Annotated in this window: 103 protein-coding genes and 6 pseudogenes (2 of these 109 running past the window's edge); 56 read left to right on the top strand and 53 right to left on the bottom strand. The window is 64.7% G+C overall.

Features of this window, described 5'->3' with window-relative positions; all coding sequences use genetic code 11:
* Window positions 1-314, bottom strand: partial view of an amidase gene (locus tag CXQ81_RS15250; RefSeq protein ID WP_037036061.1) — the 5' portion only. Its footprint begins 799 nt before the window's first position; 314 of the gene's 1113 nt are visible here — the first part of the coding sequence; the start codon lies at window positions 312-314; the stop codon falls past the left edge of the window.
* A 790-nt stretch (window positions 315-1104) separates the two neighbouring features.
* On the opposite strand from CXQ81_RS15250, the gene CXQ81_RS15245 reads away from it, so the two are divergent.
* The 7 genes from CXQ81_RS15245 to CXQ81_RS15215 all read left to right on the top strand — a co-directional run bounded on the left by CXQ81_RS15245 (window position 1105) and on the right by CXQ81_RS15215 (window position 8662).
* Window positions 1105-2253: an ABC transporter substrate-binding protein gene (locus CXQ81_RS15245; RefSeq protein ID WP_007931979.1), complete on the top strand. Its 1149-nt coding sequence runs from the start codon at window positions 1105-1107 to the stop codon at window positions 2251-2253.
* A gap of 107 nt (window positions 2254-2360) precedes the next feature.
* Entirely contained in the window at window positions 2361-3392 is a 1032-nt protein-coding gene (locus CXQ81_RS15240; RefSeq protein WP_007931981.1) for a branched-chain amino acid ABC transporter permease, read from the top strand.
* Window positions 3389-5191 carry an ATP-binding cassette domain-containing protein gene (locus CXQ81_RS15235; protein ID WP_007931983.1) on the top strand — a complete coding sequence of 601 codons (1803 nt, stop codon included), beginning with the start codon at window positions 3389-3391 and terminating at the stop codon, window positions 5189-5191. The genes CXQ81_RS15240 and CXQ81_RS15235 overlap by 4 nt, the downstream gene beginning before the upstream one ends.
* Window positions 5188-5982 (top strand): ABC transporter ATP-binding protein, encoded by a 795-nt coding sequence (locus tag CXQ81_RS15230; RefSeq protein ID WP_172963059.1) that lies wholly within the window; start codon window positions 5188-5190, stop codon window positions 5980-5982. The genes CXQ81_RS15235 and CXQ81_RS15230 overlap by 4 nt, the downstream gene beginning before the upstream one ends.
* 81 nt (window positions 5983-6063) lie before the next feature.
* Complete coding sequence (locus CXQ81_RS15225) at window positions 6064-7050, top strand: ketopantoate reductase family protein (protein WP_007931987.1); 987 nt, start codon at window positions 6064-6066, stop codon at window positions 7048-7050.
* 23 nt (window positions 7051-7073) lie between these two features.
* Entirely contained in the window at window positions 7074-7838 is a 765-nt protein-coding gene (locus CXQ81_RS15220; protein WP_053260822.1) for a class II aldolase/adducin family protein, read from the top strand.
* A gap of 347 nt (window positions 7839-8185) precedes the next feature.
* Window positions 8186-8662: a MarR family winged helix-turn-helix transcriptional regulator gene (locus tag CXQ81_RS15215; RefSeq protein WP_007931992.1), complete on the top strand. Its 477-nt coding sequence runs from the start codon at window positions 8186-8188 to the stop codon at window positions 8660-8662.
* A gap of 391 nt (window positions 8663-9053) precedes the next feature.
* On the opposite strand, the gene CXQ81_RS15205 is transcribed toward CXQ81_RS15215, so the two are convergent.
* Window positions 9054-9674, bottom strand: coding sequence for a LysE family translocator (locus CXQ81_RS15205; protein WP_101337684.1), 621 nt, complete (start codon window positions 9672-9674; stop codon window positions 9054-9056).
* A 181-nt stretch (window positions 9675-9855) separates the two neighbouring features.
* Between CXQ81_RS15205 and CXQ81_RS15200 the strand changes: the two genes are divergently transcribed.
* Window positions 9856-11607 carry a phospholipase D-like domain-containing protein gene (locus CXQ81_RS15200; protein WP_101337683.1) on the top strand — a complete coding sequence of 584 codons (1752 nt, stop codon included), beginning with the start codon at window positions 9856-9858 and terminating at the stop codon, window positions 11605-11607.
* Window positions 11608-11666: 59 nt separating this feature from the next.
* Here CXQ81_RS15200 and CXQ81_RS15195 read toward each other — a convergent pair whose 3' ends face one another.
* From CXQ81_RS15195 to CXQ81_RS15185, 3 genes are all read right to left on the bottom strand, one after another.
* Window positions 11667-12119, bottom strand: coding sequence for a hypothetical protein (locus tag CXQ81_RS15195; protein WP_053260819.1), 453 nt, complete (start codon window positions 12117-12119; stop codon window positions 11667-11669).
* Between the two features lie 166 nt (window positions 12120-12285).
* Window positions 12286-12747 (bottom strand): NUDIX hydrolase, encoded by a 462-nt coding sequence (locus CXQ81_RS15190; protein WP_101337682.1) that lies wholly within the window; start codon window positions 12745-12747, stop codon window positions 12286-12288.
* A gap of 45 nt (window positions 12748-12792) precedes the next feature.
* Window positions 12793-13245 (bottom strand): Lrp/AsnC family transcriptional regulator, encoded by a 453-nt coding sequence (locus CXQ81_RS15185; RefSeq protein WP_053260817.1) that lies wholly within the window; start codon window positions 13243-13245, stop codon window positions 12793-12795.
* A 181-nt stretch (window positions 13246-13426) separates the two neighbouring features.
* Here CXQ81_RS15185 and CXQ81_RS15180 point away from each other — a divergent pair, with 181 nt between their 5' ends.
* Both CXQ81_RS15180 and CXQ81_RS15175 read left to right on the top strand, forming a co-directional pair.
* Complete coding sequence (locus CXQ81_RS15180; protein ID WP_087087765.1) at window positions 13427-14044, top strand: LysE family translocator; 618 nt, start codon at window positions 13427-13429, stop codon at window positions 14042-14044.
* A gap of 76 nt (window positions 14045-14120) precedes the next feature.
* Window positions 14121-14606: a MaoC family dehydratase gene (locus CXQ81_RS15175; RefSeq protein ID WP_101337681.1), complete on the top strand. Its 486-nt coding sequence runs from the start codon at window positions 14121-14123 to the stop codon at window positions 14604-14606.
* Between the two features lie 55 nt (window positions 14607-14661).
* Here the strand turns inward: CXQ81_RS15175 and CXQ81_RS15170 are convergent, their stop codons facing one another.
* A complete protein-coding gene (locus CXQ81_RS15170; RefSeq protein WP_007932019.1) occupies window positions 14662-15006 on the bottom strand; it encodes a cupin domain-containing protein in 345 nt (114 codons plus the stop codon).
* 255 nt (window positions 15007-15261) lie between these two features.
* On the opposite strand from CXQ81_RS15170, the gene CXQ81_RS15165 reads away from it, so the two are divergent.
* The 7 genes from CXQ81_RS15165 (at window position 15262) to CXQ81_RS15135 (ending at window position 20770) form a co-directional block, all read left to right on the top strand.
* Complete coding sequence (locus tag CXQ81_RS15165; protein WP_101337680.1) at window positions 15262-15798, top strand: AAA family ATPase; 537 nt, start codon at window positions 15262-15264, stop codon at window positions 15796-15798.
* Between the two features lie 394 nt (window positions 15799-16192).
* Entirely contained in the window at window positions 16193-16801 is a 609-nt protein-coding gene (locus CXQ81_RS15160) for a hypothetical protein (RefSeq protein ID WP_101337679.1), read from the top strand.
* Window positions 16802-17052: 251 nt separating this feature from the next.
* The gene (locus tag CXQ81_RS15155) at window positions 17053-17454 is read left to right on the top strand and encodes a GFA family protein (RefSeq protein WP_101337678.1); all 402 of its coding nucleotides are present in this window, start codon (window positions 17053-17055) and stop codon (window positions 17452-17454) included.
* A gap of 154 nt (window positions 17455-17608) precedes the next feature.
* Window positions 17609-17908: a hypothetical protein gene (locus CXQ81_RS15150; RefSeq protein ID WP_101337677.1), complete on the top strand. Its 300-nt coding sequence runs from the start codon at window positions 17609-17611 to the stop codon at window positions 17906-17908.
* Window positions 17909-18016: 108 nt separating this feature from the next.
* Window positions 18017-19090 (top strand): FAD-binding oxidoreductase, encoded by a 1074-nt coding sequence (locus CXQ81_RS15145; RefSeq protein WP_101337676.1) that lies wholly within the window; start codon window positions 18017-18019, stop codon window positions 19088-19090.
* A 5-nt stretch (window positions 19091-19095) separates the two neighbouring features.
* Window positions 19096-19776 (top strand): phytanoyl-CoA dioxygenase family protein, encoded by a 681-nt coding sequence (locus CXQ81_RS15140; RefSeq protein WP_101337675.1) that lies wholly within the window; start codon window positions 19096-19098, stop codon window positions 19774-19776.
* Window positions 19777-19876: 100 nt separating this feature from the next.
* Window positions 19877-20770: a LysR family transcriptional regulator gene (locus CXQ81_RS15135; RefSeq protein WP_101337674.1), complete on the top strand. Its 894-nt coding sequence runs from the start codon at window positions 19877-19879 to the stop codon at window positions 20768-20770.
* 20 nt (window positions 20771-20790) lie between these two features.
* On the opposite strand, the pseudogene CXQ81_RS31760 reads toward CXQ81_RS15135, so the two are convergent.
* The 4 genes and pseudogenes from CXQ81_RS31760 to CXQ81_RS15110 all read right to left on the bottom strand — a co-directional run.
* Window positions 20791-22057, bottom strand: a pseudogene (locus CXQ81_RS31760) (carboxymuconolactone decarboxylase family protein).
* A gap of 53 nt (window positions 22058-22110) precedes the next feature.
* Window positions 22111-23157 (bottom strand): alpha/beta hydrolase, encoded by a 1047-nt coding sequence (locus CXQ81_RS15120; RefSeq protein ID WP_101337671.1) that lies wholly within the window; start codon window positions 23155-23157, stop codon window positions 22111-22113.
* A 56-nt stretch (window positions 23158-23213) separates the two neighbouring features.
* Window positions 23214-24308: an alpha/beta fold hydrolase gene (locus CXQ81_RS15115; protein WP_101337670.1), complete on the bottom strand. Its 1095-nt coding sequence runs from the start codon at window positions 24306-24308 to the stop codon at window positions 23214-23216.
* A 105-nt stretch (window positions 24309-24413) separates the two neighbouring features.
* A pseudogene (locus CXQ81_RS15110) lies at window positions 24414-24515 on the bottom strand (tautomerase family protein); the annotation flags it as partial.
* Window positions 24516-24760: 245 nt separating this feature from the next.
* Between CXQ81_RS15110 and CXQ81_RS15105 the strand changes: the two are divergent.
* Window positions 24761-25816: an aromatic ring-hydroxylating dioxygenase subunit alpha gene (locus CXQ81_RS15105; protein WP_101337669.1), complete on the top strand. Its 1056-nt coding sequence runs from the start codon at window positions 24761-24763 to the stop codon at window positions 25814-25816.
* Window positions 25817-25936: 120 nt separating this feature from the next.
* A complete protein-coding gene (locus CXQ81_RS15100; RefSeq protein ID WP_101337668.1) occupies window positions 25937-26884 on the top strand; it encodes a PDR/VanB family oxidoreductase in 948 nt (315 codons plus the stop codon).
* Between the two features lie 6 nt (window positions 26885-26890).
* Here the strand turns inward: CXQ81_RS15100 and CXQ81_RS15095 are convergent, their stop codons facing one another.
* From CXQ81_RS15095 to mdlC, 6 genes are all read right to left on the bottom strand, one after another.
* Window positions 26891-27604 carry a GntR family transcriptional regulator gene (locus CXQ81_RS15095; RefSeq protein WP_101337667.1) on the bottom strand — a complete coding sequence of 238 codons (714 nt, stop codon included), beginning with the start codon at window positions 27602-27604 and terminating at the stop codon, window positions 26891-26893.
* A 695-nt stretch (window positions 27605-28299) separates the two neighbouring features.
* Window positions 28300-29553, bottom strand: coding sequence for an OprD family porin (locus tag CXQ81_RS15090; protein WP_101337666.1), 1254 nt, complete (start codon window positions 29551-29553; stop codon window positions 28300-28302).
* 131 nt (window positions 29554-29684) lie between these two features.
* Window positions 29685-31160: an aldehyde dehydrogenase family protein gene (locus tag CXQ81_RS15085; RefSeq protein WP_101337665.1), complete on the bottom strand. Its 1476-nt coding sequence runs from the start codon at window positions 31158-31160 to the stop codon at window positions 29685-29687.
* 75 nt (window positions 31161-31235) lie between these two features.
* The gene (locus CXQ81_RS15080; protein WP_101337664.1) at window positions 31236-32174 is read right to left on the bottom strand and encodes a ketopantoate reductase family protein; all 939 of its coding nucleotides are present in this window, start codon (window positions 32172-32174) and stop codon (window positions 31236-31238) included.
* A gap of 9 nt (window positions 32175-32183) precedes the next feature.
* On the bottom strand, window positions 32184-33617 hold the full coding sequence (locus tag CXQ81_RS15075; RefSeq protein ID WP_101337663.1) for an MFS transporter: 1434 nt from the start codon (window positions 33615-33617) through the stop codon (window positions 32184-32186).
* Between the two features lie 92 nt (window positions 33618-33709).
* Window positions 33710-35296 (bottom strand): benzoylformate decarboxylase, encoded by a 1587-nt coding sequence (mdlC, locus tag CXQ81_RS15070; protein ID WP_101337662.1) that lies wholly within the window; start codon window positions 35294-35296, stop codon window positions 33710-33712.
* Window positions 35297-35414: 118 nt separating this feature from the next.
* On the opposite strand from mdlC, the gene CXQ81_RS15065 reads away from it, so the two are divergent.
* Window positions 35415-36317, top strand: coding sequence for a LysR family transcriptional regulator (locus CXQ81_RS15065; protein WP_101337661.1), 903 nt, complete (start codon window positions 35415-35417; stop codon window positions 36315-36317).
* Window positions 36318-36320: 3 nt separating this feature from the next.
* On the opposite strand, the gene CXQ81_RS15060 is transcribed toward CXQ81_RS15065, so the two are convergent.
* Entirely contained in the window at window positions 36321-37652 is a 1332-nt protein-coding gene (locus CXQ81_RS15060) for an MFS transporter (protein ID WP_101337660.1), read from the bottom strand.
* A gap of 276 nt (window positions 37653-37928) precedes the next feature.
* Complete coding sequence (locus tag CXQ81_RS31060; RefSeq protein ID WP_157832250.1) at window positions 37929-38153, bottom strand: hypothetical protein; 225 nt, start codon at window positions 38151-38153, stop codon at window positions 37929-37931.
* Window positions 38154-38280: 127 nt separating this feature from the next.
* Between CXQ81_RS31060 and CXQ81_RS15055 the strand changes: the two genes are divergently transcribed.
* From CXQ81_RS15055 to CXQ81_RS15030, 7 genes are all read left to right on the top strand, one after another.
* Window positions 38281-39219 carry an alpha/beta hydrolase gene (locus CXQ81_RS15055; RefSeq protein ID WP_101339420.1) on the top strand — a complete coding sequence of 313 codons (939 nt, stop codon included), beginning with the start codon at window positions 38281-38283 and terminating at the stop codon, window positions 39217-39219.
* A 143-nt stretch (window positions 39220-39362) separates the two neighbouring features.
* Window positions 39363-39497 carry a hypothetical protein gene (locus CXQ81_RS31480; protein ID WP_007931277.1) on the top strand — a complete coding sequence of 45 codons (135 nt, stop codon included), beginning with the start codon at window positions 39363-39365 and terminating at the stop codon, window positions 39495-39497.
* 189 nt (window positions 39498-39686) lie between these two features.
* Window positions 39687-40004 (top strand): hypothetical protein, encoded by a 318-nt coding sequence (locus CXQ81_RS15050; RefSeq protein WP_101339419.1) that lies wholly within the window; start codon window positions 39687-39689, stop codon window positions 40002-40004.
* Between the two features lie 259 nt (window positions 40005-40263).
* A complete protein-coding gene (locus tag CXQ81_RS15045) occupies window positions 40264-41748 on the top strand; it encodes a tyrosinase family protein (protein ID WP_101337659.1) in 1485 nt (494 codons plus the stop codon).
* A gap of 10 nt (window positions 41749-41758) precedes the next feature.
* On the top strand, window positions 41759-42526 hold the full coding sequence (locus CXQ81_RS15040) for a DUF2182 domain-containing protein (RefSeq protein ID WP_101337658.1): 768 nt from the start codon (window positions 41759-41761) through the stop codon (window positions 42524-42526).
* The gene (locus CXQ81_RS15035; RefSeq protein ID WP_101337657.1) at window positions 42519-44594 is read left to right on the top strand and encodes a hypothetical protein; all 2076 of its coding nucleotides are present in this window, start codon (window positions 42519-42521) and stop codon (window positions 44592-44594) included. Before CXQ81_RS15040 ends, CXQ81_RS15035 begins: the two co-directional genes overlap by 8 nt.
* 55 nt (window positions 44595-44649) lie before the next feature.
* A complete protein-coding gene (locus tag CXQ81_RS15030) occupies window positions 44650-44985 on the top strand; it encodes a hypothetical protein (RefSeq protein WP_007931271.1) in 336 nt (111 codons plus the stop codon).
* A 54-nt stretch (window positions 44986-45039) separates the two neighbouring features.
* On the opposite strand, the gene CXQ81_RS31475 is transcribed toward CXQ81_RS15030, so the two are convergent.
* Window positions 45040-45285: a hypothetical protein gene (locus tag CXQ81_RS31475; protein WP_256593477.1), complete on the bottom strand. Its 246-nt coding sequence runs from the start codon at window positions 45283-45285 to the stop codon at window positions 45040-45042.
* Window positions 45286-45395: 110 nt separating this feature from the next.
* Here CXQ81_RS31475 and CXQ81_RS15020 point away from each other — a divergent pair, with 110 nt between their 5' ends.
* From CXQ81_RS15020 to CXQ81_RS15005, 4 genes are all read left to right on the top strand, one after another.
* Window positions 45396-45866 carry an arsenate reductase ArsC gene (locus tag CXQ81_RS15020; protein ID WP_101337656.1) on the top strand — a complete coding sequence of 157 codons (471 nt, stop codon included), beginning with the start codon at window positions 45396-45398 and terminating at the stop codon, window positions 45864-45866.
* Window positions 45866-46600, top strand: coding sequence for an arsenical resistance protein ArsH (gene arsH, locus CXQ81_RS15015; RefSeq protein ID WP_101337655.1), 735 nt, complete (start codon window positions 45866-45868; stop codon window positions 46598-46600). Before CXQ81_RS15020 ends, arsH begins: the two co-directional genes overlap by 1 nt.
* 87 nt (window positions 46601-46687) lie before the next feature.
* A complete protein-coding gene (locus CXQ81_RS15010) occupies window positions 46688-47302 on the top strand; it encodes a DNA-3-methyladenine glycosylase (protein ID WP_101337654.1) in 615 nt (204 codons plus the stop codon).
* A gap of 189 nt (window positions 47303-47491) precedes the next feature.
* Window positions 47492-47764 (top strand): Ada metal-binding domain-containing protein, encoded by a 273-nt coding sequence (locus CXQ81_RS15005; RefSeq protein WP_101337653.1) that lies wholly within the window; start codon window positions 47492-47494, stop codon window positions 47762-47764.
* Here the strand turns inward: CXQ81_RS15005 and CXQ81_RS15000 are convergent.
* From CXQ81_RS15000 to dctP, 6 genes and pseudogenes are all read right to left on the bottom strand, one after another.
* Window positions 47748-48844, bottom strand: a pseudogene (locus tag CXQ81_RS15000) (extracellular solute-binding protein). The gene CXQ81_RS15005 and the pseudogene CXQ81_RS15000 overlap by 17 nt on opposite strands.
* A gap of 2 nt (window positions 48845-48846) precedes the next feature.
* A complete protein-coding gene (gene aguA, locus CXQ81_RS14995) occupies window positions 48847-49971 on the bottom strand; it encodes an agmatine deiminase (RefSeq protein ID WP_101337652.1) in 1125 nt (374 codons plus the stop codon).
* Between the two features lie 100 nt (window positions 49972-50071).
* Window positions 50072-50959 carry a LysR substrate-binding domain-containing protein gene (locus tag CXQ81_RS14990; RefSeq protein ID WP_101337651.1) on the bottom strand — a complete coding sequence of 296 codons (888 nt, stop codon included), beginning with the start codon at window positions 50957-50959 and terminating at the stop codon, window positions 50072-50074.
* Window positions 50960-51146: 187 nt separating this feature from the next.
* The gene (dctM, locus tag CXQ81_RS14985) at window positions 51147-52430 is read right to left on the bottom strand and encodes a C4-dicarboxylate TRAP transporter large permease protein DctM (RefSeq protein WP_007931262.1); all 1284 of its coding nucleotides are present in this window, start codon (window positions 52428-52430) and stop codon (window positions 51147-51149) included.
* Window positions 52430-53062: a TRAP transporter small permease gene (locus CXQ81_RS14980; protein ID WP_101337650.1), complete on the bottom strand. Its 633-nt coding sequence runs from the start codon at window positions 53060-53062 to the stop codon at window positions 52430-52432. The genes dctM and CXQ81_RS14980 overlap by 1 nt, the downstream gene beginning before the upstream one ends.
* 89 nt (window positions 53063-53151) lie before the next feature.
* Window positions 53152-54141: a C4-dicarboxylate TRAP substrate-binding protein DctP gene (gene dctP / locus CXQ81_RS14975; protein WP_101337649.1), complete on the bottom strand. Its 990-nt coding sequence runs from the start codon at window positions 54139-54141 to the stop codon at window positions 53152-53154.
* Window positions 54142-54393: 252 nt separating this feature from the next.
* On the opposite strand from dctP, the pseudogene CXQ81_RS14970 reads away from it, so the two are divergent.
* Both CXQ81_RS14970 and CXQ81_RS14965 read left to right on the top strand, forming a co-directional pair.
* Window positions 54394-55966, top strand: a pseudogene (locus tag CXQ81_RS14970) (phospholipase effector Tle1 domain-containing protein).
* On the top strand, window positions 55966-56619 hold the full coding sequence (locus CXQ81_RS14965; RefSeq protein WP_101337648.1) for a DUF2931 family protein: 654 nt from the start codon (window positions 55966-55968) through the stop codon (window positions 56617-56619). Before CXQ81_RS14970 ends, CXQ81_RS14965 begins: the two are co-directional and overlap by 1 nt.
* Before the next feature lie 24 nt (window positions 56620-56643).
* Here CXQ81_RS14965 and CXQ81_RS14960 read toward each other — a convergent pair whose 3' ends face one another.
* From CXQ81_RS14960 to CXQ81_RS14940, 5 genes are all read right to left on the bottom strand, one after another.
* Entirely contained in the window at window positions 56644-57459 is an 816-nt protein-coding gene (locus CXQ81_RS14960) for a CoA ester lyase (protein ID WP_101337647.1), read from the bottom strand.
* Window positions 57460-57640: 181 nt separating this feature from the next.
* Window positions 57641-58846, bottom strand: a complete 1206-nt coding sequence (locus tag CXQ81_RS14955) for a CaiB/BaiF CoA-transferase family protein (RefSeq protein ID WP_101337646.1) — start codon at window positions 58844-58846, stop codon at window positions 57641-57643.
* A gap of 20 nt (window positions 58847-58866) precedes the next feature.
* Window positions 58867-60216: an MmgE/PrpD family protein gene (locus CXQ81_RS14950; RefSeq protein ID WP_101337645.1), complete on the bottom strand. Its 1350-nt coding sequence runs from the start codon at window positions 60214-60216 to the stop codon at window positions 58867-58869.
* A gap of 10 nt (window positions 60217-60226) precedes the next feature.
* A complete protein-coding gene (locus CXQ81_RS14945) occupies window positions 60227-61390 on the bottom strand; it encodes an acyl-CoA dehydrogenase family protein (protein WP_101337644.1) in 1164 nt (387 codons plus the stop codon).
* 40 nt (window positions 61391-61430) lie between these two features.
* Window positions 61431-62270: a MaoC family dehydratase N-terminal domain-containing protein gene (locus CXQ81_RS14940; RefSeq protein WP_101337643.1), complete on the bottom strand. Its 840-nt coding sequence runs from the start codon at window positions 62268-62270 to the stop codon at window positions 61431-61433.
* 137 nt (window positions 62271-62407) lie between these two features.
* Between CXQ81_RS14940 and CXQ81_RS14935 the strand changes: the two genes are divergently transcribed.
* Together CXQ81_RS14935 and CXQ81_RS14930 are read left to right on the top strand one after the other, a co-directional pair.
* A complete protein-coding gene (locus tag CXQ81_RS14935) occupies window positions 62408-63295 on the top strand; it encodes a LysR family transcriptional regulator (protein WP_101337642.1) in 888 nt (295 codons plus the stop codon).
* A 134-nt stretch (window positions 63296-63429) separates the two neighbouring features.
* Complete coding sequence (locus CXQ81_RS14930; RefSeq protein WP_007931250.1) at window positions 63430-63996, top strand: GNAT family N-acetyltransferase; 567 nt, start codon at window positions 63430-63432, stop codon at window positions 63994-63996.
* A 7-nt stretch (window positions 63997-64003) separates the two neighbouring features.
* On the opposite strand, the pseudogene CXQ81_RS14925 reads toward CXQ81_RS14930, so the two are convergent.
* Window positions 64004-64108: pseudogene (locus CXQ81_RS14925) on the bottom strand (zinc ribbon domain-containing protein); the annotation flags it as partial.
* Window positions 64109-64161: 53 nt separating this feature from the next.
* Between CXQ81_RS14925 and CXQ81_RS14920 the strand changes: the two are divergent.
* From CXQ81_RS14920 to CXQ81_RS14910, 3 genes are all read left to right on the top strand, one after another.
* Entirely contained in the window at window positions 64162-64647 is a 486-nt protein-coding gene (locus CXQ81_RS14920) for a GFA family protein (RefSeq protein WP_101337641.1), read from the top strand.
* A 104-nt stretch (window positions 64648-64751) separates the two neighbouring features.
* Window positions 64752-64997, top strand: coding sequence for a hypothetical protein (locus tag CXQ81_RS14915; protein ID WP_053260775.1), 246 nt, complete (start codon window positions 64752-64754; stop codon window positions 64995-64997).
* 5 nt (window positions 64998-65002) lie between these two features.
* The gene (locus tag CXQ81_RS14910) at window positions 65003-65818 is read left to right on the top strand and encodes a MipA/OmpV family protein (RefSeq protein WP_101337640.1); all 816 of its coding nucleotides are present in this window, start codon (window positions 65003-65005) and stop codon (window positions 65816-65818) included.
* A gap of 44 nt (window positions 65819-65862) precedes the next feature.
* Here the strand turns inward: CXQ81_RS14910 and CXQ81_RS14905 are convergent, their stop codons facing one another.
* The 3 genes from CXQ81_RS14905 to CXQ81_RS14895 form a co-directional block, all read right to left on the bottom strand.
* Window positions 65863-67137, bottom strand: a complete 1275-nt coding sequence (locus tag CXQ81_RS14905) for an ATP-binding protein (protein ID WP_101337639.1) — start codon at window positions 67135-67137, stop codon at window positions 65863-65865.
* The gene (locus CXQ81_RS14900; RefSeq protein ID WP_007923858.1) at window positions 67138-67845 is read right to left on the bottom strand and encodes a winged helix-turn-helix domain-containing protein; all 708 of its coding nucleotides are present in this window, start codon (window positions 67843-67845) and stop codon (window positions 67138-67140) included.
* Between the two features lie 172 nt (window positions 67846-68017).
* A complete protein-coding gene (locus CXQ81_RS14895) occupies window positions 68018-68623 on the bottom strand; it encodes a tRNA-(ms[2]io[6]A)-hydroxylase (RefSeq protein WP_007923860.1) in 606 nt (201 codons plus the stop codon).
* 239 nt (window positions 68624-68862) lie between these two features.
* Between CXQ81_RS14895 and CXQ81_RS14890 the strand changes: the two genes are divergently transcribed.
* Window positions 68863-69726 carry a universal stress protein gene (locus CXQ81_RS14890; protein ID WP_007923862.1) on the top strand — a complete coding sequence of 288 codons (864 nt, stop codon included), beginning with the start codon at window positions 68863-68865 and terminating at the stop codon, window positions 69724-69726.
* Window positions 69727-69835: 109 nt separating this feature from the next.
* On the opposite strand, the gene CXQ81_RS14885 is transcribed toward CXQ81_RS14890, so the two are convergent.
* On the bottom strand, window positions 69836-70306 hold the full coding sequence (locus CXQ81_RS14885; RefSeq protein WP_009043436.1) for a DUF1289 domain-containing protein: 471 nt from the start codon (window positions 70304-70306) through the stop codon (window positions 69836-69838).
* Between the two features lie 510 nt (window positions 70307-70816).
* Here CXQ81_RS14885 and acnB point away from each other — a divergent pair.
* From acnB to CXQ81_RS14865, 4 genes are all read left to right on the top strand, one after another.
* Window positions 70817-73417 carry a bifunctional aconitate hydratase 2/2-methylisocitrate dehydratase gene (acnB, locus tag CXQ81_RS14880; RefSeq protein ID WP_007923866.1) on the top strand — a complete coding sequence of 867 codons (2601 nt, stop codon included), beginning with the start codon at window positions 70817-70819 and terminating at the stop codon, window positions 73415-73417.
* Between the two features lie 358 nt (window positions 73418-73775).
* The gene (locus CXQ81_RS31625) at window positions 73776-74045 is read left to right on the top strand and encodes a hypothetical protein (RefSeq protein ID WP_101337638.1); all 270 of its coding nucleotides are present in this window, start codon (window positions 73776-73778) and stop codon (window positions 74043-74045) included.
* Window positions 74046-74386: 341 nt separating this feature from the next.
* Window positions 74387-75112 (top strand): autoinducer binding domain-containing protein, encoded by a 726-nt coding sequence (locus tag CXQ81_RS14870; protein ID WP_085531315.1) that lies wholly within the window; start codon window positions 74387-74389, stop codon window positions 75110-75112.
* Window positions 75113-75142: 30 nt separating this feature from the next.
* Window positions 75143-75802 (top strand): acyl-homoserine-lactone synthase, encoded by a 660-nt coding sequence (locus CXQ81_RS14865; protein ID WP_007923871.1) that lies wholly within the window; start codon window positions 75143-75145, stop codon window positions 75800-75802.
* Here the strand turns inward: CXQ81_RS14865 and CXQ81_RS14860 are convergent.
* The 5 genes from CXQ81_RS14860 to CXQ81_RS14840 form a co-directional block, all read right to left on the bottom strand.
* Window positions 75784-77064 carry a serine/threonine transporter gene (locus CXQ81_RS14860; RefSeq protein WP_007923872.1) on the bottom strand — a complete coding sequence of 427 codons (1281 nt, stop codon included), beginning with the start codon at window positions 77062-77064 and terminating at the stop codon, window positions 75784-75786. The genes CXQ81_RS14865 and CXQ81_RS14860 overlap by 19 nt on opposite strands.
* Before the next feature lie 386 nt (window positions 77065-77450).
* Window positions 77451-77678, bottom strand: a complete 228-nt coding sequence (locus CXQ81_RS14855; protein ID WP_101337637.1) for a formate dehydrogenase subunit delta — start codon at window positions 77676-77678, stop codon at window positions 77451-77453.
* Window positions 77675-80551 carry a formate dehydrogenase subunit alpha gene (fdhF, locus tag CXQ81_RS14850; RefSeq protein ID WP_101337636.1) on the bottom strand — a complete coding sequence of 959 codons (2877 nt, stop codon included), beginning with the start codon at window positions 80549-80551 and terminating at the stop codon, window positions 77675-77677. The genes CXQ81_RS14855 and fdhF overlap by 4 nt, the downstream gene beginning before the upstream one ends.
* A complete protein-coding gene (locus CXQ81_RS14845; RefSeq protein WP_101337635.1) occupies window positions 80548-82107 on the bottom strand; it encodes an NADH-quinone oxidoreductase subunit NuoF in 1560 nt (519 codons plus the stop codon). Before CXQ81_RS14845 ends, fdhF begins: the two co-directional genes overlap by 4 nt.
* On the bottom strand, window positions 82101-82583 hold the full coding sequence (locus tag CXQ81_RS14840; protein ID WP_038579753.1) for a formate dehydrogenase subunit gamma: 483 nt from the start codon (window positions 82581-82583) through the stop codon (window positions 82101-82103). The genes CXQ81_RS14845 and CXQ81_RS14840 overlap by 7 nt, the downstream gene beginning before the upstream one ends.
* A 619-nt stretch (window positions 82584-83202) precedes the next feature.
* Here CXQ81_RS14840 and CXQ81_RS14835 point away from each other — a divergent pair.
* The 6 genes from CXQ81_RS14835 to CXQ81_RS14810 all read left to right on the top strand — a co-directional run bounded on the left by CXQ81_RS14835 (window position 83203) and on the right by CXQ81_RS14810 (window position 92655).
* A complete protein-coding gene (locus CXQ81_RS14835; RefSeq protein ID WP_101337634.1) occupies window positions 83203-83742 on the top strand; it encodes a cysteine hydrolase family protein in 540 nt (179 codons plus the stop codon).
* 268 nt (window positions 83743-84010) lie between these two features.
* The gene (locus tag CXQ81_RS14830) at window positions 84011-84961 is read left to right on the top strand and encodes a 2-hydroxyacid dehydrogenase (protein WP_101337633.1); all 951 of its coding nucleotides are present in this window, start codon (window positions 84011-84013) and stop codon (window positions 84959-84961) included.
* A 282-nt stretch (window positions 84962-85243) separates the two neighbouring features.
* Complete coding sequence (locus CXQ81_RS14825) at window positions 85244-86311, top strand: phosphotransferase family protein (protein WP_101337632.1); 1068 nt, start codon at window positions 85244-85246, stop codon at window positions 86309-86311.
* A 37-nt stretch (window positions 86312-86348) separates the two neighbouring features.
* Entirely contained in the window at window positions 86349-87116 is a 768-nt protein-coding gene (locus CXQ81_RS14820) for an SDR family oxidoreductase (RefSeq protein WP_007923881.1), read from the top strand.
* 503 nt (window positions 87117-87619) lie between these two features.
* Window positions 87620-91351, top strand: coding sequence for an autotransporter domain-containing protein (locus CXQ81_RS14815; protein WP_101337631.1), 3732 nt, complete (start codon window positions 87620-87622; stop codon window positions 91349-91351).
* Window positions 91352-91548: 197 nt separating this feature from the next.
* On the top strand, window positions 91549-92655 hold the full coding sequence (locus CXQ81_RS14810; RefSeq protein ID WP_101337630.1) for a Gfo/Idh/MocA family protein: 1107 nt from the start codon (window positions 91549-91551) through the stop codon (window positions 92653-92655).
* Between the two features lie 106 nt (window positions 92656-92761).
* On the opposite strand, the gene CXQ81_RS14805 is transcribed toward CXQ81_RS14810, so the two are convergent.
* The 11 genes from CXQ81_RS14805 to CXQ81_RS14755 all read right to left on the bottom strand — a co-directional run bounded on the left by CXQ81_RS14805 (window position 92762) and on the right by CXQ81_RS14755 (window position 104057).
* Window positions 92762-94198, bottom strand: a complete 1437-nt coding sequence (locus tag CXQ81_RS14805; RefSeq protein WP_101337629.1) for an FAD/NAD(P)-binding protein — start codon at window positions 94196-94198, stop codon at window positions 92762-92764.
* Window positions 94199-94212: 14 nt separating this feature from the next.
* Window positions 94213-94980, bottom strand: a complete 768-nt coding sequence (locus tag CXQ81_RS14800) for an ABC transporter ATP-binding protein (protein WP_007923885.1) — start codon at window positions 94978-94980, stop codon at window positions 94213-94215.
* A gap of 3 nt (window positions 94981-94983) precedes the next feature.
* Window positions 94984-96324, bottom strand: coding sequence for an ABC transporter substrate-binding protein (locus CXQ81_RS14795; protein WP_101337628.1), 1341 nt, complete (start codon window positions 96322-96324; stop codon window positions 94984-94986).
* Between the two features lie 25 nt (window positions 96325-96349).
* Window positions 96350-97399, bottom strand: coding sequence for a branched-chain amino acid ABC transporter permease (locus tag CXQ81_RS14790; RefSeq protein WP_101337627.1), 1050 nt, complete (start codon window positions 97397-97399; stop codon window positions 96350-96352).
* 4 nt (window positions 97400-97403) lie between these two features.
* The gene (locus tag CXQ81_RS14785) at window positions 97404-98285 is read right to left on the bottom strand and encodes a branched-chain amino acid ABC transporter permease (protein WP_101337626.1); all 882 of its coding nucleotides are present in this window, start codon (window positions 98283-98285) and stop codon (window positions 97404-97406) included.
* Window positions 98285-99061, bottom strand: coding sequence for an ABC transporter ATP-binding protein (locus CXQ81_RS14780; protein WP_101337625.1), 777 nt, complete (start codon window positions 99059-99061; stop codon window positions 98285-98287). The genes CXQ81_RS14785 and CXQ81_RS14780 overlap by 1 nt, the downstream gene beginning before the upstream one ends.
* Window positions 99058-100047 carry an AMP-binding protein gene (locus CXQ81_RS14775; RefSeq protein WP_101337624.1) on the bottom strand — a complete coding sequence of 330 codons (990 nt, stop codon included), beginning with the start codon at window positions 100045-100047 and terminating at the stop codon, window positions 99058-99060. Before CXQ81_RS14775 ends, CXQ81_RS14780 begins: the two co-directional genes overlap by 4 nt.
* A 166-nt stretch (window positions 100048-100213) precedes the next feature.
* Window positions 100214-101632 carry an LLM class flavin-dependent oxidoreductase gene (locus CXQ81_RS14770; RefSeq protein WP_053260751.1) on the bottom strand — a complete coding sequence of 473 codons (1419 nt, stop codon included), beginning with the start codon at window positions 101630-101632 and terminating at the stop codon, window positions 100214-100216.
* Window positions 101632-102108, bottom strand: coding sequence for an acyl-CoA dehydrogenase (locus CXQ81_RS14765; RefSeq protein ID WP_101337623.1), 477 nt, complete (start codon window positions 102106-102108; stop codon window positions 101632-101634). Before CXQ81_RS14765 ends, CXQ81_RS14770 begins: the two co-directional genes overlap by 1 nt.
* 10 nt (window positions 102109-102118) lie before the next feature.
* Window positions 102119-103321, bottom strand: a complete 1203-nt coding sequence (locus CXQ81_RS14760) for an SfnB family sulfur acquisition oxidoreductase (protein WP_101337622.1) — start codon at window positions 103319-103321, stop codon at window positions 102119-102121.
* A gap of 172 nt (window positions 103322-103493) precedes the next feature.
* On the bottom strand, window positions 103494-104057 hold the full coding sequence (locus CXQ81_RS14755) for a helix-turn-helix domain-containing protein (protein ID WP_009043403.1): 564 nt from the start codon (window positions 104055-104057) through the stop codon (window positions 103494-103496).
* 15 nt (window positions 104058-104072) lie between these two features.
* On the opposite strand from CXQ81_RS14755, the pseudogene CXQ81_RS14750 reads away from it, so the two are divergent.
* A pseudogene (locus CXQ81_RS14750) lies at window positions 104073-105090 on the top strand (DMT family transporter).
* Between the two features lies 1 nt (window position 105091).
* On the opposite strand, the gene CXQ81_RS14745 reads toward CXQ81_RS14750, so the two are convergent.
* The gene (locus CXQ81_RS14745) at window positions 105092-105535 is read right to left on the bottom strand and encodes a hypothetical protein (protein WP_101337621.1); all 444 of its coding nucleotides are present in this window, start codon (window positions 105533-105535) and stop codon (window positions 105092-105094) included.
* Between the two features lie 245 nt (window positions 105536-105780).
* Between CXQ81_RS14745 and CXQ81_RS14740 the strand changes: the two genes are divergently transcribed.
* Genes CXQ81_RS14740 through CXQ81_RS14715 form a run of 6 tightly spaced genes read left to right on the top strand, consistent with a single transcriptional unit; the run spans window position 105781 to window position 111835 of the window.
* On the top strand, window positions 105781-108684 hold the full coding sequence (locus CXQ81_RS14740; protein WP_101337620.1) for a monovalent cation/H+ antiporter subunit A: 2904 nt from the start codon (window positions 105781-105783) through the stop codon (window positions 108682-108684).
* Entirely contained in the window at window positions 108684-109028 is a 345-nt protein-coding gene (locus CXQ81_RS14735; protein ID WP_003202835.1) for a Na+/H+ antiporter subunit C, read from the top strand. Before CXQ81_RS14740 ends, CXQ81_RS14735 begins: the two co-directional genes overlap by 1 nt.
* Complete coding sequence (locus CXQ81_RS14730) at window positions 109025-110710, top strand: monovalent cation/H+ antiporter subunit D (protein WP_101337619.1); 1686 nt, start codon at window positions 109025-109027, stop codon at window positions 110708-110710. Before CXQ81_RS14735 ends, CXQ81_RS14730 begins: the two co-directional genes overlap by 4 nt.
* A complete protein-coding gene (locus tag CXQ81_RS14725; RefSeq protein ID WP_101337618.1) occupies window positions 110707-111195 on the top strand; it encodes a Na+/H+ antiporter subunit E in 489 nt (162 codons plus the stop codon). The genes CXQ81_RS14730 and CXQ81_RS14725 overlap by 4 nt, the downstream gene beginning before the upstream one ends.
* Window positions 111192-111470 (top strand): K+/H+ antiporter subunit F, encoded by a 279-nt coding sequence (locus CXQ81_RS14720; RefSeq protein WP_007932799.1) that lies wholly within the window; start codon window positions 111192-111194, stop codon window positions 111468-111470. The genes CXQ81_RS14725 and CXQ81_RS14720 overlap by 4 nt, the downstream gene beginning before the upstream one ends.
* Window positions 111467-111835 carry a Na+/H+ antiporter subunit G gene (locus tag CXQ81_RS14715; protein WP_007932797.1) on the top strand — a complete coding sequence of 123 codons (369 nt, stop codon included), beginning with the start codon at window positions 111467-111469 and terminating at the stop codon, window positions 111833-111835. The genes CXQ81_RS14720 and CXQ81_RS14715 overlap by 4 nt, the downstream gene beginning before the upstream one ends.
* A gap of 10 nt (window positions 111836-111845) precedes the next feature.
* On the opposite strand, the gene CXQ81_RS14710 is transcribed toward CXQ81_RS14715, so the two are convergent.
* Window positions 111846-112234, bottom strand: the 3' portion of a protein-coding gene (locus CXQ81_RS14710; RefSeq protein ID WP_101337617.1) for a DUF3995 domain-containing protein. 49 nt of this gene lie beyond the right edge of the window; the window shows 389 of its 438 coding nt (coding positions 50-438); its start codon lies off the right edge, out of view; its stop codon occupies window positions 111846-111848.

The raw sequence follows: 112234 nt of genomic DNA, 5'->3' as shown, positions 1-112234 counted from the left end.
GCCACCGCCGCCGCCGAACCGCTGGAGGAGCCACCCGGTATATAGCCCGGGTAGCGCGGATTGGCTGCCGTGCCCGTCCAGGCGTTGAGGCCGGTAGTCCCGAAAGCCAGTTCATGCAGGCTGGTTTTGCCGGTGATCCGGCAGCCCGCACCCAGGAGCGCCCGGACCACTTGGGCATGCTCGCCGGCCGCCGGAGCATCGACCAGTGCGTTGCTTGAAGCACGGGTCGGATAGCCCGCGATATCGATGGTGTCCTTCACCATGACCGAAAGGCCATCTCCCCCTAAAGCTAAATCCTGGACAACGATCGACATGCTCTTTACCTGCTCTTTGTGTATCGCCAGAACGGATGCCCTCGGCATGAAAGCCTGGGTGAACGCTTAAATCTAAAATCATAATAATTACGTGAAATGTCAATTGAATTTTACCAAATAAAAAGATGTGTATTTTCGGTGCAAATTTTCACTTTTCGCACCAGTGACGTGCAGTTTGGTAACACCGGCATAGAGATAGGAAAAACCGGAAAACATAATATTTACCCTTATAAATCAATAAGTTAATTACATATCAATAACGATTAACAACAAAACATTTGAAAAATATCGAGTTGACTCTTCCGTCAGAAAACCCAAAAACAAAAAAATAAAACCGTGAAAAAAACCACTTAAAAAGCATAAAAAAACACTGATTTTTCAGTGTTAAAATTCTTGGTTTTCGGGGTCGATCAAGGCCTTTATTGATCCAGATCAAAGCCTTGCCCAGCATGGTGTGGTGCCGGTTTTATCCGCCTTCCAGATGCCCCTGTGACAGACCGCCGGAAGGCCTTGGCAGGATCGCCTCGACACTGCCCGCTCCGGGTATCGCCATGACGGGTTTGCGCCCTGCACCAAAAAATTTCTGGCATGCAACCTGCTTTTGCCCTCATCGCCTTCGATCGATAGCTCATGGTCGAGCGCCACCTCAATGGCTCGGTAACGCCCCAGGGGTGTCGCAGCAGTTCGCCCAAAAAAACAGGGCCGTACCTTGGGCCGTACTCGCACCACGTCGTGGTCGGGGCGGCTGACCATTAGCCTTTTGCCGCGTTGCAACTCTTCGGAGAAAGTCATGCTTTTCAGAAAAGCCGTGTCCACGTTGTTGTTGAGTGCCGTCTGCGCTGCCGCCCAGGCAGATGTGAAAGTCGGGGTCATTACCTCCTCCACCGGGCCGATCGCACTGGTCGGGCTACCCCAGAAAAACACTATCCCCCTGCTGCCGGCCCAGGCTGGCGATCAGGCGGTGAAGTACATTTCTCTGGATGATGCGAGCGACCCGAGCGCTACGGTGAAGGCGCTGAAGAAGTTGATCGACGAAGAAAATGTCGACGCCATCATCGGCCCGAGCGGCTCGCCCAATGCCATGGGTGTGATCCAGTTCGTCGCCGAAGCTGGCGTGCCGCTGCTGGCCCCGGTTGGCACCGCCGCGGTGGTGCTGCCGATGACCGAGCAGAAGAAATGGGTATTCAAGACCACGCAGAACGATGACCTGATCGCCAAGGCGCTGTTCGAACACATGGCCAAGAAGGGCGTGAAGACACTCGGCTTCATCGGCACCGGTGACCCTTATGGCGAGAACTGGGCCAAGGTTGTGAGCGGCCTGGCGGCGCAGCACAACATCAAGGTCGTGGCCAACGAGCGCTTCCAGCGCCAGGACACGTCCGTCACCGGGCAGAGCCTGAAAATACTCGCCAGCCGTCCCGACGCGGTACTGGTCGCCGCGCCCGGCAGCTCGGCGGTGATGCCGCAGACCACACTGTTCGATCAGGGCTATCGCGGGCAGATCTACCAGACCCACGGCGCGGCACTGCCGGACTTCCTCAAGCTGGGCGGAAAAAAGGTCGAAGGCACCATTCTGGCTGCCAGCCTGATGCTCGTAATCGATGAAATCCCGGACAGCCACCCCTCGAAGAAAATCGCCAGCGACTACACCACGGCCTACGAAAAGCTCAATGGCAGCAAACCGGCGACCTTCGGCGGGAACACCTTCGACGCCGGCTTGCTGCTACAGCAGGCAATCCCGATTGCAGCCAAGAAAGGCGCACCCGGAACTCCCGAGTTTCGCGCGGCCCTGCGCGATGCACTCGAGCAAAGCCACGAACTGGCCGGCACCCAGGGTGTTTACAACATGACACCGCAAGACCACAGCGGCTTTGACGAACGCGGCCGCGAATTGATCGTGGTCAAGAACGGCACCTGGATGCTGCTGCAAGACCATTGATCGAAGCCTGGTTGCACGGCCCGCCGCACGCCCCGCTCGATTGCCGACGAGGCGATCCGCACCTGCACGCGGGCCTGATATTCAATCTGTAGACAAGAGCTCTCATTATGAATTTCCAGATAGCCATGCTGCTGGGCCAGGACGGCATGACCAACGGCGCGATCTATGCGCTGTTGGCCCTGTCGATCCTTCTGGTGTTCACCGTGACCCGGATCCTGTTGATCCCCCTGGGTGAATTCGTGACCTACGGCGCCTTGACCATGGCCACGTTGCAGAACGGCCACCCGACGGCCCTGGTCTGGCTGCTACTCGGCCTGACACTGATCGATTGCGCGCTCGACCTGTGGGGGGCGGCACGTGCGAGCCTTCGGCTTGCCGTACGCATTCTCTTCAAGCTCGGCTACGCGGGGCTGCTGGCGGTGCTGATCAACACCTTGCCATTGGCCGAGTTGCCGATGGCGGTCCAGGCGCTGCTGACGCTGGCGCTGGTGGTACCATTGGGGCCGCAAATCTACCGCCTGGTGTTCCAACCGATCGCCTCGGCCAGTTCGCTGGTCCTGCTGATTGTGTCGATCGCCGTACACGTCAGCATGACCGGTATGGCGCTATTGCTGTACGGCCCCGAAGGCGCCCGCACCAGGCCCTTCTCCGAAGCCGGGCTGGAACTCGGTCCGGTGACCTTCAATAGCCAGACCCTCTGGGTCCTGACCGTGTCCCTGGGGCTGATCGTCGGTTTGTACCTGTTCTTCGAGCGCACGCTTTATGGCAAGGCCTTGCGTGCCACCGCGATCAACCGCATGGGTGCCCGGCTGATGGGGATTTCCCCGACGCTCGCGGGCAAGTCGACCTTCCTGCTCGCCGCGCTGATCGGCACGCTTTCGGGGATCCTGATCGCGCCGATCACCACACTGTACTTCGACTCCGGTTTCGTCATCAGCCTCAAAGGTTTCGTCGGGGCGATCATTGGCGGGCTGGTCAGCTATCCGGTCGCCGCACTCGGCGCCCTGGCGGTGGGCCTGATCGAAGCCTTCTCCATGTTCTGGGCCAGCACCTATAAAGAAATCATCGTGTTCACGCTGATTATTCCGTTCCTGCTTTGGCGTTCATTCACCCGTCGTCATGTGGAGGAAGAAGAATGAATTCGCGCTACCTGTTACTTGCCTTGCTGCTGGCGGTGGGCATTGCGCCGCTGCTGTTGCCCCCCTACTACGTCACCCTGCTCAACTACATCGGCATGTACGCCATGGTGGTGCTGGGGCTGGTGCTGCTCACAGGCGTCGGCGGCATGACCAGTTTCGGCCAGGCCGCGTTCGTCGGGCTCGGTGCCTACACCTCGGCCTACCTGACCACCGCCGAACAATTGCCGGCCTGGCTGGCCTGGGCCGGAACGTCACCCTGGCTGACGCTGCTGGTGGGCGTGGTGCTCACCGCTTCGGTCGCGCTGATTCTCGGCGCGCTGACGCTCAAGCTGTCCGGGCATTACCTGCCGCTAGGGACGATTGCCTGGGGGCTTTCGCTGTACTACCTGTTCGGCACCCTGGAATCTCTGGGCGGCCATACCGGCGTCGGTGGCCTGCCGTCGATCTCGTTGTTCGGCCTGAAGCTGGACAAGGGCGAGAACATTTTCTACCTGATCTGGGCCCTGCTGTTGCTGGCGATCGTCATCACCCAGAACCTCCTCGACTCTCGCGAAGGCCGCGCCATCCGCGCCCTCAAGGGTGGCCAGGCAATGGCCGAATCGATGGGCGTCGACACCTTCCGTTCGAAGATGGTGATCTTCATCATTTCCGCGGTGTTCGCGGCGATTTCCGGCTGGCTCTATGCCCACACCCAACGCTTCGTCAATCCGACGCCATTCGGTTTGAACATGGGCATCGACTACCTGTTCATGGCCTTGATCGGCGGTGTCGGCAGCGTCTGGGGCGCCCTGCTCGGCGCGGGCATCCTGACCCTGCTCAAGCAGTGGTTGCAGGACTGGTTGCCGGCTCTGCTGGGGCATACCGGCAACTACGAAATCATCGTGTTCGGCATTCTGATCGTGGTCCTCATGCAGCGTGCGCCCGCCGGTCTCTGGCCATTGCTGGCGCGCCTGATACCGGCCCGCGCCAAGGTACGCCGCCAGGTCCACAGCACCGACGCCCCGGCTGTGCCGCTGGCACATCGGCGACGGCCTGAACATGGCGAACGAGTCCTTGAAGCGCGGCATGTGACCAAACGCTTCGGCGGGCTGGTGGCCAACAACGACATGAGCCTGGAAATCCGCTCCGGCGAAATCCTCGCGCTGATCGGCCCCAACGGCGCCGGCAAAAGCACCCTGTTCAACCAACTATCCGGTGTCGACACACCGAGCAGCGGCGATGTGCTGTTCATGGGCCAGAAGATCAATGGCCTGAATGCCCGGCAAGTGGCACGCATGGGCATGAGCCGCACCTTCCAGCACGTGAAACTGCTGGGCAACATGAGCGTGCTGGAGAACGTCGCCATTGGCGCGCATTTGCGTGGCAAGCAAGGCGTGCTGTCGGCGGCCCTGCACCTGGATCGTCGCGAGGAAGCCCGGTTGCTCGGCGAAGCCAGGCATCAACTGGAGCGCGTGGGCCTCGGCGACTACCTGTATGAAGAGGCCGGGAGCCTGGCCCTGGGCCAACAACGGATTCTGGAAGTTGCCCGCGCCTTGTGCGCCGCCCCGTACCTGCTGCTGCTCGACGAACCCGCGGCCGGCCTGCGTCTGAAAGAAAAGGAAGCCCTGGGCGTCCTGCTCAGCCGCCTGCGCAGCGAAGGCATGGCGATCCTGCTGGTCGAGCACGACATGGACTTCGTCATGGGCCTGGTCGACCGCGTGGTGGTCATGGAGTTCGGCCAGCGGATCGCCCAGGGATTGCCTGAAGACGTACAGAAGGATCCCGCGGTACTGGAAGCCTATCTGGGAGGAGCCGAATGATGAACATGCAAGTGGAACCGCACCTCACACCGCGCAACCAGGTCGACGACGCCGTGCTGGAGATCAAGGACCTGAGCGTGGCCTATGGCAAAGTCGAAGCGCTGAGCGACGCCAGCCTGACGGTGGGCAAGGGCCAGATCGTGACGGTGATTGGCCCCAATGGCGCCGGCAAGACCACCCTGCTTTCGGCAATCATGGGCGTGCTTGGCTCCCGGGGGCAGGTTCATTTCGATGGCAGCCTGGAAGCCTTGCCGGAAGTGGAAGTGATGGTCTCACGGGGCCTGGGACTGGTGCCGGAAAAACGCGAGCTGTTCACCAGCATGAGCGTGGCCGACAACTTGCTGCTCGGCGCCTTCCAGCGCCATCGCCGGGGCGACCGGCGCTACAGCGAGACGCTGGCCGAAATCTATGAGCTGTTCCCGCGTCTCTGGGAGCGCCGTGAACAACTGGCAGCGACATTGTCTGGCGGTGAACGACAAATGCTCGCCGTGGGTCGGGCACTGATGGCCAAGCCCAAGCTCCTGATGCTCGACGAACCGAGCCTGGGCCTGGCGCCGCTGATTACCCGGGAGATTTTCCGGATCATTACCGCCCTGCGCGAGCAAGGGGTATCGATTCTGCTAGTGGAGCAGAACGCGCGCGCCGCCCTGCGGGTGGCCGATTACGCCTACGTGCTGGAAACCGGCCAGATCGCCATACAGGGCCCGGCGCAGCAACTGGCCGACGATCCGCGCGTGATCGAAGCCTATCTGGGCCTGGCCAGCAAGCACCAGGAAATGCTCGCCAACTGACGGCTGCCCTGCCCCGGCGACCGAAGGGCGCCGGGCGCGTCGAGCACGGTCTTATCCGGCCTTTGAACATCTGGAGTCGCGATGAACGCTATCCCCCTACGCATCGGCATCGCCGGTGCCGGTGCTATCGGCTGCACCCTGGCAGCACGTCTGGCTGCTAGCGGCCACATGGTCAAGGTACTGGCCAGAGGAGAAACCCTGAGCGCCATCCGCCGTGACGGCATCCACCTGAACGACCTGGACGGCCACCACCATGTACGGGTCGACGCCAGCGACGACGCCGCCAGCCTCGGCGAGCAAGACCTGATTTTTCTCTGCGCCAAGGCACAAGCCCTGGCCACCCTGCTGCCGCAGTTGCAACCGATGATGACTGCCGAGACGGTGGTGATCCCGGTGGTCAACGGCGTGCCGTGGTGGTACTTCCACGGCGAGGGTGGACGCTACGCGGGGCAACAGGTGAACGCGGTCGATCCGCAGTCGATTCTCAGCCGGACCTTGGATCTGCGTCACGTGATCGGCTGCGTAGTGTTCATCACCGCACACTGCCCGGCCAGCGCCGTGGCCGAATCGCGCACCCCGCACCTGATGATTTTCGGCGAACCCGACAACCGTCTCAGCCCGCGCCTGGAGCGTGTGCGCGCACTGATTGAAAGTGTCGGAATAGAAGCGCGAGCCACCGACCGCATCCGCGACAACCTGTGGACCAAGATCATCGCCAACCTCACCTCCAACCCGCTCTCGGTGATTACCGGCGCCACCCTCGAGCAGCTTTACAGCCTGCCGGAGCTCCGCGACCTGGTCAGCAGTTGTCTGCACGAAGCCCTGCTGACGGCCGCCGCTTATGGCGCGCGCGTGAGCATCGATCCAAGGACCTTTCTCGAACTCGGCGCCGGCATGGGCGCCGTGCGCACCTCAATGCTGCAGGACTATGAGAAAGGCCGCCCTCTGGAGCTGGCCGCCATCGGCGATGCGGTGCTGGAGCTGGCCGATGGCATGGCGATCCCGATGCCCATCACTCGCCACCTCATTGCCCTGGCACGCTTTCGCGGCGAACAGGCCCGTCACTGACTCACTACAACCAGGACATCGACATGGACCAGACCCCATCGGCAACACCCCAGACGTGCAGCGACGAAGAATGGGCACTGCGCGTGCAACTTGCGCATTGCTACCACCTGGTGGATTTCTTTGGCTGGACCGAGACCATCTTCAACCATATTTCCGCACGCCTGCCCGGCCCGGCGCACCACTATCTGGTCAACCCGTTCGGCCTGAATTACACCGAAGTGACGCCGGCCAACCTGCTCAAGGTCGACCTGCACGGCAAGAAGCTCGAAGACTCGCCCTATGACGGCAACCCTGCCGGCTTCGCCCTGCACAGCGCAGTGCACGGTGCGCGCGCAGATATTCAGTGCCTGATCCACACGCACACCACGCCGATTTCGGCGATTGTCATGAAAAAGGCCGGTTTTGCTCATAACGACTTTTATGGGGCGCAACTCTACGGTCGGATCGGCTACCACACCTTCGAAGGCATCACGCTGTTTGATGACGAAAAAACCCGAATGATCGACAGCCTCGGCGACAAGCACATTCTGGTGCTGCGCAACCACGGCATTGCCGTCGGCGAAAGCAGTATCGCCAAGGCGTTCTTCCTGTTGTGGACGGTGCAGCGCGCCGCCGAAATCCAGTGCCAGGCCGGCGCCTTGGGCGGTGAAGACAATCCGCTGCCGGAGGCGATCAGCCGCAAGTGCGCCGAACTCACGGCCATGCTCATTCGGGACAGCGGTTTCGCGGTGAAATTCTTCGACGCCATGGTTCGCAAAATGTGCGCCGAACTCGGCCCGCGCTGGTAATCGCGAGAGCGCTCAGTGGCTGGTTCAAGGGTCCGTCAGGCGGCCAGCCGCCTGACGGAATCGATCGAGCCAATCAGCGGGCTCGCACCTGCGATTCGCAGCAGCGCCGAACAGCCCCAGGCGCGGCTCTGCATGCTCAACCGTACCCCGGCCTTCGCACTCCTACCCACCCTGTTTTAGCCGATCAAGGGTGGCCGACACTTTCGTCAAAACCTCACACACGAGCGTCCGACCTGAAGGCCTTGCCCAAGGCACGCTGTGACCTGTCTGCTGGTTTTTTGCTGCGTGCGGCGCGACAATGGCGCCCGCTATCAACCCAGCTCACCAGAAAGACTACGCCAACCTTTATGACCACCCCGAAAAAGCGCCTGAGCCGATACAACCCCGCCAGTGAAGATTTCAAGAAGGAAGATTTTCCCTTCTACTGGCTGGCTCGCCTGCATGGCCGCTACTCCATGGCCATGGAGAAAGCGCTGAAAAAAATCGATATGGATATCCCGCGCTGGCGGATTCTGTTCATCCTCAAGGAAAATGGCGAATCAAGCATTTCGGAAATCTCCATCCATGCCATCGCAAAGCTCTCGACCATCACCAAAATTGTCTATCGCATGAAAGCCGATGGCCTGGTGGAGACCAACACTAGCGCCAGCGATGGGCGCGTGACTCAGGTCTCCCTCACCGATATCGGCCGCCATACCATCGAAGAAGTCCAGCACTGCACCAGCGATATCTTCCGCACCAGTTTCAAAGGCCTGACCGAGGCCCAGATCACCAAACTGAACGGAACCCTGGAAAAAATATTCAATAACCTGCCGGAAGACTGAACCGCAGCGAGCAAAACGCCAGGCCCGTAGCTTGAGTACCCGCTTATGGCCAATCCGCTGCATCGGCCGATTGAATCCACGGCCGAAACCAGCCCTTCTACCTCCCCCAACACCGGCCGTTTATATGAGCGCCCTTCCGCTTCAAGGTGCGCCCTTGAATGACTGACACCTTCCAGGGCAACTGCCTGTGCGGCGCCATTGAATACCAGCGCTCGTCCCGCCCCAAAGCGCTTTCCCACTGGCCATTGCAGCCAGCGCCGTAAAAGCCATGGGTGGCATTCGCCCCTTAGGGCAGCTGCGAAGCGATCTGCATATCGTTCAAAGTGCCAACCATCACGCTGGAAGGCGACGTCAACGGCCCCCGGCAAGAGCACGCACATCTACGGACAACTCAAGCCCGCCGCGCCAACAGCAACACCGAAGCCGCCGCCGACAAAAACGCCGCGCAGCAGCGGTTGAAGATCTTCTTGCCGCGCGGCTCGGCGAACCAGCGGCGCATGTGCAGGCCCATGCAGGCGTAGGCGCTGATGGCTATCCATTCCAGCAGCAGGAACAAGGCGCCGAGCACCAGGAACTGGCCGGGGACCGGGGCCGCGGGGTCGACGAATTGCGGCAGGAAGGCGGTGAAGATCAGGATCGCCTTGGGGTTGCCGATGGCCACCAGGAACTCCTGCCGGGCCAGCGCGGCCAGCCCCAGGGGCGCGGTCTTTTTTTCGGTTTCGGCCTGGGTGTCGGCGCTCCAGAGCTGATACGCCAGGTACAGCAGGTACGCCGCGCCCAGGATCTTGATCGCATAGAACAGCAGTTCCGAGGCTTGCAGCACCACTGCCAGCCCGGCCGAGGCCAGGGCGATCATCAGGGCGAACGCGGCCAGTCGCCCGGCACCCGCCAGGCAGGAGGTGCGAAAACCGTAGGCCGTCGCGTTCCTGACCGACAACAGGTTGTTGGGCCCGGGCGCCATGTTCAGGGCGAAGCAGGCCGGGAGAAACAGCAACAGGGTGGCGAGGTTCATCGAGGGCTTCTCTGCAAGGAGTCGAACGGGTCGGGCTTGCAACATATAAGAGCATCGGGGCGCAATACAACCCGCCCCCGCGACCCGGCCCGTGCTAAAACCGCCACCGCCCGCCGCGCTGTTCTACGCTGCACACATCCAGCCCCGGCTTGACTCGTCCCCCCGCGCAAGGAGCGCCCCCATGGCCGATTTCTACAACACCCAGACGCTCGACGGTTTCACCATGAAGCTGTGGCGCGGCGAACGCATGTGCCTGATCGGTTTCGATGTCGACACCCCTCCCCCCGACCTGGTGGGGTTCGCCATCGAATGCCGGTTTCCCGGCAGCACCGACTTCAAGCCCCTGCCCAACCGCATCGCCTTTGCCTACGACGAGCCGGCCCACAGCGCGGTCGATGGCCAGCGCAAGTATTCCTCGCTGGAAGCGCCCTTCCAGAAGTTTCGCTGGGTTCACGTCCCCCATGAGGTCGACCAAGGCACCTTCACCTACCGGGGCCGGATGATGCACATGGCCAACGACGGCCAGCTGGTTCCCGGCACGGTCATCGAACTGTCGATCGACCTCGACCCCATCAGCTACGAAGGCATCCTCGACATTGGTTTCACCCGGGGCTTTACCTCCTCGCAGGCCTTCCGCGACCGGGTGCCCGCGGGCGTCAAGGTCGATGTGTATGGCAAGAGCCTGATTCCATCGAAAACCAAGGACGGGCTCGACCACCCGAAGACCGAGACGGCCATGTACCAGTGGCTCGGCTTCGAGGCGGTGTCGATGATTTTCGCGGTGCTGGATGAAGTCCTACGGCAGCCGGACACCACCCTCGATGTCTTCGCCTACGACTTCAACGAACCGGACATCCTCGCCAGACTGGAGGCGCTGGGTAGTCGCCTGCGCATCATTATCGACGACGCCGGCGATCACGCCGCCCCCGACAGCTGCGAGACCCGGGCCGCCAGCCGCCTGCTGGCCTCGGCCGGCGCGGACCGGGTTCGACGCAGCCATTTCCATGGCCTGCAGCATCACAAGGTGCTGATCGCCCGGCGCAACGGCAAGCCTTACCAGGTGCTGTGCGGCTCCACCAACTTCAGCTTCCGCGGCTGCTATGTGCAGAACAACAATGCGCTGTTGTTCAAGCACCTCGAGGTAGCGGACCTGTTCGGCCGGGTCTTCGACGCCAGCTTCAGCGATCCGAAAAACTTCGAGGCCAGCGACCTGGCGCAGAAATGGCACGTGATCGAAACCGGCACCGCAACGACCGCCGGCCCGCGCCTGCATTTCTGTTTCTCGCCACACAGCGACAGCGACCTGTCGCTCAGCCCGATCGGCGGCGCGATCGACCAGGCCAGCCGCTCGGTGCTGTTCAACATCGCCTTCCTCAACCAGATCACCAGCGGCCCCCTGTACGAGTCGATCAGCCGCCTCTACAAGCGTCCGGTGTTCAACTATGGCGTGACCGACAAGGCCTCGGGCATGGATGTGATCAAGCCCGATGGCACCTCGGCCGAGGTGGATTTCGCCTATCTCGCCCAGTACGCACCGGAACCTTTTCGCAGCGAGTGGTCGGGCGGCACCGGTATTTCGGTACACAACAAGTTCGTCGTCACCGACTTCAACCTGCCGAGCGCCAAGGTCTTCACCGGTTCCTCGAACCTGTCCATTTCGGGGGAAGAAAAAAACGGCGATCACCTGGTCCTGATCGAGGACCAGAAAATCGCCGTGGTCTATGCCATCCAGGCCCTGCTGATATTCGATCACCTGCACTTTCGCAGCGTGATGCAAAAAGCCTTCACCAGCGCCGATGAGACCCAGGGGAAGCAGCCACCGCCACTGTTGCTGAAAAAACCCACGGCGATCTCGGGCCAGCCCGCCTGGTTCGAGGCGTACTACGTCGCAGGTTCGCAGAAACAGGGCGACCGGCAGTTGTTCTCTCACTAAGGGCACGAACTGTCGAAAGGTGCCAGGAAGGCCTCATGCCCTGCTGGCGCCTGCGCGGGTCAAACCGAGAAGATCATGCAACCGATCGCACCGGCCTCGTGGTAGATGGCGTGGCCGCTGTTCTCCACCGTGAACCCGCGCAACGAGCGTTTGGCCACGTCGCTATAGGCCAGGGAAACCACCCAGCGGGCCTCGACAGGCTCGGTGTATTTGGCGATTTTCTCGATATCCTTGCGGGTTTCCGCCAACAGTTTGTTGCCAGCATTGGTGGCGCTCTCGACTTTCACCTCGATGGCATAGATCTCGACACCCTGGCTGGCCAGTACATCCAGGTGCAGGGTGCCGTTCGGCGGTGGGTAAGGCGCTTCGCGAGTGCACCCCAGGTGGGCTGCGCGCAGCAGCATCAGAAACTCGACCTGGAACCAGACTTCCCAGGCCGCGCCGGTACTGATGGCGGCCTCGATGCGCGAGTGGTCACTGAGGATGATGTGGCTGAGTTCGGTGTTTTTCATCGGGCGTTCCCTCTAATGGTTGGTAGAGAGAGGAACGAGCCGACGGCGCCGTTGTGAATGTCGAGGGCGAATCTGGATCGACGGCACAAACCGCCAGCCGGAAAATCCCGGCCGCGCGGGAGATCGGCAGCCCCGCATCAAGCCAGGATCAGCCCGCGGTAAAACGCTACAAGGACCGCTCGAACACCCCCGCCTCTTCCAGCATGTGCACCAGCGCTTGCGGCCAGACGGTGGCTTCGGTGGCTCGCAGATCATCGGCGGACCACCAGTGATGATCGGCCATCACCTGGGCCTCGGCCGAGGTCCAGCCTGCACGAGAGAGCGGCTGGTCTGGCGCGTGCACCACAAAATACTGCTCGACCGAGGTCACCCACTCGCCACTGGGCAGTTGCATGGGGAACCGGCGACCGGCCACCGGCTCTCCCACCGCGCAGACCTGAATACCGGTTTCCTCGTGCAGTTCACGAATCGCCGCGACCTGGAAGGTTTCGTCCCCTTCAAGCCCGCCACCGGGCGTGGCCCAATAGTCATCCCCCGCCAGCGCTCCTTCCTTGTGCAGGAAGCGGAACAGCAGGACCTTTCGCGAAGGGTTGATGACCAGCAATCTTGCCGATTTTCGTTCACGCATCGGTATCTCCCTGAAGTGTTGTTCTGATGTGTTTGTCGACGCGTCTCACAACGGCAGCGAGCGGTCCTGAATCACCCGTTTCATCACCAGGGTCGAGGTCAGGCGCTGGACGTTGGGCAGCTTGGACAGGCGATCATCGTAAAGCTGCTGGAAGGCCGGCAGGTCGCGGGTGATGACGTGCAGCAGGTAATCCGGCTCGCCAAACAGCCGTTGCGCCTCGACGACCTGCGGGATCGGCAGCAGCGCCGCTTCGAAGGCGGCCACCGCCTGGTGATCGCCCTCGCGCAGCGTGGCAAACACCATCGCCGAAAACGTCAGGCCCAGGGCGCTGGGCGACAACTGGGCGCGATAGCCCTGGATCACCCCCGACTCCTCCAGCGCCCGCACGCGACGATGGCACGGCGACAGGCTGAGGCCGACCCGTTCCGCCAGCTCGGTCACCGACAAACGCCCGTCCGCCTGCAGCTCGGCAAGAATCTTCTGATCAATTCTGTCCATCTGGAAGGATCTCCCCCAAAACCTTATTCAGACTGGAATAATAGATAAAATATTCTCACCGCACTCCATTAATCTTTCCGCAAACCTGATCTTTGCGAGAAAGAAGCATGCCCTCCCCGATTAACACCACCGTCGACAGCCCAGAAACAGCATTCGCCCAGCAGCACAAGGCAAGACGGCCATGAGCCTGAGTATTTTCGCGGCGTTCTGGGCGGTGTCGTTTCTATTTGTGATCACCCCCGGGGCGGATTGGGCCTACGCGATATCGGCCGGCCTGTTCGGGCGGGTGGTGATACCCGCGGTGGCCGGCCTGTTGATCGGGCATCTGCTGGCGACGCTGATAGTGGCCGCCGGGGTCGGCGGGCTGATCGCCAGCAATCCCCTGGCCCTCTCGCTGCTGACCCTTGGCGGGGCTGGCTATCTGCTCTGGCTGGGGATCAATATGTTGCGCAACCCGTCCGTGCCCCGCGCCGGGGAGGCCCAGCCTTCCGCGTCCTGGGCTCGCTGGACCCTCAAGGGCGCCTGCGTCAGCGGCCTCAACCCCAAGGTGTTCCTGCTGTTCCTGGCCTTGCTGCCACAATTCACCGACCCGCTGGCCGCCTGGCCGGTGCCGCTGCAGATCGTCGCGCTGGGGCTGCTGCATGCCTTCAGCTGCGCGGTGATCTACCTGCTGGTGGGCTTTGCTTCCCGCGCCGTGTTGCAGACGCGCCCGGTGGCCGCGCAAGCGGTCAGCCGGCTCTCGGGGGCGCTGATGATCATCATCGCCGTGCTGCTGTTCATCGAGCAGATCCTGCGCTGAACCGGTATGTTCCACGGGTATCCAAAGGGCTCGAATACCGCACTCCCCCGAATACGCAAAAGGACCAGGAACCGCAATGAAAAGCTTCCGACAGCGCGCCGCCGAAGGGCTTCAGGCAGGCGACCGCTTCACCCTCTCCCGCTGTTTTTCAGAGGCGGATATCCAGGGCTTCGCCACGCTGTCCCGCGACTACAACCCGGTGCATTTCGATGCCGAGTTCGCCGCGGCCCGGCGCTTCAGGGCACCGGTTTCCCATGGCCTGCTGACCGCCAGCCTGCTCACCGAAATCGGCGGACAGATCGGCTGGCTGGCCTCGGCCATGAGCTTCCAGTTCAAGCAGCCGGTGTATGCCGGCGACACCATCACTTGCCACTGGGTCATCCAGGCGCTGGACGAACAAGGCCGGGCTACGGCGGCCATCAGCATGACCAACGAAGACGGCATCACCGTCCTGGAAGGCCGGACCAGCGGCCTGGTGCCAGGGCCGAAGGAGCGGGCAATCCTGATGCGCATGCTGGCCGAGGGCGACCCGAGCAATGGCGCGGCGGGTGCGGGGGAATGATGGGCATTGGGCGAACCGCGCGTCTGGCTCGCCCGTATCGATGTTCGGCCCGGGCTCACTCTTGCCGGATAATATCGACCGAGATCTCCCGCGCCGGAATCGGCCCTTTGTTCTCAAGCCAGTGCGTGGTGTCCCGGTCCTCGGGCCACCCCACTCCCGGGCCATAGTCCGTGTCGCCGCCATCGCGATGATCAGTGATGGTGCCTTCCAGTATGTAGACGACGCCTGGCCGGTCTTTATGGTTGTGGATCGGCCCGAATACGCCTCCAGGCTCGATGGTCACCAGGCGCATTCTGAGTTGGCGCCCGGCCATGCCCTCGATTTCGGGACCCAGGTCAATGGTTGCCAGTACCTGCACTGCAACCCCTTTGGTTTCCGGTGCCACCTGTTCATTGCTCATGCTGCTCTCCTCCCTGTACCTACAGGGCCTCACTAGCAGTAGACACCCCGAAAAGGAGAGAGCTGCCGACAGGCGACAAAGGGTCGGAGCAGGCGCTCAATGGGGACCAGGATGGATCGACATCCCGCTCTCGGCTTCAGGCCCCACACTGGCAACACACATTCCATTCCCGGTGCGGTCGGCCCCGCTATTCGCCTTTAACTGGCGATGCAAAACCGGCACAATCGCCGGCTTTTTTCGCGACAGGAAGCGCCCATGCAACGGATTGTAATTCTGGGTAATGCCGGGAGCGGCAAATCCACCCTCGCCCGAGCCCTCGGCAAGCGCCGGAACCTGCCTGTGGTCCACCTGGACACGCTGTTCTGGGAACCCGGTTGGGTCGAACCCGACGCCGAGCAGTTCCGCGAACGGGTCCGCGCGGCGCTCGCACCGGCTGCCTGGGTGTGTGAAGGCAACTATGCCCGGCGGACCTTCGACCTTCGCCTGCCCCGTGCCGACCTGATCATCTGGCTCGATACGCCACGGCTCACCTGTTTCACCCGGGTGATCATACGCAGCATCATGAACCGTCCCCGGCCTGACCTTGCCGCAGGCTGCGCGGAAAAGCTCGATCGGGCATTCCTGACCTTCCTGCGCTTCGTATGGACTTTCGATCGCGGCTACCGCCCGGGTATCGAGGCGGTACGCCTGGCCATAGGTCCGCAGATTCCCACGCTGCACTTGCGCGGCCGCCGGCAGATTGCCGCGTTTCTCGATAGCCTGCCGGCGACGCCTGAAGCCTGCCTGGAGTGAATGCGGGGTCGCCCTCCCGGCACCACGTCCGGTTGAACCCGCAGCCGATAGCGGCCAGTCACGCCTGACGGCTTACCACCCTTTGCAATCGTTCGCTGGTGCCCAGGAAATCAGGGACGATTCAACATTTGACTTGCCAAAGGAGGGAATAGCCCTTGCTGCCCCCTTGGAGGGATTGGCTATATAAATAAACGCACATCGATATTATGAAACGCCATTTTCGAACTATACGTAATACATTCGCAATCACTTTCACGGAGGAACTTGATCGTTAATAAAAAACATGACCATGCGCTTAAATTGCTCGCTTCGTTCGCAGGGACGAGCTAAAGCCCGCCCCTGAGTTCAATCGTTAGCTATATATCATCTCTCGGGATAGTCGAAGGGAATTGCTATGAACAGATCATTGGATGTTGTTCACTTGAGTAGCGTGACGTGCGAAGACGTTGAATTGCTATACAAGGAAAAGGCGAGGCATCTTCATGAGAAAATCGATGCGACCAGGGATGCTTATTTTGGATTCATCTTCCCGATAAATCGCACTGATCTTTCTGCGGTTTCAGAAGCATTCGAGTTGAATTACCAGGTTGCGCAGATGATCTATAAGAAAAGCAAGGAGTTTTCCACCTTCAAAGTCCCTGGCAGGAAGTTTGGCCAGCTTACCAATCATATATACGGTGCGTCCGTACTCGCCCTGAGAGGGAAAAGCCTTGATACAGGTCTAGAGTCGGTCTCTGATCGCAGTATTAACGAACTTGCTGCTGCAAACGAGGATGTAATCCTGGAGATTGCAGGTGTGAGAGCATCCTGGTTCGGAAGAATATTCTTTCCTGCGCAAGCATTTTCAAATGCAATTTCTGTTTTTGGCGGCAACGTAAGTCCGGAAGCGCTTTTTGCTCTGGCCAAGGACTACGGTTATGCAAGTGTCGCGGGCAGTCGCAATACGATCAGGGGCGATTTCGGTATTGCCCTGTGGCTGACTCTACTTGCCCGGGCGCCTTGAGCCTTATGCTGACAAGTGGCGCCTAACACCTTGAATAAAGCGCTTCACGGACAATCCTTACTATGAAACCCTCAGGAATCACAACAAGGGTTCGAGGAAGCGCTTTTACACTCTCTCGGCTTCGAGCAGCCAGTGGCGAGCGTCGCTTCTGGGCGAAAGCCAGTGTTAACGAACAGCAATAGTCAGCCATTCGACATCCCCGACACCGACTGCTTAAATGGGCGCCCTTCCGTTTCAAGGTACGCCCTTAAATGACTGACACCTTCCAGGGCTGCTGCCTTTGCGGTGCCGTCAAATACCAGCTCTCGTCGCGCCCCAAGGCACTTTCCCACTGCCATTGCCGCCAGTGCCGGAAAAGCCATGGAGCGGCATTCGCCAGCTATGGCAGTGTGTTGCGCAGCGATCTGCGCATCGTGCAGGGTGCCGGGAGCCTCCAGTCCTATCGATCGTCCGAAACGGTGCTGCGCCAGTTTTGCGGCCAGTGCGGTTCGTCGCTGTTCTGGTCCAGGGACCAGGGCGAATACGCCGACTGGATCTCGATCGCCCTGGGCACTCTGGATACGCCCTTCACCGCGGATAAACAGAAACACATTCAGGTGGCGTTCAAGGCTTCGTGGTACGAAATCCAGGACAATTGGCCGCAAGAACCATGACTGCAATAAGGCAAACACGGATGGCAACCGACGCAAGGCACACCCAAACGCATCCACTCCGCCAGACGGCCCCAGGGCCAGGCGCGATACCCTCTAAGCTGAATAGAACAGCACTGCGAACACGCCTCTACCGTCTTGATACAGGGGAACCGGAATGACCAGAAAAGCAGCACGCCACTACTCGTCATGGATCCTGTTTTCCCTGCTCGCCATCAACCTGGCGCTGATCGCGGGATGTTCAAGCAAAGCCGCCAAGTATCGTTATTCGACCGCCAGCATCGGCTCGAACTGTTACGCCAAAGCGCTGCCCACTTCCGGCGAGGGCGGCCTGGCCTGGGGTTCCACCCTGGGCATGGCGCGCCAGAAATCCCTGAATAACTGCATCCGTTATGCCGGCCGCTCCGGCGGCACGCCCGGCACCTGCAAAGTGGTGTTGGCGGAGTGCAAAAAATAGTAGTGCAAAAGAAATAACAGGGAGCTTGCGAAGCAGGCCGCTCGGTTCTCAGGGTATTCGTTTATCTGGATGCCCTACCCTCATCAGGTCGACAACATGGAGGTTGATATGGGGAACGCGGTAAACAAACGCGTCGTGGTCATTGGCGCGGGCATAGTGGGCGCGTCCCTGGCGTATCACCTGGCGGGCAGAGGCGCGAAGGTCATTCTGGTGGAGGCTGAAGACATAGCGTCCGGGGTGACGGGACGCTCATTCGCCTGGATCAACACCGCCCACGACGGGCCCGATCCCATCGCCTCATTGCGCGGTGCGGCGATCCAGGAATACCGCCGGCTCGAAACCGAGCTGCCTGGCCTGAAGGTGCGCTGGACCGGTGCCCTGTCTTATGGCACAAACCCGAGTGAAGCGCTGCACGCCTCGGGTCACCCGCCTTCGGCAACCCGGCTGTCGCGCTCACAGATCCTCGACCTTGAGCCAAACCTCAAGCATCCCCCGCAGCAGGCCATGTACGCCGCCGAAGAAGGCGCGCTGGACGCTGTGCAAGCAACCCAGGCGTTGATCGCCGGCGCCCAGGCTCATGGCGCGCAGGTGCTCACCCAGACGCGGGTGCTCGGCTTTACCACCCAGGGTGCGCGGGTGACGGGCGTCACAACCGCAAGGGGCCGTATCGAGGCCGACGTTGTCCTGCTGGCCGCTGGGACGGGCATCAAGCAGCTGACCGAGCTGCTGAACCTGCCCCTGCCAATAGCGGCCTCCCCAGCCATATTGATCCGCTACGCCTCACAACCCGACCTCGTGCGCACCCTTATCTCCAGCCCGGAAATGGAAGTGCGGCAAGGCCCGGACGGCACGCTGCTGGCGGCGGAAGACTACCTGGACGACACGTTGGAAAACCAGCCAGCCGCGATAGCGCTGCGCACCGCCCAGGCCATCCGGAACGAGCTCCACGGGGTTGCGTCCATCGAGCTGGAGTCGGCCTGTGTCGGGCTCAGGCCCATGCCGGTCGATGGCACGCCCATCATCGGCTATCTGCCCGATATCGGCGATGTGTATGTGTGTGCGATGCACCCTGGCGTCACGCTGGCGGCGATAGTCGGCCGCCTGGCCAGCGAGGAGATCATCGACGACACGGCATCCCCTGCCCTTGCCCTCTGCCGTCCCGGGCGATTTTTCCAGGCATAGGGACCATGACCGACCGCGAGCAACTCCATCGAGAGGGTTACGTGCTGCTGCGCCAAGCGATCCCGGCCGAGTGGCTGGGTGAGCTGCGTGCCGTGTTCGACGCGGGCGTGATGCCGTCGAACCAATGGCCTGTGCCCCGTGGCATGGACTGGCGCCATTCGCTGCTGGACGCGGATTCGACGGTTCAGGCGGTGTGTCGCCTGCCGCAGGTGCTGGCGGTGGTGGGCGAGTTGATCGGGGAACGCTTCTTCCTCTCCCAGGTGGAAGGTCGCGAGCCCCTTGCCGGTGGCGGTCAGCAGCAGCTGCACCGCGACTTGTCGGCCCAACGGCCAGGCGACATAGCCAACGCCCTGGCTTTTTTCGACGACTATGGCCCCGGGAACGGCGCCACCCGTATCGTCCCCGGCAGCCATCGCCCCGGGCCGGGAGAGCCGCCACTGGACTTCACCGACGAGTCGCGGTCGGTGCAGCTTTCAGGCTCCGCCGGGGACATCCTGGTGTTCGATGTCGATCTGGTACACGCGGGCTGCCTGAACCCGAGCGGCGCACGCCGTCGCTCGCTGCTGATCAGCTATTTTTCCGAACCGCTCTATGCGTCGCACCTGGAAACCCTGGGCCTGCGCAATATCCGGATGGACACCACCGAGCGCTTCGATCCGGCGGACTTTGCCCTCGGCCGGGTCTAGTCCGCTCGCCGCCGCGCCTCCCCTCAAGTGCCATGAAGTGCTGAACGATTGCCCATATCGGATGGCATAATCCCCCATCGTTCATAACGGGGACGGATAAATGACCACTGAAAGCTACGACCTGCTCGCGATCTTCGCCGCCGTGGCCCAAGAGCGCAGCTTCACCCGCGCCGCCGCCAGGCTCGGCATGTCGCAGCCGGCCTTGAGCCGGGCCATGCGCCAATTGGAAGAACGCCTGGGCGTCAGGCTGCTGGCGCGCACCACCCGCAGCGTCTCCCCCACCGAAGCCGGCGAACACCTGCTGCGGGTGGTCTCCCCCCGGTTCGAGGAAATCAACGACGAGCTGGCCTTGCTCAGCAAGTTCCGCGACAAGCCAGCGGGCAAACTGCGCATCACCGCTGGCGAGCATTCGGCGATCACGGTCCTGCAACCGGCGCTGGAGAAACTGCTGCCCGAGCATCCCGACCTCAACATCGAGATCATCGTCGACTACGGCCTGACCGATATCGTCGCGGAAGGCTTCGACGCCGGCGTGCGCCTGGGCGAGCAGGTGGCCAAGGACATGATCGCGGTGCGCATCGGCCCCGACATGCGCATGGCGGTGGTTGGTTCCCCGGAATACTTCGCCCGCTACCCCAAGCCAAAAGTGCCGAGCGACCTGATGCAGCACAACTGCATCAACCTGCGCATGCCGACCTACGGCGGCATCTTCTCCTGGGAGTTCGAGAAAAAGGGCCAGGCACTGAAGGTGCGGGTCGAGGGCCAGCTGGTGTTCAACAACATCGCCATGCGCCTGGACGCCGCCCTCAAGGGGCTGGGGCTGGCCTACATGCCGGAAGACCTGGTGCTGGCCCATATCGAGCAGGGTCGCTTGATTCGCGTGCTGGCGGACTGGTGCGAACCCTTCTCCGGCTACCACCTCTACTACCCCAGCCGGCGCCAGAGCTCACCGGCCTTCACCCTGCTGCGCGACGCCCTGCGTTACGCAAACTGATGCCCTGAGCGGGGGCCGCCTCATGGCCCCCCGGCGCTTGCCGCCAGGTGTTTTTCCAACGCCTCGCCGGCCCGCTTGGCCGCATCGGCCTCGCCCTGCTCGGCCAGCACCCGGACCAGTTGCCGCAGTTGCCCGACGCTCAGCCCTACCCTGATGCTGGCGGCCATGTGCGAGCGCAGTTGCGGCTCCGCGCCGGGGGTGGCGGCCAACGCGCCGACCGTGGCCAGCTCACGACTTTGCCAGTCCAGGTTGTCGCGCTCGAAGATGTCGCCGAACAGATGGGCCTGCAGGTACTGGTTGATCACCGGGGCGAAGTCGAACAGCGGCCCCTGGACCGGCGCGCCGGAAATCCGCGTCTGGTTGGCCTTGCCCGCCGCCAGCAGCGCGTCGCCCGTGGGAATGCCGGCGCTGGGCTCGCGCCCGGGAACGTCCTCGATGCCGCGTTGCTTGCGCGCCTCGAGCACTTTCATCAGCTCGCCAAGGGCATTGAGGCTGCGCGGAAAGCCGGCGTAGGCATAGAGCTGCACCAGGATTTCCCTGGCCTCGCTGACGGTCAGCCCGGCATCCAGCCCCTGGTTCAAGGCGGCATTGAGCCGCGGCATATTGCTGGTGGCCATGGCCGCCGCGATCAACGGGATGGCCTGCTGCTTGTGGGACAGCGTCTCGGAAACGGCGGGTACGGAGGACATGGCTTGAGGCTCCCTAGGGTTCTGCGCGGCGTGGCTCGTCGTCATCGTCAGGTTCAGGCTCAGCAGCGCGAAGGCCACTGTCATCCCTCCGGGCCTGCACCGCTTAACGGGCGTTGTATTGGTCATCGCTGACTTTCTCCAGCCATTGCACGCTCTTGCCATCCACCGCGCCGGTCACCGCCAGATGGGTCATGGCGCTCGTCGCCGCGGCTCCGTGCCAGTGCTTGACGCCCGGCGGGCAGACGATCACGTCGCCCGGATGGATTTCCTGCACCGGCTTGCCCCACTCCTGCGTCAGGCCCACGCCGGAAACCACCACCAGGCGCTGCCCCGCGGGATGGGTATGCCAGGCCGAGCGCGCGCCCGGCTCGAAGGTCACGTAGGCGCCGGAGGCATTGATCGGGCTGCTGGCGGGAAACAGCGGATCGACGCGCACCCGCCCGGAAAAGTAATCCTCCGGGCCCGCGACCGAAGCCTGGGTACCTGCACGACTGATCTGCTGGGTGGCGAAAGGCTCGCTGGGGTTTTCAGCCTGGCCGGCCGCGTCAGCCAAGGGCGCCGCGGCGCATACCGCGAGCCCCAACAGGGTCTTGTTCATGATGAGAATTCCTCGTTGGTCGAGCCTATTGAAATGACGAGCCGTTACGGCGATCACAGCGTCCTGGCGTAGAACGCCGTCAGCTTGCTGATGGCCGCGTCCACATACTGGGGCACCCAGTAGGTTTCGATATGGGTGGCGCCGTCGATCTTGAACAGCTCCTTGTCCTGGGTACCGGTGGCCTTGGCGAACGCATCCTCGGTCATGTAGAGGCTGTCGGCCTTGCTGCCGGCGATCATCAGCAACGGCTGTCGGATCAGTTCGATCTGCTGGGTGGCGTCGAAGCGCATCAGGTCCAGCAGGCTGCTGGTGGTGTATTTGAAGGTCGAGTTGGGGTGCGCGTGGGTTTTCCAGTAGTACTCGTAGCCCTGCCGATACAGCGCGAAGGGCAATTGGGCGATCTGTTCGTCGGTCAGGTTAGCATCCCCCGAATACAGCACTTCGCCGCCGGCCGCTTCCTGGGCACGGGCCGCCGAAGCCTGCTGCAGGCGTTGCTGGATGCTGTCCAGTTGCGAGTCGTTGTAGCCATTGCGGCGAACCCGCCCGGAATTGAACAGGCTCAGCGTCGCAATCGACTTGAAGCGCTTGTCGGTTTGCGCCGCGGCCAACGAATAACCACCGCCGCCGCAGATGCCGAGCAGGCCCAGGCGCGTGTTATCGACGCCGGGATAGCCGGCGATGAAGTCCGCCATGCCATGGATGTCCTCGATGCGGTACGCGGGTTTGTCCACGCTGCGCGGCTGGCCGCCACTGGCGCCCTGGTAGGCCGCATCCGCGGCGATGGTGATGTAGCCCTGGTCGGCCAGGCGCTGGGCATACAGGCCGGCGACCTGCTCCTTGACCCCGCCATTGGGGTGCGCCACCACCACGACCGGGTATTGCTTCGCCGGGTCATAGTTCGCCGGGGTGTAGACGTTGGCGGAGATGTCCAGGCCATTGAGCTTGTAGCTGACCGGATGGATGTTGACCTTGCCCGGCTCGTTCTTGCTGATCGCGCCCTCGTAGACCAGGGTGAACGGATTCTGCTTGTAGTCCGCGGCCTCGGCGGCCGACATCCCGACCATCGCGGCCATGAGCGTGGCCTTCAGCGTTTGCTTCATTTGAATACTCCTGCCCTGCTTTTGAAGAACACGGCAGCCAGCCGCCGTGCCCATAGTCAATCCAGAGACTTCTCTGCAAGAAACCTCGAAACCAGGTCCGCGATCTCGACATTGTTGAGGTCCGAGAACGGAAAGTGGCTGTTGCCCTTGATCCCGATCTCCGGCAAGTGGATCAGCCTGGCGTCACCGCCATGCCGGTTCACCGCGTCGCGCCACAGGCGCGCCATCTCGAGCCGGGCGCGCCAGCTGTCCTGGGCCGGCAAACGCACCGGCAGGGCGGGAATGTTGTCGCCATAGAGGATCAGGATAGGAATGCGCGTCAGCGCCTCGAACTGCGCCTGGCTCACGACCTGCGCGGCGACGGTGTCGAACGCGCTGGGAATCGGCACCGGCGCCTCGCCCTCGGGAAACACGAAGCTGCTGCCCGGCTCGAACGCGACGATGGCCCGCACGTTGCGGCTCTTGATCGCCGTCAGCCAACCCGGCCCGCCCCCCTGGGAATGGGTGAACAGAATGGCCGGGCCGGTCTTCTCCAGCAGCGCCGACACGCCATCGGACACCACCTCGATGTCGTAAGGGCCGGTGTTGGGGGTCATCGAACGGAAGAACTGCTCCTGCGCCGCCCGCCCCGGCGGGAACTGGCTGCCCGCGAAGGTCTCGGGCCACAGGCCGATGCGGAACTGGTTGAACCACAACTGCTCGTCCGCCACCGGCTTGATCGTCGCTTCGACCAGGCTGCGCCCTGCATCGCCACGGCGCGGCTGGTCGATCAGGTAGGTGGAGAAACCGCGACGCAGGAAGATGTTCTGGAAACCTTCACGCCCATCGGCCGTGGTCTCCCAGGACTTCGCCGACTGCCCCGCGCCGTGCCACATGACAATCGGCAGCGGGCGCGCGTTAACCGGCTTCTGGTAGAAGGCATACACATGGTCGCCGTGGTAGGTCTGGCCATTGGGATTCATCGGGTGGTAGGGATCGAAGGTGCCCGGCTGAGTGCGCACGCCACCGCCCGCGATCAGGCTGCCCTGATCCTCGATCACCAACGGACCGCGCTCGCTCGCCTCAACAACCGCGCCGCTGCACAGGGCAAAACAGAGGGTGCCCGCCCTGGCGGCGGCGGGCATGTACTTGCGGATCAGGTGCTGGGTCATGGAGGGCTCTCGATTGGAAATCGCAGAACCCCAACTTACCCCTCGGCCATTGATTGATAAATGGCACGGATTGGATAGGACTAATACCAGAAACGCATAGGTAGACTAATTGCCCCACCCACCGCCAAACGACCATTCCTCTGCCTCAGTGGTGGTAATCACCACCATCACATCCTCGGCATCGATGCCTGGCACGCGGCCCAGTCGCACGCTCGCCAGCTCGGGTCGACGAACGTCGACATCCCGCCTCCATCGCTGGCGTTCTTTCTGTCATTGGGGGGTGTTTAACAACACCTACCAATGGATCCATTAAAAATAAAAGCAACAGCTATCAGTCCGATAATCGCCCATAAATCAACCTTTAACCTGGATCTTATCGTTGACACTCAAACACCACAGCCTCTCTAATGGATCCATTAAATAAAAACAATCACTCCCCAGGAGAGCCCTCCATGTACCCCAAGAACACTTGGTACGTTGCCTGCACCCCCGATGAAATCGCCGACAAGCCCCTGGGCCGACAGATCTGTGGGAAGAGGATGGTGTTTTACCGTGGCCTGGAGGGCCGGGTCGCGGCGCTCGAGGACTTCTGCCCCCATCGCGGCGCGCCGCTGTCGTTGGGGTATGTGGAAAGCGGCAACCTGGTGTGCGGTTATCACGGGCTGGTGATGGGCTGCGATGGCAAGACCGCGGCAATGCCCGGGCAACGGGTGCGCGGCTTCCCGTGCAACAAGACCTTTGCCGTGGTCGAGCGCTACGGCTTTATCTGGGTCTGGCCCGGCGACCAGGCGCTGGCCGATCCGGCGCTGATCCATCATCTGGAATGGGCGGTCAGCGATGAGTGGTCCTACGGCGGCGGGCTGTTCCATATCCAGTGCGACTACCGGCTGATGATCGACAACCTGATGGACCTGACCCACGAAACCTACGTCCACGCCTCCAGCATCGGCCAGAAGGAAATCGACGAGGCGCCGCCGACCACCACGGTCGAGGGTGATGAAGTGGTCACCGCGCGGCATATGGAAAACATCATGGCCCCGCCGTTCTGGCGCATGGCCCTGCGCGGCAATGGCCTGGCCGACGACGTGCCGGTGGACCGCTGGCAGATATGCCGCTTCACCCCGCCCAGCCATGTGCTGATCGAAGTCGGCGTGGCCCATGCCGGCCAGGGCGGCTACAACGCGCCGGCGCAGTTCAAGGCGTCGAGCATAGTGGTGGATTTCATCACCCCGGAGAACGACACCTCGATCTGGTACTTCTGGGGCATGGCGCGCAACTTCAACCCACGGGACGAGGCGCTGACCGCGAACATTCGCGAGGGCCAGGGCAAGATTTTCAGCGAAGACCTGGAGATGCTCGAACGCCAGCAGCAGAACCTGCTGGCCCACCCCACGCGCAACCTGCTCAAGCTGAATATCGACGCCGGCGGCGTGCAATCGCGGCGGGTGCTGGAGCGCCTGATCGCCCAAGAACGCGCCGGCGAAGCACAACTGATCGCCACGGCCTGAGCCCTGCGCGGCGCTACGCCGGCAGTGCACCGGTGCCGCGCCCTGCCCTTTCCCCAGCCTTTTACCCAAGAAAAGAAACAGAAGTGACCGCCCTGGGCGGCAGCACTCGGAGGACCGACGATGATCGATGTGGTGGTGGTATCCCGTAACGACGAAGCCCAGGACATCTGCAGCTACGAGCTGGCCAGTGCCGATGACCGCCCGCTGCCGGGCTTCAGCGCCGGCGCGCATATCGATGTGCACCTGCCCGGCGGCTTGATCCGCCAATACTCCCTGTGCAACCACCCCGAAGAACGCCATCGCTACCTGATCGGCGTGCTCAAGGACCCGGCCTCCCGCGGCGGCTCGCTGGCCATGCACGAGCGGATCCACCCCGGCACGCGTCTGCACATCAGCGAGCCGCGCAACCTGTTTGCGCTGGCCCAGGAAGCCCGGCGCAGCCTGCTGTTCGCCGGCGGCATCGGCATCACCCCGATCCTGTGCATGGCCGAGCGCCTGGCCCACAGCGGCGCCGATTTCGAGCTGCATTACTGCGCCCGCTCCAGCGAGCGCGCGGCCTTTGTCCAACGCCTGCGCGATTCATCCTTCGCCGAGCGGGTGTTCCTGCATTTCGACCAGGAACCCGAGACGGCGCTGGACGCGGCCAAGGTCCTGGCCGCGCCTCACAACGACGTTCATCTATATGTGTGTGGTCCCGGCGGCTTTATGCAGCACGTGCTGGACACGGCCAAGGCCGCGGGCTGGCGGGAGGACTGCCTGCACCGCGAGTACTTCGCCGCCCCCGTCGATACCCGCGCCGATGGCAGCTTCTCGGTCAAGGTCGCCAGCAGCGGCCAGGTCTTCGAGGTGCCTGCGGACAAGAGCGTGGTGCAGGTCCTGGAAAGCCATGGCATCGACATTGCCATGTCCTGCGAACAAGGGATTTGCGGCACCTGCCTGACCCGGGTACTGGAGGGCGTGCCGGAGCACCGCGACCTGTTCCTCACCGAGGACGAGCAGGCGCGCAACGACCAGTTCACCCCCTGCTGCTCGCGCTCGAAAACGCCGCTGCTGGTGCTGGATATCTGAAGGGAGTCAGGCGGGGCGGAGGATGACCTTCATCCGCTCGTCCGCCGCTGCGCTGCTGAAGATCTCGGCATAACGCAGGGTCGCGTTGGCATGCTCGCGCATGATCGCCTCGGCCCGCGCGCCCTGGCGATTGACCAGGGCGTCGAACACCGAATGGTGCTGCATATGGGCGTAGTTGAAGCGCCGGTATTCGCGAGCCATGTCCTGGCGATCCACCGCCAGCGCGGTGACCGAGGCGAACGGCAGATGATCGTTGCGCGCCAGGGCATCGGCGATCGCCGGGTTGTGGCTGCCTTCGACAATCACCTGGTGAAAACGCATGTTGAGGTCGTGATAGACCTCCAGGTCGTCCTCGGTCACATAACCCTTGGCAAACAATTGGTCGCCCTGGGCCAGGCACAACTCCAGGGCCGCCCGCGCCACCTCCGACAAGCCGCGCTCGGCGGTCTGGCGCGCCGCCAGCCCTTCGAGCACACCCCGCACCTCGACCGCGCCGGCGATGTCCTCGGTACTCACCGAACGCACCTGGAACCCCCGCCCGCCAAACCGCACCAGCAGGCCTTCCTGCTCCAGGGTACGGAACGCCATGCGCACCGGCATCCGCGACACCCCGAACAACTCCGCGGTCGGAATCTCCATCAGCCGTTCACCGGCCGCCAGTTCGCCCGAGGCGATCATCTTGCGCAACGCGACCAGCACCAATTGACCGGGCTTACTCATCCAGGCAACTTCCAGAAAACGTGGGCGGCCATAGTACCGCAAGCCTTGCGCCGGCGGCATGCGGATAGCGGCGTGCCGACGGTGGCGACCTCACAGACCTCATCGCGGGCAAGCCTCGCTCCTACAGAAAATGCGTAACCTACTGCCTCACAGCACACGCCTCCCTGTAGCCGCTGCCGCAGGCTGCGATAAGGCCGCAGGCCTTCAGCGATCTCCAGACCTTGCGCCCCTTTCGGGGTCGATCGCAGCCTCGCAGGCTCGGCAGCGGCTACAGGAAACACACCCACCCCAGGCCGGCCGGCAGGCCGCCGTCTTGCTTTTGCTTTTGATCTGAACGCCCCGTTAACCACGATGGCCGAACGCAGGCATTGAGCCGTGGGTAACCCGGCAGGGATGCCGGGTTAGCCGCCCCAGGCCATGGATGGCCTGTGGCGGCGGCCCACGGATCAATGCCTTCGTTCGGGCATGCCGAGCCTTAGCGAGGCACCGAGTGGGGGGCGAAGCGTTTTGGTTACTTTGGACTGGGCCGGCTTCCGGATCTTCCAAAGTGACCCGCCGTAAGGGCGGAACCCTAAGTAGCCGTAACCGCAGAAACGGATATGCACACATCCCAAAAATGCAGCGCCAAAACAGATGCCATCGCGGGCAATTCGAGCGTCGACCGGCCGCTCCCGCCCGCGACAACACTGCAAGGCTCAAAACGACAACGGATAACTCACAATCACCCGAGTCTGATCAAAGTCACTATTGAAACTGCGCCGATTGGTAGCGTTATTCACCCGCACACTGAGATTCTTCAGACTCCCACTCTGAAAGGTATACCCCACCTCCGTATCCCGCTCCCACTCCTTGCCATTGCTCCCGGCCTTGGTCGTGGCATTCTCGCCATGCCCATAGCGCACCATGGCCAACAACCCCGGCACACCCATGGCGGCGAAGTTGTAGTCATAACGCAGCTGCCAGGAACGCTCGTCGGCGTTGCTGAAGTTGCCGTTGAACATATCGTTGCCCAGGGTCCGGCCGCTGCTGCCATACACCGACATCCACGGGCTGTCGCCACTGACCTTCTGCAAGCCCAGGTACAGGGTATGGCCAGCGGTGGAGGCCGAGAGCAAGGCATAGGCGGTACGGCTCCGGATCTCGCCGATGCGCGCCTGGCCATCATCCTTGTCGATGAAGTAACCGAGGTTCGCCCCCAGCACCCAGTCGCCCACCGGCTGCTTGTGCAGCAGGTTGAAGTAGCTCTGCTGGTAGATGTCTTCCAGTTGCGCATGCCAGGCGCCGATCAAGGTGCGCTGCTGGTTGAAACGGTACTCGGCGCCGGCATAGGTGAAGCCATCGGACGTGACCCCGGGCGCGGCCCAGGCCGAGAGGTCCTGCATGTCCGAGGAGTTACGCAGGCTCACCGAACGGTACTGCCCGGCCTGCAACCCCAGCCCGGCGATTTCCCGCGAATCGAGCATCGCCCCACGGAAGGTCTGCGGCAGCAGCCGGCCATCGTCGTAGCGCAGCAGCGGGATGTCCGGCAGCAACTCGCCAACCTTCAATTCAGTGGCGGAAATGCGCATTTTCGCCGCCACGCCGGCGCGACCGTAGTTGTCCGCCGCACGCCCGTCGTCATGTACCGGCAGCAGCTCCGAACCACTGGTACCGCGCCCGCTGTCGAGCTTGACGCCGAACATGGCAATGCCGTCCAGGCCGAACCCGACGACGCCCGGGGTGTAGCCGGAATTGAACTTGAGGATAAAACCCTGGGCCCATTCCTCGACCTTGCTCTTGGCCGCACCCGGGTCGCGAAAATCCCGATTGAAGTAATAGTTGCGCAGCACCAAATCGGTCTTGGCATCTTCGAAAAAACCACCGTCTTCGGCCCAGGCCGGCAGGCCCGTGCCCAGTGCCAGTGAAGCCGCGGCCAGCGAGCGCGCGAGGATGCAGTGAGGGGTGTTCATTATTATTGTTCTCCGCTTTGCATAGGCGCAGCCGTTCCCCGACAGGCCGCTCCAGGCCCGCCTTCTATCGGCTGCAAAAATGCCCGGTCTCTCTTTTGGGAAAGACCGGGCGATATCCTCAGCTCAAGGCATCAGAAGGGATAACGACGCGCCGAGTGCTGCACGCTGATCCAGTGATCGCGGGTGAATTCGTCGATCGCCCAGTCGCCGTTGAAGCGCCCGAGCCCCGAGTTCTTTTCCCCACCGAAGGGCGCGTTGGCCTCGTCGTTCACCGGGATGTCGTTGATATGGGTCATGCCCGCGCGAATCCGCCGGGCGAAGTTCACCCCGCGCTCCAGGTTGCCAGTGAACACCGCACTGGACAGGCCGAATTCGCTGGCGTTGGCCAGCTCCAGGGCGTGGGCCTCGTCCCGCGCGCGCAGCAGCCCCACCAGCGGGCCGAAGATTTCATTGCGCGCCAGGTCCATATCGACTGTGACCTCGCCGTAGACATGGGGCGCCAGCAGATTGCCCTGGGCCCCGCCCTCGTAGAGCGGCTCGGCGCCTTCGCGGCGAGCCAGCTCGATCTTCTCCCGCAGGCCTTGCAGCTGCCGCGCATTGATCACCGGGCCGATCACCGTCTCGATCGATTGCGGATCGCCGACCTTGAGGCCCTTGACCCGCTCGACGAAGCGCGCGGCGAAGGCGTCGTAGAGGCTGTCGTCGACGATGATCCGGTTGACCGCCATGCAGATCTGCCCCTGGTGCAGGAACTTGCCGAACACCGCCGCGTTCACCGCCTGTTCGAGGTCGGCGTCGGCCAGGACCACGAACGGGCTGTTGCCGCCCAACTCCAGGGCCACATGCTTGAGGTGCGCGCCGCCGCTGGCGATCCGGCCGATACCGCGGCCGACCGGGGTGGAGCCGGTGAAGGTGATCAGCGAAGGTACCGGGTGCTCGACAAAGGCATCGCCAATCTCGCTGCCCGCCCCCACCACCACACTGAGCACGCCCGCCGGCAGGCCGGCCTCCTCGAAGATCTTCGCCAGCAGCAGGCCGCCGCACACCGGCGTATCGCTGGCCGGCTTGACCACCACCGCGTTGCCCAGGGCCAGCGCCGGGGCGATCGAGCGCTGGGTCAGGTGCAGCGGGAAGTTCCATGGGCTGATGACCCCGACCACCCCCAGGGCGCTGCGGTAGACCCGGCTCTCCTTGCCCGGCACATCGGACTCGACGATGCGGCCGTGGACCCGCGCCGGGAACGACGCCGACTCCAGGGCGATGGCCCGCGCCGCGCCCCATTCCAGCTGCGCCTTGAGCCGGGTGCTGCCGGACTCGCGAATGATCCAGTCGACGATCTCCTCGCGGCGCCGGTCGAACACCGCCACCACCTGATGCAGCACCGCCGCCCGCGCCGACGGCCCGAGCGCCGCCCAGTGCGGCTGCACCGCGGCGGCCTTGGCATAGGCGGCATCCAGGTCGGCGCGGTTGGCCTGGGCCACTTCCAGCAATAGCGCGCCGTCGAACGGGTTGCTCACCGCCAGGGTTTTGCCGGCCGCGCCGGCGCGCCATTCCCCGGCGATGGGTTGCAGGTGCAGGTCGCTGTAGACAGCTGTGGACTCACTCATGACAAAACTCCTTGAGGACAGGATTCACAGGAAAGATGGGCTCGCGACTCAGGGCGCCGAACCGGGTTTACGTGGCTATGCATGACTGCCTCCGGTGGCCGCCCGCGCCTCGATCAGGCGCAGCAGCCCCAGCAGGGTTTCGGTGTGCGGCACGGCGATGCCGGCCTGGCGCGCCCTGGCTAGGACCTCGCCATTGATCGCGCCGACTTCCGTGGGCCGGCCGGCCAGCACGTCTTGCAACATCGACGGTTTGTGCGCCCGGTGGTGGGCGATGGCATAGGCCACGCTGTCCAGGCAGCGCCGCGCATCCGTGGCCACCCCCACCGACTGCGCGACGCCGAGCACCTCCAGCACGATGGCCCGGGCCAGCGCCGGGCCTTGCGGCACGGCATCCAGTTGCCCCACGGTGCAGCCGGTGACGGCGCACAGGCTGTTCAAGGCCGCGTTGAACGCCACCTTCTCCCAGATCGAGGTCCAGACCTGCGGGTCCACCGCGCAGTGCAGCCCCGCCGCCTCCAGCACCGCGGCAACCTGGGTGCTGCCTTGGCGCTCGACGCCCTCCAGCGACAGCAACCGGACCACGCCCTGGCCATGGGAGCGGACATGGGCCGGCCCGGCCATGTCGGCGGGCCAGGTGGTCATGCCGATCATCACCTGCTGCGGGGCCACGTGACGGCACAGCGCTTCGGCGTTGCCCAGGCCGTTCTGCAAGGTCAGCACCCGCGTGTGCTCGCCGATATGGCCGGCAATACTGCGCAGCGCGCTGTCGGTGTGCTGAGCCTTGGTGAAGACCAGCAACAGGTCGGGCTGGCCCGTCACCTGCTCCGGCCGGCAGGCGCTCAGGCCGCCGATGCGCCGCTCGCCGCTGTCGGTGTCCAGGCACAAGCCCTGGCGGCGGATCGCCTCCAGGTGCGTGTCGTTGATGTCCAGCAGCGTGACGTTCTGCCCGCTTTCCGCCAGCAGGCCGCCGAACAGCGAGCCCATGGCGCCCGCCCCGAGAATGCTGATGTTCATCGAACCTCCTTATGGCTGTGAGGGTTGATCGGCAAGGTGCTGCTTGTCGGCCCGGGTTGGTCCAGGCGCCCGCCGGGGAATATGTCGGCGCACCAGCACCAGGGCGATCAGTGCCAGCACCATCACCGTTCCCAGCAGCGTCAGATAGCCGTGGGCGCCGCCCTGGGTGATCACCGTGGCACCGACGAAGGCGCTGAGAATCGCGCCCAGACGCCCGAACGCCAGGGCCGATGCGGTGCCGGTGGCGCGCACGGCGGTGGGATAGATAAAGGCGCACAGCGCATAGAGGGTGGACTGCACGGCGTTGACGAACAGGCCATGCACGCCAAAGCCGACGATCAGCAGGCTGGTGTTCTGGTTGACGTCCACGGCCTGCATGGCGAAGGCACTGGCCGCGCCGCCCGCGCAGCAGATCAGCAGCGGCCAGAACGAGCCCCAGCGCGTCATGGCGACCGCGCAGAGCAGCGCGCCGATCACCCCGCCCAGGTTGTAGGCGGTAAGGCCCGAACCGGCCACCGCCAGCGACAAGCCTTCGGACAAGAGCATGGTCGGCAGCCAGCTGAAGGCGCTGTAGACCGCGGTCAGGCACATGAAGAACGCCACCCAGACTGCCACGGTATCGCGCCCGTAGCCGGGGGCGAACAAGGCGCGGAAGCCGCCCTGCTGCTCGCTCTTCTGCTCCAGCGCATCGGTGTAGCGCACGCCCTCGGGCATCGGTCGGCCCATACGGCCCAGCAGCGCAGTCAACTCGCCCCAACGCTGCGGCCGGCGCGCCAGGAAACGCGGCGACTCCGGCAAGGTCGCCAACAGCAACAGGCCCAGCACGATGGGCAGGCTGCCGCCGATAAAGAACAGCGTGCGCCAGCCGTACAGCGGCAGTACGTGGGAGGCGAACAACCCCGCCAGCATCCCGCCCAGGGGCACACAGACAATGGTCGCGGTGACCGCCAGGGTACGCCGGCGCGCCGGGGTGAACTCGGCGGTCATGGTGGTGGCGCTGGGCAGCGCGCCACCGATGCCGAGCCCGGCGATAAAGCGCAGCGCCGCCACGGTCAACGCATCCGGCGCCAGGCCGATGGCGCAGGTCGCGGTGCCGAACAGGATCACGCTGGCGATGACCGCCATGCGCCGGCCGAAACGGTCGGCGAACAGGCCCGCGCAAGCGCTGCCGATGCCCATGCCGATCAGCCCGGCGGCCACCGCGGGGGCGAAGGCCTCGCGGGTGATCCCCCATTCCTTGATCATCAGCGGTATGGCGAAACCGATGAGCTGGCCGTCGAAACCGTCCATCACGATCGACAGCGCAGCCAGCAACACCACGATTTTCTGCATCCCGGTGTAGGGCCCGTCGTCGAGCAAGGTGCCGATGTCGGCACTGCCGGAAACCGGGCTCGACCGCTGGGGCCCAACCTCCATCACTTCACTGACCGAAGTCGTGTTCATAACCACCTCTTTTTATTGTTGTGGTGTACGCGCCAGGCGCGCTTGGCATTGCCGGGTCTTCTGCCCGGCGCCGGGAGCCCGGACCTTGGGCATCAGGGCTCGATGGTCAGGGTCGGCACCTCGATCAATACCGGGCGATTGCCGGCCAGGGCCGCGCTGAAGGCGGCGGCGAACTCGGCGCGGGTCGCGGCATGCACCGAATGCACGCCATAACCCTGGCCGATGGCGCAGAAGTCCAGGCCGGGAACGTCCAGCCCCGGCGCATCGCTGACCTGCAGCACATCGGCGAACCAGCGCAGCGCGCCGTAGGTGCCGTTCTTGAGAATGATGAACACCACCGGGATGCCGTACTGGGCGGCGGTCCACAGCGCGGTGATGCCGTAGTTGGCCGAGCCGTCGCCAATGATCGCCACCACCCGCCGCCCGGGCGTCGCCAGTTGCACGCCGACCGCGGCCGGCAAGCCGAAGCCCAGGCCACCGGCGGCGGGAAAGAAGTAGCTGCCGGGCTGGCTCATCTCCACCCGCTGCCAGAACGCGCTCACCGTGGAGGTGGATTCCTTGACGTAGATCGCATCCCGCGGCGCCAGCTGGTTGATCAGGTCGAAGACTGTTTCCGGACGCAGTAGGCCGCCCTCCTCGCGCACCGGCGCCGGCAGCGGCAAGGCACTCGGCAGCGGCCGTTCGCTCTGTGCCAGCACCTCGACCAGGGCTTCGAGAGTCAGGGCGATATCGCCCACCAGCGCATCGCCCATGGGCGCCCGCGCTGCCTCGCCCGGGTCGCAGGTCAGGTGCACCAGCTCACAGTCCGCCGGCAGGTAATCGCCCGGAGCGTATTGGTGGTAACGGAACACCGGGGCGCCCACCACCAGGATCAAATCGTGCTCGGCCAGGCAGCGGCTGATCCCGGCGATGGCCGCCGGCAGCACACCACGGAAACACGGGTGGCGGGTGGGAAACGGGCAACGCGAAGCGGAAGGCGCGACCCAGGCCGGCATGCGCAGTTTTTCCGCCAGTTGCACCGCCAGGCCGTTGCTGCCGCTGCCGTCGACATCCGGGCCGAGCACCAGCACCGGGCTACGTGCCGCCGCCAGGCGCTCGGCCAGCCCTTGCAGTTGCACCACCGAAGGCAGGCCGGCGCTGGCCACCTGGCGCCGTGCCAGATGCTCGACCCCGGCCGGCGCCGCGCAGGCCCAGTCGTCATAGGGAATCGACACATACACCGGCCCGCGCGGCGCCAGGCTGGCCATATGGATCGCCTGGCTCAGGGTGCGCGGCACGTCCTGGGCCGAGGCCGGCTCGTGGCTCCACTTGACCAGGGGCTTGGGCAGTTGCGCCGCATCGACATTGGCCAGCATCGCTTCCACGCCGACCATCGCGCGCACCTGCTGGCCGGCGGTGATCACCAGCGGGCTGTGGGAGTACCAGGCATTGGTCAGCGCGCCCATGCCGTTGCCGGTACCGGCGGCGGCATGCAGGTTGACGAAGGTCGGCTTGCCGCTGGCCAGGGCGTAACCGTCGGCCATGCCGACCACCGCGCCTTCGTGCAGGCCGAGGATGTAGCGGAAGTCCTCGGGAAACCCCTTGAGAAACGGCAGCTCGTTGGAGCCAGGATTGCCGAAGATAGTGGTCAGGCCTTGTTCGCGAAGAATCTCGTAGGACGCAGAGTGAACGGTTTTCATAAGGACCCTTGTTATTGGATTTCGGGTTACTCTTGCAGCCGCTACGAAATTGATCAAATCGATACTATCTCTATCAAAAATAAAACCTATCTATGTTCATAACGGCAGCAGAGGCGATATGAGCCACATCGATCTGAACCTGATCCGCACCTTCGTCACCCTTTACGAAGCCCGCAGCGTGACCCTGGCGGCCGAGCGCCTGTTCGTCACCCAGCCCTCGGTCAGCTATGGCCTGGCGCGCCTGCGCGAGCTATTCGACGACGCCCTGTTCAGCCGCACCCGCGACGGCATCCAGCCGACCTTTGTCGCCGAGCAGCTGTACGGCCCCTTGCGCGAATCCCTGACCCGCATCGAAAGCGCCGTGCAGAGCTGCCGCCAGTTCGACCCGGCGAGCACCGAGCGGCGCTTTCGCATCGCCCTCTCCGACCTCGGCGAAATCGGCTTTTTGCCGCTGATCCTGGCGCGCCTGAACCAGGACGCGCCGCTGGCCGAAGTCGAGGTCCTGCCGCTGCAGGTGGACCAGGTCGGCGAGTGGCTGGCCAGCGGCAAGGTCGATGCCGCGATCTGCCGCCAGCCGGTCCCCGGTATCCGCAGCCGGGTGCTGATGCACGAGCGTTATGTGTGCCTGCTGAGCACCGGCCATCCGCGCATCGACCAGCAGTTGAGCCTCGAACAGTTCCTCGCCGAACGGCACGTCGCCGTGACCCGCACCACCGGCCACGGCAATGTCGAAGACGTGCTGAAAAACATGCACGTGGAACGGCGCATCAGCCTGCATGTGCCGCACTTCTCGGTGCTGCCGAAAATCATTCCCGGCACCGACCTCTTGGCGGTGCTGCCGGCGCAGATCGCCCGGCTGTTCATCCACGAGGGCGAGCTGAAGATGCTCGAACTGCCGTTCCCGGTGGCCGAGTTCGCCGTGTCCCTGAACTGGCACCCCAACAGCGACAGCTCCGCCGCCCTGCGCTGGTTCTGCGACACCATCGCCGACGCCATCATCAGCGGCCAGGGCCATCACTAGTGGCTAGGCCCCGACCATCGCCGGCTGCGCCTGGGCCCGGGCGGGCTTGAGCAGCAACAGGCAGCCGGCGGCGATCACGAACACGCTGGCAAACACCCCGTACAGATGCAGCGGCTGCCAGCCGCCATCCAGCAGGAAGCCGGCCACGGTCGGCGAAAGAATCGCGCCGATGCGGCCGATGCCAATGCCCCAGCCGACGCCCGTGGCGCGCACCGGGGCGTCGTAGACCACCGGCGACAGCGCGTAGAGGCCGGCCACGCAACCGTTGGCAAACAGCCCGATCAGCAGCCCCAGGCCAAGCGCCGCGCCAATCGACGAGGCCGAGCCGACAAACAGCACCAGCAGGCCAGCGGTGATCAGCATGAACAGCGCCAGCACCCGGCCCAGCGGCCAGCGCGAGGCCAGGCCGCCGACCAGCGCCGCGCCGAAGATCCCGCCGACGCTGAGCAGCACCCCGCCGGTGATCCCCTGCTGCGCCGACAGCCCGGCGGCCACCAGCAGTTTCGGGGTCCAGCTCATGACGAAGTAGAAGCCGAACATCACCAGGAAAAACAGCAACCAGATCAGCAAGGTGGTGCGGCGCATGGCCGGCGCCAGCAACTGGCCGAAACCGCTGGGCGCGCCGGGTTGCCTGGGCACCTCTGGCGGCAACTGTTCAAGCTCAGGCTGCTCCAGGCGCCGGGCCAGGCGATTGACCCGTACCAGGGCATTGGCCGGGCGGCGGGCGAGCAGGAAGTCCAGGGATTCGGGCAGCCACAGCAGCACCAGGGGAATCACCAGCCAGGTCACCGCACCGCCGAACAGGAACACCGAACGCCAGCCCCAATGGCCCAGCAACCACACCGCCAGCAGCCCGCCCAGGGTGGCACCCAGGGCATAACCGGTGGATTGCAGGCTGACCGCCAGGCCGCGCCAGCGCTTGCTCGAATACTCGCTGGCGATCACGTTGCTGCTGGCCAGGATGCCGCCGATACCGAGGCCCGTCAGGCCGCGCAGCAGCGCCAGTTGCAGGGGTGTCTGGCTCAGGGCCGAGAGCAGCATGCCGAGCCCGGACAGCGCCAGGCAGAACAGGATCAATGGGCGCCTGCCAAACCGGTCGGCCCAGGGCGCGATAAACAGCGAACCCGCCGCCATGCCGAACAATCCGGCGCTGAGCAACAGGCCGACCTGCGCCCCGTTCAGCCCCCATTCGGCCGACACCGAGGCCGCGGTGAAGGCCATCACCAGCACGTCGAAACCGTCGATCATGTTCAAGACCATGCAGATGCCGATGGCCAGGCATTGGAAGGAACTCATCGGGCCGCTGTCCACGCGGCTCTTCAGGTCGAGCGTCATGAACGCACCTCCACGCCGCCTACCGGCGACGGCGAGAGGGAAAACAGCGGCGTGCACACAGACAGACGGCGGACGGAACCCAGGCGGTTCCGCGCCCTTGATAAGCCATTCATGACGAGACCCTTCTTGTAGTTTTTATCGGGGGACGGCCGGGAGGGACCCGCCATCGCCAGGTGGCTAATCAACCACCCAATGGATCCATTAACAAGAGGTGAAATCCAGGGAACCCATGGAAAATTGGCTGAAATACCTGGAGAAATGCTCAGGTATTTTTATTTAAAAGACGAAAATCAATGATTTAACCAAACAGCTATTGACTGATATTTGCGGGCGATTATCGACCAGACTCAAAAGGCGCAGGCTGTTGAGGATCCTGTGGCCGTGAATGGCTACAGGATCCAGAAATAATGGATCCAATAAATCAAAACCCTGAAGGCAGATGCTCAGCTTTTCATCAATGGACTGACAATCCGCCTCAAGGGCTGTGACCTTATCTTTCAACGCCCTGCCCCGGGATCGGCCGCCACATTTTGTAAAGCATCCCCGGCCACGGATTGGCGAAATGATTATTGCGCCGGTGGGACATCTGCTAAAACGCGGTTTTTATCCGTACGCGGTGCCACAGCCCATGTCCTCCTCATTCTTCTCGCGCTGGCGACCTCGCTGGTGGTCGCTGCTTGGCATGGCTGCCCTGTTGATAGGCCTGCCGGTGGGCTGCCAGGTGCTGGAGCACAAGGAGCGCGAACTGGTGTTTCGCGTCGAGCCGGGCAATGCCAGTTGGTATCGCGGCCTGCCGGCCGGAGTACGCGAACTGCAGTTCAAGGGCGACAGCCTCAAGCCCGAGCAGAACATTCATGCCTGGTGGTGGCCGGCCCAGCGGGCCGATGCGCCGGCCGTCCTTTATCTGCATGGGGTGCGCTGGAACCTCACCGGGCAGCTGTTCCGCATCGAGCAACTGCACGCCCTGGGGTTCTCGGTGCTGGCCATCGACTATCGCGGCTTCGGCCAGAGCCTGGGCGAGCCACCGTCGGAAACCAGCGTCTATGAGGACGCGCGGATCGCCTGGGAGCAATTGCAAAGGCTGCAACCCGACGCCGGCAAACGCCTGATCTACGGCCATTCCCTGGGCGGCGCGGTGGCGGTGGAACTGGCCGCGCAACTGGGGCAACAGGCGGCCAGCGACGGCGCGCCGATCCCGGCCCGTGGCTTGATCGTCGAATCCTCGTTCACCTCCCTGGCCGCTATCGCCGCCGAGCTGGGCAATACCTCGCTGCCGGTGCGCTGGCTGCTGTCGCAGAAGTTCGACTCCCTCGACAAGATCGCCCATATCGGCATGCCGCTGCTGATCGTCCACGGCCTGGACGACCGCTACGTGCCGGCGCGCTTCAGCCAGCAATTGTTCGACGCCGCGCGGCAGCCCAAGCAACTGCTGCTGGTTCCCGGGGCCACCCACAACAACAGCATGCGCCTGGCCGGCGAGCGCTACCGCCAGGCCCTGAACATTTTGTTGCATGCCCGGCCGGCGAAGGTCGCCGCGACAGCGCCAGCCCGCGTGCCGACCAGTTGAACCACGAACCGGCACCGTTGCCGTTACACCCTCCTGCATCAGCGGCGGGATGACCTCGTCCTTAGACAACCTGTAACAACTCCGGCTGGCCCAGGCAGCGCTTAAATGAGATGGTCTCCTGTTGATTGTTTTGGAGGCATGTCATGACTACATTTCAATTCATCGCAGGCATGGTCTTTTGTCTGGCGGGACTGGGCGTGAGGGCCTACCTGACCCTGCAGCATCCCGGGGAAGAAAAAGCCTGGCGCTCGTCCAGTGTGCGAAAGTCCGCCAAGTAAGCCTTGCCCCGCCCCTGAATACCGCTGATGGCCTCCCGGCCGGCCCCGCCTGGATCAGGTGGAGGCCCATGGAAAATGCCCGTATCGCGCGATACGGGCATTTTTTTCAGCCCAGGGCATCCGTCATTCCGCCTGATGCCGGCCGGCAACAATGGCAAAATAGCCGCCGCCCATGCCCGAGACCGTCCCATGCCAGCCACCCCCACCCTCACCGCCCGCGAAATCTGCCAGGTGCTCAGAGAACTGGCCCTCGGCACCCGCACCCTGGGTCCATCGAGCCACCGCGTTTTGCTGGCGGACGATAGCTGGCAAGTGCGGCTCGACATCGAAGGCTGGACCCTGACCCTGGTCAACCATGGCCAGACCCTGAGCCACTGCGAGCAATGCCGCTCGCCGGATGGCCGGGTCGAAACGCTCGACGCCTGGCAGCGCTACGGCACCGACCCGGTCAAACTGCTGAGCATCTGGGAACACCAGCAGTTGCAGCGCCTGCTGCAGGCGTTGTGATCCACCTTCATTACACCCACGCCAATCCCCCGTCCGTCCGCCCAAGCCACCGGAACCCGTGTCGTTCATCGGGATAATGGGAATCGGCCATGGCGTTTTTGCCAGGCCTCTATACTCATTTTCGACGAGGCGCGCACCGGCACTGCGAGCCTCATGAGCGCAGTTCCGCCGTGAACATGAAGTCGCCAGCGGCAAAGGATTGCGAGGGGTGTGGCGCCATACGCGTCACCTGGCCTGATGCTGCAAGGAAGGTGCATTCATGAACACGATCCGACAGGATGTGGCAACACTCGGCTCCGGATGGGACAACAAGGTCTTGCTCAACTACGCGCTGGCCATGCGCGAGCTGGACAAACTGCCGATCACCAACCGCAACAGCTGGAAGTTCCTCGGCGCCATCCACGGCTTCGATCGGCAGTTGTGGGTCGAGGTGAATGTCCTGGGCGATTCCGATCCGGTGCCCAAGGACCTGACCAACTTTACCTACGGCAGCCAGTGCCAGCACGGCAGCTGGTACTTCCTGTCCTGGCACCGCGGTTACCTGGCGGCCTTCGAGGCGATTGTCGCGGCCAAGGTCAAGGAACTGACGGGCGACGACTGGGCGCTGCCGTACTGGAACTACCTCAATAGCAAAAACCCGGATGCGCGGCGGGCCCCGGAGGCATTCCTGGCGGACACCCTGCCTGACGGCAGCCCCAACCCGCTGAAGAAATACCCTCGCCGGCAGGGCTTTACCACGCTGCGGCCGAACTCCCTCGATGCCTTCAGCCTGGCAGCGATGCAGGAGAACGATTTCCAGGTCGGCAATGACGGCAGCATCGGCTTCGGCGGCGGGGTCACCGGCAATTTCGCCCAGTTCGCCCGCTGGACCGGCGACCTGGAGAACAACCCGCACAACACCGTGCATCGCCTGATCGGCGGGGGCGAAGGCTTCATGGCCGACCCGTACCTCGCCGCCCTGGACCCGATCTTCTGGTTGCACCATTGCAACGTCGACCGGCTCTGGGAGGCCTGGATGAACACCCCGGGCAAGACCATGGTCCGCGATCCGCGCTGGCTCGACGGTCCGGCCGACCGCCGCTTCATCATGCCGCAGGTCGGCGGCAATGACCCTGGCATGAAATTCACCGGCCGCGACACGTTGAAGGATGGCAAATTGCATCCGCGCTATGCCGACTTGAGCATCGGCACGGGCGTGAAACCAGGAGTAGAGGCCGTGACACGGGTCAAGATGGGTGCGCCGGAACAACAGAACATCGAACCGATCGGTGCCAACCGTTCGGTGGTCACGGTCGGCGGCGCGCCGGTGCGCACCCAGGTCGACCTCGACCGCCAGGCCACCAGCACCGGCATCGCCGCGATGGGCGCGACGGACCTGGGCCAGCCGGTGACCCGGCTCTACCTGGCGCTGGAGTCGGTGCGCGGCTCCGCGCCCTCGCCGCAGCTTGCGGTGTACATCAACCTGCCGAAAGACAGCGATCCGCAGCAGCATCCCGAGTGCCATGCCGGCAGCCTGACGCTGTTCGGGCTGAACGTCGCCTCGCGCCCGGACGGTGGCCATGGCGGCCACGGGCTCGGCTATACGATCGACATCACCGACCTGGCCCAGCGACTGACCGATGCCGGCGATTTCGATCCCGACTATCTGCGGGTGACCCTGGTCCCAGGCGAGCAGGTATCGGCGGATAAACCGGTGACCGTGGAGCGGATCAGCGTGCTCAAGCGCAGCGGTATCGTCAGCTGAGTCACGCCCCATGCAACCCGGACCGGTCTTGCTCAGCTTCACCCGGGCGCCCTGGCCGTTGCTGTTCGCGACGGCCGGGCTGGGCCTGGCCCTGTGTCTCTACACCGCCGGGCACAGCACCCTGCCCGCCTTCTGCGGTTCCGCGCTGTCCATCGTTGCCAGTTGGCCCACCGTGCTGGAGGCCGAGCTGGCCCTGAACCCGGCGCAGCAGATGCTGGCCGACTGGGCCCTGATGCTGCTGGCGATGATGCCGCCGCTGCTGGCAATGCCACTCATGCATGTCTGGCGCTCCAGCCTGCCGCGCCGGCGCATTCGCGCGGCGCTCGGCTTCCTGCTGGGCTACAGCGCCTTATGGCTGGCCGCCGGACCGCTGCTGATGGTGCTCGCCTTATTGCTGCAACTGAGCGTCGCCGACGCGGCGCTGGCCACGGCGCTGCTGGTTGCCCTGCTGTGGAGTGCCAGCCCGTGGCAACGCGCGGCGCTCAACCGTGGCCACCGCATGCGCCGGATCAGCCTCTTCGGCTGGGCCGCCGACCGCGATTGCCTGGTCTTCGGCGCAAGCCACGGCGCCTGGTGTATCGCCTCATGCTGGGCCTGGATGCTGGTGCCGCTGCTGGGCGGGGCCTGGCACATTCCACTGATGCTGGTGGCCGGGGCCATCATGCTGGTCGAACGCCTGGCACCGGGCGATCGGCCGCGCTGGCACTGGCCGGTGATGTTCCCCCGGCTCGATCTCTGGCTCCTGACTACGCGCAAGGTGGCGCACTCCCATGACTAGACGGACCTGCCTGGCGATCGGCGTGAGCACGCTGACGCCGTTGCCAAACCAGACGCTGCGCTTCGCCTACCTGGACGGCGCCGTGCTCGCCGCCCGTTCGATCGGCGACTGGGCGCTGCGCTCGGGCTTCGGTGCCGACAACGTCAGGATCGTCGACGACGGTCCCATAGACGGCCAGGGCAATCCGGTCACCCGCGAACGGGTGCAACAAGCGGTGGATGAGCTGTTTCCCTCGGGCGCCGAAGTGGTCGAGCAATTGATCCTGGCGTTTTGCGGCCACGGCCTGACCGACGCGAATATCGGCTCTATCTCCTGGCTGTTCAGCGACTCGCTGCGCCAGAAGTACCGCGTCCTGGCCGACTCGTTCTACACCGAGCTGCTGCTGCACGGCGTGCAGCGCATCACCCTGATTACCGATGCCTGCCGCGAGGCGCCGAAGAATCTCGACCTGACGCGACTGGATGCGGTGCGCGGAATCGTCGTGCAAGGTACGCAAGTGGAAAACCCCAGGTTCGACCGCCTGGCCGCCTGCCAGGACGGGCAGCTGGGTTACATGGTGTCCGAACCGATGTCCGGCGCTCCGGGCAAATGCGTGTTCTCCGGGGTGATCGCCGATGCGCTGTGGGGCATCGAGCCGACCGCCATCAGCAATGGCCTGATCACCACCGCGACCCTCGGCATATGCGTGCGCTCGCGCACCACCGAGCGGGCGAAAGAGTATCGCCTCAAGCTCAACCCGCAATGCCTGGTCGATCCGGAACCGGCCGTGCTCTACAACACCGCCCAGCCGTTGCCGGGCCCCGCCGGGTTGCAGCCCTGGCCGGCCGCGGGCAACGCCGCCACCATGGGCCCGGCCGCCGGCCCGACGGATTCCGCCGAGCACAATCTGGAGCGGGTACACAGCGACGCGGCCTTTCGCGAGCGCATGCTCGGCGCCGATTTCGGGCTCAAGCAGCATGACCTGGCGGTTCCCGCCGACCAGATGATCAGCATTCCCGACTCCAGCAAGGAGCTGCTGCAGGATCTGGTGGTGCTCCGCCAGCAGAGCCCGCGTTTTCCCGAGAAGAAACAGAAGGTCAAGGCGCTGGTCCAGCGCCTGGAAGCGGATGCCGTCGCCGATATGCGCAAATCCGCGGCCACCGAGGTTCGCCGCCGGATGAAACAGATCGGCGACCCCGGCGAGGCCAACCTGATCGTCTACGGCGAGGGCGCGAAGCTCTTGTCCCGCAACCCGATCGAGCGACTGGACAGCACCTCACTGTTCGAAACGTTCCGCGCCACCAGCGATCCCCAGGGGATGCCGGTCCTGGTGGCGCTGGCCGATGGCACCTTCACCCCGGTGGTGCCTTATGCGGGTCAGTACACCGTGGTGATGCCCAGCCCCCTCGGCGATATTTTCCAGGCCTATGGCATGCCCAAGGCCCCCGACAGATACCTGGCGATGCTCGGCGCGATCGACGATTTCGCCGCTGGCCGGCTACAGGCCGAAGACATCGACCAGTTCGCCGCTGGCGTGTGCCATAAAAAGCATGCCGACCCCATGCTGGGTGTGATCTGCGCCTACCTGTACCGCGCCGTTGCCGACTACGACAGCATCCGGCGCCTGGCGTATTTTTATGCCGCCCAGGGCCAGCCGGTACCTTTCGACATTGCCTTGCTCGGGGCCATGCGGGTGACCCAGGAGGCAGACGGCACCCCACGCTTGCAGATACCGGCCGTCAAGGCGCGCGCGCTGCGACCCAAGGCGGCCAAGGCCCCTGATTATGTCCGGCGCGCGACACCCGCGGTGCAGGCCTGGATCGGCGGGCGTTGCCCCTGGCTGGGGCTGGGCTGGGACTATGTCAACGACCCGCGGCCGGAATGGGCCGCACTGGTCGAAGGGCTGGCCGAGCATGCCAGATTGGTGCGGCACAGCGGATCCACGGTGCTGCCGGGCAAGGTGGCGCGCAAGCTGGCAAAAGCCTGGCACCTGCGATCATCGGCCCGGGAAGACCTGACGCGACCCGCGGTAGCCCGCCAGGTACCCGCCAAGGAAACGAACCGACCCTCGCAACGGTCTGAACAGTGATGGCATTGAGAATGGGGCCGCGCCACGCCCTGTCATTCACACTGGAGGTCTCGTCATGAGCGCCCTGACAATCGAAGGCTGGTGCAAGGCCAGCGATGGGCAAAAATCCACGCCGCTGGGAGAGATCCATTTCTACGTCGATGGCCCCCTGCACCTGCGCCTGGAAGAAGCCGAGGAACGCCTGCAGAAAACCCATGAACAGGAGGCCATGGTCGACGTCGACATGGACACCATGGAGCTGATCATGCCCGAGGGGTACAGCCCCCTGTCCGACTGCCGGATGCGCGTCTATTTGCAGCACGGTCGCGGCCAGTTCCACCTGGTGGGGCACCGAGCCAGCGATGGCAGCCTGATCTACAGCAACGCGGTGCTGATCGACCAGCTGCTGTAGCAAAGCGGCTTCTGCGCCAGCGCCATTTCGTCCGGGCGTTATCGCTCCCGAGGCTCACCAGAGGCCGGGAACCAAGCGCCAGCGCACCCGCTGGCAATAGTTGGCATAACCGGGCAACTCGGCCTGCAACAGCTGGTCCTCCCATGACGTGCGCAGGACCAGCAGCGCCGCAGCCAGCGCGGCGGGAGCCAGCGCCAGCAGTTTTTTGTCCCAGTTTTGGGTACCCGCCTGGAAGCGGCTGCGCGCGCAGCCCCCTGCCCAATCCGGCGCCGAGACGCGCAACTGCGCTCGGTCGCTCACCCCTATCGGCAGCTTGGCAACTCGCTTTCACATCCGTATATTCGAATAACCATATATTCAAGCCCGTGACTGTTTAACGTCATGGCTCCCCCCTCTGCCCGGAAGCCCCGATGAAAATCCTCTTCATGTGCACCGCCAACAGCTGCCGCAGCGTTCTTTGCGAAGCCCTGTTCAACCATCTGGCGCCGGCCGCTCACCAGGCGGTGAGTTCGGGCAGCTTCCCCGGCGGCACGCTCAACGCCCGCGCCCTGGCCACCCTGGAACAGGCCGGTGTCAGCACCGCCGGCCTGTATAGCAAAGGTTCGGAGGTCTTCGCCGACAGCCCACCCGATATCGTCATCACCGTCTGCGACAAGGCCAGTGGCGAGCCCTGCCCGGTGTATTTCGGCCCGGCGCTGAAAAGCCACTGGGGGCTGGAGGACCCTTCCGAGGTCCAGGGCGATGAGCAGGCAATCCAGGCCGCCTTCGAGCAGACCGCGCGGAAAATCCGCCAGCGCTGCGCCGCCTTCTTCGCCCTGGACCTCGACCACCTTTCACCCACCGAGCTGAAAAATGCCCTCGACCGCATCGGAGCGCTGTGATGAGCGACGACCGCAAGCCCAGCGAAGAACAGCTGTCCGCCCTCGATCTCGAACTGCTGCAAGCCTTGGCGCCGGAGCATCTGGAGACCCCGGCAACCGCCGCGCACAAACCGCGCATCCTGCTGCTCTACGGCTCCACCCGCGAGCGCTCGTTCAGCCGCCTGCTGACCCGGGAAGCGGCGCGCATTCTCGAATTCCTCGGCGCCGAAACCTACATCTTCGACCCCAGCGGCCTGCCCCTGCCGGACGATGCGCCGGCGGACCACCCCAAGGTCCGGGAACTGCGCGAACGGGTGCTGTGGTCCGAGGGCCAGGTCTGGTGCTCGCCGGAACGCCACGGCGCCATGTCGGCGGTGTTCAAGGCGCAGATCGACTGGATCCCCTTGACCCTCGGCGCGGTACGCCCGACCCAGGGCAAGACCCTGGCGGTGATGCAGGTCTGCGGCGGCTCGCAGTCGTTCAACACGGTCAACCAGCTGCGCGTACTGGGCCGCTGGATGCGCATGTTCACCCTCCCCAACCAGTCCTCGGTGCCCAAGGCCTTTCTCGAATTCGATGACGACGACCGCATGAAGGCCTCGCCCTTCTACGACCGGGTGGTGGATGTGATGGAGGAACTGATGAAGTTCACCCTGCTCCTGCGCGGCCGCGCCGACCTGCTGGTGGACCGCTACTCGGAACGCAAGGAAAGCGCCGCGGCGCTGTCCAGCCGGGTCAATCAGCGTTCGATCTAGGTTCACGGAATTCCAGCGCAAGAGACCGAGTGCAGCGCCAGGCATTGCTGGTTAATCTCTGGCAACGCCCTTCGCCCAGGACTCTCCATGCCCGATCCGTTTCTTGAGGCCCGCGCCTTTCTGGCCGGGCTCGACCTCGACTGGGCTCGTCACGTCGAGGCGGTCGGCCCTTGCCTGCACCAGGCCAAGCCGGCCCGCGAACCCTGCGAGGCGCTGGTGCGGGCGATTGCCTATCAGCAACTGCACGCTCGCGCCGGCGATGCGATTCTCGGGCGCTTCCTGGGGTTGTATGGGCAAACCTTCCCCTCCCCCGAGCAGATCCTCGCCACCGATTTCGAGGCATTGCGCGCCTGCGGTTTTTCCGCCGGCAAGATCGCCACTATCCGTGGCATCGCCGCGGCGACCCTGAGCGGTGTGGTGCCGGATTACCAGGCGGCCCGAGCCATGGACGACGAGGCGCTGATCGAGCGCTTGACCCGCCTGCGCGGCATCGGTCGCTGGACCGTGGAGATGCTGCTGATCTACAGCCTGGAACGCCTGGACATCCTGCCCGCCGACGACTTCGGCGTGCGCGAAGGCTACCGGCGCCTGAAGGGTCTGGAGCAGCAGCCGACCCGCAAGCAGATGATCGAGATCGGCCTGTCCTTGCGCCCGCATCGTACGGTGGCGGCCTGGTATCTGTGGCGGGTGCCGGCGCGCTGACGGATGTGTTCATCGCGCAGGTGCAGGCAGGTACAGCGGGATGCCAACACCTGTAGCCGCTGCCGAGCCCGCGAGGCTGCGATCGGGGCGCAGCCCCGTAAACCTGGCGATGCAGTTGGCGTTGGCCTGGCGACCGCTACGCGGTCGATCGCAGCCTCGCAGGCTCGTCAGCGGCTACAGGAGGGACGGATGAACGCCGAAAAAAGCTGGCGGTTGCTCGATGCCCAGGGCAATACCTTTCTCAGCGAACAACCGGGCACCCTCGGCGGCCACCGTGGCAGCCGGATCTACGGACGGCTGGATTGCCCGGCCGCCCTGCGCGCCATCGCCCGTGGCGGTTATGTCCGCCAGCGGGTGTTCTTTGCCGACGAGGCCAGCGCCCGCAGCGCCGGTTATCGACCCTGCGCCCGCTGCCTGCCGCAAGCCTACGCCGCCTGGCGCGCGCTCACAGCCCCGACTTGAGGCGGCTGAAGGCGCGGATCAACGCACGGTTGAAGGCCTTGCCGTTGTCGTTCTTGCTGTACAGCGAGGCCCGCACCTCGGGGGTCGGGTAGGTGCCTGGGTCGTTGCGAATCGCCGGATCGACCAGGGCATCCGCTGCGCTGATGGCATTGGCGTAATGGATGGTGTCGGTGATCGGCGCGATCACCTGCGGGTCATCAGGTAATCCATCAACGCCAGCCCGGCCTCGGGGTGCGGGGCGTCCTTGGGGATGACCATGGCGTCGAACCAGATCAGCGTGCCCTCCCTGGGGATGCGATAGCGCAAGGTGAAGGGCTTGTGCGCCGCCTCGGCCTGCCCGGCGGCGATCGCCACGTTGCCGTTCCACGACATGGCCACGCAGGTGTTGCCGTTGGCCAGGTCGCTGATGTTCAGGTCGTTGTCGAAGTAGCGGATATAGGGCCGGATCTTCGCCAGTTGCTGCTCGGCGAGTTTCAAGTCGTCGAGGTTCTGCCGGTTGATGTCCAGGCCCAGGTACTTCATCACCGCGGCGAACACCTCGTTGGGATCGTTGAGCAGGCTGACCCCGCAGTCGGCGAATTTCGCCACCACCGCCGGATCGAACAGCATCGCCCAGCTGTCCCGCGGCGCATCGGCCAGGCGCTGGCTGACCGCCTGCTCCTGATAACCGACACCGGTGGTGCCCCAGGCATAGATCCCGGCATAACGGTTGCCCGGGTCGAACACCGCCATATGCTGGCGGAACTCCTCGCCGACCCCGGCCAGGTGCGGCAGGCGCTGCTTGTCCAGCGGCTGGAGCGCGCCGCTGGCGATGGCCCGGGACAGGTGCTGGCCGGCGGTCAGCACCAGGTCGTAGCCGCTGCGCCCGGTGAGCAGCTTGGTCTCCACGGTCTCCAGGGAATCGAAGTGATCGACCACCAGGCGGATGCCGGTCTGGCGCTCGAAGTTGTCCAGGGTGTCCGGGGCCAGGTACTCGCCCCAGATATACAGATTGACCGTGGGTTCGGCCTCGTCGGCCGCCTGGGCGCACAACGGCGCCAGCACCAGCAGCAACGCGCGGCCCAGCCTGTGCAGGTTCATGTTCAGCCCTCTTCGCCGGTGCGCCGAGGAGCCGCGTATTGCGGCATGGTGATGCAGGCGACGTTGCCGCCGCCGAGGAGAATTTCCCGCGAATTGTCGATGCCGACAATGCGGTGCCGGGGGAAGAGTTCGGCCAGGGTGGCCAACGCCGTTTTGTCGTTACGGTCGCCGAACAGCGGCACCACGATCGCGCTGTTGCCGGCGTAGTAGTTGATGTACGAGGCACAGATCCGCGTGCCGGCCTGGCGCACATGGGTGCTGTCCAGCTGGTCCAGGCCTTCGGCTTCGGCGGCGGTCCATTCCAGCACGTCGGGCTGCGGCAGCTTGTGCACCACCAGCTCGCGGCCACGGCTGTCGCGGGTGCTGCGCAGGATATCGTAGGCCTCCTGGTAGATTTCCCACTGCGGGTCGTCGCGGTTGTCGGTCCATTGCAGCACCACTTCGCCGGGGCGCACAAAACACGCCAGGTCGTCGACATGGCCGTCGGTCTCGTCGAACTTGCAGCCGCGCGGCAGCCAGATCACCTGCTCCGCGCCCAGGTAGTCGGTGAGGCGCCGGGTGACCTCGGCCTTGCCCAGGTGCTGGTTGCGATTGCGGTTGAGCAGGCACTGCTCGGTGGTGAGGATACTGCCCTGGCCATCGCTCTGGATGCCGCCCAGCTCGGCGATCAGCGGCGCGCGGTAGCGGTCGAAGTTTTCGATCTCGAGGATCTTGGCGGCGATCTGGTCGTCCTTGTCCCAGGGGTAATACAGGCCGCCGTCGAGGCCGCCATAGGCGTTGAACTCGAAATCGACGCCGCGCACTTCGCCGCTCCGGTCATTGACCACGAAGCACGGCCCGCTGTCGCGGAACCAGGTGTCGTTGCAGGTCATTTCCACCACCCGCACCTGCGGCGGCAACAGCCGGCGGGCATTGGCGAACTGGGCGGCGGAAGCACAGACGGTGACCGGTTCGCTCTGGGCAATCGCGGTAACGATCCGCACCCAGACCTTCTGCGCCGGCTTGGCGCCATTGCGCCAGACGTCGGTGCGCTCCGGCCAGCCGAGCCAGCAACCGGCCTTGGTTTCGAATTCGCCGGGCAGGCGGAAACCATCGTGTTTAGGAGTGGTGTCGAGCAATCGGGCCATGGGGCAAACCTCGTCGGTGCTGGGGAATGGCCACCAAACTAGCGCCGCGCCGGGTCAAGGCACCAACGATGAATATTGCGCGACAGTTGAATTCAACTCATCAATCGCTCAACTGATCGGTGAACCAGTCCAGCAACTGCATCAGCGCCGGGCGCTCCAGGCGCACCCGCTCGCACACCAGGGCGTACTGCCCCAGGGCGGTCATGCTGGCGGCGTTGAAGGGCCGCACCAGTCGGCCATTGAGCAGGTCTTCCTGGGCCGTCAGGTTATCGCCCATGGCCACGCCCTGCCCTTGCGCCGCCGCTTCCAGCGCCAGCCCGGCGTGGGCGAAATACAGCTGGCGCGCCGGGCGCAAATCGCCGGCGTGGCTGGTCAGCCAGGCGGTCCAGGTCTTGCCGTCCTGATCGTCGTGCAACAGGCAATGGCGGGCCAGGTCCCGCGGGCTTTTCAGGGTGCCCTGGTTGAACAGCCCGGGGCTGCACACGGGGAAGAACTGCAGGCTCGGCAACGGCCGCACGAAGTAGGCGCTGCTGTCCTGCGGGCCGCTGCCGTAGGTGATCGCCAGGTCGATGTCTTCGCCCGGCACGCTGGCGTCGATCGGCTGTTCATAGAGATGCAGGGTGATATGCGGGTAACGCGCGGAAAAGTCCGCCAGCCGGCTCATCAGCCATTTCTGCGCCAGCTCGGCGGTCACCGCCAGGCGCAGCACCGCCAGGGAAGACGGATCGCGCAGCTCGTCGCAGGCTTCGCCGATCAGCTCGAAGGCCTGCTGCAGGCTCTGCATCAGCCGCCCGGCCGCCGGGGTCGGGCGGATCTGCCGGCCCTCGCGGACGAACAACGACACCCCCAGTTGCTCTTCGAGCTGGCGGATCTGATGGCTCACCGCGCTGTCGGTGACGCACAGCTCAGCCGCCGCCCGACCAAAATGCGCATGCCGCGCCGCGCACTCGAAAGTCCGTAATGCCGCCAGGGAAGGCAGACGTCGCATATCCAAGCCCCCGAAATGAAGGCGTCCATGCTGCCGCGACGCAGCGCCAGCGTCCAGCGCCCCGTAGGAGCGAGGCTTGCCTGCGACAAGCCCGCAAGAGCGCTGCACATCTCAAGGCCCCATCGCCAGCAAGCTGGCGCCCGCAAGGATCGTGCAAACCGCCTCTCCTCCAAGTAAAGGCGTTGCGTCAGTTCATCCCCAGCCAGTTCGGCAGCGCCAGGGAAATGAACGGCACGTAGGTCACCAGGATCAGGAACGCCAGCAGGATCATCAGCCACGGCAACGCCGCGCGGATGGTCTGGCCGAGCGTCAGGCCGGTCACCGCCGAGGTGACGAACAGGTTCAGGCCCACCGGTGGATGCACCAGGCCGATCTCCATGTTGACCACCATGACGATCCCCAGGTGGATCGGGTCGATACCCAGCTTCATGGCGATCGGGAAGAAGATCGGCGCCAGGATCAGCACAATGGCCGAAGGCTCCATGAAGCTGCCCGCCACCAGCAGCACCACGTTGACCATCAGCAGGAAACCGATGGGCGACAGCCCGGCGTCCATGACGAAGGTGGTGATCTGCTGCGGGATCTGCTCGGTGGTCAGCACATGAGCGAAGAGCATGGCGTTGGCGATGATGAACATCAGCATGATCGACAGCCGGCCCGACTCCACCAGCACTTTCGGGCAGTCGCGCAGGCGCATGTCCTTGTAGACGAACAGCGCGACGAAGGCCGAATACACCGCCGCCACCGCCGCCGCCTCGGTCGGGGTGAACAGGCCGCTGTAGATGCCGCCGAGGATGATCACCAGCAACAGCAGGCCCCAGAAGGCCCGGCGCGCGGTGCTCAGCCATTGGCGGAAGGACACCCGCGGTTGCGCCGGCAGCTTCTTGATCCGCGCGACGATGTAGATCACCACCATCAGGATCACGCCCAGCAGCAGCCCCGGCACCACACCCGCCATGAACAGCTTGCCGACCGAGGTTTCGGTGGCCGCCGAGTACACCACCATCACGATCGACGGCGGGATCAGGATGCCCAGGGTCCCGGCGTTGCAGATGATCCCGGCGCCGAACTCCCGTGGGTAGCCGGAACGCACCATACCGGCCACGGCGATCGAACCCACCGCCGCCACGGTCGCCGGCGACGAACCGGACAGCGCGGCGAACAGCATGCACGCCAGCACCGCGGCAATCGCCAGGCCGCCACGGATGTGGCCGACGCAGGCGTTGGCGAAATCGATCAGGCGCTGCGCCACCCCGCCGGTGGTCATGAAGGCCCCGGACAGCAGGAAGAACGGGATCGCCAGCAAGGTATAGGCTTCGGAGGTTTCGAACAGCTTGATCGCCAGGGAGCTCAGGGAGTCCGGGCTGAACAGCAGGATCGACGTGGCGCCGGCCAGGCCCAGGGAAATGGCGATCGGCACGCCGAGGAACATGAACACGAACAGCATCAGAAACAGGCAGAGAATGGCCATCAGTGCTGATCCTCGTGGTGACTGGCAAGCTTGCTGGCCTCGGCCGCCTCATCGGCCAGGCCCAGGTTGATCTGCCCGCGCATGAGGATGCGCCACATGATTTCCAGGTAGCGGATCAGCACCAGGGCAAAACCGAAGGGCACGATCATCGCGATGTGCGACAGGTGGATGCCGAACCGGTCCAGGTCCTCGGCTTCGATGCCGGCCTGGATCAGCGCCATCAGCCACTTGAAGCTGGCGACCATGAACAGCCCGGCGTAGACCATGCAGCACAGGCAGGCGATGACCGCCAGCAGGCGCTGGGCCGGGCGCGAGGCCAGCCTGACCAGCGCGTCCACCCCCAGGTGGCCGGCGGTGCGCACGCCATAGGAAATGCCGAAGAAGATCAGCCAGCCAAACAGCATCTTGGTCAGCGCCACGCTCCAGACCATGTCCTGGGCCAGCTCCATGAGGAAGTCGCCGATCCCCAGGAACAGCGTGCTGCCCCCTTCCCAGGCATCGCCGATGGCGTAGAACAGCGGGTAGAGGTTGTTGAGCACCACGTAGACGAAAGTCACCAGCGTCATGGCCGCCAGCAGGAAGGCGATGAACGCCTCTTCAAAATGTTCCCAGAACCGCCTCAGCCTGTGCATTGAGGTTCTCCGCGAAAGTGCCAGTGGAGTGCAGCCCGATAGCGGCTGCCGATGGGCCGCTGCGAGCGCAGCGGCCGGGATGCAGGTGGTTATTGCGCCTGGTTGGCGGCTTCGGCGGCCTGGATCAGGTCGGCGCCGATATCGCCCTCGAACTTCTTCCACACCGGGCGCATGGCCTCGCGCCACTCGTTGCGCTGCTCGGGAGTCAGGGCGACGATTTCGCTGGTCTTGGCGTCAATGATCTTCTGCCGGGACGTCTGGTTCAGGGCTTCGGCCTGCTTGTTCACTTCCACCGAGACCTCGGCCATGATTTTTTCCAGCTCGCCGCGCACATCCGCCGGCAGGCCGGTCCAGAACTTGGCGTTGGTGATCACCATGTAGTCGATCAGGCCGTGGTCGGTCTCGGTGAAGTACTTCTGCACCTCGTGGACCTTCTGGCTTTCATAGTTCGACCAGGTGTTCTCGGTGCCGTTGACCACGCCGGTCTGCAGGCCCTGGTAGACCTCGGCGAAGCTCATCTTGCGCGGGTTGGCGCGCACCGCCTTGAACTGCTCCTCAAGCACGCTGGAAGCCTGCACGCGGAACTTCAGGCCGCGGGCGTCCTTGGGTTCCACCAGTTTCTTGTTGGCCGACAGCTGCTTGAGGCCGTTGTGCCAATAGGCCAGGCCGAGGATGCCTTTGTCCTGCATGGCGGTCAGCAGCTGCTTGCCCTCGGCGTGCTGGAAGCGGTCGACGGCGGCGAGGTTGTCGAACAGGAATGGCAGGTCGTAGATCTGCACCTTCTTGGTGTACTGCTCGAACTTGGCCAGGGACGGCGCGAGCAACTGCACGTCGCCCAGCAGCAGCGCCTCCATTTCCTTACCGTCGCCGAACAGCGAGGAGTTCGGATACACCTCGACCTTGACCCGGCCCGGCAGGCGTTCCTCGGCGAGCTTCTTGAACAGCAGGGCGCCCTGGCCCTTGGGGGTGTTTTCCGCCACCACGTGGGCGAACTTGATCACGATGGGGTCGGCGGCCTGCGCAAGACCGGCGCCCAGCAATACGGCGGCACAGAACAACGCCCGGGAGAGCTTGAACATGGACTTCACCTTCTTATTGTTGTGGTTGATCGCAGAGTGCCTAAGGGCACGCGTATTGAGAATTTTGAATTTTTGATACCTGCGTTCGCCTGGGCCGAACGCCGCGCGCTACCGGCGATAGGCGCCTGAAGTTCCATCCCCCCTACGATGGAATCAGCCGCAACCGAGCCTGTTGCAGATTCCTCCTAAATCCCTGCCCCGCCCTTCCCGGTACGGTCTCCAGCACCCTCTTCGACCGCACCAGGACCACCCATGGCCAACAACGGACCCGGGCCGATGCCGCGCCTTCTACGGCCCGCCATTCCCAATCAGAGCCCCAACCAACCACCCGCCGAACACGCCGCCGAAACCGCACAGCCCGGCTACGGCGAACAGCTCTGGGCGCAGTACGAGAAGTACGCCAAGGAACCTGCGCCGCCGCCCGAAAAGGTTCAGGTAGCGCTGCGTATCGGGGTGTTCTTTGATGGCACCGGCAACAATGCCGGCAACTCGGCGATGGGTGAGTTGTGTGGGGCTCAGCATCCTGTTGAGGCATCTGATATCGATGGCAGTTGCAAACCGTATATGAGGGATCCGGAGAGTAGTTATGGGAATGGGGTGAGCAATATTAAAAAGCTGAGTGATCTGTATCACTCCGCTCAGCAAGCTGAGGGTGAGGGCCCGCAAAAGCGTGCCTTTCGTTCAATCTATGTCGAAGGTATTGGCACACGGACTGGCGAGAAGGACAGTCTGATTACTTCGGGGACAGGACGTGGCGGCACTGGAATCTCAGGGTGCGTGCAGAAAGCATTTCGTGCGATCGAGCAGCGTATCAATGAGGTCCTCGAAGAGTATCCGGAAACTGAAATCACCTCATTGACCTTCGATGCCTTCGGCTTTAGCCGAGGCGCGGCAGCGGCCCGGCATTTTGCCAATGAAGTCGTGCGCTGGCTTGGACCGCTGCAACTGATTTTTCACAGCCACTCCAAGGCCTTCAGCCCCAATTTCAACCGACAATACGGTCACGATGTCGATATGGGATTTATCGGCCTGTTCGATACGGTGCCGTCGGTTGCCGGGCTAAGCAATCTGGGTAATGTGCGCGGCGCCACTGCTCCGGGTATCAAGCTCCACCTCGACCGCCGCTACTTTCGCTCGGTGGTGCAACTGGTCGCCCGCGACGAGTACCGGGCTAACTTCGCGCTGAGCCGGGTCCAGCCCGATCATCTGGAAATCGCCCTGCCCGGCGCCCACTCGGATATCGGCGGTGGTTATCTGGATGAGGTGCAGGAGTGTGTACTCGTCAGTCCGATGCAAGCGCTGGAAGTCTCGATCAACACCGACGTGATCCACACCTCGATTTACCGGGATGCGGTCCAGGCAAGAACACGCTGGCTGGCCAAGGGTTGGCCCGCGCAGTGGCTGGAAATCGTCACACCGGAGCCGCTGTTGCTGCCCCAGGACCCACAGGACCGCCTCGTACCACGAAGAAAACGGGTGTATGCCGGCCTGCAACTCAAAAGGCCAATGACTAATAAGCTGGCGGGCGTGTATCTGCGCGTCATGTATGAGCAGGCCAAGCAGAACGGTGTGCGTTTTAACGTGATTGACGAACAGGACCCGGACTACGCACTCCCGCAAGAACTTCAAAGCCTTTGTGACAGGTTTGTCGCTGGGAACTACAGTACGACGCCAGCCGAAGAGACGATGCTCAAGCTGCGCTATATCCATCTCTCGGCCCACTGGAACCACCCGCTGGGCAAACAAAGTCGTCTATATCAATGCCCCCACGGCGGATGCCGTGCGTGTGCAACATCCTCACGTACCTGATTGGACGCTTTGGTAATGAGAATATTCATCGCCCTGCTGGGCGCCCTGCTATTAAGTGGCTGCTTAACCACGGACCCACTATCCGGAAAAAGCGACCCCAAAGATCCCTGGTGGGAAATGGGCTTCACCCAGCCGTACTACATGAAAGTCTGGGTCGAAGACACGGCTGTTGAAGACATCAACGGACGACTCTTCCGACATACCGGGCGTGGCTCCGCAGCAGATGGCGACCCGGGTTTGAAGAAGGAATGGGCTCGAGGCTGGAGCGGAGTTGGAGGCAATGGCAAGTCAGTGATAGGTGCCGACCTTCCCAAACGCATTTTCGTGCGCTGGCAGTCGGTCGTGGAACCACAGACTTATCGAGCCTGGGTAGATGTCCCGGAAGAAGCCCGGAAAATCATGACCACCTCGACGAATCGACGCTGCCCGGAAACTCCGCACCAGACTGCCCGCTATATGGCATCGGTCTATCTGGGCCTCGCTCCTGGCGGCATCGTACAAGTCTGGGTCAGGGACGAATGCCATCACCCGGTCAAAGTCGCCCGCGCCCAGGGTGAGATCGAGCCACTGGGCCCACACCTGGGCAAGTCCAACGGCCACTATTACCCCCTGTCCGAAAACTCCAAACGCTACATAGAGCAATACGGCATTCCCTATGGCAGTTGGTAACGCGCGCCTGCGCGATTGCAGTATTCAGGGACTCAGCGCCAGCAAGCGCTGGGCCCGCAGCAGCACTGGCGCGTCGACCATCTGGCCGTCGATCTGGTAGGCCCCGGCGCCGTGGCTGCCGGCGTCCACCACCCGTTGCGCCCAAGCCAGGTCTTCGGCGCTGGGGGCCAGGGCCTGGTGGATCACCGGCACCTGTTTCGGGTGAATGCACAAGGCGCCGGCAAAACCCATTTCATAGGCGTGGCGAATGGACTGGTGCAAACCTTCGGGGTCGTCGATGGCCGGGTGCACGCCATCCAATGGCGGCACCAGGCCGGCGGCGCGCGAGTGCAGGATCAGCGCCAGCCGCGCCTGGTCGAGGGCGAACTGCGCCGCCGCCGAACCGCTGCACAGGTTGAGGTCCAGTGCCAGGTCCAGGCCGCCGAAAGACAGGCGCTGCACCGCAGGAGCCCGGGCGATTTCCGCCAAAGCCAAGAGCCCGCGCGCGCTTTCGATGATCGGCCAGATCTGCTTGCCGGTGGCCGCCACGGTCGCCACCTGGGCGGCGCTTTCGACCTTGGGCAGCAGGATGCCGACCACCCCGGCCTGGGCTTTGCAGAACCCCAGGTCGGCGGCATGTTCGGCATGTTCCGGGGCATTGACCCGCACCCACAACTGGACCTGGGGCTGGCTGTTGAGGAACTGGCCGAGGTTGTCCCGGGCCTGGCGCTTGAGCGGCTCTTCCACGGCGTCCTCGAAGTCGACGATCACCACGTCGGCGCCGCTGGCCAGGGCCTTGCCGAAACGCTCGGGACGGCTGCCCGGGACAAACAAGGCAGAGCGGACAATAGGGTTGGGCATGTTGAATTCCTTGTAAGTGATGCGGGGTCCGCGGACCGGGGCACAGCAGATTTTTTTCTCTGTAGGAGCGAGGCTTGCCCGCGATGAGGCCCACAAGATCGATGCAAACCTCAAGGACCTCATCGCCAGCAATCGAGCGTCGACCGGCTGCTCCTACAGAAGCCGTGCAAGCCAGCTGACCTCAGATCACGCCGTCGGCCCGCAGCTGTTCGATGGCCTCGCTGGACAGGCCCAGTTCGGCGAGGATCGCGCCGCTGTGCTGGCCCAGCCCGGGAACGCCGTCCATGCGCGGCTCGAACGCGGCATTGCGCGCCGGCGGCAGCAGCGACGGCAGCTTGCCGGCCGGACTGTCGACCTCGCGCCAGCCGTCGCGGGCCTTGAGCTGCGGGTGCTGCCACACGCCCTGCATGTCGTTGACCCGGGCGCTGGCGATCTGCGCCTGCTCCAGCCGCTCGATCACCGCCTCCACCGTCAGCCGGGCGAAGCTGTCGACGATGATCTGCCGCAGCGCCTCGCGATTGGCCGAGCGCTTGAAGTTGGCCGAGAAGCGTTCGTCGCCGGCCAGCTCCGGCATCAGCAGCACCTTGTCGCAGAACGCCGCCCACTCGCGTTCGTTCTGCAGGCCGAGCATCACCGTGCCGCCATCCCCCGCCGGGAACGGCCCGTAGGGGTAGATGGTCGAGTGCGCCGCGCCGGCCCGGGGCGGTGGCGGCGCGCCGTCGAAGGCGTAGTACATCGGGTAGCCCATCCACTCCACCAGGCTTTCCAGCATGCTCACGTCGATGCGGCTACCCTGCCCGGTCCTGCCGCGCAGCAACAGCGCCGAGAGGATGCCGCTGTAGGCGTACATGCCGGCGGCGATGTCGGCGATCGAGCAGCCGGCCTTGGCCAGTTGCTCCTCGCCCGGGCCGCCGGTCACCGACAGGAACCCGCCCTCGCTCTGGATCAGCAGGTCGTAGGCCTTTTTCTTCTCATAAGGGCCGCCCTCGCCATAACCGGAAATGTCACAGACGATCAGCCGCGGAAAGCGTTCATGCAGTGCCTCGAACGACAGGCCCATGCGCGCCGCCGCGCCCGGGGCGAGGTTCTGCACCAGCACGTCGGCCTGGGCCAGCAGGCGCTCAAGAATGTCGCCGGCGGCGTCCTGCTTGAGGTCCAGGGTCAGGCTTTCCTTGGAACGGTTGGTCCAGACGAAATGCGAGGCCAGGCCGCGCACGCGCTCGTCGTAGCCACGGGCAAAATCGCCGCTGCCGGGGCGTTCGACCTTGATCACCCGGGCGCCCAGGTCGGCCAGTTGGCGGGTGCAGAACGGCGCGGCGATGGCGTGTTCCAGGCTGACCACGGTGATGCCGTCCAGCGGCCGGGGTTGTGCGGTATTAAGTGTCATAAGGCGTCCTCGGGGCAGGCTCAGAGCAATTCGTTCAGTCGCGCGGTGTCGCGCAGGTTCCATACCTGGCGGATCAGGGCCGCGCCCTGCTCCGCCGTGCGCGCGCCGGAGAAGCGCAGCAGACGCTGGAACTTGTCGGCTAGCTCGGCCCGCGACAGACCGTTGCCCGGATCGCCCTTGGGCTCGTCGATGGCACCGTGCAGGGTGCGGCCATCGTCGGTGCTGACCACTACACGGCCCAGCCAACGCTGCGGATAGGCGCGGTCCACCTCGGGGTCGAGGCGCATCGACACCTTGTCGCGAAACGCCGCCACCGCCGGGTCGTTCAGCGCCAGCTCATGGAACTCCGGCAGCCCGGCCTTGCCATGCACGGCGATCAGGCCGAGCACGGTGCCCATGGAGAATTTGGCCTGGTGCACGGTCTGCGGCACGCTCACCCGCCCCAGCACATCGATGGCGCCCTGGTGCACGCGGGTTTCCACGCTGACGATCCGCTCATGGCTGAGGCCTTCGCCCTGCATCAGCGCCAGCAAGGCATCGGCGGCCGGATGGGTGTGGCGGCAGGAGGCGTGGAACTTGAACGAGGTTTCCAGCAAGGCCCAGCGACTGCCCAGACGGTCGGACAGGCGCGCTGGCTCGGCATCCCAGGACATGCCCGCGGCCATGCCCTGCTCGCCTTCGAGAATATTGCGCGCGCCGGTCAGCCCGTCGCGGGTCAGGTAGGCGGCGAGCAGCCCGTCGGCCGCGGCCTTGGCCGTGTGCAGCTGCTTGGAGTCCGCGGCGTCGCGCAAAAACTCCCAAAGCCCGGCGGCCTGGGTCCCGGCGCTGCCCAGCAGATTGATGAACTGCGCCTGGTCGAAGCCCATCAGCTTGCCCACCGCCACGGCGGCGGCGAGGGTGCCGACGGTGGCCGTGGTGTGGAAGATCCGGTAATGGGAGCGGCCCATGAACTCGCCAATGCGAATCCCCGCCTCGTAGCCGGCCACCGCCGCCAGCAGCAGCTCCTGGCCGGACTTGCCGAGGTCCTGGGCCGCCGCCAACGCGGCCGGGAACACCACGGTGGCCGGGTGCAGCACTGAGCTGTTGTGCAGGTCGTCCTGCTCCACCAAATGGGAAGACGCGGCGTTCACCAGGGCGGCGAAATAGGCCGAGCTGCCGCGGCCGTTGACCAGGATCCGCGCCGGACCATCGGCCGGGCCCATCTGCTGGGCGTAACGCTCGAACAACGGGATCGGATGCGCGCCCTGGCTGGCCAGGGCCGAGCCGAGCCAGTCGAGGAACAGCTCTTCGGTGCGCGCCAGCACGCTGTCGGGCAACTGCGGGTAACTCAGGCCGGCAAGGAACCCGGCCAAGGCTTGGGTATGGCTCATGCTCGGTTCCTCAGAAGCTGCGCGGCAGTTCGAGCAGGTGCTCGGCCACATAGGACAGGATCAGGTTGGTGGAGATCGGCGCCACCTGGTACAGGCGGGTCTCGCGGAACTTGCGCTCGACGTCGTATTCGCAGGCGAAGCCAAAACCGCCATGGGTCTGCAGGCAGGCGTTGGCCGCCTCCCACGAGGCCTTGGCTGCCAGGTACTTGGCCATGTTGGCGCTGGCCCCGGCGTTGCCGCCGCTGTCGTATTCCTCGCAGGCGCGCCAGCGCATCAGGTCGGCGGCCTCGATCTCGACATGGGCTTCGGCGATGGGGAACTGCACGCCCTGGTTCTGCCCGATGGGCCGGCCGAACACCACGCGGTCGCGGGCGTACTGGCTGGCCTTTTCGATAAACCAGCGGCCGTCGCCGATGCACTCGGCGGCAATCAGCGTGCGCTCGGCGTTGAGGCCGTCGAGGATGTACTTGAAGCCCTTGCCCTCCTCGCCGATCAGGCTGTCGGCGGGGATTTCCAGGTTGTCGAAGAACAGCTCGTTGGTCTCGTGGTTGACCATGTTGGCGATCGGCTGCACGGTCAGGCCGTGGCCGATGGCCTCGCGCAGGTCGACCAGGAAAATCGACATGCCTTCGGACTTCTTCTTGACCTCGGCCAGCGGCGTGGTGCGCGCCAGCAGGATCATCAGGTCGGAATGCTGGATCCGCGAGATCCACACCTTCTGCCCGTTGATCACGTACTTGCCGCCACGCTTGATCGCGGTGGTCTTGATCTTGGTGGTGTCGGTGCCGGTGGTGGGCTCGGTGACGCCCATCGATTGCAAGCGCAGTTCGCCGCTGGCGAGCTTTGGCAGGTAGAAACGCTTCTGCGCTTCGCTGCCGTGCCGCAGCAGGGTGAACATGTTGTACATCTGCCCGTGCACGGTGCCGGAGTTGCCGCCGCAGCGGTTCACCTCCTCCAGGATCACCGAGGCTTCGGCCAGGCCCAGGCCCGAGCCGCCGTATTCGGCCGGGATCATCGCCGCCAGCCAGCCGGCGTCGGTCAGGGCCTTGACGAAGCGTTCCGGGAAACCCTTTTCTTCATCGATCTTGCGCCAGTAGGCGGCATCGAACTCGGCGCACAGGGCCCGCACGCCTTCACGGATGGCATTCAATTCTTCATTGCTGTTGGGGTTCATCGAATGGCTCTCCGCCTGTGGTTATTGTGCTGGGATGGGGTCATTCCGGGATGGCGTCGAACAGCACTTCGCCGCGCTGGGCCAGGCCGGCGTCGTTGCCGGCCCAGAGCTCGGCGACGCCGGGGCGGACGATGCGCCCGCCGACCTCGAACGGCTGCGGCGCAATCAAGGGCCGCAGGCCGCGATAAGAAAACCGCCGCAGCCGGGCTCCGGGGTGGGCGCGGCAGAAGGCGCGCAGGCTGAGGGTGGCGATCAATGGGCCATGGACCACCAGCCCCGGATAACCTTCGGTCGCGGTGACGTAGGGAAAGTCGTAGTGGATGCGATGGCCGTTGAAGGTCACGGCGCTGTAGCGGAACAGCAGGGTCGGGCTGGGCTCGACGGTTTCGCGCCAGTCGCCCTGGATCAGCGGCTCGCCGCTGGCCTGCTTGGGCGGGGTCGGTTCGCGGTAGACGATGTCCTGTTCCTCGCGAATCGCCAGGCGACCGTCCTGGGAATACTCATGGCGCACAGTAACGAACAGCAGCGCACCGGTGCGCCCGGTCTTTTCCTCGACCTGGCTGATGGTCGACACGCATTGCGCCTCGAACCCGGCGCGCAACGGCTCGAAGAACTCCAGCCGGCCACCGGCCCACATGCGGTTGCGATTGGCCGCCGGCGGCAGGAAGCCACCACGGGCCGGATGGCCGTCGCCACCCAGGGCGCTTTCGGCCAGGGGCTCCTGGAAAAAGCACCATTGCCACAGCGGCGGCAAGGCCGCGCCAGGGGCCGGCACGGGTTCGCCAAAGGTCGCGGCGATGCGCTTGAGCAGGTTGTCGCTGAGCAGGTCTCGGGCTTGCTGGCTACGGCCTGTCCAGGCGCTGGGGTCGGTCACGCTCATCGGGTCGGGTCCTGTTGCGGTGGTGGTGAGCCCGATCATGCAAGCCGCTGCGCGTTCTGAGAATTTGCATTTCAATAAACCGGCGTTCGGTTATGCTGAACGCCGCTTTGCCCCTCTTCCCTCCCAGGAGCCCGCCCATGCATTTCGATCTGGCCGACCTGCGCCTGTTTATCCATATCGCCGAATCGCCGAGCCTGACCCAGGGCGCCAAGCGCGCCTTTCTTTCGCCGGCGGCGGCCAGCGCGCGGATCAAGGCCCTGGAAAGCCAGCTCGAAACCCGCCTGCTGTACCGCGACAGCCGCGGCGTCGAAGTCACCCCGGCCGGCGAGCGGCTGTTGCAGCATGCGCGGCTGATCATGCGCCAGGTGGATTACCTGAAAAGCGAGTTCACCCAGTACGGCGGCGACTCCACCGGGCATATGCGCATCTTCGCCAACACCACGGCGGTGACCGAATTCCTCCCGGAGATCCTCGCCGGCTTTCTGTCGAAACGCCCGGGGGTCACGGTGGACCTGCAGGAACGCCTGTCCCGCGACATCGTGCGTGGCGTGCTCGACGGCACCGCCGACATGGGCATCATCGCCGGCCCGGTGGAAGCCAGTGGCCTGCAAGTCCTGCATTTCAGCACCGACCACCTGGTGCTGATCCTGCCGGTCGACCACCCGCTGACGACGCAGCCGGCGGTGACCCTGGAGCAGACCCTGACCTACCAGCACATCGGCCTGCACGAAGGCAGCACCTTGCTGAGTTTTTTGCGCGAACACGTGGAGCGCACCGGCAAGCAGCTGTCGCTGCGGATCCAGGTGTCGAGCTTCGAAGCGATCTGCCGCATGGTCGAGGCCGGCGTGGGCATCGGCATCATTCCCGAATCGGCCGCGATCCGACACAGCCGCACCATGCAGCTGGTGACGGTGAAACTCGACGAGGCCTGGGCGGTGCGCGAGCGCAGCATCATTGTCCGTGAGCTGGAGGCCCTGCCCGGCACCGTGCGGGCGCTGATCGCCACCCTGATGCCCGAGGCCTGATCGCTCGGAGGCCAATCTGCCCCCTGGCGCAAAACCCTCTGCGACACCGCCGCCCGTTGACCTGAATCAAGGGCCCGGCGCCTGACAGGTGTGAATGTTCAGGCAAACCTCTGCACCTTCACGGAGACTTGCCCATGACCAGCACCGCCCTCCACACGCCTGCCCTGGCCGCCTTCGCCCGGTACAAAGGCGAACACTGGATAGACGCCCTCAACGACGGCAGCCCGGTGCTGATCCGCCCGTTGCGCGCCGAAGACCGCGAGCGGGAAAAGGCCTTTATCGAGAACCTTTCGCCGACCACCCGGCACCACCGCTTCCTGGGCGAAGTGAAGGAAGTCGGCGAGGCCCTGCTCAGCCAGTTGATGGATGTCGATGGCTGCGAGCGCGTGGCTTACGTGGCCCTGGTCCACGACAACGGCTCGCTGCGGGAAATCGGCATCAGCCGCTATGCCACCATCGGCACCGACGCGGACACCTGTGAGTTCGCCGTCACCGTGGCCGACGAATGGCAGCACAAGGGCCTGGACGCCTTGCTGATGCACCATCTGGTCGACCGGGCCAAGGGCCAGGGCTTCAAGCAGATGTACTCCCTTGATTGCCCGGCCAATCACCGCATGCGCGAACTGGCCGCGACCCTGGGTTTCCACCGCGCCATCGACCCGGACGACGCGACCCAGGTCCGTTACCACCTGGCGCTGTAGGCCGGCCTCAGCCCGCCGCCCCGCCACACTGCGCGCAAAACCGCACGCCGGTGGCCAGCGTGTTGCCGCACTGGCGGCACGCGGCGGGCTGCAGCGAGGTCCCGCACTGCTGGCAAAAACGCGACTAGGCTGTCGCTCATGCCCCATGGATCGTCGGAGGTCGTCATGCAACTCGAAGGTTCCTGCCATTGCGGCGCTGTCCACTTCAGCCTGGACAGCGCCCACCCTTACCCCTATCAACGCTGCTACTGCTCGATCTGCCGCAAGACCCAGGGCGGCGGCGGGTATGCGATCAACCTCGGCGGCGACGCCGCCAGCCTGAAAGTCCGCGGCCGCCAGCACATCTCGATCTACCACGCGCTGCTCAGGGAACCCGGCAAACGTGCCCGGCGCAGCAGCGCCGAACGGCATTTCTGCAGCCGCTGCGGCTCCGGGTTGTGGCTGTTCAGCCCAGAGTGGCCGGAACTGATCCATCCCTTCGCCTCGGCCATCGACACGCCGTTGCCGATACCGCCGGAACACACCCACCTGATGCTCGACTCCAGGGCGTCCTGGGTGGAAATCGACTGGCATCCCCATGACCTGCAATTCGCCCACTACCCCGAGGAATCTATTGCTCAGTGGCATGAGCGCCTGGACCTGCAACGCTAAGCGCCGGGCATTCACAGTCTTTGACAGTTTTGCGACAAAGCTGCCAAAGATTGCCCGCACCCGCGTCCCTAGCATGAGCGCATCCATTTCCCCACGGGTGCGCCATGTACGGTCGATTCTTCACGCTCTTCATTGGTGTGCTGCTCGGCGGCCTCAGCTGCCAGGGCACGCCGCCCCCGAAGCCCAGCGTCGAACCGCCGCCTGAAATCGCCACGCCACCCGAGACCGCCCTCCGCGCCAAGCCGGCCCCTGTCGCCCCGGCGCGCAAGGTCGCCCAGCGCCCGCGCGATGGCCTGGGCAGTTCCTATTCCAAAGCCAATGACCACTCCCACACCCTGCTGAGTTTCTAGCCGCGATGAAGACCTCGATCCGTCCGAAAACCTTGTGCCTGTCCCTTGCTGCGCTGCCTCTGGCTTCGCTGTGCCTGCTGATGCCCTGCGGCCCGCTCTACGCCGCGGACTGGCAATACCAACTGCAAGCCGGCGTGGCCAGCCTGCCGCGCTACAGCGGCAGCGACGAACGCAGCGTCGTCCCGATCCTGGGCGGCGAAATCGTCAGCCCCTACGGGGTGTTTCTCAACACCGAACAGGGCCTTGGCTGGGGCCATGAATGGGGCGACCTGGCGTTCAGCACCTGGGTCGGCCCCAGCGAAGCACGCAAGGACCGCAAGAGCGGCTACAAGGGCTCGGACCATCTGGCCGGCATGGGCTCGATCAAGTCCCGCGCGCAGTTTGGCGCCCACCTGGGCTACACCCTGGGCACCGTGGAGCTCGGGGCCACGCTGCAGCATGCGCTGAAGAAGAACGACGACCCGGACACCGGCTCGGCCTACAACCACCTGCAACTGAGCATCGGCAGCACGCTGTATGAGGGCCGGTACGGGCGCCTCGAGGGCAGCCTCAACAGCCAGTTCGGCGACGGCGACTACCTGCGCACCTGGTATGGCGTCAGCAACGCCCAGGCTGGCAGGACCCGCTTCGGCGCCTATCGGCCCAAGGGTGGTTTTCTCAGCCGGGGCGGCGACCTGACCTGGACCGTGCCGGTCAGTGAACAGATGAACGTATCGACGGTGCTGGCGCTGCAGTACCTGGGGCGGGAGGCGGCGGACAGCCCGATTGTCGAGCGGCGGCTGCAGACGTCGCTGGCGACCACGCTGGAGTACAGCTTTTAAGAGGTGTTGACCGTTCTGACGTTATCGCGCGCAAGCTGCCTGGGCTATTCGAGCTGCGCCCAGGTCATGCGAAACGACGCGCCGCCCCACTGCGAATCCGTCACCTCGACCTGGCCGCCGTGGGACTGCGACACCCGCCGCACCAGCGCCAGGCCAAGGCCGAAACCGCCGGTGCGGCGGTCGCGGCTGGCGTCGAGCCGGGAGAACGGCTCGAAGATCTTCGCCCGCCCTGCCACCGGCACGCCCGGGCCGTCGTCGTTGACCTGGACCTCATAACCCTGCCCAACCTGCACCAGGGACACCTCGACGCGCCGTTCGGCGTAGCGAATGGCATTGCGCAGCAGGTTGATCACCGCCCGCGCCATGAACCGCGGTTCGATGCTGATGTACTCGACCTCACAGGCCCGGATCGCCATCTGCACCCCCGCCGCCTCCGCCTCCAGGGCGACACTGCCGACCACGCTGTCGAGCCAGTTGCGGGCCTGGATGGTCTCGCGGTTGATCACCGTGGCGCCGTGTTCCAGGCTGGCGTAGGTCAGCAGTTCGGAAACCATTTCCTCCAGCTCGCCGAGGTCGGCGTACATGTCGGCGATCAGCTCGCGGCTCTGCCGCGGGTCGGACTGCTTGAGCTGGTCAAGCTCGAACGACAAGCGGGCGATGGGCGTGCGCAATTCATGGGACACCGCGTTGGTCAGCTCGCGCTGATTGGCGATCAGGCCTTCGATGCGGCTGGCCATCTGGTTGAAGTGCTGCGCCAGGTCGCGCACGCTGGAGCGCCGCGGCAGGCGGATGCGCGAGCCCAGGTCGTTATTGCCGAAGCGCTGGGCCGCCAGGCGGATCAGCTCCAGGTCGCGCCAATGCGGGCGTACCCAGAAATACAGGACCAGCGCCAGGCTGGCCCCGAGAAAGGCATAGGCCCAGAAATACAGCCACTTGGGCTCTTCCGGCAAGCGGATGCTCAGCAACTGCGGGCCGCCGTCGAGGTTGGCGATGAACTCGCTGAAGTCGCCGCGCACCACCAGTTTGTTCTCGGCCAGCAGCTGGCGTTCGCGCTCGGACAGGTCCAGCTCATCCGCCTGCAACAGCCTCAGGCGCATGCCGTAGTGTTGTTGCAGCTCGGCCAGCCGCTGCTCGCGCGCCGCTCCCGTGACCGGCGACAGTTGGTTGACCAGGCTGTATCCCGGCCCGCGCATGGCCTCGCGGTTGTAGGTTTCGTTGGCGTCCGGCAACAGCTCGGAAAAGGTGTAGTTGACCGCCCAGATGGCCCCCGCCAGCCCCAGGGCCAGGATGATGTACAGACGCAGAAACAGCCGCAGCATCTAGAGCTCCCAGGCGAACGGATTGAACAGATAGCCCTTGCCCCAGATGGTCTTGATGCACACCGGCTCGCGAGGGTTGTCCTGGAGTTTGCCGCGCAGCTTGCTGATGTAGACATCGACGCTGCGGTTGAGGCCGTCGAAGGCGATGCCGCGCATGCGGTTGAGGATGTCGTCGCGGGAGAGGATTTTGCCCGCCGAGCTGGCCAGCAGCCACAGCAGCTCGAACTCCATGGTGGTCAACTCGATCAGCTCGCCGGCCAGGCGCACTTCCCGGCAACTGCGGTCGAGGGTCAGGCTGCCGAACTCCAGCGCGCCGCGCACCGTCGGCTCCGGCACCTGGCGCCGTTGCAGGGCGCGCAGGCGGGCCAGCAGCACCGGCGGCTTGATCGGTTTGATCACGTAGTCGTCGGCGCCGGACTCAAGACCGAGGATATGGTCCAGGTCGTCTTCCTTGGCGGTGAGAATGACGATGGGCGTGTCCGCCACGTTGCGGATCTCCCGGCACACGTGCAGGCCGCTCTGGCCCGGCAGCATCAGGTCGAGGACGACGATTTTCGGCTTGAACTCGAGAAAGGCCGCCAGCGCCACATCGCCACGATGTACCGTCAGGACCTCGAAACCGTGTTGGGACAGGAAGTGCGCGATCAGCCCGGCGAGCTTCTCGTCATCTTCCACCAGCAATACTTTGCCAAGACCCGGGTTATCCATAAATACCAGTCTGAGTGCGCACAATTGGGGCGCGCATTATAGGCGGCATCGGATAAGTCTGAGACCAGGGCAGACAGCAAAAACCGGCCCAGATGGCCGGTTTTCAATGATGTTTCATGCTTTTAAGAGTTTTTTACAATTTGCCCGTAGTTTTGAACCGACTTGGGCCGTTTTACAGAGTAGGCACGCCGCTGTGGAAGCGGAACTCCACGTCCGGCGACTCGATCAGTTCGCGCTCGGCGGCGCGCACCTTCTCGATCACCTGGGCGATGTCCTTGGCGTCGCCGTACTGATAGGCCAGCTTCAGGTAACCCTGGAAGTGCCGGGCCTCGCTTTTCAGCAGGCCGAAGTAGAACTTGCCCAGTTCTTCGTCCAGGTGCGGCACCAGCGCCTCGAAACGCTCGCAGCTGCGGGCCTCGATAAAGGCGCCGACCACCAGGGTGTCCACCAGCTTCACCGGTTCGTGGCTGCGCACCACCTTGCGCAGGCCCGAGGCATAACGCCCGGCCGACAACTGGCGCAGTTCGATCTTGCGCCGTTTCATCAGGCGCATGACCTGTTCGTGGTGCACCAGCTCTTCCCGGGCCAGGCGCGACATCATGTTGATCAGATCGACATGGGAGTGGTACTTGGCGATCAGGCTCAGGGCCGTGCTGGCCGCCTTGAACTCGCAGTTCTTGTGGTCGATCAGCAGGGTTTCCTGATCCGCCAGGGCCGCCTGGACCCAGGCATCCGGCGTGGGGCAGCCGAGGAACTCGTGAATTTCCGGCAGGTTCATGGTCGTTCGTCCTTCAGGGCAGCCTTCAAGGAAATGAGCGCGCAAGGCAGGACGGTGGCGACTTCAGGGATCGATAACATGGGGCTCACGGCATAAGGGTTCACGGCGAAGGGCGCCGATTATACCGGCCGCGCCACAGACCACCAGCCGCGGCGCTTGATGTGCGTCAACAGCCACGGCGACGCGCAGCAACTATAGTTGTGCAACATAGCCTTCATCCCTCTCTGGAGATCCCGACCATGCAAGCCATCCGCAGCATCCTGGTGGTCATCGAGCCCGAGCATTCCGAAAGCCTCGCGCTCAAGCGCGCCAAGCTGATCGCCGGGGTGACCCAGGCCCATCTGCACCTGCTGGTGTGCGACAAGAAGCACGAGCATTCGGCGCTGTTGAGCGTGCTCAAGAGCAGCCTGCTGAGCGAGGGCTACAGCGTGACCACCGAGCAGGCCTGGAACGACAGCCTGCACAGCACCATCATCGACGTGCAGCAGGCCGAAGGCTGTGGCCTGGTGATCAAGCAGCACTTTGCCGACAACCCGCTGAAAAAGGCCCTGCTCACCCCCGCCGACTGGAAACTGCTGCGCTATTGCCCAAGCCCGGTGCTGCTGGTGAAAACCGCCAAGCCCTGGACCGGCGGCGTGATCCTGGCGGCCATCGATGTCGGCAACACCGACGGCGAGCACCGTACCCTGCATGCCAGCATCATCGACCATGGTTTCGACATCGCCAGCCTGGCCAAGGCGCAGTTGCATGTGATCAGCGCCCATCCGTCGCCGATGCTGTCGGCGTCCGACCCGGTGTTCCAGCTCAAGGAAACCATCGAGGCGCGCTACCGCGAGCAGTGCAAAGCGTTCCAGGCCGAGTTCGACATCGACGATACCCACCTGCATATAGAGGAAGGCCCGGCGGACGTGCTGATCCCGCACACCGCCCATGAGCTGCAGGCGGCGCTGACCATCATCGGCACCGTGGCGCGCACCGGGATTTCCGGGGCGCTGATCGGCAATACCGCGGAAGTGGTGCTCGATGCCCTGGAAAGCGACGTGCTGGTGCTCAAGCCGGAGGACATCATGGACCACCTGGAAGAGGTGGCCGGCAAGCATTGAGGGATGGGTTGACTGATAGAACGCCATCGCGAGCAAGCTCGCTCCTACAGAAATCCACCTTTGTAGGAGCAGCCGGTCGACGCTCGATTGCCCGCGATGCTTTTAGCAGTCAGGCGCCAAAGGCGTCCTTGAGGAACCCCGGGGCGATATAACGCTGGTAGTGGGCTTCCGACAGGAGGAAAAACTCCCGATCGATGGCATCGCGCAATTCCGGCAGTTCCCAGTCGCGAAACTCCGGCAGCAACACCATTCCATAGGCTTCCAGCTGGTTGATCACCCGCGCCCCGCGGGCGATCAGCTGATAGGCCCAGCAATATTCCGACTGGTGCGGCACGAAGCGGATCTTGCGCTGCTCCAGTTGCTCGCGCAGCCGCTGGGGGTCGAAGACTTCCAGCTTGGCCGCCATCACCTGCACCAGCAATTGCTCGAGACGCAGCCACACCGCGTGCTTTTCTTCCTCGTTGTAGCCGTTCCAGTGGATCACTTCATGGTGGAAACGCTTGCAGCCACGGCACACCAGGTCACCGTAGACAGTGGAGCAGAGGCCGACGCAGGGGGTCTTGATGGTCTGATTGGGCATAAGTAGGCAATTGGCGGAAAAAAGCGAAACAGGCCCGCATGTTAGCCCTTTGTCTAACATTGATCACCCCTCAAACTTCGGGGCATCAGGGTCTATTGGACTTTGGTGGCGGCCGCGACGGATGCCCGCGCCTTGCCTCGCACACGTTGGCCCAGCAACGCGGCTCGCCACCAAAGTCCAATAGACCCTGCCTTACCTTAATTTTTTTTTTGCCGTAGAATCAGCCAGCCTTTTTAGGCGCCAATGTCCGTTAGAAGCTGTTTTCAAAGCGTCACGAGCACAGTCGTTCCTTCAGAGCGGTGTTGGCGATGGGTCTTTCCAGCGGGGAAAGCCCAGCGCCAACCCTCATCAGCTCCCGTTCTGCAGGCGTAAAACTTTGAAAGCAGCTTCTGTAAGGAATTGCCGGTAATTCTGGCTAAGCGACCCACAACGTCACGCAGCGCATGAGTACGGCAATTTCGGGATGAGCGTCCCGGACACCCATTTGGGACCACTGATGAGGGTAATACTGTGCTTGAAGCCTACCGCAAACATATCGAAGAGCGTGCAGCCCTGGGTATCGTTCCCCAGCCGCTAAACGCCGAACAAACTGCAGGCCTGGTCGAGCTGCTGAAGAATCCCCCCGCTGGCGAAGAAGCCTTCCTCGTTGACCTGATCACCAATCGCGTTCCGCCAGGAGTCGACGAAGCCGCCTATGTGAAGGCCGGTTTCCTCTCCGCGCTGGCCAAAGGCGAAGCCAAATCCCCTCTGCTGGACAAGAAGCGCGCCGTTGAACTGCTGGGCACCATGCAGGGCGGCTACAACATCGTGACCCTGGTCGAGCTGCTGGACGACGCCGAGCTGGCGCCGGTCGCGGCCGCACAGCTCAAGCACACCCTGCTGATGTTCGATGCCTTCCACGACGTCGCGGAAAAAGCCAAGAACGGCAACGTTCACGCCCAGGGCGTACTGCAATCCTGGGCCGACGGCGAGTGGTTCAAGAACCGCCCGGTACTGGCCGACAAGATCAGCCTGCGCGTGTTCAAGGTGACTGGCGAAACCAACACCGACGACCTGTCCCCTGCCCCGGATGCCTGGTCCCGTCCTGACATCCCGCTGCACGCCCTGGCCATGCTGAAAATGGCCCGTGACGGCATCGTTCCGGACGAGCAAGGCAAGACCGGCCCGATGAAGCAGATCGAGGAAATGCGCGGCCAGGGCTTCCCGATCGCCTACGTCGGCGACGTGGTCGGCACCGGTTCGTCCCGTAAATCGGCAACCAACTCCGTGCTGTGGTTCTTCGGCGACGACGTTCCTTACGTGCCGAACAAGCGCGCAGGCGGCTTCTGCTTCGGCAGCAAGATCGCACCGATCTTCTACAACACCATGGAAGACGCCGGCGCCCTGCCGATCGAATTCGACGTGTCGAAGATGAACATGGGCGACGTGATCGACCTGTACCCGCACGCCGGTAAAGTCACCAAGCACAACAGCGACGAAGTCCTGGCCACCTTCGAAATGAAGACCCCGGTCCTGCTCGACGAAGTCCGTGCCGGCGGCCGTATCCCGCTGATCATCGGCCGTGGCCTGACCGAGAAGGCCCGTACCGAACTGGGCCTGCCGCCTTCGGACCTGTTCAAGAAGCCGGAAGCGCCGGCCGAAAGCACCAAGGGCTTCACCCTGGCGCAGAAAATGGTCGGCAAGGCGTGCGGCGTGACTGGCGTGCGTCCAGGCACCTACTGCGAACCGAAGATGACCACCGTCGGCTCCCAGGACACCACTGGCCCGATGACCCGTGACGAACTGAAGGACCTGGCTTGCCTGGGCTTCTCCACCGATCTGGTGATGCAGTCGTTCTGCCACACCGCGGCCTATCCGAAGCCGATCGACGTCACCACCCACCACACCCTGCCTGACTTCATCATGACCCGTGGCGGCGTGTCCCTGCGTCCGGGCGACGGCATCATCCACAGCTGGCTGAACCGCATGCTGCTGCCGGACACCGTCGGCACCGGTGGCGACTCCCACACCCGTTTCCCGATCGGCATCTCGTTCCCGGCCGGTTCCGGCCTGGTGGCCTTCGCCGCCGCCACTGGCGTCATGCCGCTGGACATGCCGGAATCGATCCTGGTCCGCTTCAAGGGCAAGCTGCAGCCTGGCGTCACCCTGCGTGACCTGGTCCATGCCATCCCTTACTACGCGATCCAGAAAGGCCTGCTGACCGTCGAGAAGAAAGGCAAGAAGAACGCCTTCTCCGGCCGCATCCTGGAGATCGAAGGTCTGGAAACCCTGACCGTCGAGCAAGCCTTCGAACTGTCCGACGCCTCGGCCGAACGTTCGGCTGCCGGTTGCACCATCAAGCTGTCCAAAGAGTCGATCGCCGAATACCTGCAGTCGAACATCACCCTGCTGCGCTGGATGATCGGCGAAGGCTACGGCGATGCCCGTACCCTGGAGCGTCGCGCCCAAGCGATGGAAGCCTGGCTGGCCAACCCTGAGCTGCTGGAAGCCGACAAGGACGCCGAATACGCCGAAGTCATCGAGATCGACCTGGCCGACGTCAAGGAGCCTGTGCTCTGCGCGCCGAACGACCCGGACGACGCTCGCCTGCTCTCCAGCGTCGCTGGCGAGAAGATCGACGAAGTGTTCATCGGTTCCTGCATGACCAACATCGGTCACTTCCGCGCTGCCGGCAAGCTGCTGGATCAGGTCAAGGGCCAGCTGCCAACCCGTCTGTGGCTGTCGCCGCCGACCAAGATGGACGCTCACCAGCTGACCGAAGAAGGCTACTACGGCATCTACGGCAAGGCTGGCGCGCGCATGGAAATGCCGGGCTGCTCGCTGTGCATGGGTAACCAGGCCCGCGTCGAGCCGAACTCCACCGTGGTTTCGACTTCGACCCGTAACTTCCCGAACCGTCTGGGTGACGGCGCGAACGTCTACCTGGCTTCGGCCGAGCTGGCGTCCGTCGCGTCGATCCTGGGTCGCTTGCCGACCGTCGAGGAGTACATGGAATACGCCGGCAAGATCGACAGCATGGCAGCGGACGTGTACCGCTACCTGAGCTTCGACCAGATCGCCGAGTTCCGTGAGGCTGCCGCGAACGCCAAGATTCCGGTGGTTCAAGCCTAAGGCTGCAAGGCAATGAAGAACGCCGCGTATCCCACGACGATACGCGGCGTTTTTTTATCCCGGCGATCCGCTCGCTAGTCGCTCTGGCGGCAGAACGCCAGGCGTCTTTACCTACCAGATCTGGTAGTTGTTAGCCCTCCCCCGCCCTTGCTAAAAATCACGCCACTGCCAACGGCGCCCGACGCTCGCCCGAATGTCGAACGCTGCCTGCTTGCCACGGCCTTGGGATGACAGCTGTCAACCCGCGCCGATCGTTCGAAGCGCTCACACGACTATAAAAACATTCCGCGCACGACAGCTGGATCTCAGTTGCCGCGGATTCTTTCGCCCCGTCAAAAGCAACAAATGGAGGTGTGCTATGTGGCGTAACCATTGTGTGATCGAGAACGCGCTCAACGACTACCCCGGGCACGTCGAACAACCGGGCAACGACCCGCAGCGCAAGACTCATGTGCGCGATCGCAGCTTCGCGGTGATCGAGGGCAGCGGGCATTTTCTCGACCTGGAATCGAGAACCGCCGCCGACAGCGCGCATCGCGCCCTGCTCGCCCAGTTGCTGCCGAGCGCCCGCGCAGCCCGCAAGCCAGCCACCGCTGTGGAACCCATCACCCGCCTGCGCTTTGCCTGAAGCTGTCCCCTGCCCCTTGGCCAGAGACGGCCAGAACACTCAAGGAAAAGAGTTATGCGCATGCTCGCCAGCGGTTTTGCCGGGGACGTCTTTTGCCCTTATCGGCCTGGCCAGTGCCTTTGCGGCACCCCGCCACACAGTGACATAGCACCGCAAGCCAGCCTTGGCCATGAGCCCCCTCCACGCCTACCACCGCCCCAATTGCCGGCCCCGCACCCGGGTGCCCTGGTGCAAAGCGCCGGATCAGGGCAACTGCGGGGTTTTCTATGAATTTCATGAATGTTGACAGCGTATTGCCCTGGACTAGATTCCCTGACGTGCAAGGAATCAAGGCGAACGCCATGGAGAAACGACAGGATTTCATGCACTGGTGGAACGACCTGCGCATGGAGATGCTCAAGCAACAGGAGAGCGCACAGGTCTTTGCGCTGCTGGAACGGGAGGTCCGGTCCCTGGGGTTTGATTTTTACGCTTACGGAGTCAGGCATTCGATCCCCTTCACCCGCCCGAAAATCGACATCTATGGCTCTTATCCGCAAGCCTGGGTGGAGCGTTACCAGCAACAGAACTACGCCGCGATCGACCCGACGATCCTCAACGGCCTGCGCTCCACGGAAATGGTGGTCTGGAGCGACGCCTTGTTCGGCAAAGGCTCGGTGTTGTGGGGCGAGGCCCGGGAATGGGGCTTGCGGGTGGGCGCCACCTTGCCCATCCACACGCCCGACAGCGCCCTGAGCGTGTTGTCGGTGGCCCGTGAATGCACGGCGATCAGCGCCGTGGAACTGGAAGAAATCCGCCTGCGCCTGCGCTGCATCATCGAACTGGCGACCATGCGCCTCGGCGAACTCGGGCACCCCAGCAGCCAGGCCGAACAGCTGGAGCTGAGCGCGCGCGAGCGGGAAATCCTGCAATGGACGGCCGACGGCAAGAGTTCCGGGGAGATCGCCCTGATCCTGGGCATCTCGGTGAATACCGTGAATTTCCACCTCAAGGTCATCCAGAAGAAGTTCGGCGCGGCCAACAAGACCCTGGCCGCCGCCTACGCCGCCGTCCTGGGGCTGATCTGACGCTTCACCCGACGATAAGGATATCGCCCCATGATCACTGTGATTTCACGGCATGAAAGCCAGCTTTCGCCGGCCCTGCGCGACGACCTGGGCCGCTATCGCCATGCGGTCTTCATCAAGCAATTGGGTTGGCGACTGCCCTCCAGCGCCAGCCAGTGCGGGCAGGAGCTCGATCAGTTCGACCACGCCGACACCCGCTACACCCTGGCGCTGGACAGCGAGGAAAAGATCCACGGCTGCGCCCGGCTGCTGCCGACCACCCAGCCCTATCTGCTGGCGGACGTGTTCGGTTTTCTCTGCGACCGGCCCTTGCCGCGCCAGCACGACACCTGGGAAATCTCGCGTTTCGCCGCCTCGGCGCTGGAAGGCGGCAAGCTGCCGATGCGGGTGTTCTGGCACACCCTGCACACCGCCTGGACCCTGGGGGCGAACTCGGTGGTGGCGGTGACCACGCCGGCGCTGGAGCGTTATTTCCTGCGCCATGGCGTGGCGCTGACCCGGCTCGGCCAACCACAACGGGTCAACCGCGACCACTTGCTGGCCCTGGACTTTGCGGCCTACCAGAAAAACGGCCGCGCCGCGCTTTATACGCAGTCAGCGGCCGTGGCTTCGCTGAATCAGGCATTTCTGCGCGGCAACCCACCGCCAACGCGCGGTGGGCCGCCGGCGGGTCAGGCGCTCAGGGAGTAGACCAGCGCGGTGATGGCCACCAGGCCGACCAGGGTGACGAACACGTTGGAGGCCTGGCCGCGGTAGCGGGCCATGGCCGGCACCTTGCGGATGGCGTACATCGGCATCAGGAACAGGATGGCCGCGATGATCGGGCCGCCCAGGGTTTCGATCATCCCGAGGATGCTCGGGTTGAGCGTGGCGACTATCCAGCACACCACCAGCATGAAGGCCGCGGTCATGCGGTCCAGGGCCTTGGCGCCCGGGCGACGGCCGCTTTTCACGATCAGCCCCTTGAGGCCTTCGCTGGCGCCGATGTAGTGGCCCAGGAACGACTTGGCAATGGCCACGAACGCGATCAACGGCGCGGCGAAGGCGATGGTCGGGTTGCTGAAGTGGTTGGCCAGGTACGACAGGATCGACAGGTTCTGCGCCTTGGCTTCGGCCAGTTGGGCCGGCGACAGGGTCAGCACGCAGCTGAAGACGAAGAACAGCACCATCGCCACCATCAGCAGGTGGGCGCGGGACAGGATCTGCGAGCTGCGCTCTTCGGCGTGGGCGCCATACCGGCGCTTCTGGTCCACGGCGAAGGCCGAGATGATCGGCGAGTGGTTGAACGAGAACACCATGACCGGGATCGCCAGCCACAAGGTGTGCAGGAACGCCGAAGGTTCAGGCAGGGTACTGGCGGTGCTGAGGATGCCGCCGTTCCAGTGCGGAATCAGGAACACCGCGAGGAACAGCAAGGCGACGATGAACGGGTAGACCATCAGGCTCATGGCCTTGACGATCACCTGCTCGCCGCAGCGCACCACGGCCAGCAGGCCGAGGATCAGCACCAGCGACAGCACGGCGCGCGGCGGCGGCATGATGTGCAGCTGGTGCTCCATGAAGCTGCCCACGGTGTTGGTCAGGGCCACGCTGTAGATCAGCAGGATCGGGAAGATGGCGAAGAAGTACAGCAAGGTGATCAGGGCGCCGGCCTTGATCCCGAAATGCTCTTCCACTACTTCCGTGATGTCCGCGCCGTCACGCCCGGAAAGCACGAAGCGGGTCAGGCCACGGTGGGCGAAGAAGGTCATCGGAAAGGCCAGCAGCGCCAGGACCAGCAGCGGCCAGAAGCCGCCCAGGCCGGCGTTGATCGGTAAAAACAGGGTGCCCGCGCCGATGGCGGTGCCGAACAGGCCCAGCATCCAGGTAGTGTCTTGGCGATTCCAGCTAGCTAGGGTCGCTGGGGCTGCCGCTTCAAAGCGTTGATCAACGCTGTTGGCCTGATCATTCATCCGGTGGGATCTCCACATTCCGGTCATTTGCCACTCGGCCAGGGCGCGTCGGAGTACCCGACAGACAGAGCCCTCGCCGAAACAGGGGCGCGATTGTCCGGGATTACTCACCAGAAGCAAAGACTTAGCTGAGGAACGGTTTGCCAGTACAGATGTCTGGAGCGCGGTTTTGCGGGGTCGGGCACAAGGTTTCATTGATCTGTGGCAAGCGCTGGCCCCGGGTTTCGGCCGGCCTGCGTGCCGGGCGCGCGGATCATCATCCCCATCGGCATGCCCCTGAAGACAGCAGGTGTGCCCATCAAACGCAGAAGCCAGGGCAAGGCCCTGGCTTCTGGTTGGTTGCAACGAGGCGGTCCGGTTCAAGGTGTGCCCGCCATCGGCAAACGCTAGGTCTGCCCTTGCGCTTCCTCTTCCTTCAACGCCGCCTGCACCAGGGGGTGCAGCGCCGCGCCGGGGTGTGTCACCTCCCAGGCGGTCAACTCTCTGCGCATGGCCGGCGTCCAGAAGCTTTTCAGGTGCTGACGCACGCTACGCACTGCCTGGGCCTTGTCCGGTTCGCTGGCGAAGAACTGGGCAATCTGGTTGGCCATCTTGATCAGGCTTTCGCTGCTCATCGGCGCACCTCGGCTTTCTCGGCATGACGACGCTCCCGCAGCAGGCGCCCCTGTTCATCACTGAACGCCTGATAACGCTTCTGCCATTCGGAAGGCTGGTTGACCCGCACCACCTCTACCGCCGTCACCTTGTATTCCGGGCAGTTGGTGGCCCAGTCGGAGTTGTCGGTGGTGATCACGTTGGCGCCCGATTCCGGGAAGTGGAAGGTGGTGTAGACCACCCCCGGTGCCACCCGCTCGCTGACCCTGGCCCGCAGCACTGTCTGCCCGGCGCGACTGCCGATGCCGACCCAGTCGCCATCGACGATGCCGCGGTTCTCGGCGTCGGTCGGGTGGATTTCCAGGCGGTCCTCCTCGTGCCAGGCCACGTTGTCGGTGCGCCGGGTCTGGGCGCCGACGTTGTACTGGCTGAGGATGCGCCCGGTGGTCAGCAGCAACGGGTAGCGGCTGTTGACCTTCTCCTCGGTGGGCACGTAGCCGGTGAGCATGAAGCGGCCCTTGCCGCGCACGAATTCATCGATGTGCATGGTCGGCGTGCCGTCCGGCGCGGCATCGTTGCACGGCCATTGCAGGCTGCCGTGCCGATCCAGCTCGGTGTAACTGACGCGGTGGAAGGTCGGCGTCAGGCGCGCGATCTCATCCATGATCTCTGATGGGTGGTTGTACTGCATTTTGTAGCCCAGGGCCTCGGCCAGGGCGATGGTGGCCTCCCAGTCGGCCTTGCCGGCCAGGGGCTCCATCACCTTGCGCACCCGGGAAATGCGGCGCTCGGCGTTGGTGAAGGTGCCGTCCTTCTCGAGGAAGGAGCTGCCCGGCAGGAACACATGGGCGAACTTGGCCGTCTCGTTGAGGAAGATGTCCTGCACCACCACGCACTCCATGGCCGTCAGGGCCGCGGTCACGTGCTGGGTGTTGGGGTCGCTCTGGGCAATGTCCTCACCCTGGCAGTAGAGCGCCTTGAAGGTGCCGTCCAGGGCCGCCTCGAACATATTGGGGATGCGCAGGCCCGGGTCGGGTTGCAGGGTCACGTTCCAGGCCCGTTCGAACTCGGCGCGCACCGCCTCGTTGGAAATATGCCGATAGCCAGGCAGCTCGTGGGGGAAGGACCCCATGTCGCAGGAGCCCTGGACGTTGTTCTGCCCGCGCAGCGGGTTGACCCCGACACCCTCGCGGCCGATGTTGCCGGTGACCATCGCCAGGTTGGCGATGCCCATCACCGAGGTGCTGCCCTGGCTGTGCTCGGTGACGCCCAGGCCGTAGTAGATAGCCGCGTTGCCACCGGTGGCGTAAAGCCGCGCGGCCTCGCGGATCTGCCTGGCGGGCACCCCGCAGATCGGCCCCAGGACCTCGGGGGAGTTTTCCGCCAGGCTGACGAAATCGCGCCAGCGGGCGAAGTCCGCCGCTTCGCAGCGCTGATCGACGAAAGGCTGGTTGACCAGGCCCTCGGTGACGATCACATGGGCCAATGCGTTGAGCATCGCCACGTTGGTGCCCGGACGCAGCTGCAAATGCAGGTCGGCACGGGCATGGGGCGAATCCACCAGGTCGATGCGCCGCGGGTCGATGACGATCAGCCGCGCGCCCTGGCGCAGGCGGCGCTTGAGCTGGGAACCGAATACCGGGTGCGCGTCGGTGGGGTTGGCGCCCATCACCAGGATGACGTCGGCCTGCATCACCGAGTCGAAACTCTGGGTGCCGGCGGATTCGCCCAGCGTCTGCTTGAGGCCGTAGCCGGTGGGCGAATGGCAGACCCGGGCGCAGGTGTCGACGTTGTTGTTGCCAAAGGCGGTGCGCACCAGCTTCTGCACCAGGTAGGTCTCTTCGTTGGTGCAACGGCTGGAGGTGATGCCGCCGATGGAGTCGCGCCCATATTTCAGCTGGATGCGGCGCAACTCGCTGGCCGCGTAGGTGACCGCCTCTTCCCAGCTGACTTCCTGCCACGGATCGCTGATGTGCTTGCGGATCATCGGCTTGGTGATGCGGTCCGGGTGGGTGGCGTAGCCCCAGGCGAAGCGGCCCTTGACGCAGGAATGGCCGTGGTTGGCCTGGCCGTTCTTGTCCGGGACCATGCGTACCAGTTGCTCGCCTTTCATTTCCGCGCGGAAAGAGCAGCCCACGCCGCAGTAGGCGCAGGTGGTGATGACACTGCGCTCGGGCTGGCCGATTTCCACCACGCTCTTTTCCATCAGGGTGGCGGTCGGGCAGGCCTGCACGCAGGCGCCGCAGGACACGCACTCGGAGTCGAGGAAATTGTCGCCGCCGGCCGCCGCCACCCGGGAATCGAAGCCGCGCCCGCTGATGGTCAGGGCGAAGGTGCCCTGGGTTTCCTCACAGGCGCGCACGCAGCGGTTGCAGACGATGCACTTGCTCGGGTCGTAGTCGAAATAGGGGTTGGAGACGTCCTTCTGTTCGTCCAGGTGGTTGGCGCCCTCGTAGCCGTAGCGCACTTCCCGCAGGCCCACCTGCCCCGCCACCGTCTGCAACTCGCAGTTGCCGTTGGCCGAGCAGGTCAGGCAGTCCAGCGGGTGGTCGGAGATGTACAGCTCCATCACGTTGCGCCGCAGGCTGGCGAGCTTGGAAGTCTGGGTGTGGACGACCATGCCCTCGGTCACAGGCGTGGTGCAGGAGGCCGGATAGCCGCGCATGCCCTCGATCTCCACCAGGCACATGCGGCAGGAGCCGAAGGCTTCCAGGCTGTCGGTGGCGCAGAGTTTGGGGATGGTGGTGCCGAGCAACGCCGCGGCGCGCATCACCGAGGTGCCGGAGGCAACACTGATTTCCCGGCCGTCGATGGTCAGGCTGACCTGTACCGCGCTTTCGCGGGCCGGGGTGCCGAGGTCGATATCACTGGTAGGGTCGAAGATATTGATCATTGGTCGGCCTCCGTGGTCGCCAGACCGAAGTCGGCGGGAAAGTGCTTGAGGGCGCTGGCGACGGGGTAGGAAGTCATCCCGCCCAGGGCACAGAGCGAGCCGTATTGCAGGGTGTCGCAGAGGTCTTGCAGCAGCAGCGCCTGTTCCTCACGGGCCGCGGCGTCGGTGCTGGCGATCAAGCGGTCCACCACCTCCACTCCACGGGTCGAGCCGATCCGGCACGGCGTGCACTTGCCGCAGGACTCCTCGGCGCAGAACTGCAAGGCGAAACGGGCCATGTGGGCCATATCCAGGCTGTCGTCGGCGACCACCACGCCACCGTGGCCGAGCATCGCGCCCATGGCGGCGAACGCCTCGTAGTCCAGCGGCGTATCGAACTGCGCGGGGGGCACCCAGGCCCCCAGCGGCCCACCCACTTGCACCGCCTTCAGTGGCCGGCCGCTGGCGGTACCGCCGCCATAACCTTCCACCAGCTCGCGCAGGCTCAGGCCGAAGGCGCGTTCCACCAGGCCCGCCTGGCGGACGTTGCCGGCCAGCTGGAACGGCATGGTGCCCAGGGAACGCCCCATGCCGAAGTCGCGATAGAACGACGCGCCCTTCTCCAGGATGATCGGCACCGAGGCCAGGGTCAGCACGTTGTGCACCAGCGTTGGCAAGCCGAACAGGCCCTGCAGGGCCGGCAGCGGCGGCTTGGCGCGAACCGTGCCGCGCTTGCCTTCGAGGGACTCCAGCAGCGCCGTTTCCTCACCGCAGATGTAGGCCCCGGCCCCCACCCGCACGTCCAGGTCGAAGGGGCGGCCGCTACCGCCCACGTTCGCCCCCAGGTAACCGGCCTCGCGGGCGATGCGCAGGGCCTCGTTCAGGGTGCCGATGGCGTCCGGGTATTCCGAGCGCACGTAGATATAGCCCTTGCTGGCCCCCACCGCGATACCGGCGATGATCATGCCTTCGATCAGCAGGAAGGGGTCGCCTTCCATCAGCATGCGGTCGGCGAAGGTGCCGGAGTCGCCTTCATCGGCGTTACAGACCACGTATTTCTGGGCACCCGCGGCTTCGCGCACGGTGCGCCACTTGATCCCCGCCGGAAAGGCCGCGCCCCCCCGGCCGCGCAGGCCGGAGTCGAGCACGCTGGCGACCACCTGCGCGCCCTCCATCTGGATGGCCCGGGCCAGGCCCTGGAAACCGCCCTGGGCGCGGTAGTCGTCCAGGGACAGCGGTTGAGTGATACCGGCCCGAGCGAACAGCAGGCGCTGCTGGCTCTGCAGATAAGGGATCTGCTCCACCGGCCCCAGGGCCAACGGATGGCTGCCGGGGTCGCCCGTCAGGGCGTCGAGCAGGCTCGGCACGTCCTCCGGAGTGAGGGGGCCGAAACCCAGGCGGCCGTCGGCGCTGTCCACTTCAAGCAGCGGCTCCAGCCAATAAAGGCCACGGGAACTGGTGCGGCACAGCTCCAACGGCAATTGTCGACGCTCGGCCTCACGCACCAGCGCAACGGCCACCTTGTCCGCGCCCACGGCACGGGCCACCGAATCGCGGGGGATATAGAGCTTCAGCATGCGCCATCCTCCAGGCAGCCACTCACCAGCTGGCGCAGGCGCTCGGGGGTGATCCGGGCGTGCAGTTCGCCGTCCAGTTCCAGGGCCGGCGAACAGGCGCAGGCCCCCAGGCAATAGACCGGTCGCAGGTTGATACTGCCGTCGGCCGTGGTGCCATGGTCGTCCAGCAACAGTTGTTCGCGCAGTTGCGCAGCCAGGCCTTCGGCGCCCCGGCTCTGGCAGGACTCGGCCCGGCACAGGCGCAGGGTATGGCGTGCGGGCGGCGTGGTACGGAAATCGTGGTAGAAGCTGATCACGCCGTGCACTTCAGCCAGGCTGAGGTTGAGGGCATGGGCGATCTCGGGGATGGCGGTGTCGGGAATGTACCCGCAACCGTCCTGAATGGCGTGGAGAATGGGCAACAAGGCACCGGGAGTGTCCTTTTCGCGCTCCAACACGCTGTGAATCAGAGGCAGGTGAAGCGTGTCATCAGACATAAACGTACCTCGGCATCTCGAACGACATCGCTACATAGCGGTAGCAGTCCGGAGTCTTCGGCTGCAGCGCCCGGCCACGTCACGGAGGCGTGGATCCTCGGTCGCCATTCTTGCTCTCCGGCCAAGTGTCTTGGCGCACCGGGTCCGGGGCATCCTGGAAGCTTGCCCATCGCCATGGTCCGGCGATTGCACCCAGGCGACCCATCGTGTCCTGAAAGCGACCTGCTGGTCGGGAGCGCTGACCCGCACCCGCTCAAGACACTCAAGCAAGCTCAGCGTAGTCCACAGGCCCCATCGATTACCCGCCCGGCTCGCTGATGCAGCGCTGCAAAACGCGGCACCAGGCCTTCAGCGCCCTCGCCCGACGGCTGAAAACCGCCAATGCCCGGACACTCAAACCAGCATCCTTCTCGGATTGACAGTGCGCGAACCCCGGCCCCATGATCGGCGCCATGAATCCTTTCCCGCGCCACCTCACCCGCACGACCACCACGACCGCTTCCGGCGGGTCGTGTGGTCGCTGCATGAGCTGACAACAGCGCAGTCGAACCCAAGGCCCCGCCAGCAATGGACGGGGCCTTTTGTTTCTCCGTCCAGCTGGCTCACAAGGAGAAACACCATGCCGTCACCCCAGGCCCAGCGCCCCGCCCTGCTGATCGTCGACATGCAGGTCGGCCTGTTTCACGGACCAGAGCAGCCCTTCGAGGGGCAGCGCGTGCTCGACAATATCAACCAGTTGATCCACCGCGCCCGGCAGGCCGGCGCGCCGGTGATCGCCGTGCGCCATACCGGCCCGCAAGGCTCGCCCATCGCCGCCGGCAGCGCGCCGTGGCAACTGCTGGCGCAATTGCAGCTCGAGGCCGGCGATCGGCGGCTGGACAAAACCCGCCCCAATTGTTTTGTCGGCACCGGGCTGGCCGAACACCTGCGGGCGGCGCAGGTCGATGAGCTGGTGATCGTCGGCATGAAAACCCAGTACTGCATCGACGCCACCTGCCGCGCCGCCCTGGACCTGGGGTTCGCCGCCGTGCTGGCGGAGGATGCCCATACCTGCATGGACACCCCGGCGCTCCCGGCCCGGGCGATCATCGACCACCACAATGCGACCCTGGACGGCGCCTTTGTCCGGCGAGTGAAAACTGCTGATATTCGCTTCTGAATGCCCTCTTTGTAGGAGCAGTGTCAGGCACGCCGCTGCTTCTGTAGGAGCCAAGCTTGCTGGCGATCAGGCCCTCGAGGGCGGCGACGCTTTCCAGGCCGCGGTCGCGGGAAAAACCCGCGACCGCGCCTTGCCAAAGCGCCCTGCAATCCGCAATCTTGAGCCCTTGAGTGGTTTATCACGGTACAGCAGCTCCCTGAGCCGTACGCCGGTTGCCATCGCTGCGCCGTACGCCGTCCGTCCCTCTTCAGTCCTTCAGGAGACACGCATGCCCGCCACCGTTCTGGTCCTCGTCGAAACCATCAATGACTACCTGTGGATTCTGGAAAACCAGGGCTTCCACCTGATCCTCGCGCCGACGCCCAGCGAACGAGCGGCCGCCATCAGGGCCCATGCCGGGCAGATCAACGCGGTGCTCACCCGTGGTCCGCTGGGCCTGAGCGCCGAAGAAATCGCTGCCTTGCCGCACCTGGAAATCATCTGTGTGATCGGCGCCGGCTACGAGCAGGTCGACCTGCAGGCGGCGAGCAACCGTGGCATAGCGGTGAGCAACGGCGCCGGGGTCAACGCCTCGTCGGTGGCCGACCACGCCATGGCCCTGCTGCTGTCGCTGGTGCGTGACATCCCCCGCGCCGATGCCGCCGTGCGGCGTGGCGAATGGCCGAAAGTCATGCGCCCGTCCCTGGCCGGCAAGCGCCTGGGTGTCCTCGGCCTCGGCGCCGTCGGCCTGGCCATCGCCAAACGCTGCGCCAATGGCTTCGACATGAGCGTCAGCTACCACAACCGGCAGATCCGCAGCGACGTGCCCTACAGCTTCTGCCCGACCCCGACCGAACTGGCGCGGCACTCGGACTTCCTGGTGGTCGCCACGCCTGGCGGCATAGGCACTCGCCAGCTGATCGACAAAGCCGTGCTGCAGGCCCTGGGGCCGGAGGGTTTCCTGGTGAACATCGCCCGCGCCAGCGTGGTGAACACCGCCGACCTGCTGCAGGCCCTGGAGCAACGCAGCATCGCCGGCGCGGCCCTGGACGTATTCGACGACGAACCGCGGGTGCCGGATGCCTTGAAGACCCTGAACAATGTGGTGCTGACACCCCACGTCGCCGGGCTGTCGCCGGAAGCGACCCAGGCCACCGTGGAGCTGGTGGGCAAGAACCTCGTCGCCCACTTCAGCGGCCAGCCGCTGTTGACCCCCATCGCCCTGCCTGCCCCGAACTGAATCAGGCGCCGTGGCCACAGACGCCACGCAGACCATGCCCCGCGCTGGGCGCCTTCGGCGCTAGGCAGAAACGGTGCCGTGCGCCGCTCCGGTCGGAATGCTCATTCAGGCCCGGCGAACTGGACTAGAGTGAAGCCGGGCCCATTCAAACGCTTGTATCAAAAGCAATGATTGCCCGGCAACACGCTCACCTATAAAGGCCTGCGGCGATTGTGGCGCTCAGGTGGGCACATTAGATTAGCCAATAATCTCTGGCCTCCAGAATAAGCAGAAGGGATAAGCATGGCGCTTACTGACCAGTCCACCCGTACTCGCTCCGGCGAGGAACTCGATGCCAACCTGATCGATCCGTACCTCAAGGCGCATATTCCGGGCCTGACCGGCACCCCGCAGATCAGCCAGTTTCCGGGCGGCGCTTCGAACCTGACCTACCTGCTGGAATACCCGGGACAGGAATTCGTCCTGCGCCGCCCGCCCTTCGGCCACAAGGCCAAGTCGGCCCACGACATGGGCCGCGAATACCGCATCCTCAACCAGCTCAAGGACGGCTTTCCGTATTGCCCGAAAGCCTATGTGCACTGCACCGACGAATCGGTGATCGGCGCCGAGTTCTATGTGATGGAGCGGGTCAAGGGCATCATCCTGCGCTCCGACCTGCCGCCGGAGCTGGGTTTCGACGCGGCCAGGACCGAGGCCCTGTGCAAGAGCTTCATCGACAAGTTCGTCGAGCTGCACCGCGTCGACTACAAGGCCTGCGGCCTGAGCGACCTGGGCAAGCCCGAAGGTTACGTGCAACGCCAGATCAAGGGCTGGAGCGACCGCTACGAGAAAGCCCTGACCCCGGATGCGCCCAAGTGGGAAGCGGTCATGGCCTGGCTCAACGACAAGATGCCGGCCGATCACCCGACCTCCAGCATCGTGCACAACGACTACCGCTTCGACAACGTGATCCTCGACCCGGCCAACCCGATGCAGATCATCGGCGTGCTGGACTGGGAACTGACCACCCTGGGCGACCCGCTGATGGACCTGGGCAACACCCTGGCCTACTGGATCGAAGCGGGCGACCCGGCGCCGGTGCAACTGATGCGCCGCCAGCCGAGCAACGCCCCGGGCATGCTGAGCCGCCAGCAGTTCGTCGACTATTACGCCGAACGCGCCGGCATCCAGATCGGCAATTTCGACTTCTACTACACCTACGGCCTGTTCCGCCTGGCCGGCATCGTGCAACAGATCTACTACCGCTTCTTCCATGGCCAGACCCAGGACAAACGCTTCGCGCAGTTCATTCACATGAACAAGCTGCTGGAGCAGATGAGCCTGCAAGTCATCAAGAAATCCAGCCTCTGATCGTCCCGACGCGCCAGGCACACAATAAGGAAAAACCATGTCCAAGACTCAGTTGTTCGACCTCGACGGCAAGATCGCTTTCGTCTCCGGCGCCAGCCGCGGCATCGGTGAAGCCATCGCCAAGCTACTGGCCCAGCAAGGCGCCCATGTGATCGTCTCGAGCCGCAAGCTCGAAGGCTGCCAGCATGTGGCCGACGCCATCGTCGCCGCCGGCGGCAAGGCCACCGCCATCGCCTGCCATATCGGCGAGATGGAGCAGATCAGCCAGGTGTTCGCCGGCATCCGCGAACAGTTCGGGCGCCTGGACATCCTGGTCAACAACGCCGCCACCAACCCGCAGTTCTGCAACGTGCTGGACACTGACCTGGGCGCCTTCCAGAAGACCGTCGACGTGAACATCCGCGGCTACTTCTTCATGTCGGTGGAAGCCGGCAAGCTGATGCGCGACAACGGCGGCGGCAGCATCATCAACGTGGCCTCGATCAACGGCGTGTCCCCCGGCATCTTCCAGGGCATCTACTCGGTGACCAAGGCCGCGGTGATCAACATGACCAAGGTCTTCGCCAAGGAATGCGCGCAGTTCGGCATCCGCTGCAACGCCCTGCTGCCGGGCCTGACCGACACCAAGTTCGCCTCGGCGCTGGTGAAGAACGACGCCATCCTCAAGACCGCCCTGGCGCAGATCCCCCTCAAGCGCGTGGCCGACCCGAGCGAAATGGCCGGCGCCGTGCTCTACCTGGCCAGCGACGCCTCGAGCTACACCACGGGCGTATCGCTGAATGTGGACGGCGGTTTCCTGTCCTGATCGACCTTCGCCGTACAACAAAGGCAGCCTGCGGGCTGCCTTTTTATTGCCCGGCACCCACACCTCGCCCCCAACCTTTCTCAAACAGAAAACCAAACCTGTCACAGTTCTGGTATCAAGCTCGTAGCACTCTATAAATATTTTGTTACAAGCTCATTTGTCATGCTATAACCCTCTCGCAGTTATTTTTCTGCAACACCACTCATATGAAAAACCATTGTTTGAAAACAGCGGAGGTCGATGTGTGTCTTAAAGAAAAACAACTTGAGGATCAACAACTGACCATTCGTTGATTGTCGACTTCTTAATATGTACCACCTAGTGAGTATCAAGCGATACAGTAACGATAACCGAAACTGAACTCCCTATTGCTCAGTAAAAACAATAAACACACCACGTGCTTCTAAACAGCACCTTTGTTTCAGCCCGTCATTTAAACCCTGCCTATTACAAGAGATCGAAACATCAGTTTCGACCAAGGACATATCTCAAGGAAAAGGAACATGGACGTAGCAGGTATCGATTCAGACAAACGCAGCAACCGCTTAAAACCAGCTTCCCTGAGCCCTGTCGCAATGGCCATCGCCTTGTGGCTGGGTCAGGGCCAGATGGCTCTGGCAGATAATCCGCCCACCGGCTCGCCCTATACACCCCAAGTCTTGGAGGCTGCGTTCAGGAAAGCCGCTGCGTCATTCGCGCCGGGTACCGCCGTGTATACCAACTTGCGTTTTGGTGTAGGCAATACCCTGGACCTGGCAGCCAAAGAGTTTGCCGCACAATCGACAAAGTTCGACTCGTTGCTCCAGCAGAACTACGAGTTGCAGACGGAAAACCTGTCGATCAGTGCAATGCTCGGCGATACGAGCAAGCCACTTGATTACAACAACAATCTGGATCGCTATAAAAGCCGCCTGTTCAGCAACTCCGGCCGTTATACCCAGAACATATTCGACTTCGCCAAAGCAATCATTGCCAACCTGCCGGCAGCCCAACCTTATACCTATATAGAGCCGGGCGTGGCCACGGACCTGCACAAACAACTCAATGCCGGACAGTCATGGTCCGCCGCGACCGGCAACTGGAGCAATAACGCGCAAACCTGGAAGACTCCGGAAGCTCAGGTCAACTCCGGCCTGGACCGGACCAACGCCTATTACGCCTATGCCCTGGGTATCACCGGGAAAGGGGTAAACGTCGGCGTGCTGGACTCGGGCATCCTCAGTGAACATTCGGAATTCCAGGGCAAGAACGCCACAGGCGAAAACCGTGTGCAGGCAGTCACCTCTACCGGCGAATACTACGCAACCCATCCGCGCTATCGGTTGGAGGTGCCTGCCGGCGAGTTCCACAAAGGTGAGCACTTCAGTATTGCGGGTGAGTACGACCCAAGCTTCAACGACGGCCACGGCACGGAAATGTCCGGAGTACTGGCGGCCAGTCGCAATGGTACCGGCATGCACGGCATCGCTTTCGACGCCAATCTGTTCGTGGCCAACACCGGCGGCAGCGACAACGACCGTTATCAAGGCTCCAACGACCTCGACTACAACGCCTTCATGGCCAGCTACGACGCGCTGGCGGCGAAAAAAGTGTCGATCGTCAACCAGAGCTGGGGGCAGAACTCGCGTAATGACGTAGAGAACCACTTCGGCACTGTCGGCGACAGCCCGGAGGCTATCCTCAGGGACATGACCGCCGCCTACCAGCCGTTCTGGGACAAGGCCCACGCGGGCCAGAAGACCTGGATGGATGCCATGGCCGACGCCGGCCGGCAGTACTCGTTCATCCAGATCATCTCCGCCGGCAACGACAGCCATGGCGCCAACCCGGACACCAACGCCAACCTCCCCTATTTCAAGCCGGACCTGGAATCCAAGTGGCTGTCCATCACCGGTTATGACGAGAGCGGCGCCCAGGTCTACAACCGCTGCGGCACTTCCAAGTGGTGGTGCGTCATGGGGGTTTCCGGCATTCCGTCCGCAGGGCCGGAAGGCGAGATCATCCCCAACGCCAACGGCACCTCGGCGGCCGCCCCCAGCGTTTCCGGCGCCCTGGCCCTGGTGATCCAGCGCTTTCCCTACATGACCGCGAGCCAGGCCCGCGATGTCTTGCTGACCACCTCCACCCTGCAAACCCCGGACGACCCCGACACCCCGGTCGGCGACCGGACGGGCGGACGCACCTACGACAACCTGCAACCGGTGCACGACGCTGCTCCCGGCACCCCGCAGGTGCCAGGGGTGGTCAACGGCTGGGGCCTGCCCAACCTGAAAAAGGCCATGCAGGGCCCGGGACAGTTCGTCGGTGCACTGGCCGTGGCGCTGCCCGCCGGCACCCGCGATATCTGGGCCAACGACATCTCCGACGAAGCGATCCGTGCCCGACGCAGCGAAGACGCTGCCGAACAGGCCACCTGGAGCGCGATCAAGCAGCACAAAGGCTGGGTCAACGGTCTACCGGCCGGGGCCTCGGCGGACGATCAATTCCAGTACGAGATCGGCATGGCCCGGGAACAGGCAACGCTGACCCGCGGCCTGGACCCGCTGACCGGCCAGACCTATGTCGGCAGCCTGACAAAGTCCGGGGATGGGGAACTGGTACTCGACGGCCAGAGCAGCTATTCGGGCAGTACCTGGGTCCGTGGCGGCAAGCTCTCGGTGGACGGCAGATTGACCTCCAGCGTGACGGTCGATGGCAGCGCCGTGGGCACCGTCGATGCCAATAACCAGGTGGTCACCCGTATCGGCGGCACCCTGGCGGGTAACGGCAGCATCGGCACCCTGCTGGTGAACAACGGCGGTACCGTGGCCCCCGGCCATTCGGTCGGCACCCTGCACACCGGCGACGTCACGTTCAACCCGGGTTCGGTGTACGCGGTGGAAGTCGCCGCCAACGGGCAGACCGACACCATCCAGAGCACGGGCGTGGCTACTCTCAACGGCGGACAGGTCACCCTCTCCATGGAAAACAGCCCCAACCTGCTGTCTGCGGCCCAGGCCAGCAGCTACCTGGGCCAGCAGTTCAACATCCTCAGCGCCAGCCTGGGTATCAACGGCCAGTTCGCTTCCGTCGCCCCCAGTTTCTTGTTCCTCGACACCCGCCTGAACTACCAGCCGAACCAGCTGAACCTGGGCATCTACCGCAACCAGACCGCGTTCGCCAGCGTAGCCTTGACCCGTAACGAGCGTGCCGTCGCCAGCGCCATCGACACATTGAGCGCAGGTAATCCGGTGTACGAGAGCATCCTGGCCTCCGACTCGGCGGAACTGGCGCGACAAGCCTTCAACCAGCTCGATGGCCAGGTGCACTCCGACATCGCCGCTGCGCAGATCGCTGACAGCCGTTACCTGCGCGACGCAGTCAACGGCCGCCTGCAACAGGCTCAGGTCCTGGATACCGATATGGATATCCAGGCCAGCAGCAATGGTGGCTGGGTGCAATTGCTCGGCGGCCACAGGCAAGTCGACGCCGATCACAACGCCACGCGCTACAGCACTTCCACCACCGGCGTCCTGCTCGGCCTGGACACCGACGTCGGCGATGGCTGGCGCGTCGGTGCGGCAACCGGCTACACCAGGACCGATCTGAACGGCGCCTCCAGGACTTCCGCCGACAGCGACAACTATCACCTGTCGATCTATGGCGGCAAACGTTTCGACAGCATCGCCCTGCGCCTCGGCGGAGCCACCACCTGGCACCGCTTCGACACTTCCCGTGACGTGACGTACGGCAACCAGTCGAGCCATGAAAAAGCCAACTACAACGCGCGTACCGATCAGGTGTTCGGCGAAATCGGCTACACCCGGTGGGCGGCTTTCGAGCCCTTCGCCAACCTCAGCTACATCAACTTCCAGAACGACTCGTTCAAGGAACGCGGCGGTGCAGCAGCCTTGCATGGCAGCAAGCAAAGCCAGGACGCCACGCTCTCGACCCTTGGCCTGCGAGGTCATACGCAATTGCCGGTGAGCGCCACCCGCTCGGTGACCTTGCGTGGCGAGCTGGGCTGGGAACACCAGTACGGCAACCTGGATCGTGAAACCTCATTGAAATTTGCCGGCAGTGCGGCGGCCTTTGCGGTGAACGGCGTGCCGGTGTCTCGCGATGGCGCGGTGGTCAAGGCCGCTGCGGAAATGGCCATGAGCAAAGACACCCTGGTGTCGCTGAACTACACCGGGCTGGTGTCCGGTCATGGCGGTGGCAGCTCGGTCAACCTGGGGTTCACCTTCCAGTTCTGACCCTGCTCAGGTGATCGGCCCATGGGTGCAATGACTGTTCATTGCACCCTTTTTTATTTGCGCCCTTCGGCTTTTCCCGGCCGGGTTGCCGAGCAGCAGCGGCGCGCTGCTGAAAATTTATTCCATAGATTGCAATTACGGAATTTTTATTCCATAAAGAGCACTCCTTACAACAACAATTCTGCAAGGGGTCGGCGATGGGTGAACTGGGAATAGGCTTGATCGGCACGGGCTTCATGGGCCGGGCCCATGCGTTGGCGTTCCGTAATGTCAGCGCGGTGTTCGAGTTGCCGGTGCGCCTGCACCTGGCAGCGCTGGCCGATGCCGACCGCCAGCGCGCCGAGCACTGTGCCGCGGCCTGGGGTTTTGCCCAGGCCCACGGCGACTGGCAACGGCTGATCGACGACCCCAGGGTCGACCTGGTGGCGATCACCACGCCCAATCACCTGCACTTCCCCATGGCCATGGCCGCCCTGAAGGCCGGCAAGGCGGTGTACTGCGAGAAGCCCCTGGCGGTCAGCGTCGAACAGGCGCAGCAAATGCAGCACGCGGCCCAGGCCGCCGGGGTAGTCACCCGGGTCGGCTACAACTACCAGCACAACCCGATGATCGTGCAGGCCAAGGCGCTGATCGACAGCGGCGAACTGGGGCAGATCGTCAGCTTCCAGGGCGAGTTCAGCGAAGACTTCATGGCCGACCCGGCCTCGCCCTTCTCCTGGCGCTGCGATCCGCAGCACGCCGGTGGCGCCCTGGCCGACCTGGGCAGCCACCTGCTGGCCATGGCGCGTTATCTGCTGGGCGAGGTCGAGGCGGTCTGCGCCGACAGCCAGACCGTGCACCACCAACGCCCGGCCAGCGCCGGCAGCCAGGAGCAGCGCCCGATCGCCGTGGACGACCAGGCCCATGCTCTGCTGCGTTTCGCCAGCGGTGCCCGCGGTACGTTCAGCAGCAGCTGGCTCAAGCACGGCTACAAGAACCACCTGAGTTTCGAGATCAGCGGCACTCGCGGCACCCTGGCCTTCGACCAGGAACGTCTCAATGAACTGCGCCTGTACCGTGCCGGTGATAGCGGCTTCCAGCGCCTGCTGGCCGGGCCTGCCCTGCCCGGCTACGCCGCCTTCAGCCCGGCCCCGGGGCATCAACTGGGCTACAACGAGCTCAAGACCCTGGAGGTCCATGAGCTGATCATGGCGCTGGGCGGCCAGGGGCAAGGCGGGACGGATTTCGCCGAGGCCTGGCAGGTCGAGCGCCTGGCGGCGGCGATTCGCCTTGCCGCCGCCGAACAGCGCTGGGTGACCCTGTAGCCGCTGCTGAGCCAAGGCGAAGCTGCGAAAAGGTCCGCAGGACCTTGCTTGGCGGCCTCAGGATCGCGGCGTCTGCTGCGCAGCCGTTCGCAGCCTGCGGCAGCGGCTACAAGGGTAATGCCGCTAGGCGTGCGGCCAGAGCCTTGGCCTGGCTGGCCACGTCGGTCACCGCGGTGCTTTCCCACCACATGCCGCGCAACGGCGGGCCCATGGCGAACAGCCGGCGGGCAACCTGCCCTTCGCCATCCACCACCGCGCCAGCGGCGTCGGCCCAAATTCCCAGGGCCAGCGGCCCCGGCGTGATCAGGCCACGGGCCAGCAGCTGCTGCGGCAACGGCCGGGCGACCCGGCGCCAGTCGTATTCGATGCCGCTGGAGTTGATCAGCGCATCCCCCGCGACCCAGCGGGTTTGCGCTTCGCCGCGGCGACGGATGCCAATCGCCAGGCGCCCATCCGCCGAAGGCTCCAGGCCCTTGAACGAGGCCGCCTGGATGCGCAACCGCCCTTCCCCGTGCAAACGCGCCACCAGCTCGGCGCTCAGCGGCGGCGAACGGTGGTGATGGCTTTCCCACCACGGCCGCACATGGCGCACGAACTGCCGGCGCTGCACGTCCGTGGCCTGGCTCCACAAGCGCCCGATATGGGCGCGCACCGTGTCCAGCGGCGCCTGCCAGTCCACGCCATCCGCCAGCGCCTGGCGACATTGCCGACGCAGCTCGCGCAGCAACTGGCGCGGGCTGCGCAGGCTGGGATCCTCGGCGAGGAAGTCGACCCAGGCCGGTGGCTGGCGCCGCACATGGGGCAACAGGCCGTGGCGCGAGAACACCTCGATCGGCCCGCGATGCCCGGCCTGCTCCAGGGACACCACGGCGTCGACCATGGTCAGCCCGGAGCCAATGATCAGCACCGTGGCCTGCGGGTCGAGCCGGCTCATGGCCGAAACGTCCCAGGGATCCAGCGCGGCGGCGTTGAGACCGCTGGATTGAGTCTGCGGCGTGCGTGCCGCCGGGAACATGCCGGTGGCCAGCACGGCAAAGGCGCCGCGTAGTTGCTGGCCGTCGTTGAGGGTCAGCCAGGCACCCTCGGCGTCGGCCTGCAAGTCCACCACCTCGGCGCGCACATGCGCCACCGTCGAACCCTGCGAGGCGCCAATCGCCTGGGCCTCGGCCAGCCGCTGCTGGACATACAGGCCGAAGATTCCGCGCGGAGGAAACAGCTCGCTGATGGGCACAGGCTGCTGCTTCGATTCCGGCCAGCCGCCGGCGGCGATGTAATCGCTCAGCCATTGAGTCAGGTCGTCGGCGTTGTCTGGGTCGACGCTCATGCGCGCGGCGTTGCCGTTCAGGGTGTGGCCCAGCTCGACAGCGCTGTAGGCCTCGCCGCGCCCCAGCTCGCTGCGCGGCTCGATCACCAGCACCTGGCGCCGGCCCGGCAGGCGCAGCAGTTGGGCGGCGAGCAAGGCGCCACTCAGGCCGCCGCCGACGATCAGCACATCGGCATCACGGGTGGCGCCGCTCGCCTGTCCGTTGGGTGTTTGGCTCATGGGGTTCTCACGGTTCAGTGCCTGCCTAGGTAGAAGTCCTGCAGATCGCCCCGGGCCAGCAGTTCATCGGTGGTGCCGGACCAGGCCACGCGCCCGGTGTCGAGCACGTAGGCCCTGGAGGCGTACTTGAGCGCCACATTAATGTTTTGTTCGGCGATCAGGAAGCTCACCCGCGCCTCGCGATTGAGTTGCGCGACGATTTCGAAAATCTCCTGGACGATGATCGGCGCCAGGCCCATGGACGGCTCGTCCAGCAGCACCAGGCGCGGCCGGGTCATCAGCGCGCGGCCGAGGGCGACCATCTGCTGCTCGCCGCCCGAAGTCAGGCCGGCGCGGGTGCCGCGCCTGGTCTTCAGGCGCGGGAACCAGGCGTAGATGCGTTCCAGGTCGGCGGCCAGTTCCCGGCGGCTCAAGCCACGGACAAAACCGCCGCTGCGCAGGTTGTCCTCCACCGTCAGCTGCGGGAACACATGGCGCCCCTCCAGCACATGGACCATGCCCTGGCGCACCCGCTGGCTGGGATCGACGCCGGCGCTGTCCTGGCCGAGAAAGGCGATCGAGCCCCGGCTGACCTCGGCCCGCTCGGCGCGCAGCAGCCCGGAGATCGCCTTGAGGCTGGTGCTCTTGCCGGCGCCGTTGGCCCCCAGCAAGGCGACTATGCCGCCCTCGGGCACGCTCAGGGAGACCCCGGCCACCGCGAGAATCGCACCGTCGTAGATCACCTCGATATCGCGCACCTGCAACAGGTCGTCGGCCGTGGCGGCCGGAGCGGTCTGGCTCATGCTTCATTCATCCCCGGTGCAGCTGCGTGGCGTGAGGTTCTTCTCCTTGGCGAAGGCCGCTGACTTCTCGTCGATCAGCGGCCGCAGCAAGGCGCGGTCGGCGGCGATCCAGTCGCTGATCAGGGTCCAGTGGGCGCCGTCCCACTGCTGCACCCGCGCCGAACCGCCGCCCTCGTGATCGCGGCAGGACAGCTTGAGGTTCTGCATCAACCCCAGGTAACCCATGTCCTTGAGCCGGGCGTCGTCGATGTTCAGGTGCTCCAGGCCCCAGCGGCCTTCTTCGCCATTGAGCGGGCGCTGGCCGAACTTGCCCTGGGCGGTGCGGATCGCCTCGACCGCCACCGCGGCGTTCACCAGCCCGGAGTTGTAGTACACGCTGCCGAAGTTCTTCAGGTCCGCAAGGTCGCTCTTGCCCTGGTCGAGGATGTGTTGCTTGAGGCGTCGGTGGATGTCGAAATCGCTTCCCGCCGGATAAGGCGTCAGCGCCAGGTAGCCTTTGGCCGCCGCGCCGGCCGGCAATACGTCTTCGCTGGAGCTGGCCCAGATGTCGCCGATGATGTGGTCCACCGGGAAGCCGAAGCGCGCGGCGGTCTTCACCGCCACCGGGGTCGAGACGCCCCAGGTGCGCAGGAACACCCAGTCGGGGTTCTGCTGGCGCACCTGGCGCCATTGCGCCGACTGCTCGTTACCCGGATCGGCCACCGGGATCTGGATGTTCTCGAAGCCGTATTTTTCCGCCAGCAGCTTCAGCGGGCCGAGGGTTTCCCGGCCATAGGCCGAATCGTGGTAGACCGTGGCGATCTTCTTGCCCTTGAGCTTGTCGAAGCCGCCCTCGCGCTCGGCGATGTAGTTCACCAGGGTCGACGCCTCGCTGTAGAAGGTCAGCATCACCGGAAAGTTATAGGGAAACACCGTGCCGTCGGTGGCTTCGGTACGGCCGTAACCCAGGGTGATCAGCGGGATCTTGTCGACCTCGGCGCGCTCGCTCAGGGCATAGGCCGCCGGTGCGCCGTTGGGCTGGTAGACCGCCACCGGTGCGCCATCCAGGCCGTTCTTGAAGCGCTCGTAGCACTCAATGCCCTTCTCCGCCGTCCACTCGGTCTCGCACTCCTGCCAGACCAGCTTGACCCCGTTGATCCCGCCTTCCACCTGATTGATGTAGTTCAGGTAGTCGATCATGCCGGCCCACACCTGCACCCCGCTGGAGGCATAGGCGCCGACCCGGTAAGTGGCCAGCGGAAAGAACTGCTGGTCCGCCGCGGCCTGCGCCACGGGCGCCGCGCCGCCGAGGATCGCCAGCGCCACCGCGACGCCGGCCAGGGAACGTTTCAAGGATGCACGCATATTTTTCTCTACTCAGGAGTGGAATTCAGAAACGCAGCGGCCAGTGGCCCAGCCGTTGCCGGAGATTGCCCAGCAGGCGGACCAGGCCCTCCGGCTCCTTGATCAGGAACAGGATGATCAGCACGCCGAAGATGATTTTCTGCAGGTTCTGCAACTGCCCGGCATCCACCGCACCGCCCGACAGGGCTTGTCCGGCGTGGCTCAACAGGATCGGCAGCAGGCTGATAAAGGCCGCGCCGACGAAGTTGCCAGCCACGCTGCCCATGCCGCCGATAATGATGATGAACAGGATCTGGAACGAACGATTGATATCGAAGCTGCTGGCGCTGGCGGTGCCCAGGTAGGCGAAGGCCCACAGGGCGCCGGCGATGCCCAGGTAGAAGGAACTGACGGCGAACGCCAGGCGCTTGTAGCGCGCCACCGGAATGCCGATCACCGCCGCCGCGGTGTCCATGTCGCGAATCGCCATCCAGTTGCGCCCGACCTGGCTGCGCACCAGGTTCAATGCGACCCAGGTCAACAGCAGCACGCAGGCCAGGGTCAGCAGGTAACGCCCGACCGGGGTATTGAGGTCATGGCCGAACAGGCTCAGGCGGGGCGCCGAAATGGTCCCGGAGGAGCCGTAGTTGTAGAACCAGGGAAACTTGACGAACAGCCACTCCAGGAAGAACTGCGCCGCCAGGGTGGTGACCATCAGGTAGAAGCCCTTGATCCGCGAACTGGGCAGGCCGAACAGCCAGCCCACCGCCGCGCTGATCAAGCCACCGCCGAGCAGCGCCAGGGGCAGGCCCAGCTCCGGCAGGCGCAGCAGGAACCCGTAGGTGGCGAAGGCTCCGACCGCCATGAAGCCGGCGGCGCCGACCGAGGTCTGGCCGGTGTAGCCGGTGAGCAGGTTGAGGCCGAGCCCTGCCAGGGACAGCACCAGGAACGGGATCAGAATGGCGTTGAGCCAATAGTCGTTGCCCACCAGGGGCACGCCGACCAGGGCCAGCAACAGCAGGCCGCCCAGGCCCCAGGGCAGGCGGCGCGGGATCAACAGCACAGGCGCGGTGGCCTGGCTCAGGGGGATGGACATGGGTTCAGACTCGCTCGATGGCGCGCTCGCCGAACAGGCCGGCGGGACGGATATAAAGGAAGGCCAGGGCCAGCACATAGGCGAACCAGGGAGTAATGCCGCCGCCGATCAACGGGCCGATGTAGACCTCGGCCAGATTCTCCGCGGCGCCGACGATCAGCCCGCCGACTATCGCCCCGCCGATCGAGGTGAAGCCGCCGATGATCAGCACCGGCAAAGCCTTGAGCACCACCAGCGACAGCGAGAACTGCACGCCCTGGCGCGCGCCCCAGAGCAGCCCGGCCACCAGCCCGACGATGCCGGCCACGGCCCAGACGATCTGCCAGATGCGGTTGAGGTTGATGCCGATCGACAGCGCGGCCGTGGTGTCGTCCGCCACCGCTCGCAGCGACACGCCGATCCGGATCTTGTTGAACAGCAGCGCCAGCACCGTCACCAGCACCACGGCGGTGGCCGCGGCGATCAGGTCGAACTGGCTGAGCATCAGCGGCCCGAGGAACAGCGGCACGTCGTCGATGCCCAGGTCCAGCGCCCTGACCTGGGAGCCCATCAGCCCCTGGGCCAGGCCTTCGATGATGAACGACAGGCCCAGGGTGGCCATGAACAGGGTGATCTGCGAACGATTGACCAGCGGCCGCAGCACCAGCCGCTCGATCAGCCAGGCGCCGGCGATCATCACCAGCACCGTCGCCAGCAGCGCCAGGACAAAGGGCACGCCCTGGTCGTGCAGGCTGACGAAGGTCAGCGCGGCGAACAGCAACATCGCGCCCTGGGCGAAATTGAACACACCGCTGGCCTTGTAGATCAGCACGAAGCCGATGGCCACCAGCGAATACAGGGTGCCGGCCAGCAGGCCGCCGAGCAGGGTTTCGAAAAAAAAGCTCATCAGTGCACCACCCCCAGGTAGGCGGCGATCACCTTGGGGTCGGCCTGCACTTCGGCCGGGGTGCCGTCGCCGACCTTGCGCCCGTAGTCCAGCACCACCACATGGTCGGACAGGTCCATGACCACGTTCATATCGTGCTCGATCAGCACCACCGTGGTGCCGAGGTCGCGATTGATGTCGGCGATGAAACGCGCCATGTCCTGTTTTTCCTCGGCGTTCATCCCGGCCATGGGCTCGTCCAGCAGCAACAGGCTGGGCCCGGCGATCAGGGCCCGGCCCAGCTCGACGCGCTTTTGCAGGCCGTAGGCCAGGTTGCCCACCGGCACATCGCGCTGCGCCTGCAACTCGAGGAACTCGAGAATGCCCTGGGCCAGTTGCCGATGAGCCTCGGCCTCGCGCCGCGCCCGGGGCAGCCCCAGGGCCTGTTCGATAAAGCGGGCGCGGGTGTGCCGCGACAGGCCGCTGAGCAGGTTGTCGATCACGCTCATCTTCTTGAACAGCGCGTTGTTCTGGAACGTCCGGCCAATCCCTCGGCGCGCCGCCTGCAAGGGGTCGATGCGCTGGAACGCTTCGCGGTCGAAGACAATCGAGCCGGCGTCGAAGCGATAGACGCCATTGAGGATATTGAGCAAGGAGCTCTTGCCGGCGCCGTTGGGCCCGATCAGCGCGCAGATCTCGCCGCGCGCGACCGCGAAGGACAGCTGGTTGATCGCCTTCACCCCCTTGAACGACAGGGAGATGGCATTGACTTGCAGGATGGGGTCGGCGGCGCTCATGCGATATTCCGTTTGAATTCGGCCAGCCACACCGGCGCCGAAGGTGTCGAGGGGTTGCCGGGGGCCTGCCAGATGTAATCCAGGCGCTGGAACCCCAGGAGCCGGCGCACCCGGTTCTTCAGCAGCCGTTGCAGGGGGCGGTGCGGCTGGGCAATGGCCCAGTCGCACAGGCGGCGGCGCCAACTGCCCACGGGCGCCAGGCGGCTTTCGATGTCGTCGGCCAGGCGTTGCAGGCAAGGCCCCGAGAGCAGCAGGCCGCTGGGGGCGACATCGCGGCGGTCGCGGACGGCCGAACCGCGGCTTTCCGGGAAGGCCAGGCTATGGCCGCTGTGCAGCCACTGGTGCAGCAAGACCCTCAGGCCTTCCGGCCATTGCGTGCCCTCCTCGCTCCACAGCTGCGCGGCATGGGCCGGATGCCGCCAGTGGTTCTGGCGCTGGGGCTTTTCCCGGCTGCCGAGCAGGTCGCTGAAGGCCAGCACCGGCTGGCGCGAACCTTCCGGCAGGCGCGGAACAGGTTGATGGGCAATCAACAATTGCGGGGCCATGCTGCTTTCGCCGGCGGCGACCCAGCGCAGCAGTTGCTGGCGCGAATGCACGAAGGCATGGCTGGGGCGCAGGTTCCACAGGGCCTGGCGCAGGGCTTGCGGGTCGAGCTCGTCGCTCAGGGTCAGCACCTGGCCGCCCACCCGTTGCGCGGCCAGGGCCAGGAGCAGCAGGTTGGGCTCGAACAGGCCGCTCAACGCCAGTCGCGAGCCTTCGTCGAAACCCTGTTGGCGCAGGCCGTCGGCCAGGCGCTCGACATCCCGCGCGGCATCGATCCAGCGCCAGTTGTACCAATGGCCGTGGCGCTTGTGACGCAACGCGCTGGCCAGCGGGCTGACCTGCGCCCAGTGCTGCAACAGCTCCAGGGCCGCGGGCAGCAGCACAGTGTTTTCCGGTGTTCGCGCGTCCGCCGGGGGCGAACGCTTGAGTTCATGCACGCTCATGGACTGACCTCGATTCCTTGGGCAAAAGCGTGCGGTGGTCCGCTGGCCGGTTTTTGGGTTTGCACTGCACCTGTAGCCGCTGCCGCAGGCTGCGATCGACCGACAGGTCGTGACGATCACACTGACGCTGAAGGTCCTTCGGACCTATCGCAGCCTTCGGCAGCGGCTACAGGGACGGTATCCGGATGGAGGCCACCTGCTGCTCCTGGCGATGCCAGGCCGCCAGGTCGCGATAGGCGCTGCCCGGATGGTTCTGCGGCAAGCGTGGCCCGGCGCCGAACAGCTTCTCGCGCAAGGTGCCGGGGGCGTATTCGGTCTTGTACACGCCGCGCTTCTGCAACTCGGGGACCAGCAGTTCGACGGCGTCGACAAAGGTCTCGTGGGTCAACGCATAGGCCAGGTTGAAGCCGTCCACATCGGTGTCCTCGACCCATTCCTGGAGCAGGTCGGCCACGGTTTCCGGGCTGCCGACGAACAGCGGGCCGAAGCCGCCGATGCCGACCCAGTCCGCCAGCTCATGGGGCGTCCAGACCTTGTTCGGGTCGGCCGTGGAGAACGCCTCCACCGCCGACTGGATGGCGTTGGTGTGCACATGCTTGAGCGGCTCATCGGGCTTGAACTGGCTGAAGTCGATGCCGGTCCAGCCGGAAATCAGCGCCATGGCGCCCTCGTAGCTGACCCAGGACTTGTACTCCTCGAACTTGGCCCTGGCCTTGGCGTCGGTCTCGCCGAGGATCACCGTCTGCAGGTTGAAGATCAGGATCTGCGCCGGATCGCGCCCGGCCTCGGCGGCCCGGCGGCGGATATCGGCCACGGTCTTCTTCAGCAGCACCTTGGACGGCGCGGCGACAAACACGCACTCGGCCTGCTCGGCGGCGAACTGCTTGCCACGGCTCGACGCCCCGGCCTGGTAAAGCACCGGGGTGCGTTGCGGCGAAGGCTCGCAGAGGTGGATACCCGGCACCTGGAAGTGTGGGCCGACGTGGCGAATCTCATGGATCTTGCTCGGGTCGCTGAAGATCCGCCGCTCCCGGTCGCGCAGCACCGCGCCCTCTTCCCAACTGCCTTCCCAGAGCTTGTAGCAAACCTCCAGGTATTCCTCGGCGTAGTCGTAGCGGGCGTCGTGCTCGGTCTGGGCTTTCTGCCCGAGGTTCTTCGCCCCACTTTCCAGGTAGGAGGTGACGATGTTCCAGCCGGCCCGGCCGCGGGTCAGGTGGTCGAGTGTCGAAAGACGCCGGGCGAAGGGATAGGGATGCTCGAACGACAGCGACGCGGTCAGGCCGAAGCCCAGGTGCTCGGTGACCAGGGCCATGGGCGGGATCAGTTGCAGCGGGTCGTTGACCGGCACCTGGGCCGCCTGGCGGATCGCCGCCTCGCCGTTGCCCTGGTAGACGTCGTAGATGCCCAGCACATCGGCGATAAACAGGCCGTCGAACTTGCCGCGTTCGAGGATCCGTGCCAGGTCGGTCCAGTATTCGAGGTCCTTGTATTGCCAGGAGCGATCCCGGGGGTGGGCCCACAGGCCCGGCGACTGGTGGCCGACACAGTTCATGTCGAACGCGTTGAGACGGATTTCCCGGGCCATCAAACCGCACTCCTGAAACTGGGCGGCACCACGCCGTTGAGACGGTAGTTGCCGATCAACGGGTATTTCCAGCGCAAGGGTTCACCCTGCGCGGCGGGCAGCGGGCTGCGCTGGCCGGTCAGCTCGAACTCGGCGTTGCTCACCGCGAGCAAGGCCTCGCGGCTGGCGATGGCCGCCTCGGCCTGGGCCACGCCGATTTCGGCGACGTCGTGCTCCCTGGCGAGCAGCGATTGCGCCCGTTCCTGCAAGGCGGCGGCGACTTCGATACGGATCAGCAGGTCGCCAAAGCGGCTGATCACATAAGGGTCGTCGCTGACTCGGGCCAGGCCGCTGCCGGGCCAGGGCTTGGCCTGTTCACGGACAAAGGTGAGGGTCGATTGCAGCAGCTCGCGGGCGCGGCGCAGGTCGTGGTGGCTGTGCTCGACCTGTTCATCGGCGGGTGTTTCATGGGTGGTGGCTTGGCTCAATGCGTTCATGGGCGGTTCCTCAGTTCCAGGCGTGGCGGGCCGGCTTGACGCCGTTGAGCAGGAAGTTGCCGATCAGGTGGTATTTCCAGCGCGCCGGGTCGTGCAGGGTGTGGGTCCGTGCGTTGCGCCAGTAGCGGTCGAGGTTGTACTTGCCCAGCACCGAGCGGGTGCCGGCCAGTTCGAACAGCTTGCTGCTGGCGAGCAAGGCGCTTTGTGCCGACAGCACCTTGGCTTGCGCCACCACCACCGAGGCCTGGGCCACGCTGTCTTCGTTGGGTTCGCGCAGTGCCTGGTCGATGGCCAGGCCAGCTTTTTCCAGGATCGCCTCGGTGCCGTGCACCCGCCATTCCAGGTCGCCGATGGCGGCGATAGTGAACGGGTCCTGCCAGCCATGATCCTGGCCACTGTCGATCCAGGGGCGCGACTGGCGCGCATGGCGCTTGGCTTCTTCCAGGGCGCCGACTGCCAGGCCGGTGTCCACCGCCGCCTGGATGATCTGCGAGATCGGCCCGTCGGCGGTGGGCTCGTCGAATGCGCGATGGGCCGGGATCACCGCACTCAGCGGCACCTGCACCGCGTCGAGGGTGACCCCGCCACTGGCCGTGGTGCGCTGGCCGAAACCGTCCCAGCTGTCGATCACGGTCAGGCCGGGGTTGTCCCGCTCGATAAAGGCGATGAACGCCTTGTTCTGCTCGTCGACCGCCACCGCCGGCACGATGTGGGCGAACAAGGCGCCGGTGCAGTAGAACTTCTCGCCGTCGATCCGCGCGCCGTCGGCGTTGAAACGAATGCGGGTCTCGAAGGCGCCGGCATGCTTGCTGCCGGCTTCGGAGAAGGCGTTGCCGAAGCGATAACCCTGCAACACCTTGGCGAAGTAATAGCGCTTCTGCTCCTCGCTGGCGGTCTGCAGCAGGATGTCGAGCACGCCCAGGTGGTTCTGCGGCAGCTGGCCGAGGGACGAGTCGGCGGCGGAAATGATCTTGATCACCTCCGCCACCGTCACGTAAGACACCCCGGCGCCCCCATAGGCCTTGGGAATGGTGATGCCCCACAAGCCGCTGGCGGAGAACTCGTCCAGCTCGGCGAACGGCAGGCGCCGCTCGCGATCGCGCACGCTGGCTTCGACGGCGAAACGCTCGGCCAGGGTCCGGGCGACGGCGATGGCCTCGGCGTCGGAGTGGATGATGTGGGCGGTTCGGGTGGGTTGAGCAGTGGCTGTCATGGCCGACTCCAGGTCCTGTCGAATGCGGAAGATCCGTTCTGACCTGGAGATTGCAGAAGTCGTGCCTAAGACTATAAGTCTTACAAATCAGTAAGTTGATTGATATTTATAAGAAACAGCATCAATTGAAAACAGGCAAAATGTTCAAGCACTGTTGCCCAGGCAACAGTGCTCAGATCACCACGTTGCGCACAAAACGCACCGCCACCGCCCCATCGTTGCGATAGGCATGCGGCAGGTTGCTGGCGAACATGAAGAACTCGCCGCTGTCCAGGCGCCGCTCCTGCTCGCCCAGGACCAGGGTCAGGCAACCCTCGAAGACATACAGCTGCTCGCTCCAGCCTTCGGCGTCCGGTTCCGACAGGTATTGCTCGCCCGGCTCCAGGCGCCACTCCCACAGCTCCACTTCGCGGCAGGCGTTGGCCTTGGCCAGCAGCACCGCCTTGCTCCCGGGAATCAGCCCGGCCCAGGCCAGCTCGTTGATCCGGCTCGGGTCGCGGGCATCGGGGGCCTGGATCAGGTCGCTGAAGGCCACGTCCAGGGCTTCGGCCACCCGGTCCAGGGTGCTGAGGCTGACATTCTTCTCACCGGCCTCGATGGCCACCAGCATGCGCCGGCTGACCCCGGACTTTTCCGCCAGGGCGCTCTGGCTCAGCTCGGCGGCGTGGCGCAGGCGCCGGACGTTGTGACTGACATGCTGCAGCACGGAAGCGCGCTGCCCAGGATCTTTGTGCACTATATTGCTCACTGTATGGGTTTGCGCAGTATACTGCCCAACTTCGCGGCGCATTGTGCGGCCGCCCCGGGTAGCACGCAAGGGCATGACGTCGGTGAACTCCTGCAAATCTTCTTCCTTCTTCCTCAAACTGAGCAAAGCCGAGTGCGTGCTGGTGCTGATCACCATGGTCTGGGGCGGCACCTTTCTCACGGTGCAGCACGCCATGACCGTCAGCGGCCCGATGTTCTTCGTCGGCCTGCGGTTCGCCGCGGCGGCCTGCATCGTCGGGCTGTTCTCCCTGCGCAGCCTGCGCGGGCTGACCTTGTTCGAACTCAAGGCCGGGGTCTTCATCGGCACCGCCATCATGCTCGGCTACGGCCTGCAGACCGTGGGCCTGCAAACCATTCCCAGCAGCCAGTCGGCCTTTATCACCGCGCTGTACGTACCCTTCGTGCCGCTACTGCAATGGCTGTTCATGGGCAAGCGCCCGGGGCTGATGCCGAGCATCGGCATCATGCTGGCCTTCACCGGCCTGATGCTGCTCTCCGGGCCCAGCGGCGCCGCGCTGGACTTCAGCCCGGGAGAAATCGCCACTTTGATCAGCACTGTGGCCATCGCCGCGGAAATCATCCTGATCAGCACCTACGCCGGCCAGGTCGATGTGCGCCGGGTCACAGTAGTACAACTGGCCGCAACCTCGGTGCTGTCGTTCCTGATGGTGGTGCCGACCCAGGAAGCCATCCCGGACTTTTCCTGGCTGCTGCTGGCCAGCGCCCTGGGCCTGGGCGCCGCCAGCGCGGCGATCCAGGTGGCGATGAACTGGGCGCAGAAAAGCGTCTCGCCGACCCGCGCCACCCTGATCTACGCCGGTGAACCGGTGTGGGCCGGGCTGGTCGGGCGCATCGCCGGCGAACGCCTGCCGGCCCTGGCCCTGCTGGGCGGCGCGCTGATCGTCGCGGCGGTGATCGTCAGCGAGTTGAAGACCAAGGGTAAAGGTGGCGAGGTGATAGAGGCGGATCGGCTGGATGAGACCGCGGACTCGCAACGCTGAGCTAGCGCGGCAACGATTGGAGGATGGCCGCCAGCTCCTGCCGGGACAGCTGGCCGGCCTGTACGGCGGCGACAATGTCCTCTCGCGTCATGGTCTTCTCCGGGACCTGCTCGGGATCGATATTCCACAACCACAAGGGGCTGATCTGCTCCTGCCCCGGCCAGAAGGCCCTGGGCAAGGCTTCCTGGGCGATGACACCCTTGTGATAGAAGTACGCCAGGTAACGGCCATGGCCCTCGGCAAAGCCGGTGTCGTAATAGAGCACGGTGCCGACGGGCAAGGCCGCCGCTGTTTGCCCCTCGATCGACAAGGGTTCCAGGGTCTTGAAGCGGCTCATGCCGGCAGTGGGCCCGGCCAGGGTCAGCCACAGCCAGACGATCCAGCCGCCGAAGGCCATCAGCAGCAGGCTGGCGAGGGTTTTGCGGGTAAAGGTTGCGAGGGTCATAAGGGGCCTGTCTGCTTCCTTTCAAGCGGGTCCGTTGCCGAGGGGCGCGACCATAACACCGCGCGCAGCGCTTTGTTGTCACTCACCCGGGGCAAACTGCCATGATTTTCGCACCAGCCGGCTTTTTGTCCCCGGCCTTGAACGCTGGCCGAAGGGGTTTTGTAGGATCCTGCCACAGCTTCAAGGTTGGTGATCACAGAGTCGGCACGTATGATGCATCACAATTTCCCGCAGATTAGAAGCCTATGTCCCTGATAGTTCTACTGCTTCTGCCTTTTATCGGCAGCTGTCTGGCGGCCTTGCTGCCGCACAACGCACGTAACACCGAGTCCCTGCTGGCAGGCCTGGTCGCCTTGGCCGGTAGCGTGGCGGTGGCCTCGATGTACCCGCAGATCGCCCATGGCGGCGTGATCCGTGAAGAGTTCAACTGGCTGCCCAGCCTCGGTCTGAACTTCGTCCTGCGCATGGACGGCTTCGCCTGGCTGTTCTCCATGCTGGTGCTGGCCATCGGTACCCTGGTGTCGCTGTACGCGCGCTACTACATGTCGCCGGAAGACCCGGTGCCGCGCTTCTTCGCGTTTTTCCTGGCCTTCATGGGCGCCATGCTCGGCCTGGTGATTTCCGGCAACCTGATCCAGATCGTGTTCTTCTGGGAACTGACCAGCCTGTTCTCCTTCCTGCTGATCGGCTACTGGCACCACCGCTCCGATGCCCGGCGCGGCGCCTACATGGCGCTGATGGTCACCGGCGCGGGGGGCTTGTGCCTGCTGGCGGGGGTCATGCTGCTCGGCCATGTGGTCGGCAGCTACGACCTGGACCAGGTCCTGGCTGCCGGAGATCTCATCCGAGCCCATGCCCTCTACCCCATCCTCCTGCCGCTGATCCTGATCGGCGCCCTCAGCAAAAGCGCGCAATTCCCCTTCCACTTCTGGCTGCCCCACGCCATGGCCGCGCCGACACCGGTCTCGGCCTACCTGCACTCGGCGACCATGGTCAAGGCCGGGGTGTTCCTTCTCGCCCGCCTCTGGCCTTCGCTGTCCGGCAGCGAAGAATGGTTCTGGATCGTCGGCGGCGCCGGGGCCGCGACCCTGGTGCTGGGCGCTTACTGCGCGATGTTCCAGAACGACCTCAAGGGTCTGCTGGCCTACTCGACCATCAGCCACCTGGGCCTGATCACCCTGCTGCTGGGCCTGAACAGCCCGCTGGCCGCGGTGGCCGCGGTGTTCCACATCCTCAACCACGCCACCTTCAAGGCCTCGCTGTTCATGGCCGCCGGCATCATCGACCACGAAAGCGGCACCCGCGACATCCGCAAGCTCAACGGCCTGATCAAGCTGATGCCGTTCACCGCGACCCTGGCCATGGTCGCCAGCGCCTCCATGGCCGGCGTGCCGCTGCTCAACGGCTTCCTGTCGAAAGAGATGTTCTTCGCCGAGACCGTGTTCATCAATTCCACCGCCTGGGTCGAGGCCGCCCTGCCGGTGATCGCCACCATCGCCGGGACCTTCAGCGTCGCCTACTCCCTGCGCTTCACCGTGGATGTGTTCTTCGGCAAGCCGGCCGAAGACCTGCCGCACACGCCCCACGAGCCGCCACGCTGGATGCGCGCGCCGGTGGAGCTGCTGGTGTTCACCTGCCTGCTGGTGGGGATCTTCCCGGCGCAGATGGTCGGCCCGCTGCTGGCCGCGGCCGCCCAGCCGGTGGTCGGCGGCACCCTGCCGGAGTACAGCCTGGCGATCTGGCACGGCCTGAATGCGCCGATGATCATGAGCCTGATCGCCATGTCCTGCGGCATCGTGCTCTACCTGCTGTTGCGTGCCCCGCTGGTGCGCGGTGATTTTGCCTATCCGCCGCTGATCGGCCGCTTCAACGGCAAGCGCCTGTTCGAGCGCAGCCTGGTGAGGATGATGCGCCTGGCCCGTCGCCTGGAGCGCTACATCAGCACCCAGCGCCTGCAGACCCAGCTGTTCCTGCTGGTGCTGGTGGCGGTGCTGGCCGGCCTGATCCCGATGCTCTACAGCAGCCTGAGCTGGGGCGACCGGCCGAAGATCCCGGGCTCCATCGTCTTCGTCACCCTCTGGCTGCTGGCCATCGCCTGCGCCCTGGGCGCCGCCTGGCAAGCCAAGTACCACCGTCTGGCAGCCCTGACCATGGTCAGCGTCTGCGGGCTGATGACCTGCGTGACCTTCGTCTGGTTCTCCGCGCCGGACCTGGCCCTGACCCAGCTGGTGGTGGAAGTGGTGACTACGGTGCTGATCCTGCTCGGCCTGCGCTGGCTGCCCCGGCGGATCGAGGATGTTTCGCCGCTGCCCAGCAGCCTGCCCAAGGCCCGTGCCCGCCGCCTGCGCGACCTGCTGCTGTCGATCGCCGTCGGCCTGGGCATGGCCGTGCTGTCCTACGCCATGCTGACCCGCCAGACCCCCAACGACATTTCCTCGTTCTACCTCAGCCGCGCCCTGCCGGAAGGCGGCGGCAGCAATGTGGTGAATGTGATGCTGGTGGACTTCCGCGGCTTCGACACCCTGGGCGAGATCACCGTGCTGGTGGCCGTGGCCCTGACCGTGTTCGCCCTGCTGCGACGTTTCCGCCCGCCGAAGGAAAGCATGCAGCTGCCGGCCCAGCAGCGCCTGCTGGCGCCCGACGTGGTCACCGACCTGGTCAACCCGCGCCACGCCAGCGACACCGCCCTGGGCTTCATGATGGTGCCGGCGGTGCTGGTGCGCCTGCTGCTGCCGATCGCCCTGGTGGTGTCGTTCTACCTGTTCATGCGCGGCCACAACCTGCCGGGCGGCGGTTTCGTCGCCGGCCTGGTGATGTCGGTGGCGTTCATCCTGCAATACATGGTCGCCGGCACCCAGTGGGTCGAGGCCCAGATGAGCCTGCGGCCGCTGCGCTGGATGGGCACCGGCCTGCTGTTCGCCACCCTGACCGGGCTCGGCGCCCTGGCGTTCGGCTACCCGTTCCTGACCACCCATACCCTGCACCTGGACCTGCCGCTGCTGGGCGATATCCATATCGCCAGCGCGCTGTTCTTCGACATCGGCGTGTACGCCGTGGTGGTCGGCTCGACCCTGCTGATCCTCACCGCGCTGGCGCACCAGTCGGTGCGTGCCCAAGTCAAACCCCAAGCCAAGCCAGGAGCCGCCTGATGGAAGAAGTCATTGCAATCGCCATTGGTGTGCTGGCGGCCTCCGGCGTCTGGCTGGTGCTGCGGCCACGGACCTTCCAGGTGGTGATGGGCCTGTGCCTGCTGTCCTACGGGGTCAACCTGTTCATCTTCAGCATGGGCAGCCTGTTCATCGGCAAGGAGCCGATCATCAAGGACGGCGTGCCCCAGGACCTGCTGCACTACACCGACCCGCTGCCCCAGGCGCTGGTACTCACGGCGATCGTCATCAGCTTCGCCATGACCGCGCTGTTTCTGGTGGTCCTGCTGGCGTCCAGGGGCCTGACCGGCACCGACCATGTGGATGGCCGGGAGCCCAAGGAATGAACCTGATGCCGCACCTGATCGTCGCGCCCATCCTGCTGCCGCTGCTGACCGCCGCGGTGATGCTGATGCTCGGCGAGAAACATCGCCCGCTCAAAGCCAGGATCAACCTGTTCTCCAGCATGCTCGGCCTGGGCATTTCCGTGCTGTTGCTGGGCTGGACCCAGCAGACCGGCGTGCCCGGTTCCGTCGGCGTGTACCTGCCGGGCAACTGGCAGGTGCCGTTCGGCATCGTGCTGGTGGTCGATCGCCTGTCGGCGCTGATGCTGGTGCTCACCGGGATCATCGGCGTCAGCGCCCTGCTGTTCGCCATGGCTCGCTGGGACCGCGCCGGGGCCAGTTTCCACGCGCTGTTCCAGATCCAGCTGATGGGCCTGTACGGTGCCTTCCTGACCGCCGACCTGTTCAACCTGTTCGTGTTCTTCGAAGTGCTGCTGGCCGCCTCCTACGGCCTGATGCTGCACGGCTCGGGGCGGGCGCGGGTGTCCGCCGGCCTGCACTATGTGGCGATCAACCTGCTGGCCTCGTCGCTGTTCCTGATCGGCGCGGCGCTGATCTACGGCGTCACCGGCACCCTGAACATGGCCGACCTGGCGCTGAAGATCCCGCTGGTGCCGGAAGCCGACCGTGGCCTGCTGCACGCCGGCGCGGCGATCCTCGCCACCGCGTTCCTGGCCAAGGCCGGCATGTGGCCGCTGAACTTCTGGCTGGTGCCGGCCTACTCCTCGGCCAGCGCGCCGGTAGCGGCGATGTTCGCGATCATGACCAAGGTCGGGGTCTACACCCTGCTGCGCCTGTGGACCCTGCTGTTCTCCGGCCAGGCCGGGGCCTCGGCCTACTTCGGCGGCGACTGGCTGATCTACGGCGGCATGGCGACCATCGTCGGCGCGGCCCTGGCGATCCTCGCCGCGCAACGCCTGGAACGCATGGCCAGCCTGAGCATCCTGGTCTCGGCCGGGATCCTCCTGGCGGCGATCGGCTTCGCCCAGCCCAGGCTGATTGCCGGCGCGCTGTTCTATCTGGTCAGCTCGACCCTGGCCCTGAGCGCGCTGTTTTTGCTGGCCGAGCTGATCGAGCGTTCGCGCTCGGCCAACGAGATCCCCCTGGAGGATGAAGTCGAAACCCTGCCCCGGCCCCAGGAGCCGCTGCAACCGCCACCGGGCACCAACCTCGACGACGAGCGCAAAGCCGTGGTCGGCCAGGTGATTCCCTGGACCATGGCCTTCCTCGGCCTGAGCTTCATCGCCTGCGCGCTGCTGATCATCGGCATGCCGCCGCTGTCGGGCTTCATCGGCAAGCTGAGCCTGATCGGCGCCCTGCTCAACCCGCTGGGGCTGGGCCAGGCCACGGATGCGCCGCTGTCCGGCGCCGCCTGGGGCCTGCTGGCCTTGCTGATCCTTTCCGGCCTGGCGTCGCTGATCGCCTTTTCGCGCCTGGGCATCCGGCGCTTCTGGGCCCCGGAAGAACGGCCCTCGCCGCTGCTGCGGCGCTTCGAGTGCGTGCCGATCATCGCCCTGCTCGGGCTGTGCATGCTGCTGACCGTCAAGGCTGAGCCGCTGCTGCGCTTTACCCAGGCCGCCGCCGACAACCTCAACGATCCGCAGCAGTATGTGATGGCCGTGCTCGGCACCCGGGCGGTCCCCAGCCCCGAAGCCCAGGCGGCGTTGCAGGAGGTACAGCCATGAAGCGCCTGTTCCCCGCTCCCTGGTTGTCGCTGGCGCTGTGGCTGCTGTGGCTGGTGCTGAACCTGTCCGTCAGCCCCGGCAACCTGCTGCTCGGCGCGCTCCTGGGGTTCTGCGCGCCCTTGATGATGCGGCCGTTGCGCCCGCTGCCGATCCGTATCCGCCACCCCGCGACCATCCTGCGCCTGTTGCTGGTGGTCGGCCGCGATGTGCTGCTGTCGAACCTGGCCGTGGCCTGGGGCGTGCTCAACGCCGGGCGCCGCCCGCCGCGCTCGCGCTTCGTCAAGATCCCCCTGGAGCTGCGCGACGCCAACGGCCTGGCCGCGCTCTCGACCATCACCACGGTGGTGCCGGGCACGGTGTGGTCCGAGCTGTCCCTGGACCGCAGCATCCTGCTGCTGCATGTGTTCGACCTGGACGACGAAGCGGCTTTCATCCAGCACTTCAAGACGACCTACGAGCGTCCGTTGATGGAGATCTTCGAATGAGTGCCCTGCTCACGAATGCGATCCTGTTCAGCCTGTTCCTGTTTTCCGTGGCCATGGTCCTGACCCTGGTCCGGCTGTTCAAGGGCCCCTCGGCCCAGGACCGGGTCCTGGCCCTGGACTACCTGTACATCCTGGCGATGCTGATGATGCTGGTGCTGGGCATCCGCTACGCCAGCGACACCTACTTCGAGGCGGCGCTGCTGATCGCCCTGTTCGGCTTTGTCGGCTCCTTCGCCCTGGCCAAATTCCTCCTGCGTGGCGAGGTGATCGAATGAATGCCGTCAGTGAACTGTCGTGGTGGATCGAGATACCGGTGGCGATCCTGCTGGTGCTCAGCAGTAGCTTCGCGCTGATCGGCGCCCTGGGCATGCTGCGCATGAAGGATTACTTCCAGCGCATGCACCCGCCGGCCCTGGCCTCGACCCTGGGCGCCTGGTGCGTGGCCCTGGCGTCGATCCTGTATTTCTCGGGGATGAAGTCGGGGCCGGTGCTGCACGCCTGGCTGATCCCGATCCTGCTGTCGATCACCGTGCCGGTGACCACCCTGCTGCTGGCGCGGGCCGCGCTGTTCCGCAAGCGCATGGCCGGCGACGATGTACCGGCGGAGGTCAGCAGCCGACGCAGTGAAAGCGGCAGCTGAGTTCAGCCACTCAGTTCCAGGCCACCACCAGCAGCCCCGCCCCCAGCACCACGCACAGCGGCGAATAGAACAGCGTGTCCAGCCGGGCGAACCTGGACCCGCTGGCCTCCTTGAAGAATCCCACCAGGTTCGAGTCGCCGATGGCCCGGGCGAACATCAGCAAGGCCATCGCGCTGATCACCCATTGCAGCGCCGGGTGGCTCACCGTCGGCAGGTACAGGCCCACCCGCAGGCACACCAGCATCGCGATCAGCAGCAAGCCCACCGCCACCAGCAAGGTGGCGAACCCCGAGGGCTTGAACGCCGGCTCCAGCTTGCCCGGCGTCCTGCCCGGCACCTGGGGGATCACCGCGTCGCTGCCGCGCTTGCCGCCGGCGGCCCAGTACAGGTGGATCAGGC

The organism is Pseudomonas sp. 09C 129, from assembly GCF_002843625.1.
Classification (GTDB): Bacteria; Pseudomonadota; Gammaproteobacteria; order Pseudomonadales; family Pseudomonadaceae; genus Aquipseudomonas; species Aquipseudomonas chlororaphis.
The sequence above is the reverse complement of the archived record's forward strand: the minus strand, read 5'-3'. Positions and strand labels throughout refer to the sequence as shown.

Excerpts from the sequence above, each read along its gene's own strand:
- CXQ81_RS15245 (WP_007931979.1), top strand. The coding sequence starts at position 1,105 with ATGCTTTTCAGAAAAGCCGTGTCCACGTTGTTGTTGAGTGCCGTCTGC.
- CXQ81_RS15240 (WP_007931981.1), top strand. The coding sequence starts at position 2,361 with ATGAATTTCCAGATAGCCATGCTGCTGGGCCAGGACGGCATGACCAAC.
- CXQ81_RS15235 (WP_007931983.1), top strand. The coding sequence starts at position 3,389 with ATGAATTCGCGCTACCTGTTACTTGCCTTGCTGCTGGCGGTGGGCATT.
- CXQ81_RS15230 (WP_172963059.1), top strand. The coding sequence starts at position 5,188 with ATGATGAACATGCAAGTGGAACCGCACCTCACACCGCGCAACCAGGTC.
- CXQ81_RS15225 (WP_007931987.1), top strand. The coding sequence starts at position 6,064 with ATGAACGCTATCCCCCTACGCATCGGCATCGCCGGTGCCGGTGCTATC.
- CXQ81_RS15220 (WP_053260822.1), top strand. The coding sequence starts at position 7,074 with ATGGACCAGACCCCATCGGCAACACCCCAGACGTGCAGCGACGAAGAA.
- CXQ81_RS15215 (WP_007931992.1), top strand. The coding sequence starts at position 8,186 with ATGACCACCCCGAAAAAGCGCCTGAGCCGATACAACCCCGCCAGTGAA.
- CXQ81_RS15205 (WP_101337684.1), bottom strand. The coding sequence starts at position 9,674 with ATGAACCTCGCCACCCTGTTGCTGTTTCTCCCGGCCTGCTTCGCCCTG.
- CXQ81_RS15200 (WP_101337683.1), top strand. The coding sequence starts at position 9,856 with ATGGCCGATTTCTACAACACCCAGACGCTCGACGGTTTCACCATGAAG.
- CXQ81_RS15195 (WP_053260819.1), bottom strand. The coding sequence starts at position 12,119 with ATGAAAAACACCGAACTCAGCCACATCATCCTCAGTGACCACTCGCGC.
- CXQ81_RS15190 (WP_101337682.1), bottom strand. The coding sequence starts at position 12,747 with ATGCGTGAACGAAAATCGGCAAGATTGCTGGTCATCAACCCTTCGCGA.
- CXQ81_RS15185 (WP_053260817.1), bottom strand. The coding sequence starts at position 13,245 with ATGGACAGAATTGATCAGAAGATTCTTGCCGAGCTGCAGGCGGACGGG.
- CXQ81_RS15180 (WP_087087765.1), top strand. The coding sequence starts at position 13,427 with ATGAGCCTGAGTATTTTCGCGGCGTTCTGGGCGGTGTCGTTTCTATTT.
- CXQ81_RS15175 (WP_101337681.1), top strand. The coding sequence starts at position 14,121 with ATGAAAAGCTTCCGACAGCGCGCCGCCGAAGGGCTTCAGGCAGGCGAC.
- CXQ81_RS15170 (WP_007932019.1), bottom strand. The coding sequence starts at position 15,006 with ATGAGCAATGAACAGGTGGCACCGGAAACCAAAGGGGTTGCAGTGCAG.
- CXQ81_RS15165 (WP_101337680.1), top strand. The coding sequence starts at position 15,262 with ATGCAACGGATTGTAATTCTGGGTAATGCCGGGAGCGGCAAATCCACC.
- CXQ81_RS15160 (WP_101337679.1), top strand. The coding sequence starts at position 16,193 with ATGAACAGATCATTGGATGTTGTTCACTTGAGTAGCGTGACGTGCGAA.
- CXQ81_RS15155 (WP_101337678.1), top strand. The coding sequence starts at position 17,053 with ATGACTGACACCTTCCAGGGCTGCTGCCTTTGCGGTGCCGTCAAATAC.
- CXQ81_RS15150 (WP_101337677.1), top strand. The coding sequence starts at position 17,609 with ATGACCAGAAAAGCAGCACGCCACTACTCGTCATGGATCCTGTTTTCC.
- CXQ81_RS15145 (WP_101337676.1), top strand. The coding sequence starts at position 18,017 with ATGGGGAACGCGGTAAACAAACGCGTCGTGGTCATTGGCGCGGGCATA.
- CXQ81_RS15140 (WP_101337675.1), top strand. The coding sequence starts at position 19,096 with ATGACCGACCGCGAGCAACTCCATCGAGAGGGTTACGTGCTGCTGCGC.
- CXQ81_RS15135 (WP_101337674.1), top strand. The coding sequence starts at position 19,877 with ATGACCACTGAAAGCTACGACCTGCTCGCGATCTTCGCCGCCGTGGCC.
- CXQ81_RS15120 (WP_101337671.1), bottom strand. The coding sequence starts at position 23,157 with ATGAAGCAAACGCTGAAGGCCACGCTCATGGCCGCGATGGTCGGGATG.
- CXQ81_RS15115 (WP_101337670.1), bottom strand. The coding sequence starts at position 24,308 with ATGACCCAGCACCTGATCCGCAAGTACATGCCCGCCGCCGCCAGGGCG.
- CXQ81_RS15105 (WP_101337669.1), top strand. The coding sequence starts at position 24,761 with ATGTACCCCAAGAACACTTGGTACGTTGCCTGCACCCCCGATGAAATC.
- CXQ81_RS15100 (WP_101337668.1), top strand. The coding sequence starts at position 25,937 with ATGATCGATGTGGTGGTGGTATCCCGTAACGACGAAGCCCAGGACATC.
- CXQ81_RS15095 (WP_101337667.1), bottom strand. The coding sequence starts at position 27,604 with ATGAGTAAGCCCGGTCAATTGGTGCTGGTCGCGTTGCGCAAGATGATC.
- CXQ81_RS15090 (WP_101337666.1), bottom strand. The coding sequence starts at position 29,553 with ATGAACACCCCTCACTGCATCCTCGCGCGCTCGCTGGCCGCGGCTTCA.
- CXQ81_RS15085 (WP_101337665.1), bottom strand. The coding sequence starts at position 31,160 with ATGAGTGAGTCCACAGCTGTCTACAGCGACCTGCACCTGCAACCCATC.
- CXQ81_RS15080 (WP_101337664.1), bottom strand. The coding sequence starts at position 32,174 with ATGAACATCAGCATTCTCGGGGCGGGCGCCATGGGCTCGCTGTTCGGC.
- CXQ81_RS15075 (WP_101337663.1), bottom strand. The coding sequence starts at position 33,617 with ATGAACACGACTTCGGTCAGTGAAGTGATGGAGGTTGGGCCCCAGCGG.
- mdlC (WP_101337662.1), bottom strand. The coding sequence starts at position 35,296 with ATGAAAACCGTTCACTCTGCGTCCTACGAGATTCTTCGCGAACAAGGC.
- CXQ81_RS15065 (WP_101337661.1), top strand. The coding sequence starts at position 35,415 with ATGAGCCACATCGATCTGAACCTGATCCGCACCTTCGTCACCCTTTAC.
- CXQ81_RS15060 (WP_101337660.1), bottom strand. The coding sequence starts at position 37,652 with ATGACGCTCGACCTGAAGAGCCGCGTGGACAGCGGCCCGATGAGTTCC.
- CXQ81_RS15055 (WP_101339420.1), top strand. The coding sequence starts at position 38,281 with ATGTCCTCCTCATTCTTCTCGCGCTGGCGACCTCGCTGGTGGTCGCTG.
- CXQ81_RS31480 (WP_007931277.1), top strand. The coding sequence starts at position 39,363 with ATGACTACATTTCAATTCATCGCAGGCATGGTCTTTTGTCTGGCGGGA.
- CXQ81_RS15050 (WP_101339419.1), top strand. The coding sequence starts at position 39,687 with ATGCCAGCCACCCCCACCCTCACCGCCCGCGAAATCTGCCAGGTGCTC.
- CXQ81_RS15045 (WP_101337659.1), top strand. The coding sequence starts at position 40,264 with ATGAACACGATCCGACAGGATGTGGCAACACTCGGCTCCGGATGGGAC.
- CXQ81_RS15040 (WP_101337658.1), top strand. The coding sequence starts at position 41,759 with ATGCAACCCGGACCGGTCTTGCTCAGCTTCACCCGGGCGCCCTGGCCG.
- CXQ81_RS15035 (WP_101337657.1), top strand. The coding sequence starts at position 42,519 with ATGACTAGACGGACCTGCCTGGCGATCGGCGTGAGCACGCTGACGCCG.
- CXQ81_RS15030 (WP_007931271.1), top strand. The coding sequence starts at position 44,650 with ATGAGCGCCCTGACAATCGAAGGCTGGTGCAAGGCCAGCGATGGGCAA.
- CXQ81_RS15020 (WP_101337656.1), top strand. The coding sequence starts at position 45,396 with ATGAAAATCCTCTTCATGTGCACCGCCAACAGCTGCCGCAGCGTTCTT.
- arsH (WP_101337655.1), top strand. The coding sequence starts at position 45,866 with ATGAGCGACGACCGCAAGCCCAGCGAAGAACAGCTGTCCGCCCTCGAT.
- CXQ81_RS15010 (WP_101337654.1), top strand. The coding sequence starts at position 46,688 with ATGCCCGATCCGTTTCTTGAGGCCCGCGCCTTTCTGGCCGGGCTCGAC.
- CXQ81_RS15005 (WP_101337653.1), top strand. The coding sequence starts at position 47,492 with ATGAACGCCGAAAAAAGCTGGCGGTTGCTCGATGCCCAGGGCAATACC.
- aguA (WP_101337652.1), bottom strand. The coding sequence starts at position 49,971 with ATGGCCCGATTGCTCGACACCACTCCTAAACACGATGGTTTCCGCCTG.
- CXQ81_RS14990 (WP_101337651.1), bottom strand. The coding sequence starts at position 50,959 with ATGCGACGTCTGCCTTCCCTGGCGGCATTACGGACTTTCGAGTGCGCG.
- dctM (WP_007931262.1), bottom strand. The coding sequence starts at position 52,430 with ATGGCCATTCTCTGCCTGTTTCTGATGCTGTTCGTGTTCATGTTCCTC.
- CXQ81_RS14980 (WP_101337650.1), bottom strand. The coding sequence starts at position 53,062 with ATGCACAGGCTGAGGCGGTTCTGGGAACATTTTGAAGAGGCGTTCATC.
- dctP (WP_101337649.1), bottom strand. The coding sequence starts at position 54,141 with ATGTTCAAGCTCTCCCGGGCGTTGTTCTGTGCCGCCGTATTGCTGGGC.
- CXQ81_RS14965 (WP_101337648.1), top strand. The coding sequence starts at position 55,966 with ATGAGAATATTCATCGCCCTGCTGGGCGCCCTGCTATTAAGTGGCTGC.
- CXQ81_RS14960 (WP_101337647.1), bottom strand. The coding sequence starts at position 57,459 with ATGCCCAACCCTATTGTCCGCTCTGCCTTGTTTGTCCCGGGCAGCCGT.
- CXQ81_RS14955 (WP_101337646.1), bottom strand. The coding sequence starts at position 58,846 with ATGACACTTAATACCGCACAACCCCGGCCGCTGGACGGCATCACCGTG.
- CXQ81_RS14950 (WP_101337645.1), bottom strand. The coding sequence starts at position 60,216 with ATGAGCCATACCCAAGCCTTGGCCGGGTTCCTTGCCGGCCTGAGTTAC.
- CXQ81_RS14945 (WP_101337644.1), bottom strand. The coding sequence starts at position 61,390 with ATGAACCCCAACAGCAATGAAGAATTGAATGCCATCCGTGAAGGCGTG.
- CXQ81_RS14940 (WP_101337643.1), bottom strand. The coding sequence starts at position 62,270 with ATGAGCGTGACCGACCCCAGCGCCTGGACAGGCCGTAGCCAGCAAGCC.
- CXQ81_RS14935 (WP_101337642.1), top strand. The coding sequence starts at position 62,408 with ATGCATTTCGATCTGGCCGACCTGCGCCTGTTTATCCATATCGCCGAA.
- CXQ81_RS14930 (WP_007931250.1), top strand. The coding sequence starts at position 63,430 with ATGACCAGCACCGCCCTCCACACGCCTGCCCTGGCCGCCTTCGCCCGG.
- CXQ81_RS14920 (WP_101337641.1), top strand. The coding sequence starts at position 64,162 with ATGCAACTCGAAGGTTCCTGCCATTGCGGCGCTGTCCACTTCAGCCTG.
- CXQ81_RS14915 (WP_053260775.1), top strand. The coding sequence starts at position 64,752 with ATGTACGGTCGATTCTTCACGCTCTTCATTGGTGTGCTGCTCGGCGGC.
- CXQ81_RS14910 (WP_101337640.1), top strand. The coding sequence starts at position 65,003 with ATGAAGACCTCGATCCGTCCGAAAACCTTGTGCCTGTCCCTTGCTGCG.
- CXQ81_RS14905 (WP_101337639.1), bottom strand. The coding sequence starts at position 67,137 with ATGCTGCGGCTGTTTCTGCGTCTGTACATCATCCTGGCCCTGGGGCTG.
- CXQ81_RS14900 (WP_007923858.1), bottom strand. The coding sequence starts at position 67,845 with ATGGATAACCCGGGTCTTGGCAAAGTATTGCTGGTGGAAGATGACGAG.
- CXQ81_RS14895 (WP_007923860.1), bottom strand. The coding sequence starts at position 68,623 with ATGAACCTGCCGGAAATTCACGAGTTCCTCGGCTGCCCCACGCCGGAT.
- CXQ81_RS14890 (WP_007923862.1), top strand. The coding sequence starts at position 68,863 with ATGCAAGCCATCCGCAGCATCCTGGTGGTCATCGAGCCCGAGCATTCC.
- CXQ81_RS14885 (WP_009043436.1), bottom strand. The coding sequence starts at position 70,306 with ATGCCCAATCAGACCATCAAGACCCCCTGCGTCGGCCTCTGCTCCACT.
- CXQ81_RS31625 (WP_101337638.1), top strand. The coding sequence starts at position 73,776 with ATGTGGCGTAACCATTGTGTGATCGAGAACGCGCTCAACGACTACCCC.
- CXQ81_RS14870 (WP_085531315.1), top strand. The coding sequence starts at position 74,387 with ATGGAGAAACGACAGGATTTCATGCACTGGTGGAACGACCTGCGCATG.
- CXQ81_RS14865 (WP_007923871.1), top strand. The coding sequence starts at position 75,143 with ATGATCACTGTGATTTCACGGCATGAAAGCCAGCTTTCGCCGGCCCTG.
- CXQ81_RS14860 (WP_007923872.1), bottom strand. The coding sequence starts at position 77,064 with ATGAATGATCAGGCCAACAGCGTTGATCAACGCTTTGAAGCGGCAGCC.
- CXQ81_RS14855 (WP_101337637.1), bottom strand. The coding sequence starts at position 77,678 with ATGAGCAGCGAAAGCCTGATCAAGATGGCCAACCAGATTGCCCAGTTC.
- fdhF (WP_101337636.1), bottom strand. The coding sequence starts at position 80,551 with ATGATCAATATCTTCGACCCTACCAGTGATATCGACCTCGGCACCCCG.
- CXQ81_RS14845 (WP_101337635.1), bottom strand. The coding sequence starts at position 82,107 with ATGCTGAAGCTCTATATCCCCCGCGATTCGGTGGCCCGTGCCGTGGGC.
- CXQ81_RS14840 (WP_038579753.1), bottom strand. The coding sequence starts at position 82,583 with ATGTCTGATGACACGCTTCACCTGCCTCTGATTCACAGCGTGTTGGAG.
- CXQ81_RS14835 (WP_101337634.1), top strand. The coding sequence starts at position 83,203 with ATGCCGTCACCCCAGGCCCAGCGCCCCGCCCTGCTGATCGTCGACATG.
- CXQ81_RS14830 (WP_101337633.1), top strand. The coding sequence starts at position 84,011 with ATGCCCGCCACCGTTCTGGTCCTCGTCGAAACCATCAATGACTACCTG.
- CXQ81_RS14825 (WP_101337632.1), top strand. The coding sequence starts at position 85,244 with ATGGCGCTTACTGACCAGTCCACCCGTACTCGCTCCGGCGAGGAACTC.
- CXQ81_RS14820 (WP_007923881.1), top strand. The coding sequence starts at position 86,349 with ATGTCCAAGACTCAGTTGTTCGACCTCGACGGCAAGATCGCTTTCGTC.
- CXQ81_RS14815 (WP_101337631.1), top strand. The coding sequence starts at position 87,620 with ATGGACGTAGCAGGTATCGATTCAGACAAACGCAGCAACCGCTTAAAA.
- CXQ81_RS14810 (WP_101337630.1), top strand. The coding sequence starts at position 91,549 with ATGGGTGAACTGGGAATAGGCTTGATCGGCACGGGCTTCATGGGCCGG.
- CXQ81_RS14805 (WP_101337629.1), bottom strand. The coding sequence starts at position 94,198 with ATGAGCCAAACACCCAACGGACAGGCGAGCGGCGCCACCCGTGATGCC.
- CXQ81_RS14800 (WP_007923885.1), bottom strand. The coding sequence starts at position 94,980 with ATGAGCCAGACCGCTCCGGCCGCCACGGCCGACGACCTGTTGCAGGTG.
- CXQ81_RS14795 (WP_101337628.1), bottom strand. The coding sequence starts at position 96,324 with ATGCGTGCATCCTTGAAACGTTCCCTGGCCGGCGTCGCGGTGGCGCTG.
- CXQ81_RS14790 (WP_101337627.1), bottom strand. The coding sequence starts at position 97,399 with ATGTCCATCCCCCTGAGCCAGGCCACCGCGCCTGTGCTGTTGATCCCG.
- CXQ81_RS14785 (WP_101337626.1), bottom strand. The coding sequence starts at position 98,285 with ATGAGCTTTTTTTTCGAAACCCTGCTCGGCGGCCTGCTGGCCGGCACC.
- CXQ81_RS14780 (WP_101337625.1), bottom strand. The coding sequence starts at position 99,061 with ATGAGCGCCGCCGACCCCATCCTGCAAGTCAATGCCATCTCCCTGTCG.
- CXQ81_RS14775 (WP_101337624.1), bottom strand. The coding sequence starts at position 100,047 with ATGAGCGTGCATGAACTCAAGCGTTCGCCCCCGGCGGACGCGCGAACA.
- CXQ81_RS14770 (WP_053260751.1), bottom strand. The coding sequence starts at position 101,632 with ATGGCCCGGGAAATCCGTCTCAACGCGTTCGACATGAACTGTGTCGGC.
- CXQ81_RS14765 (WP_101337623.1), bottom strand. The coding sequence starts at position 102,108 with ATGAACGCATTGAGCCAAGCCACCACCCATGAAACACCCGCCGATGAA.
- CXQ81_RS14760 (WP_101337622.1), bottom strand. The coding sequence starts at position 103,321 with ATGACAGCCACTGCTCAACCCACCCGAACCGCCCACATCATCCACTCC.
- CXQ81_RS14745 (WP_101337621.1), bottom strand. The coding sequence starts at position 105,535 with ATGACCCTCGCAACCTTTACCCGCAAAACCCTCGCCAGCCTGCTGCTG.
- CXQ81_RS14740 (WP_101337620.1), top strand. The coding sequence starts at position 105,781 with ATGTCCCTGATAGTTCTACTGCTTCTGCCTTTTATCGGCAGCTGTCTG.
- CXQ81_RS14735 (WP_003202835.1), top strand. The coding sequence starts at position 108,684 with ATGGAAGAAGTCATTGCAATCGCCATTGGTGTGCTGGCGGCCTCCGGC.
- CXQ81_RS14730 (WP_101337619.1), top strand. The coding sequence starts at position 109,025 with ATGAACCTGATGCCGCACCTGATCGTCGCGCCCATCCTGCTGCCGCTG.
- CXQ81_RS14725 (WP_101337618.1), top strand. The coding sequence starts at position 110,707 with ATGAAGCGCCTGTTCCCCGCTCCCTGGTTGTCGCTGGCGCTGTGGCTG.
- CXQ81_RS14720 (WP_007932799.1), top strand. The coding sequence starts at position 111,192 with ATGAGTGCCCTGCTCACGAATGCGATCCTGTTCAGCCTGTTCCTGTTT.
- CXQ81_RS14715 (WP_007932797.1), top strand. The coding sequence starts at position 111,467 with ATGAATGCCGTCAGTGAACTGTCGTGGTGGATCGAGATACCGGTGGCG.